The sequence below is a fragment of the Chryseobacterium sp. StRB126 genome, assembly GCF_000829375.1.
Classification (GTDB): domain Bacteria; phylum Bacteroidota; class Bacteroidia; order Flavobacteriales; family Weeksellaceae; genus Chryseobacterium.
The window spans coordinates 2,592,491-2,707,833 of sequence record NZ_AP014624.1 but is presented as its reverse complement, the minus strand read 5'-3'; the positions used below and the strand labels follow the sequence as shown (position 1 = coordinate 2,707,833).

Annotated in this window: 103 protein-coding genes and 1 pseudogene (2 of these 104 running past the window's edge); 41 read left to right on the top strand and 63 right to left on the bottom strand. The window is 35.8% G+C overall.

The features are described 5' to 3' along the window. Positions 1-129 carry the final stretch of an NAD(P)H-dependent oxidoreductase gene (locus tag CHSO_RS26420; protein WP_262483771.1) on the top strand. 144 nt of this gene lie to the left of the window's left edge, so only the last 129 of its 273 coding nucleotides appear in the window; the start codon falls outside the window, past its left edge; its stop codon occupies positions 127-129. After that, positions 126-437 (top strand): NAD(P)H-dependent oxidoreductase, encoded by a 312-nt coding sequence (locus CHSO_RS26415; protein WP_262483770.1) that lies wholly within the window; start codon positions 126-128, stop codon positions 435-437. The genes CHSO_RS26420 and CHSO_RS26415 overlap by 4 nt, the downstream gene beginning before the upstream one ends. A gap of 4 nt (positions 438-441) precedes the next feature. Here CHSO_RS26415 and CHSO_RS12230 read toward each other — a convergent pair whose 3' ends face one another. Then, the gene (locus tag CHSO_RS12230; protein WP_045496277.1) at positions 442-1,398 is read right to left on the bottom strand and encodes a hypothetical protein; all 957 of its coding nucleotides are present in this window, start codon (positions 1,396-1,398) and stop codon (positions 442-444) included. Between the two features lie 428 nt (positions 1,399-1,826). On the opposite strand from CHSO_RS12230, the gene CHSO_RS12225 reads away from it, so the two are divergent. Next, a complete protein-coding gene (locus tag CHSO_RS12225) occupies positions 1,827-3,386 on the top strand; it encodes a serine hydrolase domain-containing protein (RefSeq protein WP_045496275.1) in 1,560 nt (519 codons plus the stop codon). 20 nt (positions 3,387-3,406) lie between these two features. On the opposite strand, the gene CHSO_RS12220 is transcribed toward CHSO_RS12225, so the two are convergent. From CHSO_RS12220 to CHSO_RS12210, 3 genes are all read right to left on the bottom strand, one after another. Next, positions 3,407-4,171 carry a hypothetical protein gene (locus tag CHSO_RS12220; protein ID WP_045496274.1) on the bottom strand — a complete coding sequence of 255 codons (765 nt, stop codon included), beginning with the start codon at positions 4,169-4,171 and terminating at the stop codon, positions 3,407-3,409. Continuing rightward, positions 4,168-4,662: a MarR family winged helix-turn-helix transcriptional regulator gene (locus CHSO_RS12215; RefSeq protein ID WP_045496273.1), complete on the bottom strand. Its 495-nt coding sequence runs from the start codon at positions 4,660-4,662 to the stop codon at positions 4,168-4,170. Before CHSO_RS12215 ends, CHSO_RS12220 begins: the two co-directional genes overlap by 4 nt. A 136-nt stretch (positions 4,663-4,798) precedes the next feature. Next, positions 4,799-5,644 carry an AraC family transcriptional regulator gene (locus CHSO_RS12210; protein WP_045496271.1) on the bottom strand — a complete coding sequence of 282 codons (846 nt, stop codon included), beginning with the start codon at positions 5,642-5,644 and terminating at the stop codon, positions 4,799-4,801. Positions 5,645-5,718: 74 nt separating this feature from the next. On the opposite strand from CHSO_RS12210, the gene CHSO_RS12205 reads away from it, so the two are divergent. Both CHSO_RS12205 and CHSO_RS12200 read left to right on the top strand, forming a co-directional pair. After that, positions 5,719-7,098 (top strand): MFS transporter, encoded by a 1,380-nt coding sequence (locus CHSO_RS12205; RefSeq protein WP_045496268.1) that lies wholly within the window; start codon positions 5,719-5,721, stop codon positions 7,096-7,098. Between the two features lie 36 nt (positions 7,099-7,134). Beyond that, a complete protein-coding gene (locus CHSO_RS12200; protein WP_045496266.1) occupies positions 7,135-7,524 on the top strand; it encodes a hypothetical protein in 390 nt (129 codons plus the stop codon). A 52-nt stretch (positions 7,525-7,576) separates the two neighbouring features. On the opposite strand, the gene CHSO_RS12195 is transcribed toward CHSO_RS12200, so the two are convergent. Further along, complete coding sequence (locus CHSO_RS12195; protein ID WP_045496264.1) at positions 7,577-8,737, bottom strand: MFS transporter; 1,161 nt, start codon at positions 8,735-8,737, stop codon at positions 7,577-7,579. Between the two features lie 193 nt (positions 8,738-8,930). On the opposite strand from CHSO_RS12195, the gene CHSO_RS12190 reads away from it, so the two are divergent. The 3 genes from CHSO_RS12190 (at position 8,931) to CHSO_RS12180 (ending at position 11,231) form a co-directional block, all read left to right on the top strand. Then, positions 8,931-9,776: a helix-turn-helix domain-containing protein gene (locus CHSO_RS12190; RefSeq protein WP_232509194.1), complete on the top strand. Its 846-nt coding sequence runs from the start codon at positions 8,931-8,933 to the stop codon at positions 9,774-9,776. A gap of 118 nt (positions 9,777-9,894) precedes the next feature. Further along, entirely contained in the window at positions 9,895-10,524 is a 630-nt protein-coding gene (locus tag CHSO_RS12185; protein ID WP_045496262.1) for a DUF3828 domain-containing protein, read from the top strand. An 89-nt stretch (positions 10,525-10,613) separates the two neighbouring features. Continuing rightward, positions 10,614-11,231 (top strand): GNAT family N-acetyltransferase, encoded by a 618-nt coding sequence (locus tag CHSO_RS12180; RefSeq protein ID WP_045496260.1) that lies wholly within the window; start codon positions 10,614-10,616, stop codon positions 11,229-11,231. 93 nt (positions 11,232-11,324) lie between these two features. On the opposite strand, the gene CHSO_RS12175 is transcribed toward CHSO_RS12180, so the two are convergent. From CHSO_RS12175 to CHSO_RS12165, 3 genes are all read right to left on the bottom strand, one after another. Next, positions 11,325-12,332 carry a T9SS type A sorting domain-containing protein gene (locus CHSO_RS12175; protein WP_171817645.1) on the bottom strand — a complete coding sequence of 336 codons (1,008 nt, stop codon included), beginning with the start codon at positions 12,330-12,332 and terminating at the stop codon, positions 11,325-11,327. Positions 12,333-12,487: 155 nt separating this feature from the next. Next, entirely contained in the window at positions 12,488-13,402 is a 915-nt protein-coding gene (locus CHSO_RS12170; protein WP_045496256.1) for a helix-turn-helix domain-containing protein, read from the bottom strand. 77 nt (positions 13,403-13,479) lie between these two features. Continuing rightward, on the bottom strand, positions 13,480-14,277 hold the full coding sequence (locus tag CHSO_RS12165; protein WP_045496254.1) for an SDR family oxidoreductase: 798 nt from the start codon (positions 14,275-14,277) through the stop codon (positions 13,480-13,482). 233 nt (positions 14,278-14,510) lie between these two features. Between CHSO_RS12165 and CHSO_RS12160 the strand changes: the two genes are divergently transcribed. After that, positions 14,511-17,849, top strand: coding sequence for a DEAD/DEAH box helicase (locus CHSO_RS12160; protein ID WP_045496252.1), 3,339 nt, complete (start codon positions 14,511-14,513; stop codon positions 17,847-17,849). A 180-nt stretch (positions 17,850-18,029) separates the two neighbouring features. Here the strand turns inward: CHSO_RS12160 and CHSO_RS12155 are convergent, their stop codons facing one another. The 7 genes from CHSO_RS12155 to CHSO_RS12125 form a co-directional block, all read right to left on the bottom strand. Beyond that, positions 18,030-18,830: a GEVED domain-containing protein gene (locus tag CHSO_RS12155; protein WP_052480581.1), complete on the bottom strand. Its 801-nt coding sequence runs from the start codon at positions 18,828-18,830 to the stop codon at positions 18,030-18,032. Between the two features lie 160 nt (positions 18,831-18,990). After that, entirely contained in the window at positions 18,991-19,875 is an 885-nt protein-coding gene (locus tag CHSO_RS12150) for a leucine-rich repeat domain-containing protein (protein WP_052480580.1), read from the bottom strand. A gap of 75 nt (positions 19,876-19,950) precedes the next feature. Continuing rightward, complete coding sequence (locus CHSO_RS12145) at positions 19,951-21,126, bottom strand: acetyl-CoA C-acyltransferase (RefSeq protein ID WP_045496250.1); 1,176 nt, start codon at positions 21,124-21,126, stop codon at positions 19,951-19,953. Between the two features lie 262 nt (positions 21,127-21,388). Beyond that, positions 21,389-21,889 carry an endonuclease V gene (locus CHSO_RS12140; protein ID WP_045496248.1) on the bottom strand — a complete coding sequence of 167 codons (501 nt, stop codon included), beginning with the start codon at positions 21,887-21,889 and terminating at the stop codon, positions 21,389-21,391. An 84-nt stretch (positions 21,890-21,973) separates the two neighbouring features. After that, complete coding sequence (locus CHSO_RS12135; protein WP_045496242.1) at positions 21,974-22,336, bottom strand: glyoxalase; 363 nt, start codon at positions 22,334-22,336, stop codon at positions 21,974-21,976. After that, a complete protein-coding gene (locus tag CHSO_RS12130) occupies positions 22,333-22,782 on the bottom strand; it encodes a GNAT family N-acetyltransferase (protein WP_232509193.1) in 450 nt (149 codons plus the stop codon). Before CHSO_RS12130 ends, CHSO_RS12135 begins: the two co-directional genes overlap by 4 nt. A 152-nt stretch (positions 22,783-22,934) precedes the next feature. Continuing rightward, positions 22,935-23,975, bottom strand: coding sequence for a M28 family metallopeptidase (locus CHSO_RS12125; protein ID WP_045496240.1), 1,041 nt, complete (start codon positions 23,973-23,975; stop codon positions 22,935-22,937). Positions 23,976-24,205: 230 nt separating this feature from the next. Between CHSO_RS12125 and CHSO_RS12120 the strand changes: the two genes are divergently transcribed. Then, a complete protein-coding gene (locus CHSO_RS12120; RefSeq protein WP_045496238.1) occupies positions 24,206-25,345 on the top strand; it encodes an aminotransferase class I/II-fold pyridoxal phosphate-dependent enzyme in 1,140 nt (379 codons plus the stop codon). 322 nt (positions 25,346-25,667) lie between these two features. On the opposite strand, the gene CHSO_RS12115 is transcribed toward CHSO_RS12120, so the two are convergent. From CHSO_RS12115 to CHSO_RS26125, 12 genes and pseudogenes are all read right to left on the bottom strand, one after another. Beyond that, a complete protein-coding gene (locus CHSO_RS12115; protein ID WP_045496236.1) occupies positions 25,668-28,394 on the bottom strand; it encodes a sodium-translocating pyrophosphatase in 2,727 nt (908 codons plus the stop codon). 321 nt (positions 28,395-28,715) lie between these two features. After that, the gene (locus CHSO_RS12110) at positions 28,716-29,327 is read right to left on the bottom strand and encodes an inorganic pyrophosphatase (RefSeq protein ID WP_045496234.1); all 612 of its coding nucleotides are present in this window, start codon (positions 29,325-29,327) and stop codon (positions 28,716-28,718) included. Positions 29,328-29,344: 17 nt separating this feature from the next. Further along, complete coding sequence (locus CHSO_RS12105; RefSeq protein ID WP_045496233.1) at positions 29,345-29,857, bottom strand: hypothetical protein; 513 nt, start codon at positions 29,855-29,857, stop codon at positions 29,345-29,347. Between the two features lie 36 nt (positions 29,858-29,893). After that, the gene (locus tag CHSO_RS12100) at positions 29,894-30,826 is read right to left on the bottom strand and encodes a phytanoyl-CoA dioxygenase family protein (protein WP_045496228.1); all 933 of its coding nucleotides are present in this window, start codon (positions 30,824-30,826) and stop codon (positions 29,894-29,896) included. Between the two features lie 74 nt (positions 30,827-30,900). Then, complete coding sequence (locus CHSO_RS12095; protein ID WP_052480579.1) at positions 30,901-31,812, bottom strand: hypothetical protein; 912 nt, start codon at positions 31,810-31,812, stop codon at positions 30,901-30,903. Further along, positions 31,809-32,486, bottom strand: a complete 678-nt coding sequence (gene radC, locus CHSO_RS12090) for a RadC family protein (RefSeq protein ID WP_045496224.1) — start codon at positions 32,484-32,486, stop codon at positions 31,809-31,811. The genes CHSO_RS12095 and radC overlap by 4 nt, the downstream gene beginning before the upstream one ends. Before the next feature lie 18 nt (positions 32,487-32,504). Beyond that, positions 32,505-33,083, bottom strand: a complete 579-nt coding sequence (locus CHSO_RS12085) for a murein L,D-transpeptidase catalytic domain-containing protein (RefSeq protein WP_045496222.1) — start codon at positions 33,081-33,083, stop codon at positions 32,505-32,507. Between the two features lie 13 nt (positions 33,084-33,096). Next, positions 33,097-33,765, bottom strand: coding sequence for an ABC transporter ATP-binding protein (locus CHSO_RS12080; RefSeq protein WP_045496220.1), 669 nt, complete (start codon positions 33,763-33,765; stop codon positions 33,097-33,099). Positions 33,766-33,876: 111 nt separating this feature from the next. Next, positions 33,877-35,145, bottom strand: coding sequence for a dihydrolipoamide acetyltransferase family protein (locus CHSO_RS12075; RefSeq protein ID WP_410493402.1), 1,269 nt, complete (start codon positions 35,143-35,145; stop codon positions 33,877-33,879). Positions 35,146-35,301: 156 nt separating this feature from the next. Next, a pseudogene (locus tag CHSO_RS26625) lies at positions 35,302-35,355 on the bottom strand (hypothetical protein); the annotation flags it as partial. 199 nt (positions 35,356-35,554) lie between these two features. After that, positions 35,555-36,556 carry a pyruvate dehydrogenase (acetyl-transferring) E1 component subunit alpha gene (gene pdhA / locus CHSO_RS12070; protein WP_045496217.1) on the bottom strand — a complete coding sequence of 334 codons (1,002 nt, stop codon included), beginning with the start codon at positions 36,554-36,556 and terminating at the stop codon, positions 35,555-35,557. A 316-nt stretch (positions 36,557-36,872) separates the two neighbouring features. Next, positions 36,873-37,019 carry a hypothetical protein gene (locus CHSO_RS26125; protein WP_198408398.1) on the bottom strand — a complete coding sequence of 49 codons (147 nt, stop codon included), beginning with the start codon at positions 37,017-37,019 and terminating at the stop codon, positions 36,873-36,875. A gap of 568 nt (positions 37,020-37,587) precedes the next feature. Between CHSO_RS26125 and CHSO_RS12060 the strand changes: the two genes are divergently transcribed. After that, entirely contained in the window at positions 37,588-38,190 is a 603-nt protein-coding gene (locus CHSO_RS12060; RefSeq protein ID WP_045496215.1) for a phosphatase PAP2 family protein, read from the top strand. A gap of 8 nt (positions 38,191-38,198) precedes the next feature. Next, positions 38,199-38,690 (top strand): BlaI/MecI/CopY family transcriptional regulator, encoded by a 492-nt coding sequence (locus tag CHSO_RS12055; RefSeq protein WP_045502402.1) that lies wholly within the window; start codon positions 38,199-38,201, stop codon positions 38,688-38,690. A gap of 30 nt (positions 38,691-38,720) precedes the next feature. Here the strand turns inward: CHSO_RS12055 and CHSO_RS12050 are convergent, their stop codons facing one another. After that, the gene (locus CHSO_RS12050) at positions 38,721-39,086 is read right to left on the bottom strand and encodes an RNA recognition motif domain-containing protein (protein WP_045496213.1); all 366 of its coding nucleotides are present in this window, start codon (positions 39,084-39,086) and stop codon (positions 38,721-38,723) included. A gap of 412 nt (positions 39,087-39,498) precedes the next feature. On the opposite strand from CHSO_RS12050, the gene CHSO_RS12045 reads away from it, so the two are divergent. The 8 genes from CHSO_RS12045 (at position 39,499) to CHSO_RS12010 (ending at position 48,721) form a co-directional block, all read left to right on the top strand. Further along, positions 39,499-39,915 carry a DUF6157 family protein gene (locus tag CHSO_RS12045; RefSeq protein WP_232509192.1) on the top strand — a complete coding sequence of 139 codons (417 nt, stop codon included), beginning with the start codon at positions 39,499-39,501 and terminating at the stop codon, positions 39,913-39,915. Positions 39,916-40,011: 96 nt separating this feature from the next. Beyond that, positions 40,012-40,407, top strand: a complete 396-nt coding sequence (locus CHSO_RS12040; RefSeq protein ID WP_045496211.1) for an acyl-CoA thioesterase — start codon at positions 40,012-40,014, stop codon at positions 40,405-40,407. Next, positions 40,404-40,964: a helix-turn-helix domain-containing protein gene (locus CHSO_RS12035; RefSeq protein WP_045496208.1), complete on the top strand. Its 561-nt coding sequence runs from the start codon at positions 40,404-40,406 to the stop codon at positions 40,962-40,964. The genes CHSO_RS12040 and CHSO_RS12035 overlap by 4 nt, the downstream gene beginning before the upstream one ends. A 204-nt stretch (positions 40,965-41,168) precedes the next feature. Beyond that, entirely contained in the window at positions 41,169-44,024 is a 2,856-nt protein-coding gene (locus CHSO_RS12030; RefSeq protein WP_045496206.1) for a heavy metal translocating P-type ATPase, read from the top strand. 398 nt (positions 44,025-44,422) lie between these two features. Next, the gene (locus CHSO_RS25035) at positions 44,423-45,283 is read left to right on the top strand and encodes a polysaccharide deacetylase family protein (RefSeq protein ID WP_052480578.1); all 861 of its coding nucleotides are present in this window, start codon (positions 44,423-44,425) and stop codon (positions 45,281-45,283) included. Positions 45,284-45,360: 77 nt separating this feature from the next. Beyond that, positions 45,361-46,020, top strand: coding sequence for a YggS family pyridoxal phosphate-dependent enzyme (locus CHSO_RS12020; RefSeq protein WP_045496205.1), 660 nt, complete (start codon positions 45,361-45,363; stop codon positions 46,018-46,020). A gap of 55 nt (positions 46,021-46,075) precedes the next feature. Then, complete coding sequence (locus tag CHSO_RS12015; protein WP_045496204.1) at positions 46,076-47,260, top strand: sigma-54-dependent transcriptional regulator; 1,185 nt, start codon at positions 46,076-46,078, stop codon at positions 47,258-47,260. A 99-nt stretch (positions 47,261-47,359) separates the two neighbouring features. Beyond that, positions 47,360-48,721: an MATE family efflux transporter gene (locus tag CHSO_RS12010; protein WP_045496202.1), complete on the top strand. Its 1,362-nt coding sequence runs from the start codon at positions 47,360-47,362 to the stop codon at positions 48,719-48,721. A gap of 280 nt (positions 48,722-49,001) precedes the next feature. Here CHSO_RS12010 and CHSO_RS12005 read toward each other — a convergent pair whose 3' ends face one another. After that, positions 49,002-49,505 carry a GNAT family N-acetyltransferase gene (locus CHSO_RS12005; RefSeq protein ID WP_084220974.1) on the bottom strand — a complete coding sequence of 168 codons (504 nt, stop codon included), beginning with the start codon at positions 49,503-49,505 and terminating at the stop codon, positions 49,002-49,004. Positions 49,506-49,911: 406 nt separating this feature from the next. After that, a complete protein-coding gene (locus CHSO_RS12000) occupies positions 49,912-50,472 on the bottom strand; it encodes a Crp/Fnr family transcriptional regulator (RefSeq protein ID WP_045502389.1) in 561 nt (186 codons plus the stop codon). 75 nt (positions 50,473-50,547) lie between these two features. Here CHSO_RS12000 and CHSO_RS11995 point away from each other — a divergent pair, with 75 nt between their 5' ends. Continuing rightward, entirely contained in the window at positions 50,548-51,237 is a 690-nt protein-coding gene (locus CHSO_RS11995; RefSeq protein WP_045496200.1) for an HAD family hydrolase, read from the top strand. A 143-nt stretch (positions 51,238-51,380) separates the two neighbouring features. Here the strand turns inward: CHSO_RS11995 and CHSO_RS11990 are convergent, their stop codons facing one another. From CHSO_RS11990 to era, 3 genes are all read right to left on the bottom strand, one after another. Then, positions 51,381-53,783, bottom strand: a complete 2,403-nt coding sequence (locus CHSO_RS11990) for an alpha/beta hydrolase family protein (RefSeq protein ID WP_084220973.1) — start codon at positions 53,781-53,783, stop codon at positions 51,381-51,383. 151 nt (positions 53,784-53,934) lie between these two features. Continuing rightward, positions 53,935-54,363 carry a DoxX family protein gene (locus CHSO_RS11985; protein WP_045496199.1) on the bottom strand — a complete coding sequence of 143 codons (429 nt, stop codon included), beginning with the start codon at positions 54,361-54,363 and terminating at the stop codon, positions 53,935-53,937. A 67-nt stretch (positions 54,364-54,430) separates the two neighbouring features. Continuing rightward, positions 54,431-55,306 carry a GTPase Era gene (era, locus tag CHSO_RS11980; protein WP_045496198.1) on the bottom strand — a complete coding sequence of 292 codons (876 nt, stop codon included), beginning with the start codon at positions 55,304-55,306 and terminating at the stop codon, positions 54,431-54,433. Between the two features lie 422 nt (positions 55,307-55,728). Between era and CHSO_RS11975 the strand changes: the two genes are divergently transcribed. Next, entirely contained in the window at positions 55,729-56,292 is a 564-nt protein-coding gene (locus CHSO_RS11975) for a Crp/Fnr family transcriptional regulator (RefSeq protein ID WP_045496197.1), read from the top strand. Between the two features lie 357 nt (positions 56,293-56,649). Continuing rightward, positions 56,650-56,982 (top strand): DMT family transporter, encoded by a 333-nt coding sequence (locus CHSO_RS11970; protein WP_045496196.1) that lies wholly within the window; start codon positions 56,650-56,652, stop codon positions 56,980-56,982. A 66-nt stretch (positions 56,983-57,048) separates the two neighbouring features. Here CHSO_RS11970 and CHSO_RS11965 read toward each other — a convergent pair whose 3' ends face one another. The 6 genes from CHSO_RS11965 to CHSO_RS11940 all read right to left on the bottom strand — a co-directional run bounded on the left by CHSO_RS11965 (position 57,049) and on the right by CHSO_RS11940 (position 63,342). Beyond that, positions 57,049-57,816, bottom strand: a complete 768-nt coding sequence (locus CHSO_RS11965; protein ID WP_045496194.1) for a class I SAM-dependent methyltransferase — start codon at positions 57,814-57,816, stop codon at positions 57,049-57,051. Beyond that, the gene (gene map, locus CHSO_RS11960; RefSeq protein WP_045496192.1) at positions 57,816-58,625 is read right to left on the bottom strand and encodes a type I methionyl aminopeptidase; all 810 of its coding nucleotides are present in this window, start codon (positions 58,623-58,625) and stop codon (positions 57,816-57,818) included. Before map ends, CHSO_RS11965 begins: the two co-directional genes overlap by 1 nt. Before the next feature lie 86 nt (positions 58,626-58,711). Next, positions 58,712-59,143, bottom strand: coding sequence for a BT0820 family HAD-type phosphatase (locus CHSO_RS11955; protein ID WP_045496190.1), 432 nt, complete (start codon positions 59,141-59,143; stop codon positions 58,712-58,714). Positions 59,144-59,242: 99 nt separating this feature from the next. After that, positions 59,243-60,220, bottom strand: coding sequence for an acyl-ACP desaturase (locus CHSO_RS11950; RefSeq protein WP_045496188.1), 978 nt, complete (start codon positions 60,218-60,220; stop codon positions 59,243-59,245). 150 nt (positions 60,221-60,370) lie between these two features. Then, positions 60,371-61,912 carry a 2,3-bisphosphoglycerate-independent phosphoglycerate mutase gene (gene gpmI / locus CHSO_RS11945; protein WP_045496186.1) on the bottom strand — a complete coding sequence of 514 codons (1,542 nt, stop codon included), beginning with the start codon at positions 61,910-61,912 and terminating at the stop codon, positions 60,371-60,373. A 200-nt stretch (positions 61,913-62,112) separates the two neighbouring features. Then, the gene (locus CHSO_RS11940) at positions 62,113-63,342 is read right to left on the bottom strand and encodes a DUF2268 domain-containing putative Zn-dependent protease (RefSeq protein ID WP_084220972.1); all 1,230 of its coding nucleotides are present in this window, start codon (positions 63,340-63,342) and stop codon (positions 62,113-62,115) included. Positions 63,343-63,496: 154 nt separating this feature from the next. Here CHSO_RS11940 and CHSO_RS11935 point away from each other — a divergent pair, with 154 nt between their 5' ends. Then, on the top strand, positions 63,497-63,820 hold the full coding sequence (locus CHSO_RS11935; protein WP_045496184.1) for a translation initiation factor: 324 nt from the start codon (positions 63,497-63,499) through the stop codon (positions 63,818-63,820). Positions 63,821-63,822: 2 nt separating this feature from the next. Here CHSO_RS11935 and CHSO_RS11930 read toward each other — a convergent pair whose 3' ends face one another. The 6 genes from CHSO_RS11930 to CHSO_RS11905 form a co-directional block, all read right to left on the bottom strand. Next, positions 63,823-64,722, bottom strand: a complete 900-nt coding sequence (locus CHSO_RS11930) for a leucine-rich repeat domain-containing protein (RefSeq protein WP_045502381.1) — start codon at positions 64,720-64,722, stop codon at positions 63,823-63,825. A 142-nt stretch (positions 64,723-64,864) separates the two neighbouring features. Next, positions 64,865-67,021: an alkaline phosphatase PhoX gene (locus CHSO_RS11925; RefSeq protein ID WP_045496182.1), complete on the bottom strand. Its 2,157-nt coding sequence runs from the start codon at positions 67,019-67,021 to the stop codon at positions 64,865-64,867. A gap of 221 nt (positions 67,022-67,242) precedes the next feature. Next, positions 67,243-68,835 carry an MFS transporter gene (locus CHSO_RS11920; RefSeq protein WP_084220971.1) on the bottom strand — a complete coding sequence of 531 codons (1,593 nt, stop codon included), beginning with the start codon at positions 68,833-68,835 and terminating at the stop codon, positions 67,243-67,245. Further along, positions 68,835-69,881, bottom strand: coding sequence for an HlyD family secretion protein (locus tag CHSO_RS11915; RefSeq protein WP_045496178.1), 1,047 nt, complete (start codon positions 69,879-69,881; stop codon positions 68,835-68,837). The genes CHSO_RS11920 and CHSO_RS11915 overlap by 1 nt, the downstream gene beginning before the upstream one ends. Positions 69,882-69,892: 11 nt before the next feature. Next, entirely contained in the window at positions 69,893-71,221 is a 1,329-nt protein-coding gene (locus CHSO_RS11910; RefSeq protein ID WP_045496176.1) for a TolC family protein, read from the bottom strand. Positions 71,222-71,230: 9 nt separating this feature from the next. Then, entirely contained in the window at positions 71,231-71,467 is a 237-nt protein-coding gene (locus CHSO_RS11905) for a hypothetical protein (RefSeq protein WP_045496174.1), read from the bottom strand. A 91-nt stretch (positions 71,468-71,558) separates the two neighbouring features. Between CHSO_RS11905 and CHSO_RS11900 the strand changes: the two genes are divergently transcribed. Continuing rightward, positions 71,559-72,347 carry an AraC family transcriptional regulator gene (locus CHSO_RS11900; protein ID WP_045496172.1) on the top strand — a complete coding sequence of 263 codons (789 nt, stop codon included), beginning with the start codon at positions 71,559-71,561 and terminating at the stop codon, positions 72,345-72,347. A gap of 159 nt (positions 72,348-72,506) precedes the next feature. On the opposite strand, the gene CHSO_RS11895 is transcribed toward CHSO_RS11900, so the two are convergent. Continuing rightward, positions 72,507-74,336, bottom strand: coding sequence for a cytochrome-c peroxidase (locus tag CHSO_RS11895; RefSeq protein WP_045496169.1), 1,830 nt, complete (start codon positions 74,334-74,336; stop codon positions 72,507-72,509). 230 nt (positions 74,337-74,566) lie between these two features. Between CHSO_RS11895 and CHSO_RS11890 the strand changes: the two genes are divergently transcribed. Continuing rightward, complete coding sequence (locus CHSO_RS11890) at positions 74,567-74,761, top strand: hypothetical protein (protein WP_045496168.1); 195 nt, start codon at positions 74,567-74,569, stop codon at positions 74,759-74,761. 107 nt (positions 74,762-74,868) lie between these two features. Further along, positions 74,869-75,723: a nucleoside phosphorylase gene (locus CHSO_RS11885; protein WP_045496166.1), complete on the top strand. Its 855-nt coding sequence runs from the start codon at positions 74,869-74,871 to the stop codon at positions 75,721-75,723. Here the strand turns inward: CHSO_RS11885 and CHSO_RS11880 are convergent. Further along, positions 75,716-75,988: a hypothetical protein gene (locus CHSO_RS11880; RefSeq protein ID WP_045496164.1), complete on the bottom strand. Its 273-nt coding sequence runs from the start codon at positions 75,986-75,988 to the stop codon at positions 75,716-75,718. The two genes, CHSO_RS11885 and CHSO_RS11880, sit on opposite strands and share 8 nt — an antisense overlap. Positions 75,989-76,170: 182 nt before the next feature. Between CHSO_RS11880 and CHSO_RS25955 the strand changes: the two genes are divergently transcribed. Next, the gene (locus CHSO_RS25955; protein ID WP_171817644.1) at positions 76,171-76,320 is read left to right on the top strand and encodes a hypothetical protein; all 150 of its coding nucleotides are present in this window, start codon (positions 76,171-76,173) and stop codon (positions 76,318-76,320) included. A 110-nt stretch (positions 76,321-76,430) separates the two neighbouring features. Here the strand turns inward: CHSO_RS25955 and CHSO_RS11875 are convergent, their stop codons facing one another. Further along, a complete protein-coding gene (locus tag CHSO_RS11875; protein ID WP_045496162.1) occupies positions 76,431-77,198 on the bottom strand; it encodes a hypothetical protein in 768 nt (255 codons plus the stop codon). Further along, a complete protein-coding gene (locus CHSO_RS11870) occupies positions 77,195-77,623 on the bottom strand; it encodes a MarR family winged helix-turn-helix transcriptional regulator (RefSeq protein WP_045496160.1) in 429 nt (142 codons plus the stop codon). The genes CHSO_RS11875 and CHSO_RS11870 overlap by 4 nt, the downstream gene beginning before the upstream one ends. 336 nt (positions 77,624-77,959) lie before the next feature. On the opposite strand from CHSO_RS11870, the gene CHSO_RS11865 reads away from it, so the two are divergent. Next, positions 77,960-78,712 carry a DUF3667 domain-containing protein gene (locus CHSO_RS11865; protein WP_045496158.1) on the top strand — a complete coding sequence of 251 codons (753 nt, stop codon included), beginning with the start codon at positions 77,960-77,962 and terminating at the stop codon, positions 78,710-78,712. A gap of 135 nt (positions 78,713-78,847) precedes the next feature. On the opposite strand, the gene CHSO_RS11860 is transcribed toward CHSO_RS11865, so the two are convergent. Then, the gene (locus CHSO_RS11860; RefSeq protein WP_045496156.1) at positions 78,848-80,125 is read right to left on the bottom strand and encodes a hypothetical protein; all 1,278 of its coding nucleotides are present in this window, start codon (positions 80,123-80,125) and stop codon (positions 78,848-78,850) included. A gap of 257 nt (positions 80,126-80,382) precedes the next feature. Beyond that, entirely contained in the window at positions 80,383-80,940 is a 558-nt protein-coding gene (locus CHSO_RS11855; RefSeq protein ID WP_045496154.1) for a DNA-3-methyladenine glycosylase I, read from the bottom strand. Between the two features lie 138 nt (positions 80,941-81,078). On the opposite strand from CHSO_RS11855, the gene CHSO_RS11850 reads away from it, so the two are divergent. The 6 genes from CHSO_RS11850 (at position 81,079) to CHSO_RS11825 (ending at position 87,168) form a co-directional block, all read left to right on the top strand. Beyond that, the gene (locus CHSO_RS11850; protein ID WP_084220970.1) at positions 81,079-81,378 is read left to right on the top strand and encodes a hypothetical protein; all 300 of its coding nucleotides are present in this window, start codon (positions 81,079-81,081) and stop codon (positions 81,376-81,378) included. 120 nt (positions 81,379-81,498) lie between these two features. Next, complete coding sequence (locus CHSO_RS11845; RefSeq protein ID WP_045496151.1) at positions 81,499-82,308, top strand: enoyl-ACP reductase; 810 nt, start codon at positions 81,499-81,501, stop codon at positions 82,306-82,308. Between the two features lie 307 nt (positions 82,309-82,615). Then, positions 82,616-85,732, top strand: a complete 3,117-nt coding sequence (locus CHSO_RS26100; protein ID WP_185114278.1) for a type VI secretion system Vgr family protein — start codon at positions 82,616-82,618, stop codon at positions 85,730-85,732. After that, positions 85,732-86,103 carry a hypothetical protein gene (locus CHSO_RS11835; protein WP_045496149.1) on the top strand — a complete coding sequence of 124 codons (372 nt, stop codon included), beginning with the start codon at positions 85,732-85,734 and terminating at the stop codon, positions 86,101-86,103. Before CHSO_RS26100 ends, CHSO_RS11835 begins: the two co-directional genes overlap by 1 nt. Then, complete coding sequence (locus tag CHSO_RS25030; RefSeq protein ID WP_052480577.1) at positions 86,100-86,804, top strand: hypothetical protein; 705 nt, start codon at positions 86,100-86,102, stop codon at positions 86,802-86,804. The genes CHSO_RS11835 and CHSO_RS25030 overlap by 4 nt, the downstream gene beginning before the upstream one ends. Before the next feature lie 10 nt (positions 86,805-86,814). Further along, the gene (locus tag CHSO_RS11825; protein WP_045496147.1) at positions 86,815-87,168 is read left to right on the top strand and encodes a DUF4280 domain-containing protein; all 354 of its coding nucleotides are present in this window, start codon (positions 86,815-86,817) and stop codon (positions 87,166-87,168) included. 82 nt (positions 87,169-87,250) lie between these two features. On the opposite strand, the gene CHSO_RS11820 is transcribed toward CHSO_RS11825, so the two are convergent. Genes CHSO_RS11820 through CHSO_RS11795 form a run of 6 tightly spaced genes read right to left on the bottom strand, consistent with a single transcriptional unit; the run spans position 87,251 to position 97,764 of the window. Continuing rightward, on the bottom strand, positions 87,251-88,690 hold the full coding sequence (locus CHSO_RS11820; RefSeq protein ID WP_045496145.1) for a glycoside hydrolase family 30 protein: 1,440 nt from the start codon (positions 88,688-88,690) through the stop codon (positions 87,251-87,253). Between the two features lie 37 nt (positions 88,691-88,727). Beyond that, positions 88,728-89,636, bottom strand: coding sequence for a family 16 glycosylhydrolase (locus tag CHSO_RS11815; RefSeq protein WP_232509191.1), 909 nt, complete (start codon positions 89,634-89,636; stop codon positions 88,728-88,730). After that, a complete protein-coding gene (locus CHSO_RS11810) occupies positions 89,624-91,846 on the bottom strand; it encodes a glycoside hydrolase family 3 N-terminal domain-containing protein (RefSeq protein ID WP_045496143.1) in 2,223 nt (740 codons plus the stop codon). Before CHSO_RS11810 ends, CHSO_RS11815 begins: the two co-directional genes overlap by 13 nt. Before the next feature lie 10 nt (positions 91,847-91,856). Beyond that, on the bottom strand, positions 91,857-93,281 hold the full coding sequence (locus CHSO_RS11805) for a glycoside hydrolase family 30 protein (RefSeq protein ID WP_045496141.1): 1,425 nt from the start codon (positions 93,279-93,281) through the stop codon (positions 91,857-91,859). Positions 93,282-93,283: 2 nt separating this feature from the next. Continuing rightward, the gene (locus tag CHSO_RS11800) at positions 93,284-94,837 is read right to left on the bottom strand and encodes a RagB/SusD family nutrient uptake outer membrane protein (RefSeq protein ID WP_045496139.1); all 1,554 of its coding nucleotides are present in this window, start codon (positions 94,835-94,837) and stop codon (positions 93,284-93,286) included. An 11-nt stretch (positions 94,838-94,848) separates the two neighbouring features. Further along, positions 94,849-97,764: a SusC/RagA family TonB-linked outer membrane protein gene (locus CHSO_RS11795; RefSeq protein ID WP_045496137.1), complete on the bottom strand. Its 2,916-nt coding sequence runs from the start codon at positions 97,762-97,764 to the stop codon at positions 94,849-94,851. A 178-nt stretch (positions 97,765-97,942) separates the two neighbouring features. Between CHSO_RS11795 and CHSO_RS11790 the strand changes: the two genes are divergently transcribed. From CHSO_RS11790 to CHSO_RS11775, 4 genes are all read left to right on the top strand, one after another. Continuing rightward, complete coding sequence (locus tag CHSO_RS11790) at positions 97,943-99,136, top strand: MFS transporter (protein ID WP_084220969.1); 1,194 nt, start codon at positions 97,943-97,945, stop codon at positions 99,134-99,136. A gap of 16 nt (positions 99,137-99,152) precedes the next feature. After that, entirely contained in the window at positions 99,153-99,941 is a 789-nt protein-coding gene (locus CHSO_RS11785; RefSeq protein WP_045496135.1) for an NUDIX hydrolase, read from the top strand. A 128-nt stretch (positions 99,942-100,069) separates the two neighbouring features. Next, a complete protein-coding gene (locus CHSO_RS11780) occupies positions 100,070-101,248 on the top strand; it encodes an acyl-CoA dehydrogenase family protein (RefSeq protein WP_045496134.1) in 1,179 nt (392 codons plus the stop codon). A 159-nt stretch (positions 101,249-101,407) separates the two neighbouring features. Then, entirely contained in the window at positions 101,408-103,351 is a 1,944-nt protein-coding gene (locus tag CHSO_RS11775; RefSeq protein WP_045496132.1) for a T9SS type A sorting domain-containing protein, read from the top strand. A 262-nt stretch (positions 103,352-103,613) separates the two neighbouring features. Here the strand turns inward: CHSO_RS11775 and CHSO_RS11770 are convergent, their stop codons facing one another. The 6 genes from CHSO_RS11770 to CHSO_RS11745 form a co-directional block, all read right to left on the bottom strand. Then, the gene (locus tag CHSO_RS11770) at positions 103,614-105,980 is read right to left on the bottom strand and encodes a patatin-like phospholipase family protein (protein WP_045496129.1); all 2,367 of its coding nucleotides are present in this window, start codon (positions 105,978-105,980) and stop codon (positions 103,614-103,616) included. Positions 105,981-106,363: 383 nt separating this feature from the next. Continuing rightward, the gene (locus CHSO_RS11765; protein WP_045496126.1) at positions 106,364-109,051 is read right to left on the bottom strand and encodes a PD-(D/E)XK nuclease family protein; all 2,688 of its coding nucleotides are present in this window, start codon (positions 109,049-109,051) and stop codon (positions 106,364-106,366) included. After that, positions 109,048-109,584: a hypothetical protein gene (locus CHSO_RS11760; protein WP_045496124.1), complete on the bottom strand. Its 537-nt coding sequence runs from the start codon at positions 109,582-109,584 to the stop codon at positions 109,048-109,050. The genes CHSO_RS11765 and CHSO_RS11760 overlap by 4 nt, the downstream gene beginning before the upstream one ends. Then, complete coding sequence (locus tag CHSO_RS11755) at positions 109,584-109,988, bottom strand: hypothetical protein (protein WP_045496122.1); 405 nt, start codon at positions 109,986-109,988, stop codon at positions 109,584-109,586. Before CHSO_RS11755 ends, CHSO_RS11760 begins: the two co-directional genes overlap by 1 nt. Positions 109,989-110,050: 62 nt before the next feature. Then, the gene (gene rsmG, locus CHSO_RS11750) at positions 110,051-110,686 is read right to left on the bottom strand and encodes a 16S rRNA (guanine(527)-N(7))-methyltransferase RsmG (protein ID WP_045496120.1); all 636 of its coding nucleotides are present in this window, start codon (positions 110,684-110,686) and stop codon (positions 110,051-110,053) included. Positions 110,687-110,776: 90 nt separating this feature from the next. Beyond that, complete coding sequence (locus tag CHSO_RS11745) at positions 110,777-111,622, bottom strand: GLPGLI family protein (RefSeq protein WP_171817643.1); 846 nt, start codon at positions 111,620-111,622, stop codon at positions 110,777-110,779. Positions 111,623-111,795: 173 nt separating this feature from the next. Between CHSO_RS11745 and CHSO_RS11740 the strand changes: the two genes are divergently transcribed. Together CHSO_RS11740 and CHSO_RS11735 are read left to right on the top strand one after the other, a co-directional pair. Next, on the top strand, positions 111,796-112,989 hold the full coding sequence (locus CHSO_RS11740; RefSeq protein WP_045496115.1) for a pyridoxal phosphate-dependent aminotransferase: 1,194 nt from the start codon (positions 111,796-111,798) through the stop codon (positions 112,987-112,989). 35 nt (positions 112,990-113,024) lie between these two features. Further along, positions 113,025-115,343, top strand: the 5' portion of a protein-coding gene (locus CHSO_RS11735) for a M16 family metallopeptidase (RefSeq protein ID WP_045496113.1). Its footprint extends 621 nt past the window's final position; the window shows 2,319 of its 2,940 coding nt (coding positions 1-2,319); the start codon lies at positions 113,025-113,027; its stop codon lies off the right edge, out of view.

The following is a 115,343-nucleotide window of genomic DNA, read 5'->3' as shown; positions in this document are numbered from 1 at the left end:
CTGCAATTTGGCTACTGTCAGCGCATGGAACTGGAGCCTGATCTTGTAAAAGCCCTGGAAGATATTCAATGGAGTGAGCATCGGTGTGGATACATCCTGTTTGGTGGCTGGGTATGCCTGCTATCATGAAAGGGTTCTTTGATAGAACATTTCTCCCCGGAATTGCTTTTAAAAACGATAAGAAAGGAGACCGCAAAGGGCTCTTGAATGCAAAATCAGCAAGAATCATTACTACAGCAGGGGATCTATCCCTCAAGGTTTATGAGGATGAATATCAGTCAAGCGGACTTATTCAGCTCAAGAAAGGTATTTTAGAATATTGTGGCGTTTCACACATTGAGAACCATTTTATAGGTCCGTTGTATGAATTAACAGCAAAGGAGAGAAAAGAATGGCTAGACACCATCACAGGATTAGCCATCACTGATTCTTTATAAAATTTTAATATACTTCCAGATCCTTAGTTCCTTTGGGACGATAAAGGTAAAGGGTAATGTAAGTTGTCGTTATATTATCCTTTCCTTTTCTTTTAAAACCTCCCCAAAGAGCTGATTTTTCATTATTGATTTTCTGCAGGCATACGATTTTACCATCAGCATAAAAGGTCATTTTATAGTCTTCAATTGGTTTTAAATCAAAAAATGTAATATCAGTATTTGTTCGGAATACATATTCATTCCATCTATCCTTTATCTCATTTGGCAGTAAGTCCAGTTGTTTTGCTACTCTTTTTTCTCTGCTATAATAAATCGTTGCCAATGTGCTCCATGAGCCGGTCATGTAAATATCTCTTATTTTATTGTATTTAGCAGCTACTTCCTGCTCGAGAGCCTGCAGTTTATCTTTATCATCGGTTAGTAAAACCTCAGCATTTTCAAGAGTTTCTATATGATAAGGAATGTCTGCAAAAAAAGTGAATGCATCTTCAAAAGTATTGTTATTTACCCGTTTCTTTTTAGATGTTGAATATTTTCTCACTTCGTCTTCTTCAGAGTTTCCCGTCTTATTTTTCAGTGATTTTACAATCTTCACCTGTATTTCTGAATTGGGAGAAAGCTCCGTATTTAAAACATTCTTATCCTGATTAAATCCCGGAGTCATTTTAATGGTAATTTTCTGATTTCCTTTTTTAGTAATCCCTTCATTCAGCGGAAAATAAGAACCGGCCAAACCGCTACCGGAGGTATCAATATGTTTTATAACAGGAATATCATTAATTAAGACTTCAAAAGAACAGTTGCTGCTGGAAATATAAGCACCATAACGAGGTTCATCCTCAAAATATCGGATTTCCTGAACCGTTGTGGGGTTATTCTGATGGAATATAACCTGCTCCGTGTTCTTCTCTGCATGAGCTGGCAAGGATAATATCAAACCTAATAAAAAATATTTCTTCATAATTTCTTGATCTCATCCGTAATTTTTCAATGAGACATCCATGATAATTAGTTTACTGTTAGAGTCAGGAATAGTCATTTTCCTGATCTGATAAAAATAAGATATTTTTTCATACGGATATATCCTATTTCAAGAGGTAAATTCAATACTATACAAATGATCCCAGCAAGTCTGACCACAATCTAACCGGAGTACAATATTATGACGGGAAAGATATAAATATAAAAGTTATATTACCCATGTGGACAGTAATGGAAACAGCTCAACAAATGTTTATAACGCAACAGGAACAAAAAACAAATAGATATTTTCCGGATTTCTTTTTTCTCTACTGAAAAACAATTGATTACATTTGTATAATCAGAAAAATCTGTTTAGTTTTATTTGGAGAAAATGAAGTCTTAGTTCAATCTCTTCAGTTTCAATCTATGAAAAAACTGACTTTTTTATTTTTGATGATTACATCTAATTTTATTGAAGCCCAACAAACAAAGGTAGAGCAATTCAGTACTGCGCTGGATTCTATCCGTACCCAATTAAAAATACCCGGAATGGCCGTTGCTTTAAAGCAAGGAAATATTGTTTTGCTTCAAAAAGGTTATGGATTTGCAGATCTGGAAAAACATATTCCGGCTACAGCGCAAACAACTTTTCGGGTGGCATCCGTAACAAAAACTTTTACCTCTACCCTGGTAATGCAGTTTGTAGAACAAGGAAAACTGAAACTGGATGATCCTGTAGAGAAATACGGGATCAATCTGAATAATCCCGGAATCACAGTAAAACATCTGCTTACCCATACTTCTGAGGAAATTCCGGGATCTCATTTTCAGTATAATGGATATCGATATGGATTACTGGGGCCAATTCTGGAAAAAATATCCGGCCTTCCTTTTTACCGGTTATTGTCAGAAAATATACTGATACCTCTGAGAATGACATCCTCTGCGCCATCTATTACCCCTGAACAAGTGGACGAATTTAGTTCTGCAAACCCTTCCGTTCTTTCTTTTTTCCAGACAACCTTCAATAGACTTGCTAAACCTTATGAACTGACTTCTTCAGGTGATATTAAACGGATTGAGTATCTTAATGAATTTGGTGCATTTGGCGGACTGGCAACAAGTGTTGCTGATCTGTTGAAATATTCGGATGCTATTGATCGTTATCAGCTTGTTTCGAAAGCAGGACAAAAACTGGTTTTTACTCCTAACAGAACCGAGTCAGGTTTTATCACACCCTATGGATTGGGCTGGTTTGTGGAATCTTATAAAGGAAGAGATTATTATTGGCATTATGGACAAACCAATGGAGAGTCGGCTCTCTTTATAAAAGTACCATCACAAAAGCTTACTCTAGCTGTAATATGTAACACAGACAGGCTCAGCCAGCCATTTCCGCTTGGTGACGGAGATCTGATGATGTCACCTGTCGGAAGCCTTTTCTATCATTTTTTTATTGACGAAAACAGACATCCGGATCATCAGCTGGAAAATAAGGAATTAATAAGTAAAGCTTCCATGGCTATCTTAAATAATGATACCCTAAAAGCCCAAAAGTTATATGAGGAGTATAAGAAAAGAAATAAGTTTAATGCAAAGCCATACCACCCATCGGAAAAGGTTATTGCAGAAATCCAAAATGTCGGGATTGATAAAAATCTTACCCGTACTTTCAGTCTTTCCCATCCTACCTCCATAAACATATTGGGTGTAGGTGAAAACTGTTCAGGAAACGGCAGCTCATGGTGTGATTACGGTTGGATTGAAGATTTTTCGGGGAGAATGGTATGGCAAATGCAGAATCAGCCATCTTCTCATGCTGGCGGAGCTGTGAAAAATCAGAAAGTAAATCAGGAGATCATTCTTCCGCAGGGAAAATATACACTTCATTACAAATCGGATTCCGGACATGCCTATAACCATTGGGATTCTTTACCTCCTGATGATTTTTTCTGGGGAATCATCCTCTTGACAAACACTCAATAACTCTGATTTTAATTTTATCCTTATTCAAAAACCACATAGTTTACCTTATCTACTCCGGTATTACCAGTTTTCTCATGATAAGCATACAAGATAAGTTCATAATTTCCCGGAGTATTAATGAGATGGGTTCCTTCAAATAAGTTGGTGGACACCCACGACATATCAATATTTTTAACGAATTTCCCGTCTTTCTTCAGAATTCCTTTCACTTCAATCTCGTCAGAATTCCATACCCCACCTTTCTCAATCACACAGCCGCACATCATCACAATATTGGCCTGAAACAGGAATGGTTTATCCTTAATGGTATTCAATGCAATATACTGATGGGTTCTCGGTTTTAAAATATCAATAATATATCCTGGAATTTCGAGAATAATTCCTTCTCCTAAAATATTTTTCCCTGGAATCAGCCATAACTCGGTACTTACAACCGCCTGTGCCTGTCTGCTGTTCAATGGAGAAATCACTTCTATTGTAACCAATGTGGGTTCTTCAATATCAACTGTTGCTACAAATCCTCCTGTTTGATCATCTGTAATTGAATTCCCTCTTACTTTGGGAGTTTTCATAATCAGGTCAGTGTTCCCGGTATTTCCGGTGGTATTTCCCTCTGCTAAAATCTTTTGGTTCAGTTTATTTCTGACAATGATGTGAGCGCCGCCCAATGAGCTTCCGATAAATTTAGCATCCTTTGCTTTTGCTCTTACCATCACTTTGGTTTCAGTAGCAGAAATCATAAGATTAGAGAAAATTAGCGCGATAAAGAGAAGTAGTGTTTTCATGATTCTATTGATTTTAAATATTCTTTTTTGAAACGAAGATGGAAAGATTCGTTTTTCAGTTCCTGATCTATTGCATCCAGGTAAGAAAAAATAGATAAATCCTCTGACAGTAATTTTAAAATAGCTTTTTCGCAACTGTCCCAAACCTGTTCTAACTGGGGAAGCATTTCAATAGCTTTTGGAGATAGAGAAATCATCTGTTTACGCTTATCTTCATGATCTTTCTTAATCATCAGATATCCTTTTTCTGTCATTTTCTTTACAATAACCACTACAGACGGATGAGAATATCCCAAGGGTTCTGCAATATCCGTAATGGAGATCTCCCCTCTTTTTTGAAGCAGCATAAAAACCAGGTACCAGTTAGGTTCCACATCAATTCCGAACTCCTTGTAAAACTTTCTAACATCATGAGACATTCTATCACTTATTCTTTTCAATCTGCTATCCAATGCTTTATAACCTAATTCTTTAATAAAGTCAAAATCCATCTTAATTATCTTTGATGTAAATATATAAAAATACATAGTAGACTATATAGTTAACTATGTTAATTTTCAAAATAAATTTAAAATACAATAAATCAATAATTTACATCACCAAAGAAATAGATCTAAGCAGTACTTTTTACCTATTTTTCTTTCTGTATTCACCGGGAGTTATCCCTCTGTACTTTTTAAAGAGTTTAGAAAGATGACTCTCATCACTGAACTGTAATTCATAAGCAATCTCACTAAGCCTTGCACTGCTGTACTTCAGATAGGTTTCTACCAATTTAAGCCGGTAATCCAGTAAATAATCCTGATAAGAAACTCCGGTCTGCTGTTTAAAATATTCTCCGAAATAATTTCCGGAAATTCCAAAATGATCTGCAATAACCTGAATTCCGGTTTTTTCTCTATCTTTTATATGTTTTTGAATATAAGTGATGATCTTCATAATAGAAAAAGCTTTTTTATTTTCCTGAAGGTCTGAAGTCTCACTTTGGATGATATTTCTGGCAATAAGATTAAGCAGGATTGAAATACAGTTACGGATGATAAGATAATCTTCTACCCTATTCCTGAATTCATTGGCAATCTGAAGAATAAGGGCCTTTGCAAAATCTTCATCATTTTTATTCCTAAACACACATCCGGCGCGGGCATGATAGTTATTACTGATGTATTGCAGTTTGTAAAGGTTTTCGCAACTTTCAATGCGGTCTGCTTCCAGACGGATTTTATCAATAAACTCAATAGGACATTCTATGCTGATAAGATCTGCATTCTCACTTTCAAAACGATAAGATTCCTGTTGTGGAATAATAAATAGCTTACCCTCTGTAAAATCAATATAGCGTTCATCATACAGGAGTTTCCCTTTTCCCTTTATGATATAGATAAATGAAAGAAAAGTTGTTGTTTTAAAAACAGTTTCTCCTTTAAGCTTTATTTCTTTCACGTTAATTCCTTCAAGATGGAGTCCTTTCATGAGTGTACACTATATTTTCCTCCAAAAGTACAATTTTAACAGAACACAAGGAGGTTATTTTTGCATAAAAAAATATGAACACTTATCCAAAACGATGGCAGGCACTCAATTTCCTGATTGCCGGAGCCTTTCTTTCACCGCTGGATTATTTTATTGTGAATATGGCTTTACCTTCCATTAAAAATGCTTTCAAAGCGAGTGAACACCAACTACAGATGGTGATTGCCATTTATGGACTCACTTATGGAGCTCTGGTAGTTTGCGGTGGGCGGCTGGGAGATCTCTATGGACGTAAGAGAATTTTCACCCTGGGATTATATACTTTTTTATTGTCTTCTCTTGCCTGCGCCTTTTCCCCTACTGTAACATGGCTTATCATCGCAAGGTTATTTCAGGGAGTTGGTGCTTCCCTGTTGGCTCCCCAGGTTTTAGCCTCTATAAAAGTCCTGTTCAGCAGTCAGGAGCAACCCAAAGCAGTAAGTCTCTTTAGTTCGGTATTTGGCTTGGCATCTGTGATTGGGCAGTTGCTTGGAGGATTGCTTCTCAGTATACATTGGAATGGTGTCTCATGGGAAATGGTATTTCTTGTAAATGTTCCCATCACTATCATTTGTATTGCAGGGATTCATTTCACCATGGACAATAATCAGAAGGAATCCAATTCAGGGATTGACTTTAAAGGTTCATTATTACTGATTCTTGCGCTACTGATGTTGATATGTCCTCTTATTTTTGGACAGAAATACCAATGGGTATGGTGGATATTTGTCATTATGATATCAGGGATATCATTATTGGTTGTTTTTATCAGATACGAAATGTATCTTCTGAAAAATAATCGCCCGATCCTTATAGACCCTACATTACTTCAGCAAAAGCCTTTTGCATTGAGTCTTTTGATTCTCTTTTTTTACAATTTCACCTCAGGCTTGTTTATTTGTTATCCTTATTATCTGCAGGAATTTCTGCAACAGGATTCTATGCAGACAGGATTAGCCATTGTCCCTTACGGCATTGCCTTTTTCCTTGGCCCATTAATGGTATCCAAAATAAAACTTTCCACCTATACAATGATCTATATCGGTCTGGGACTATTAATGAGCGGTTTTATTTTCAGTGCATTGTGCTTTTATTTTCAACAAAAACCTTCTTTCATCACTCATATTACCCTATTTACAGCAGGGTTAGGCCATGGTACAATTATGCCGGTAATGATGCGTACTGCCATTACTTTTACGACCAAAGAAAAAGCAGGACAGGCTTCAGGTCTGGTAAGTATCGGAATGCAGGTAGGTGGCGTAATGGGAGGAGCAGTCATCGGAACTTTATTTTTCAATATGATTGATGTATTGGGATTTCCAAAGGCATTTGCATTATCTGTTTGTATGATCGGTGCTATTCAGATCATAGGCATATTCGTAAATGGCAGGCTGCACAAATATATTAATGCTTAATTTCTATTAACAAAAAATATTATAAATTTTAAATCTATGAATAACAAAGAAAAAATTAGTGCAGAATTAAAAGACTTCTGTGAAAATATTGAAAAATGGTTTCAGGGGAATGACCTGGACCAGGAGGCATTATTCAGAAAAATTCTTTCCGGATTTTCTCCTGATTTTAAAATGATTAATGGAGACGGAAATACTGCTACGTTACTTATGTTTTCAGAATGGCTTCCTACTGTTTTTGGAAAATTTCCGGAACGTAGCGTTCAGATTGAAAATGTAGAGATTCACTGCTCTGAGCATCATGGTATAGCCACTTATACTGAAATTCAGACTACGGAGGGAATAACTAACAGGAGAAAAGCATCAGCGGTTTTCCTTTTCAATGAAGATAAAGCCTTTTGGTTGCATCTTATAGAGAATTGGATATAAAAAATAAAACGGCTTGTTTGGGAAAACAAACCGTTTATTTTTTCGTAACAGATTAATTTTTATTTCTGAATATATCCATCTTTCCGGCCATAATGCTCAATAAGATCCCAAAGCAGGCAAAAAGCCCGAAAGAATACCTTAAGTCTAAACCTTCTGCAATATATCCAATCAAAGGTGGTCCTATCAGAAAGCCTAAAAATGAAATACTGGATACAAATGACAGTGCGATACTAGGTGCAACCGTATTTACTTTACCAATGGTGCTGTACACTGATGGTACACTTAAAGAAGCCCCAAGCCCGATAATCATAAAGGCAATGATACAAATCCATAACTCGGGTAAGAAAACACTCAGGAAAAGACCGATACTCATTAAGGCTCCACAGAATTGCAACACAGTTCTTTTTCCCAACTTTTCAATAATCCTGTTTCCAATAAACCTTCCTAAAGTCATCATTAAAATAAAACTCGTATACCCCAATATAACAAGTTTTTGCGGTGCTTTTACAATGGTTTGAAAATAAACACCACTCCAGTCAAACATGGCACCTTCAATGGCCATGCTTAAAAAACCAATGATGCCCAGTCCCACCAATGTAGGATTTACAGATTTAAAAATAGACTGAGTTTGTGGCTCAGCTTTATGGATAACATTGGTAAGATTGTTCTTACTGTACACCCAGATCAGAGTGACAAGGATAAACGTAAGAACAAAATGATGAAACGTTTCTATATGCAGATTAATAGCAAGCAGTCCCAATAATGCGCCTACCAATCCGGCAAAACACCATCCTCCGTGATAAGAAGATAACAACGTTCTTTTAGTGATAGATTCTATTTCAATGGCCTGTGTATTGATTGCTATATTACACAAGTTCCCCGTAACACCAAAGAAAAACAGAACAGCTGCCAACATCCAGTAAGAAGGAGAAAGCCCAATCAGCAAAAGAAAAACCGGATACAATAAAAAGCAGCTTTTAATCATCCTGCTGCTTCCATATCTGCTGATCAATTTCCCGGATAGCATCATCGTAGAAAGCTGACCTATAGGCATCAGAAGCAAAAGAGTCCCAAGCTGTGCCTCATTGATGGAAAGAGCATCTTTAATAATGGGAATCCGGCTGGCCCATGACGAGAAAACAAGCCCGTGGGCAAAGAAAAGTAAAAAACAGGCAGTAGGCATTCTAGAATTCAAGGATTCTTTCTCTTGCATCATAACAGGGTTTGATTAAAATTTCCGTTGGCGAAGTTATGAACACTCAGCCAATAAAATACATTCCATTTTTGATATTTTATATTCCATTTTAAACAACGCTTTCAAAAAGAAAAATTAACTGCTTACCTTTGATCGCAGGAAAACCAATGGCGAAATTATTAACCATTCTAAGAAGTCATCCCACTGTATAATGATAGAGATAAAGCCCAACTTTGAAGGATTATGTATTGAAAAATACAATATAAACAATGTCTTTGAGTTTCATGCAAAAGCAGGAAACCTGAATAAACTGTTGCTTTGTTTTGTTTCCAACGGAACGCTGGATCTTCAAATCAATACCCTTCCCTTTTATATACAGGCCCATTCCATCATCATGCTGTTACCGGATACGGACCTGGGCAATATTTCCTGTAGCAATGATCTTGAATTATCTGTATTTTACATTTCTCTGGACTTTATCAGCACCTATAGCTTTCTGACCGTTCTTCTTGCCAGTGATGAAATCAAATTCAATCCGGTTATGAAAGTTGAATCCACAGCTAAAAAGCTTACTTGGTCCACAGTAAAATTAATTCATGATTACCATTCCAAAACCAAAGAGGAAAGCACTGTAGAATCAGTACAATATCTACTCTACGCCCTTCTGGAATTGGTTTCAAAGCTCTATCTGCCAGTCATCAAGAACAACAGTCTTTTACAAACCAGAAGTCAGGATATCATCGATCAGTTTTTTGAATTACTAAATAAACATGGGCATTTAGAAAGAAGTGTATTATTTTATTCTGACCAATTGCTCCTTTCCCCACAGTACTTAAGCAGCTTGATAAAAAAAGAAACCGGAAAACCTATCAAACAATGGATAAGCTATAGGGTGATAAAACAGGCTGAAGAGCTCCTCAAGACAACTTCACTCTCCATTAAGGAAATCAGCAACCAACTGCAGTTTGTAGATTCTTCCCTATTTTGTCGATATTTCAGACGTTGTACAGGCATTACGGCTAATACCTACAGAGAAAATTATAGAATAAAAAAGTAAGGCTGCTTTAAGAAAATTTGTGCATTCGTGACAGTCTTTTTTAATCTCAATGCATCATATCATATGGGCGAATTAGTTCATTATTTTGTAATTTTGGTCCCTAAAAAGAAAGCTAACCATGCCAAGGAAAACAGTATTACTGTCTGCAACATGTTTGTTGTTTATACACTGCAAAAAAAAAGATACTATCAAAACACCCATTGTACCGGATACCATTAAACTCGAAAATGCAAAACCTGCTACATCTAAACTTCAGGATCATTCTCCGGCTGAAACAGTAGAATCATTCGTTAAATGGTATAGAGACAATGAAGATAACCTTTCTCGTTTCAACACCATAAAAGGCGGTCCTCAGGCTGAAAATGAAACTCCTGTTAATTATGCTATAGATTTTGATCAGGTTGATAAAGAAATATCCTTTCTGAAAAGCAGTAAATTATTATCTGAAAAGTTTCTGGCCACTTACAGACAAAATTATGTGGAGGGTGATGAATATTTCAAAAAGAACCCAGCTAATGACGGTCCTCCCCATGGATTTGATTATGATTATTTTTTCAAAACCCAAGACGATTATCAATCGGACCTAAACCATATTGAAGCAGTAAAATTTATTGTAAAACCGGTTAATTCTCAGCTATCTTATGTAGAGTTTCACCTGAAAAACTGTGAGATGACCTATAAGTACACCCTTGTCAAAAATAATAAAGATCAATGGCAAATTGATTCCATTGAAAATATCACCAGGTAGAAATTTTATTCATTTAAAATTAAAATCCAGTTTATTCAATACTATTATCCTCTGTTTTTCATTAAATTAGCTATTCAAAAAAATATTTTATGAAGGAGAAATGGATTTCACATCCCACCATTTTAGAAGGAACAAACGTTGAATTGATTCCTTTGGAAAAAGAACATTTCGAAGAATTGTATGCCGCTGCCGCAGATAAAGAGCTTTGGACATTAATTCCTACTGACGGTTCAAATAAAACTATATTTTATCAAAACTATGAGTTCGCCTTATCAGAAAGAGAAAACGGAAACCAATATCCTTTCGTTATCAGACACAAAGAAACCCAAAAACTGATAGGCTCCACAAGATTTTTTGAAATCTATCCTTCAGATAAAAAATTAGAAATCGGCTGGACTTGGATCACCAAAGAATTCTGGGGAACATCCATTAATTTGGAGTGCAAACTACTGTTACTTACCTACTGTTTCGAAGTATTAAAAACCAATCGTGTACAGCTGAAAACAAAAGACAATAACTTCAGATCCAGAAAAGCAATCGAAAAAATCGGCGGTGTATTTGAAGGAGTCTTACGTAAAGATAAAATTCAGAATGACGGAACCACAAGGAATGCAGCTTATTACAGCATTCTGGATGATGAATGGAATACAGCAAAACAGAAAATTGAAACCTTAATCAGAGAAAAGGAAGTTTCTTTGAAGGGCTGAAACCAATCTTTTGAGAAACAAAATCGTTTAACAATATAAAAATCAGACGTAAAAGCAAGTTCTTTTTACGTCTGATTCTATATCAACAACCGTTTACTTTTTGATTATTTTCTTTGAAACAACAGTTCCATTCTTCAATTCTCCCTGAAGAATGTAAACCCCTTTGGAAAGCTTTGAAATATCAATTTTTCCAGAATTTTCGGCTGTCAAAACAGTTGTACCTTCCAGAGAACTGATTATAACCTTTTTAATATCCTCTTTTGATGCTATCGTAATAAAATCAGTACTTGGGTTCGGATAAACGGAGATCTCCCCTTTTGTACGATCCAAATCAACTGTTGACAGTACTGCAGTATCAAGATAGGATACCGATTTTGATATATCGGTATTTCCATTGAACACCAATGTATTAATCGCAAAACTTAACACCATCCCATCAGTCTGGCTCACCCATTGATAAGATTCATTGGTAAAAGTAGCGATAATAGGTGAAGGTGAAGCAGAAATAGTTTGCGTTGCCGTTCTCATTCTTTTTATTCTCAACACATTGGGGTAAGTTCCTCTGGGAGTAATTACTGTGCCATAACCATCAACAATAACACTCACCTGCCCTGTTTCATTTGTATTCCCAATGGCTGCAGAAACACTGTTGAACTCATAAGTATCATCAAACTGCTGCTGATAAGTAATCGGAAACTTATACTCAATCAAAGGGTTGACATAAGTAACCGTAATATCTCCCAACGTAGGCCCTGAGTAAGATCCCAACATCGTAGCTTCAGTATCTGTCATTGCACTAAAATCATTGGAATCAACACTGGTGAGTGTTGTAATTCTGTTGGCTCCCGGAAACCTGAAACAGTTAGACTGTCCCGGACATACTCTGCTCACATAAGCAACGGGATTAGTTCCCGTATACGCTGAAAAATCCCAAGTAATATTAGCTCCGGAAGGTCCGGCTGTAATGGTAGTCCCGCTTACATCTTCGGATTTGAGACTAATTGTAGTGTTAACACGGTCAACACCAGTTCTTGTTATTGATGGCTGGGCATAGGATATTATTCCGGAAAAAAGGAATAAGATAAAGTTTAATTTTTTCATAATATTTGGATTTAAGGTTGATTGCTTAATGATTTTTATGATGAAAATAAGGAACATCATTCCCTGAAAAATACTTTTATCTATCCAAAACCTTATTCTTTCTACCAAATGCGTTAAAGAGAATGCCCAGCCGTACCGGCTGGGCATTATTATGCTCAATTAAATAGCTGTCTATAGCTTAAAGGGGTTTGATCTGTTTTCTTTTTAAATAATTTATTAAAAGACTGTGGATGTTCAAATCCTAATGCATAAGCTACCTCCGATACTGAAAAATTAGTTGCAGTGAGATACTCCTTTGCTTTCTCAATCAACTTCTCATGAATATGCTGCTGAGCATTCTGTCCTGTGAGATTCCTTAACATATCACTGAGATAATGCGGCGACAGATTGAGCTCCGAAGCCAGAAACTCCACAGTAGGAAGTCCGGTTGTCAACGTTTTCTGGTCATTAAAATAATCCGCCAGTACTCTTTCCATTTTAGTCAGCAGATCACTATTCACAGCTTTTCTGGTAATGAACTGTCTTTTATAAAAACGATTGCTGTAATTGAGGAGAACTTCAGTATAGGAAATAATCACATCCTGACTTACTTCATCAATGGCGGTATTCAATTCATTTTTAATACTGTCCAGAAGCCCTTTCATAATTGTCTTTTCCTGATCAGACAAATGAAGAGCTTCATTGGTATCATAAGAAAAGAACCCAAGGTTTTTTATATTTTTTGCCAGGGGATAGTTTCTTATAAAATCCGGATGGATCAAAAGGGTACAGCCACAGTATTCTGCATTTTCTTCAGGAGAAAGTATTTGTCCCGGAGCCGTAAACATCATTCCGCCTTCATTGAAATCATAATATCCTTGTCCATATCCCATTTTTCCGCTTGTAGAATATTTATAGGAAATTTTATAGAAATTAAACATAAAACTTCTTCCCGCCCAATCCTCTTTTATGCTCATCTTTTCATTATCTATAAGACTCACCAATGGATGAAGCGGCCCCGGAAGCTGCAGCAAATTGTGTAACTCCGATATTGAGGAAATTTTTATTATAGAATTTTCTTTCTTTTCCATATTATAAAGTTATTATTTTTTCATGAAATGCAATGCAAAAAATATTTCAATATACACTGTATAAAACTGACAGACAATTAAATAAACTGCTTACCTAATTGTTCTCTGAATAACTCATCACCCAATTCCAGCCGCTGCGCATATAAAGCATTGGCATCTTCACCGGCTACATATCTTAACTGCTTTTTGCCATCTGTAGCCGCCTCATAAACTACTGCTGCAATTTGTTCCGGTGTAGAAGCTCCCTCCATCATTCCTTCCATGCCAGAATACAGAGAATTAATCATTTCTTCATAGGCAGGACTTGTTGCAGAATCCAGAGAACGGCTTATAAAATCTGTCTTAATTCCTCCGGGAGAAACAGTTTTTATATCTACCCCGAATTGATTCAATTCAAAAGCCATACTTTCACTCCAGCCCTCTAAAGCCCATTTTGTAGCGTGATAAATTGAATTCAGAGGGAAAGCCATTAATCCGCCAATGGATGTTGTTGAAATGAACATCCCGTTCTTTTTTTCTCTGAAATAAGGAATGAACTCCTGAGTAACCCGAATTGTACCCAATAAATTTGTATTCAACTGTCTCACAATCTGCTCATCACTCAGCGCTTCCAAAGGCCCCAAAAGACCATACCCTGCGTTGTTAAAAACAACATCCACATCTCCGGACCCCAGTGATTGTTTAACGGCAGCCTGTATCTGTTCCGGTTGGGTAACATCCAATGGAAGCACCGTTACATTCTCCAGAGAAGCAAGATCTGATGCCGCTTCAGGATTTCGCATGGTAGCAATTACTTTCCATCCTTTTTGCTGAAATAATTGTGCAGTAGCTTTACCTAATCCTGTAGAAGCTCCTGTTATAAAAATTGTTTTCATTTTTTCTTGTTTAAAATTACAGGACAAAGGTCAGCATCAGAAAAAAGATAAGAGTTGCCAAAACGGACGAACCTGTAGCCAAAATGGACTTTAATAAATGGAATAATATATCATACTACAGTCTACCAATTATGGATAGATTACCTGTTAAAATAAAAATATTTATAAGGCTCAAGGTCTTAAACGCCCTTTCATTTTGTCGTTTTTTTGTAAGTTTGCTCTGATCAATTTTTATGGCAGAATACATTCTTGAAAACATTAATATCAGTACACTTTCCGTATATGATTTACTAAAGCATACCTCAGAAAGCTCATTTATTGGAATCACTGATTTTCATGAAGTTTATCCTGTTGCTATTGAAAATAATACGGGAATCTTTACAAAAAAATCTTCCCTGCAGGACTTTCCTGCTGTTTCCATAAGCCGGATAAACAATTCTTTACTTTGTAACTGCACTTGTGATCATTCTAAGGCTCAGCTGTGTGCTCATCAGGCAGAAATTATCCATTGTATTTTAGAAAAGAAGGATTATCGCATTTTCTTTGATGATATTCTACGTAAGAAAGCATTCCTATCCAAGGCCAAAGGATATGGTTTAGAAAACGAACCGGATCTAGACCAGTATTTTCAGCTGGAACTTACAGAAGGTAAGCTTGAAATTGTACCCAAAATAAAGGAAATGCTTCCTATGGATGAGCAGATGTTCCAAAGAGAGCTTCTGTCCCAGCTTCCTTCTAAACTGGATGAACTGGCAGCACTGGAAACAGGCAAAAAACAGATATTGGTTATCGGTAAACACCGTTACTACAATCATCTGGTATTTTCTCTCATGGAAACAGAAATCACACAAACCGGGAAAATTAAAAATCCGGTTACTTCCGTAGATGCTATGCAATTGATATGGAAAGCCGAGAAGCCTTTGGATATAAAATTCTACACGGCTATCTCTTCCTTTCAGAATAATTACAATGAAGATTATAATACTGCTGAAGTGGAAGCTTTAAAGCTTATTGTAAAAAATCCACTCGATCTGGAAGTGTATTATCATGACCGTGAAATCACAGAAACAATCTCTTCCAAGTCATTAATACCTGTTAAACTTAATACTTTAGATGCCGAAGTTCAACTCTCTGTATTTAAGAAAGATCCATTCTATGAAATAACCGGAGAATTACTGTTTAATGATTCTTCTGTTCCTTTTAAAAACATAGTGATAAGGAATGAGTATTTTGTATATAACAATCAAACATTCAGCTTAATAGACCACTCTGACATGCTCAGGGTTATCAGATTTTTCAAGGCTAACAATGAGATTTTACTGATTCATTCTTCAAAATTTGAGGATTTTATGAACCAAATCCTATCTAATCTTGAAGAACGTATACATATAAATTACAGCTATATACAAACAGCAACGAAAGCTCAACTTGAAGAAAATAAATTCCAGATAGAAAGAGTTATTTATCTTCGCCAGCAGGACAATTATATTGGAATTACCCCTGTCATGAAGTACGGACAGGTAGAAGTTCCGGTGTATTCCAGAAAGCAGGTTTTTGATACCGATCAGAATGGAAATCCTTTCAAAATAGAAAGAAATGATGCTGCAGAAGCCCGCTTTACTTCTTTGGTAATGCAACAGCATCCTGACTTTGAAGAACAAATGGATGGCTATCAGTACTTCTATCTACACAGGGATAAATTCCTTGATGACAACTGGTTTTTAAATGCCTTTGAACTATGGAGAAATGAAGGCATTATCATTCTAGGCTTTAATGAATTAAAAAATAACAACCTGAATCCTCACCGCGCCAAGATCAACATTCAGATCACCAGTGGACTGGATTGGTTTAATGCGAAGTTAAAAGTAGGTTTTGGCCAGAAAGAAGCTACTTTAAAACAGCTTCACAGAACCATTCGCAATAAAAGTAAATTTGTACAGTTGGATGATGGCAGCCTGGGGATTCTTCCAGAGGAATGGATGGGTAAGATTGCTGCCTATTTTCAAGCCGGAGAAATTGATGAAGAGCTATTGAAGATTCCGAAAATCAACTTTACAGAAATTTCTTCCCTTTTTGAAAAGGAAGTATTAAGTAGTGAAGTTCAGGATGAAATTACGACATATTCTACTCAGTTTCTGACAGGTCAAAATATTCCTCAGGTCAATATTCCCGCGGAATTAAATGCGGAATTAAGAGATTATCAGCATGATGGGCTAAATTGGCTTAATTTTCTGGATGGGTTCAACTTTGGTGGCTGCCTTGCTGATGATATGGGATTGGGAAAAACCCTTCAGATCATTGCATTTATCCTTTCTCAAAGGGAAAAACGGGGACACACGACCAACCTTATTGTGGTTCCTACTTCCCTGCTTTTCAACTGGCAGGAAGAAATCAGTAAGTTCGCTCCTTCCATAAAGGTTTTGGTACACTATGGTCCGGATCGGCCAAAAACCACTTCTCATCTGGCAGATTATGAAGTAGTTCTTACCAGCTACGGAATGTTGCTTTCTGATATCCGTTTTCTGAAGACTTTTAATTTCAATTATATTTTTCTTGATGAGTCTCAGACTATTAAGAACCCTAATTCCGAAAGGTATAAAGCAGCAAGACTTCTTCAGGCCAGAAACAGGATTGTTTTAACGGGTACTCCTATTGAAAACAGTACTTTTGATCTTTACAGCCAGCTTTCCTTTGCCTGCCCGGGATTATTGGGCAGTAAACAGTCTTTCAAAGATATTTATGCGATTCCCATTGATAAATTTGAGTACAGCAAACGGGCAATAGAGCTTCAACAGAAAATAAAGCCGTTTATTCTTCGCAGAACAAAGAAACAAGTGGCCAAAGAGCTTCCGGAGAAAACAGAAACCGTCATTTATTGTGAAATGAACACGGAACAACGCAAGATTTATGATGCTTATGAAAAAGAGCTTCGCGAGTTCATTGCAGCTAATGATGACGATGATCTTAATAAAAACAGCATGCATGTTCTTACAGGTCTTACAAGGCTCAGACAGATCTGTAACTCTCCTGTCCTAATTAAAGAAGGATATTCCGGTGAACATGCGGTTAAAATTGAGATTCTGATGGAGCAGATCCTTGGGAAATCAAAAGACCATAAAATCCTTGTATTCTCTCAATTTGTCGGGATGCTCGACTTATTGAAACCTGAACTGGAGCGTCACGAAATTCCTTTCGAATATCTTACCGGACAAACCAAAGACAGAGGACAAAAAGTAGCTAATTTTCAGGAAAATGAAAATATTCGGGTATTCTTAATAAGCTTAAAAGCCGGTGGTGTTGGTCTTAATCTTACCCAAGCCGATTATATTTACCTGATTGATCCATGGTGGAATCCTGCCACTGAAAACCAAGCTATTGACCGAAGCTATCGTATAGGGCAGACTAAAAACGTAATTGCTGTGCGTATGATCTGTTCCAATACAGTGGAAGAGAAAATTCTTACGCTTCAGAAAAAGAAGACCCTATTGGCTCAAAATCTTCTTAAAACAGATGGTACAAAGTTTAAGGGACTTTCAAAACAGGATCTTCTGGAAATTTTGGACCAGGAATAAAATATTGAAAATATTTGACCCGCTAAGATGTTTTTAAGGGGTTAAAATTAGACTCTATTTTTATTAAAAAAATCAAAAACATTAATTATCAATCATATACAACATGCACAAAACAAAACCGACAGATAGAATCTGCCGGTAAAAAACAAAAATTGATATGGATATGATTAGATATGTGTTTTATTTTTTAATAACCTTTTCTGTGATTATTCTTTTATCTTTTGTTTGTATTTTAATCAGATAAGTTCCTGGAATAAAGCTGTTCATATTTATAGTATCAGAATTTCCTTCCAAAAGTTTTCTTCCTGAAATATTATAAATTTCATACTTCTCCAACCCTTCTTTTATTCTGATTGTTATATTGCCAGAGGTTGGATTGGGATATATTTTCACTTCAATGGATTTATCCTTAGAAACTTCAGTAGCAGCAAGAATTTCCGGTTGTATATTGATTGTATAATCTTCTGCCTGGCCTGCTCTTAGTCCTGAATCACATGCTGAAGAAATGGAATTTTGTGCATTAGGATCCGAATAAGCAGCTACATTTGTATTCTTAAGAACTCTCATTCTCTTACTGCCACTGGAAACATTTGCAGGAATCATAATGCTGCTATCAATAGTAAGAGCATTGGCCGGGTTAGCTGCTTCCAGCCTTCCTATATAAAAACGTTCTCCTGCATCATCAAAGCTGCTATTTCCATTAAAATCAATATAAACCATTACATCACTGGGAAAAGTACTTGATGGCCCTTTAATTGCTATTGGATATGCATTTCCAGCAACCAGATCAGTGGATAATGAAGTAAAATCCTCATACTCCTGTGCGGTTGAAGAATTGGTTGACGATGAATTATTGATACTCCCAAAGGATACATTGCTTATCATATTACTCCCTGCACCATACTGAAAAGTCGGAGTGCAATATTGAGCCTGAATAAGCCCACATAATATGACGGCAGAAAGAGTAGTTATTTTTCCCATAGGTTCTTCATTTTTATTGATATAAATTTATATTTATTTAGAATTAATAAAAATAAAAACACAATGATATTTATCAGTTTAAAGACATTTACATTGATAATATTGAAAAATAAACAATAAAATAAAAGTTAATTATATAATTATCAATGTGTTTGAATTATTAGAACTGCTGAATGATTTTTCTGGATTCTTGCTTATATTCTTCATATTTTTTAGTGTAAGCCTCTAATTTCTTATTGGCATCAGGCTGATTAAGCTTTATTCTGCCATCTCCTTTTCCCAATAAACTTACATACCCTTGATCTGTATAATCTATATTGATATATAAAGGCCAAGAAGTTTCATTTTCAAATCCTTTTATCAACTCAGGCTTGGCAACTTCTAAAAAAGCATATTCTGACGTGTCTAATGTTCCTCTTGGTATTCTTATCTCTAAGAGCTTTTCCAGCCTTAAAACAGATTTAAAAGCTGGAAACGAAGCTTTAAGGGTAAAAAACATAAGGCTGAGAATCTCTAGCTCCGGAAGTTCCTTCAAAAATGCAAAGTCTTCAATAGGTTGTTTCCAGTCTAATGTTCCGCTCATGTGAAGATATTTCAGGTTCTTTATTCCTCTTAAGCCATCAAAGTGGGAAACCTTTCTGAGATTTTCAAGATGCAATGCTTTCAGCTTTGGAAGATTTCGTAAAGGAGACAGATCAGAAAAGCCGGAAACATATTCCAATGATAATTCTTCTAAAGCTGTCAGAGAAGCCATAAACTCAATATCCTTAGCCCGAAAAGATTTTATTCTTAATCTTTTAAGGCTTCTCATTTCACTTATTGCTTGAATTTGTTCAGGATTAGGTTGATCCAGATTGATTTCTTCAAGGTTGGGATACTCAAAGAGCCGTTCCCAGTTTTGATGGTGCTTACTTAATGTTAAAACTTTAACCGCTCTACCATCATGAATTTCCTTATCAACAGAATAAGACGGCGTATGATGAGTGGGAATCATTTTCCAATAATGATCTATTTTTCCTAATAATCCTTCGCTTTCCTGTTTCATACCTTATATTTCTTATGGATGTAAATAATGCCCAAGATCCTTTTAGCCGTCTTTTTGCCGTATAAAAATAGGTATTTAATTCAGATTTTCAATAAGAATGGCCGAAGCCCCACCACCACCATTACAAATCGCAGCAATACCATACTTCCCTCCTTCCTGACGCAATACATTCACTAATGTTGCCATAATCCTTGCTCCGGAAGCTCCAATCGGATGTCCCATAGCTACTGCGCCGCCATATACATTTACTTTGTCCAGATCATAGCCAAGGATCTGCTGATTGGACAGAATTACAGAAGAATAGGCTTCATTAATTTCAAAATAATCAATATCAGACAGACTAAGTCCCGTGCTTTTAAGAACTTTTTGAATGGCAACTGATGGAGAAGTTGTAAACCATTCCGGGGATTGAGCGGCATCAGCATACGCTATAACTCTGGCCAATGGCTTAAGATCATATTTCTGTACAGCTTCTGAAGAGCCCAATAATAGGGCTGCTGCCCCATCGTTCAGATTGCTCGAATTGGCTGCAGTGAGCATACCATCATTTTCAAAAGCAGGTTTAAGCAGGGAAATCTTTTCAGGAATAAGTTTATCAATATCTTCATCTCTTTCTATATCGACTGTTCCTTTCTTTCCTTCTATTGAAATACTGAACAGTTCAGCATTGAATTTGTTTCCGGCAGCTGCTTCCTGAGCTCTTTGATAGGACATTAAAGCATAATCATCCAGTTGCTGCCTTGTTAAGCCGTATTTTTTAACGCCTAACTCTGCAGCACTTCCCATGTGAAAATTGTGATACACATCCCAAAGGCCATCTTTAATCAAACCATCCGTAAATGCTGTATCTCCTAATTTCTGACCTTTTCGTAGATAATTATAGTGAGGTACATTGCTCATGCTTTCCATTCCGCCTGTCATGGCAAGGTTTTCCAATCCGAGTTGAATCTGCTGTGCTCCGATCATTGCGGCCTTCATTCCGGAAGCACATACTTTATTGACCGTTGTGGCATCTTTATCTACAGGAATTCTTGAAAAAATAGCAGCCTGCCTTGCCGGCGACTGTCCTACTCCTGCACTTAGTACATTTCCCATGTATACGCTGTCTATATTTTCCGGGGAAATTAATACACTTTCATAAGTCTTTTGTATAGCCAGAGCTCCCAGCTGAGGCGCTGTAAAACCTGATAGACTTCCCATAAAACCTCCAATAGGAGTTCTTTTTGCTGCAATAATGAATGCTTCTTTCATAGTTTTGTTTATTTTAAAAAATACCAATCGGTATATTAAAGAGTAAAAAATTTTGCTCTTTCTTAATATACAAATATAATAAAATATACTGATTGGTATATTTATTAACCAAAAAAAGATGAAACTAACTTAAATGCCTCATCCTTTGGAAACTTCTGTAAGCTTGGGTAATGAAATATAGTAAGGAATTTTAACTACAGAGATTCTCCGCTGCTCTCAGAATGACAAATGTCTATTTTTGAATTTAATATCATTCTAATTTTTATTCACGGCTTAACTGATCCAGCTTTTTCAGTAAAGTAGGTATTCTGTATGGACCATGCATACGCTCAACATCTGCCCTCACCAAATCTACATCTATTCCTTTTGCTGTTACAAAAAGAGGCGTTTTGCTGTCTCCACGCAATACATTTCTTCTTTGGGAATCTGGTGTTGTAAATTCATTTTTGGCAATTCCTATTACCGGATATTTTTCCTGTAATGCTTCATAAAGATGTCCTCCCAGTCCAATTTTCCCATCATTATCAAGGGTAACATATCCGTCAACAATGATAATATCATCTTCTTTTACTACTATTTTATTCAGTAAGCTCAGAATACATGGCAGTTCTCTTTTGTAGAAGGCACCACTTTCATATGCTGAACTGATTGGTGTCTGCTCAGTAAAAATTTCGACTTCCCGGTCGGATGTCCAGTCTTCAAAAGCAATACATACGGTATTGGCATAGTCTTCATAATAGTAAGTATCAAATGCGTAAATCATTTTGTTCTAATTATACAGCCAAGATAAACCATCTATCGATAGTAAGCAAAAAGTCTATAAAAACTAATTGATAAAATTTTCAGATCAAAAAAACTCGCCAAAATGCCATAAAATCCCTGATGAATCATGTACAAAGCACTCTTTTCCCCAATGCATGGTTCTTATAGGAGTAAGTCTCACACTTTCATATTTATCTGTAAGTTCTAAAGACAAAAGCTCTTCCCAGAATTCATCTGTATTGGCAACTTCCATGAAAATCATGGTATTGTCAACCCAATCTTTTGCATAATAGTCCTGAAGATAGAAGCCTATTTCTTCTCTTATAAACAGGGATAGTTTAGGTTCAAGGATCACTTCTTCAAATCCCAGATCTTTATAAAAGTTTCTGCTTATCTCAAAGTTCAGTGCTCCGATAAAAGGTCTTATGGATTTAAGTTGTGGTCTCATCCTATTTTATTTTTCCAGTTGTCGTAGGTCATTTCAAACTTGATCTCATTTTTTCCATGGACTCCAATTTCTTTCCAACCTGATTTTCTATAAAAAGTTTCAGCTCTTGTCTGCGGCGAAGTTCCAAGCCAAACGTTCTCTTTTGTCTGTTCAAAATACCAATTGAGCATGGTATTATGAAGTTCTCTTCCCACTTTTCTGTTCTCAAAATCAGGATGTACAAATAATGCCCAGATATTCTTTTCTTGCAGATCAACAATCGAAAAGCCTACAATCTGCCCTTCTGTTTCGCCTACCCAGCCTTTTCCTCTTTCAAACATAAACAGCTCACAATCTCTGTCTGTAACCAGTCCGGGATCTGATAAGGTATTTTCCTTCACTGCATTTCTTATGACCTGAATTTGAGGGATATCTTCTAATCTGGCTTCACGGATTATTATATTCATAGATAAAAATAAATTAAGTTTTGAATATGACAAAGGTGCAAAAAAACATGTTTATCAAATTAACGTAAAGAATAATATCTATCCCTAAAAATCTGAATACATGATTCCTGCACCTCATGATGAAAGTTATAGTCTCAGTAAACTCGTTATCCTTATTTTTTATCTACCACAATTCTGTCTGCTCTGTTCGCAATGTCCCATGCAGTAGTAAAAACAAGCTGAGTTCTTTTTTCTAGTAGCTTATAATCTATTTTATCTGGCTTATCCGTTGGTTTATGATAATCTTCATGAATTCCATCGAAGAAGAATGCTACCGGAACATTATTTTTAGCAAAATTATAATGATCTGAACGGTAATATAACTGTTGAGGATCATTAAGATCATCATATTTATAGTTCAGTTCAAGGTTGTTGGTCTTTTGGTTAGCTGCCTCATTAATAACTTTAAGTTCGGAGCTTAACATATCGGAACCTATCACATACACATATTGTTTTCCTCTGTTCTCCGGATCGTCACGCCCTATCATATCAATATTAAGGTCAACAACAGTATTAGCTAGTGGAAAAACAGGGTTATCCGTATAATATTCTGAACCAAACAGACCATGTTCTTCTCCTGTTACATGAAGAAACAAGATTGATCTTTTAGGTCCTTTTCCTGCTTTTTTCGCTTCCTGAAAAGCTTTAGCCATTTCCATCACAGCAACCGTTCCACTTCCATCATCATCAGCGCCGTTATACACTACCCCATTTTTTGTTCCCACATGGTCATAATGTGCAGAAACCACCACAATTTCTTCAGGTTTTTCGCTTCCTTCAATAAAAGCCAGAATATTTTCCGAGTCCGGAAGATTACCTCCGCCTCTTTTTTTCATAAAATCCGAAGGAACTTTCTGATAATAAGATCCTAATGCCTTTGGGTGGGAAACCCCAAGACTTTTATAATAGTTAACAATATACTCTCCCGTTTTTTTTTGCCCTTTGCTTCCTGTATCACGCCCTTCCATCTCATCTGAGGCAATAACATACAGGTTTTTCTTTAAGTCCTCTGCCTTAATCATCTTGTAAGCATCGGAAAACCCTTTATCATGTTTTACTGCTACAGGATTTGCGGATACACCATCAGCAACCTGTGCCGTTCCGCAACTCGTCATCAAAGCAAGAGCCAATAACGGAATAAGTAGTTTTTTCATACTGAATAATTTTCTTAAAAATAATAATTTTTATTGAATCTGGAATATACAGGAGAAGATCCTGCAAAGTAATTTCCAACAAGCGGACACAGTGAAATCCTACAATATATCATAAGACCTCACTTTATAATATAGAATATTCATAAAACAGAAATAATACTTATCATATTTGAAAAAATAATCTCAATACAATATCATTTTTTGTTATTTTTGACTGAAATACAAAATAGATGAAAGAAATTCAAGGATTTACTCATTATTCCTTTTTTACAGAAATGTCTGAACTAGCTACCAAGCACGGAAGCTTTGACCTTTCACTGGGCTTGCCGGATTTTGATATTGATGAACGCCTGAAATCCTTTTTAAAAGAGGCTGCAGATCTCGATACTCATCATTATGAACCGCTGGCCGGAAATCCTGTATTAATCGAAAATATTATTCATTTTAACCGTAAACGGCAAAACAGTATTTCTTTACAAGCAAGTGAAATCACTATTGTACCCTGTGCAACCTTTGCTTTATATACTGCGCTTAAATCTATTTTGAATCAAGGAGATGAAGTTATCATTATTCAGCCTTCTTATTATACTTATGCTCCTTCTGTAGTGATGAATGGAGGCATTCCTGTTTATTATGACCTTGAAGGTGACTTTACCATAAACTGGGTTCAATTTAAAACCTATATTTCTGAAAAAACCAGAGCAATTATTATCAATTCTCCGCAAAACCCAACCGGAAAAGTATGGAAACAGAATGATTGGAGACAATTACATGAACTGATAAGCAACCGGGAAATCTATTTAATTTCAGAAGAGATCTACGATACTTATTGTTTTGATGAGGCCGAACATTACAGTTCATTTATTCATCCCGAGCTTAGAAACAGAACATTCTGTATCTTTTCATTTGGGAAGATGTTTTATACTTCAGGATGGAAAGTAAGTTATATGCTCGCTTCAGAAGAGTTAACAACCTTATTCAGAAATCATCAGCAATATATCTCTTATAGCGCCAATGCCCCAGCTCAATATGCCCTGGCAAAATATCTGGAAGTATTTGATACTTCGGAAAACAAAAAAATAATGCAGCGAAAACGGGATATTTTTAATCAATTACTTAAAGAAACTCCTCTTTACATTGAGCAAGAGGCTGAGGGAAGTGTTTTTCAAATTGTTAACTTCAGAAACGTTTCCAAGACCATGACGGATGTAGAGTTTTCAAAATGGCTGACCATTGATAAAAAGGTAGCCTGTCTTCCACTTTCGGCTTTTTATAATTCCAGGCAGAATTCAGATTATATCCGGTTCAGCTTTGCTAAAAAAGATGAAGTGATTATTCAGGCATTGGAGCATCTGAGAAAGAATCTATAATGGCACTAAGCTTTTACTTGCTGGTTGGACGTTGCAAAGGTGCAAAGGATTTTAAATAGGACTGCTTTTAAGGCACAGAAAATCAAAGATTTTCAGCTAAGATGACATTACGATTTGCAACGAATACACTAGTAAAATACTAATATTTAATTTTAACGATATAATTATAAAGGAAATAATTATCTATTCGTGCATTAGCAGCAATAAATAAGCACATCCAATTTTATCATGGATAAAATCTTTGCGCCTTTGCGTTACTCCAACAAAACATACCTAAAAAGCACCGCCAATGCGATGCTTTAGTATTATTTATTACTATTGATTAAAGAGCCAGAACTCTCACATCAATTCTTCTGTTTTTGGCTTTACATTCATCCGTATCATTGGCTTCACAAATTGGATGCTGCGAACCATAGCCTTCTGCTTCTATCCTATCAGCTGATATCCCCAACTCCAACAATTTCAGTTTTGCAGTCTGGGCTCTCAGGTTGGATAACTTCTGATTACTTTCTTCATTACCACTATTATCTGTATACCCTCCTAATTTTACTTTCAAATCAGGATAGGCATTTAAAATTTCTGCGATATTATTCAACTGTAGCTCATAGCCTGTTTTAAAATCACTTGATCCTGTTTCAAAATAAAGATTTTCGATGGTATACCATTTGTTAGGATCCAAAACAGCCTTATCTTTTTGATTAACGGCATTATAAAGTTGATATAATTGGCTGGTTTCCCCTAATTCTATTGTTTTTCCTCCTTTCAGTTTTACTTTTAGCAGGTTTCCAGTTTCATAAACAAAGTCTCCGCTTTCATTAAGATGACCTTTCACTTCACCAGGAACAATTGGAGTCTTAAGATCCGATGATGTTGAGACGGCGCTTGAAACGCCTGTCAAGCTTTCTATTTTTGCTTTTCTGTTGGCTTCAATTTTATCCTTATGTATCACAGCTAAAGTAGGTGCGATCACCAATGAAACAATGGACATCAGCTTAATCAGAATATTCATCGATGGTCCGGAAGTATCTTTAAACGGATCTCCCACTGTGTCTCCTGTTACAGAAGCTTTATGAGGTTCTGAACCTTTATAATAAGTCTGGCCATTGATCTCAACTCCTTTCTCAAATGATTTTTTTGCATTATCCCAAGCTCCACCTGCATTGTTCTGGAACATTCCCATCAGTACACCACATACGGTAGCTCCGGCAAGAAAGCCTCCTAATACTTCAGGGCCAAAAATAAACCCGATCAGTAATGGTGAAATAATGGCAATAGCTCCCGGTAACATCATTTTTCGGATGGATGCATCAGTAGAAATCGCAACGCATTTTTCATATTCAGGCTGTGCTTTTCCTTCTAAGATCCCAGGAATTTCACGGAACTGTCTTCTTACTTCTTCTACCATCGCCATGGCTGCCTGTCCGACAGCTGTAATAGCTAATGAAGAGAATATAAACGGAATCATTCCGCCAACAAACAGACCTGCCAGAACATCAGCTCTGTAAATATCAATACCATCAATGCCCGCAATACCAACAAAGGCTGCAAACAATGCCAGTGCAGTTAATGCTGCCGAAGCAATCGCAAATCCTTTTCCTGTAGCTGCCGTTGTGTTTCCTACAGCATCCAGAATATCTGTTCTTTCACGAACTTCTTTAGGGAGCTCACTCATTTCAGCAATACCTCCAGCATTATCTGCAATGGGGCCAAAAGCATCAATAGCTAACTGCATTGCTGTTGTGGCCATCATTCCAGCAGCGGCAATCGCAACTCCGTACAATCCGGCACATAAATAAGATCCGTAAATACCTCCTGCGAGTACAAGAATCGGAAGTAATGTTGATTCCATTCCAACAGAAAGTCCGCCGATAATATTAGTAGCATGTCCGGTTGAAGACTGTCTCACAATACTGGAAACCGGTCTTTTCCCCATCGCTGTATAATATTCGGTGATAATACTCATCAGCGTTCCTACAACCAATCCAACCATTATAGCCCCAAATACTCCCATTTTTGTAAACTCATGGCCTCTTAAGACCATTTTTTCAGGAAGAAGATAGGTTACCAGAAAATAAGAAGCAATGGCTGTTATCACAATACTGCCCCAGTTTCCTAAATTCAGTGCATTTTGTACGCTGGAAGTGGATGCCCCCTCATTATCATTGATCTTCACAAATAAAGTTCCTATCATAGAGAAGATAATTCCTGTTCCTGCAATCAGCATAGGTAAAAGAATCGGTGCAAAACCACCGAATGCATCATCAGACATTGTTTCTCGTCCCAATACCATTGTTGCCAATACAGTAGCTACATAAGACCCGAAAAGGTCGGCACCCATCCCTGCAACATCTCCCACATTATCTCCCACATTATCTGCAATAGTTGCTGGATTTCGTGGATCATCTTCCGGAATTCCAGCTTCTACTTTCCCTACCAGATCAGCTCCAACGTCTGCTGCTTTTGTATAAATTCCACCACCCACTCTTGCGAAAAGAGCGATAGATTCAGCACCAAGGGAAAATCCGGTAAGAATTTCTATGGTTGTTTCCATTTCGTGGGAATCTACTGTGGCTTCCGGTGCAAAAATCTGTTTAATAATTAAAAACAAGGCTCCTAACCCTAACACCGCAAGTCCTGCTACTCCCATTCCCATCACAGAACCTCCTGTAAAAGATACTTTAAGGGCTTTGGATAAGGACGTTCTTGCTGCTTCTGCCGTTCTTACATTGGCTTTGGTTGCGATTTTCATCCCTATAAAACCGGCTGTAGCAGAAAAAACGGCTCCTACCGCAAAGGCAAGTCCTATACTCCAGTGTGAGTTGGCATTGCTTGATCCCATTACTGCCAAAAGAATCGCTACAACGACGACAAAATAGGCTAAGATTTTATATTCGGCCTTTAAGAAGGCCATGGCACCATCAGCAATATGTCCGCTGATTATTTTCATTTTTTCATTTCCGGCATTCTGTTTACTTACCCAGTTGCTCTGAAGAAATGTATAAAGTAGAGCTACGACACCAAAAATTGGCACTAACACAAATAGATCCATAGTTTAATATTTTTTTGGTAATAGAAAATTAAATATAATAAATAATTATCATCAAAGCATTAAAAAAATCATGGACTTATCATTATTAATTAAAGAGATCCTCAAGATGAATGATTTTTTTTCTGAAAATATTGAGGATGGAATATCAAGGAGGGAGGTGGTGGAACGAAGGTTGAAAGTTGTTTTTAATTTTTAAACCATTAAGGTTTTAAGAGTATTAAGAAGAGCTTCGCTTTAAAGAGAAAACTTTATTTTCATTGCAATAAAAAAGGATAAACAGTTTCCCGTTTATCCTTTTTATATTATTTACATCAGAGAATCTTAACCTCCGAATTTATCTGCATAGTCTGTTTGAGAAGCTTTAATCACTTTTCTTGCATGTTCAGCACCATAAACCTCCTGAATTCTGCACTTTGCAGGCTCATCCGGTAGGTTTTTGTATGTTAAGAAGTAGTGCATCAATCTTTTAACTTCTGCTTCCGGTAATTCAGTAATATCTCTGAAGTGTCCGAATGCATGGTCGTTAATCATTACCGCTACAATCTTATCATCAGCTTCTCCACCGTCGATCATTTTGAAACCTCCGATTGGAATAGCTTCCATCAATAAACCTCCGGCGTGGATATTGTGAGAACTTAAAACACAAATATCAAGTGGATCATGATCTCCCATTGTAACATCCGTTGCTCCAGCTTCTACAGCAAGTCTCATCACTTCTTTATCACAATATGTTCTTGGAACAAAACCATATAAAGCAGGGATAATGTTAGAGAATTTCTGAGGCCTGTCTACTTTTAAATATCCTGTTTCTTTATCTACTTCATATTTAATAGTATCTGAAGGAACAATTTCCACAAATACGTTTACAACATTTGGCGCATCTTCTCCTGCAGAAATTCCGTGCCATGGATGTGCTTTAAAATTTGGAATCATTATTTATCTGTTATTTTTTAAGTTATTATTAAAATTTCTTTTCTTAAATCTTCTATTGTTTCAGCAATATAATCATTGCTTTCCATATAGTTCATGATGAAGATGGTTTTAAATTCATCAAGTTTCACTTCACCTTTCAACCCATCGTAAGTCTTATGAAGAAGGTCTATAATGGCATTTTTAGAGTCCACAATATTTTTCCAGGAGTTTTTCGTTACATACAACTGCTGAGAGGAATTGTATTCAAACTCTTCGTTGATCGCTTTTTCTGTAAGGAAAATAAACTCATGAACAGCCAATCCTTTATCAAACCGTTGAATCAGGTTCGAAGGCTTTATTCTGTCAAGGAACAAAGTCATTCTTTCATAAGAATGTGCTTTATTCTCTGAATTTGACTTTACGGTAAGTAATTTGAGTTCCTGGTTTTTTAGGGTTATATACGAGTGTACAAATTGTCTCAGCAAAACCAGAAAAGGAATTGCAATAATTAATGCAAATGCATAGGGTAGATATCCTGAAAGACTCGTCATAATTTTAGGATGCAAAATTACTAATATTTTCTGATATTACAGTTCAAATAATGCAGGTCTTTGTGTAACTTCATGATAACATACACTGTTTTCATCAAAAAAATGATAGACCAGGCTTTTTCTGGTTCTGTTTTTATCAGTATGACGCTCTCCACCATGAAGAATATTGGCATGCCAGATTAGCATATCTCCTTTTTTTGCTCTGAAAACTTCTTTTTTCAACCCTAATTCTCTGACTTTGTTTTCCAGAAATTCTTCATAAGCCTTATAGCTTTTCTTCCCTATTTTTAAAGTTGTTCCTTCATTATCGTAATCTGAATTCAGGAAATAAGGTAATTTATGGCTTCCCGGTATATAATGTAGAGCGCCATTATTTTCATCAACATCTTCTAAGGCAATCCACACCCCTAGAAGCCCGCCCAACGGGAATGTTGTCATATGAATACTATCGGAATGGGTTTTCTGCTGGCTTCCGTTAATAAAGTTGATACTTTGAAACAATTTGGCTTTACCATCAAGCAAAACAGACAGAAACTCCAGCAAATTTTTATCGATTCCGATATTTCTAATAATTTCAGAATAATGAATGGCAAACATGAGCTTTCCGCCATAACGGAATTTTAATGTTCCGTCTTTCATCAGTTTTTCAATCTCAATATTGATATTTTCTGCGGTTTCCGGGCTAATAAAATTTCTTAGAATCATGTATCCGTTATCATCATAGCGAAGAGCACTTTCCTTATTTTCTGCTGATAAATCTTTAAAAAAAGCAGTGGATGAGAGTTTTTCTTCAGTAATACTTCTTTCTGTCTGAGGAAGATGAGCAAAATCCTTGCTTGAAATGCTCGAATAGTACCTCTTTTTGATCCCGTATTTTTTATATAGTGGAATATTATGCTTTAACTTACTTTTTTTAAAGAAATTATAAAGCATATAGGATAATTTATAATTACGAACTTGCTGTAACATAACGGTTATTATAAGTTTTATAAAGGTACGGAATAATACTAAATTAGAACCAATCTAAACAATGCTTTTTATCATTAAAAAAGTCTTCCTTTTGCCACTAAAGACCATAATTTTTTGAAAAGATCTTTTTTTGAACGCTCTATAGTCCTATAAGGTTTCAACTCCGGTCGGAACCCTCTGAAAAATTCTTCGATATTCGGAATATCTCCTCCTTCAAAGTCAAAGATATTGGTTTCAATGGTTTCTTTAATCACCCGGTCAATCAGTACAGAAGCTCCAGATAATTTCACATATTCTTTATCACTGAAATTTCCCAAAAGAGCCACCATACCACAGTCTGAATAAGTAGCAATAACGTTGATTATTTTTCCCTGATAATAAAAAGCAAGAAAATTCAAATATTTCAGATGATAGAAGGTTTCATAAATCTCCATAAAACCGGACAGATCACTTTCTTTACTCAATCCTATAATATTGGATTCTATAAAAGACTTCACTTCATCATAAGAAACAGTTTTCAGTTCCGACACATCCCAAACCTCCTGATCCAGCCTAAGCTTTCTCTTCCTTTTAGGTGAATATCCAGCATATACCTTTTCATAGGCACCAGGATAAATTAAAAAATTTTTCTTTATTCTGAGCTCTGCACGAAGTTCATTACTGTCATTAAAAGGGTAAGCTCTTATCAGATAGTGACTTTCCAGATAGTCCAGAAATTTTTCATTAAGATTCACATCATCTTTACGGGAAAAAACTCCCAGCTGCTGACAAAGTTTAGGATTATGAACGATTTTTACTCCATATTTTTTCACGAAAGGCACAGGCATTACTGCTTCATAATCATTGTATACAAGGATCTCCCATTGATTAGGTGTAGTGGTATCTAAAAAATCCTTGGTTGCAGAGTATTTTCTTTGCTCAGAATTTTCTAAACATTGAGAATATTTTACAAAATCAATTTCATGGTATTTCAATCTTCTAATCATAATAGTCCTGCATCCGAAAAGCTAAAATATGAATCTTGTGTAATGATAATATGATCCAAAAGCTGGATGCTTAATACTTTTCCCGCTTCTTTTATTTTTTGGGTGATGTTAATATCTTCTTTACTTGGCTTGAGACTTCCTGAAGGATGATTGTGGGCAATAATAACTCCTGTTGAAAAATGTTCAAGTGCTGTTTTAAACAATATTCTTACATCCACAATAGATTGGCTTATTCCGCCTTGTGTTAGTTGCGAAGTGTGGATTACTTTATTGCTGTTATTCAGAAAGATAGCCCAAAACTCCTCCGTCCTTAAGTCGGATAATTGATTTTTCAGGATTGAATAAGCGTCATGGCTGTTTCCAATAACCGATTTTTCTGGGATTTGCTGCCCAACTCTCCTTCTTCCGATTTCCAAAGCTGTAATAATGGAAATGGCTTTCGCCTCTCCAATCCCGTTAAATTTCATCAGCTCTTTAACGGAAAGCAAACTTAGCTGATTCCAATTATTATTGACGGATGCCAAAATTTTTCTGGCCAGTTCCAATACACTTTCTTCTCTGTTTCCACTTCCCATAATAATGGCTAAAAGTTCAGAATCTGAAAGTGCATTCTTACCTTTTTGTAAGAACTTTTCCCGAGGTCTGTCGTCTTCTGCCAAAAATTTTAAGGACATGGAATTAAATATAAAAGATTAATAGAAAGTGTATAAGATAATCGATTTCTCTGAGTTATCAATATATTTTGCCGTTTCTTTAAAAGCATTGATGGAAAGCATCGGGCAGCCTAAACTCAAAGATGCTGGCTTCTCGGATTCTGCATCAGGAACACTGCTAAAGGAATGAAGAACAATAGCCCTCTGCATAGCATTATCATTGGTAGGATCCAGTCCTTTTAAACGGTAAGCTTTCCCAAATTGCCCCACATAACTTCCGCCAACTGCATATTTCCCGAGAGAAGACTGATAAGAGCCTTCAATATTACTGAACTTCAAAGCATCTGACCCTGAAATTACAGATCCTGAACCATGAGCTACAATAGCTTTTTGTACGATTTTATTATTCTTCAGGTTGTAAACGAAGTAACGGTATTTTCCTGATGGAATTTTAAAGTTAATAAAGATGGCCAGATCCTGATTATAGTCTTTATTTTTAATAAATTTTTTAATTTCTGAAATCCTAGATTCAGGTATCCCTATTCCTTCTGCCTGCTGAGATTCAGCTTTTGAGCAGGAAACTAAAAGTATAAAAAGAAAAATAAAGTGTTTCATCATCTGTGTAAGAAAGCTATTCTATAATCATTCCATCCTTCATGACAAGCTTACGGTCCGTAATTTCTGCCAGATTCGGGTTATGGGTAACAATCACAAAGGTTTGATTATACTTGTCTCTAAGGTCAAAAAACAGCCTGTGAAGGTCATCCGCATTTTTTGAATCCAGGTTTCCCGTAGGTTCATCAGCAAAGATAATTTTCGGTGAATTGATTAAAGCTCTTGCAACAGCTACCCTTTGCGCTTCTCCACCGGAAAGCTGGTTGGGTTTATGATTTAGTCGTTGTTCAATTTTAAGATCCTCAAATAAAGCATGTGCCTTTTCCATAGCCTCTCTTTCATTAGCGCCTGCAATTCTGGTAGGAAGTAAAACATTTTCCAAAGCAGTAAACTCAGGAAGCAACTGATGAAACTGAAATACAAAACCGATATTCTGATTTCTGAATTTTGATAACTGCTTATCATTCATATTAATAAATGATTCTCCTGCAATTTCGATTTCAGTATCATATTTCCCGGATTGAGAAGGAAGATCCAAAGTTCCTAAAATCTGCAGCAATGTTGATTTACCTGCTCCGGATTCTCCTACAATAGAAACCACTTCCCCTACTTTGATGTGAATATCAACTCCTTTCAATACTTCTAAATTCCCATAAGATTTATGGATATTTCTTGCTTTAATCATGATTCAAAAATAGTAACATATTGTCGATTTTACAACAGATAATACCAACAATATTGATATTAAAACAAAAAACCTCCCGATTGGGAGGTTTTAGTATAAATCTTTTAGAAATTACAGTAACAAAGTTAATGGATTTTCTAAATATGTTCTTAAAGTTTGTAAGAATTGAGCACCAGTAGCACCATCTACAACTCTGTGGTCACATGCTAATGAAAGCTTCATTGTATTACCCACTACGATCTGACCATTCTTAACGATTGGTTTCTCGATGATTGCTCCTACTGAAAGGATGGCAGAGTTTGGCTGGTTGATGATACTTGTAAATGTTTCAATACCAAACATTCCAAGGTTAGAAATAGAGAATGTAGATCCCTCCATTTCGTTAGCCTTAAGACCTTTACTCTTAGCTCTTGAAGCCATATCTTTTACAGCTGCAGAGATTTGAGTGTAAGACATTTGATCTGTATTTTTCAATACAGGAACTACCAATCCGTCAGGAATAGCAACTGCCACTCCAACGTTGATATTTCCTCTGTGGATGATCTTATCACCTGCCCAGCTTGAATTTACTTGTGGGTGTTTTCTTAAAGCAATTGCTGTTGCCTTAATAATCATATCATTGAATGAAATCTTCGTATCCGGAATAGAGTTGATCTCTTTTCTAGCTTCGATAGCTTTATCCATGTTGATTTCAACCATTAAATAATAGTGCGGAGCAGAGAACTTACTTTCAGAAAGACGTTTTGCAATAATATTTCTTACCTGAGAGTTTGGAGTCTCAGTATCTTCTCCCTGAACAAAGTTTACAGCAACCTGAGCAGCAGCACTTGCAGCCGGAGCTGAAGCAGCTGGTTTTGCAGCTGGCTGATAGTTTTCAATATCTTTTTTAACGATTCTTCCGTTTTCACCTGAACCTTGAACACTGTTAATGTCAACTCCTTTATCCTGAGCCATTTTTTTAGCTAATGGAGAAATTGCCACTCTGTCTGAAGATGAATTGTTAGCAACCGGAGCTGCTTTTTCTTCAGTTTTAACTTCTGCTTTTTGTTCCGCTGGTTTCTCTGATGCCGGAGCAGCAACTTTAGATGCTCCTACTGCTGAAACATCAGTTCCTGCAGGGCCAATAATAGCCAACACAGTATCAACCGGAGCAGCACCACCTTCTTCTACACCTTGCTTCAATAGTACTCCATTGAATTCAGATTCGAAATCCTGTACCGCTTTATCTGTTTCAATTTCAGCAAGAAGATCACCTTCTTTTACTGTATCACCTACATTTTTGTGCCATTTAGCAACTTTTCCTTCCGTCATTGTATCAGAAAGTCTTGGCATTGTAATCACTTCTACTCCTGCCGGAACTTCTGCTGAAGCAGTTTCCACAGTTTCTGCCTTAGGCTGTTCTTCTGATTTTTTTTCTTCAGCAGCTGGAGCAGCAGCCCCACCAGTTAATCCTGAAATATCTTCTCCTTCATTACCTATAATTGCTAAAACAGAGTCTACAGCAGCTGCAGCACCTTCTTCTACACCAACGTATAAAAGGGTACCTTCTACTTCAGATTCGAAATCCTGAACTGCTTTGTCAGTTTCAATTTCAGCTAAAATATCTCCTTCCTTTACTTTATCTCCTACTTTTTTTATGCCATTTCGCCACCTTACCTTCCGTCATAGTGTCGGAAAGGCGGGGCATCGTAATTACTTCTGCCATAATCTATATTGATTTGAGATCTGAGATTTGAGATTTGAGATTTCAGAAATTTCAAACTTCAAATTTCAAATTAATTTTTATTTTTTAGTTTTCTAATTTGTCTAAGAATGGATAATCTTCCTGAGCGTATACATACTCATAGATTTTCTCAGCATCCGGATATGGAGAGTTCTCCATAAATTCGATACACTCTTCAACAAAGTCTCTTGACTTGTTATCCATAACTTCTAATTCAGCTTCTGTAGCCCATCCGTTTTCAAGAATTCTGTGTTTCACCAATTCAATCGGGTCATCATTCTTGTGAACAGCTACTTCTTCTTTAGATCTGTAAGGCTCAGCATCAGACATAGAGTGTCCTCTGTAACGGTAAGTTCTTGCTTCAATGAATGTTGGTCCGTCTCCTCTTCTTGCTCTTTCAATAGCTTCATAAGCCGCTTCTGCTACTTTCACAGGGTCCATTGCATCTACAGCAAGACAAGGCATTTCGTACCCTAATCCTAATTTATAGATATCTTCGTGGTTTGCTGTTCTTTTTACAGAAGTTCCCATAGCGTACTGGTTGTTTTCTACTACAAATACTACAGGAAGTTTCCAGTTCATCGCCATGTTGAATGTTTCATGTAATGAACCTTGTCTTGCAGCCCCATCTCCGAAGAAACAAATGTTTACAGCTTTTCTGTCGAAATATTTATCTGCAAAAGCAATACCTGCTCCCAAAGGAATTTGTCCTCCAACAATACCATGACCTCCGTAGAAACGGTGCTCTTTACTGAAAATGTGCATAGATCCACCCATACCTCCGGATGTACCGGTAGCTTTACCACAAAGTTCAGCCATGATTCTCTTAGGATCTACTCCCATCGCCATTGGATGGATGTGGCATCTGTAAGCAGTAATCATACTGTCTTTAGTAAGATCCATTGCATGTGTAAATCCGGCAGGGATTGCTTCCTGGCCATTATACAAATGTAAAAATCCTCTGATCTTTTGTTTTAGGTAAAGAGAACGGCATTTGTCTTCAAACCTTCTCCACATTGTCATATCTTCATACCACTTCAGGTATACCTCTTTAGAAAATTCTTTCATGTGTTAGCTCTTGCTTTTTTATGATGAAATAGTTGAGCAAAATTATGAAAAAAACTTTGTTTTTATTGTATGCATAAGTAACTTTTCGTTTTTTCTCTAAAATCTACTTGCAGGCGGAGTGGATTATTCTTAATTTTCGACCCAAAGAAACGCTTATTAAATGGCATACCAACTGTTATTTTCTTATGACAACATCTAAGAAATCAGCTCGTGAGTATAGTATTTTGGCATAATTAATAAAACTGGTTATCATCAAAACATTGCATTTTCTTCCCCTACTTCTTTCAACTTTAATTATTGTTAACATCTTTTTTGGTTATTTCAATAGCTTCTTTTCCGGTGAAAATTCTGAAAGTTTCAGCGTCCCATCTTCAATAGTATTAACAAAATCACCATGTAATTTTGCTGTTCGTATCTTAATATCTTTCCATTCCTGATCTGCCATAAAACCCTGCCATGCCATTTTCATCGTATTTTCATCTTTCCATTCAAGCAGATAGACAAACTCTGTCTTTCCTTCAAATTCAGACTCTCAGATAGACACGATATTGAATCCATACTTTTTCATGATTCTTAGGGCATGATCCTTAAACCGGTCTAAAAACACCTGTCTGTTGTCTTTTGGTATTTCATAAATTCTCAACTGATGAACAGGAACTAGCGAAGGCGAAGAATCTTTTTGAAGAATTGATTTGCCCAAAAACAAAACCACCCAGAACAAAAAGAAACCCTATAAATAGCTGTTTCATTATATTATGTATTGATGTAGTTTATTAGTCCTTATATATCATGTATTTTATCTGATATTTCAAAAATAGCTAACAAAAAACTCATTTCTCTTTAAAAATAGAAGGAATTAAAAATTTTCGGAAATAATACATATAATTTTCAATAAAAACAGAAGAAACATTTTATATAGTAAAGATCATCAGCGCTTGCCTGCATTATCAGTATCTCAAAAAAGACATCATCATTCGATCTTCATTTGTTTTTTGGCCTTATAATCTTATATTTGATTTTTAAACTTAAATATGGAAGAAAAAAAGTCTTCGCTTCTCCACAAAATATCAAAGATTATCTCAGATTTCTTCAATCCGCTGGTTTCTCTGGTTATTTTTTTTGTGTATATGAGTCTCAGGGAATATACTTTTAAGGAAACCCTTCTTTATTTTCTACCTGTATTATTAATGATTATTACACCGGTTGTCATCTGGCTGGTATGGAATGTAAAAACAGGAAGATACACCAATATGGATGTCTCCAACCGGGTTCAGAGAAAAACACTTTATGTATTTATTGCAGCCTGTGTTGTTATTTATCTTATTTTCAATTATGTAAAAAACGGATATATTGATCTGGTTATGCTTTTTATTTTAATTCTGCTTTTTGCTCTTCAAATCAGCAATTTTTTCATTAAAAGTTCAATGCATACTGCATTTAATATATTTGTAGCTGCATTATTTTTCACCTTAGACTGGAAAATGGGTCTTTTATGGCTTGGGATCGCCAGTTTGGTAGGTCTCACCAGAATTATTTTAAAAAGGCATACGGTAAAAGAAGTATTTATAGGAGCTGGAATAGCTTTTATGGTATCTTTTATTTATCTTTATTGCAATATACAATTTCAACATTAGAAGAATATATGAAAATCAATCATCTTACCGCCGCAGAAGAAAACTTTATGAAGCTGTTTTGGAAAATGGAATCTTTCTATCTGAAGGACGTTATGGAGCAGCATCCGGAACCTAAGCCACACCAAAATACGGTTTCCACATATTTGAAAATATTAGTTGAAAAAGGCTATTTATCTACCATAAAAGAAGGGAGAATCTTTAAATATACGGTACTTGTTCCGTTTGAAGAATACAGAAAGTTTCTGTTAAAAGAACTTACGCACAATTTCTTTAATGATTCAGGAAAGGAAATTCTTGAGTTTTTATTCAGTGAAAAACTGCTTACTCAAGATGATCTTAAAGGTTATTTTGATCTTAAAATTGAAATCAAACCAGCGAAAGTTGAAGAGCCTAAGTTTGAGGTTGCTGAAGAGATATTAAATCCGAAGAAAGAGAAAAAGGTAAAGATCAGCAAGGAAAAAGAAAAAGACAAAGAGAAAAAGAAGAAGAAAAAGAAATAAAAAAAGCGGCTTAAAAGCCGCTTTATATTTTTACCAACGATTTCCGCCGCCGTTACCACCACGATTTCCACCGCCGTAGCCACCGCCACCATTTCCACGATTGTTACCACCGTAACCTCCGCCTCTGTTGTTATCGAAGCTTCTTCTTGGCTTCTCTTCTCTTGGCTTAGCTTCAGATACGTTTAATGTTTTTCCGTTGAATTCTTTTTGATTAAGAGCTTCAATAGCCTGCTGTCCTTCTTCATCACCCATTTCGATGAAACCAAAACCTCTAGAACGGCCAGTTTCTCTGTCTGTTACGATTTTAGCTGATGATACATCACCAAATTCTGCAAATAGATCGTGCAACTCATACTCTTTAGTTGCGTAATTGATGTTTGAAACAAAAATGTTCATTTTGAATAAATTAAAAAATTAATAAAAATTTGGTATATAAAAGAAAAACAACATAAATTAATGAACAAATATTGATTCCAAATATAAACGTATGCAAGATACAATTAAAAATGTCAAATCAAAGCTTTTTTTTATCTCTTTCTCACATTAGTTTGAATTTAAATTCCATATCCTGCCAAAACGCAACATTAATTTATTGACAATCAATAAATTAATGTTAAAAGTTATCAAAAAGTTAAAGTTAGTTAACATAATAAATTATGCCTCAAAATAATTGTAAAAAAATAAACAATTGTTTGTCAAAACTTACAACCATCAATAACCAACCACATGTTACTAGTAAAATATAGAGAATATTATAGTATATTTATAACTCCTTTTAAAATCATATATATAGCCTTTAATCGGATTTATGATGAAACAGCACACCACCAATTGCATCAATACTTTTATAGAAGTCGCAGAAGATTGTCCCGTTTCCCAGGCACAGATTCCCCCTGAAAAGAAAGAAAAGACATTAGCCAATCTTCAATATGAAAAGATCAGTAAAAATCCTTACCAATATACTTCTGATGATATTATATTTGAATGTTATGCCTTTAAGAAGGATATTTCTGAAAATGAAAAACAGGAGGAAAGAGATCAATTCTTTTCCAAGGGCCAAGCCTGCCTCCGGTCTTCTCCTTTAGCCAAAAGGTACGGATTCGGATTTCATCATAATAAGGAAGGAAAAGTAGCCCTATACCCAAGAGAAAGCGAAGAGTATCAAAAGTTGTTAAACGATCCTAATATTACAAAGACAAAAGCAATGCGTTCCAAAAGAAAATGATTGAGAAAATGAATAATCTTCTTAAGATCAATAAATACTATTCTTTGGAAAAAGCCAGCTTTTAACGCTAAATTTGTACTGTAAATTATTAAGAACATGAATTACCATACAAGAAAATGGGTAAAACCCGAAGATTTAAATCCTAATCACTCTCTATTCGGAGGAAGACTTTTACAATGGATAGATGAAGAAGCAGCATTATATGCCATCATTCAGCTTGAAAACACTAAAGTAGTTACTAAATTTATTTCAGAGATCAATTTTGTAAGCTCCGCAAAACAGGGGGACATTATTGAAATTGGTATTGAAGCCACTCACTTTGGTTCATCTTCTATTACTTTAAAATGTGATGTCCGTAATAAAATGACTCATCAGACGATTATCACTGTAGATAAAATTGTTATGGTTAATCTGGATAACGAAGGAAATCCTGCTCCACATGGTAAAACCCAGATTGAATTTGTAAAAGACAGATTAAACAGCGGAGCATGAGGATCTTCATCAAAAATATGGTCTGCAACAGATGCATTGCCGCAGTAGAAACCATCTTTAATAATGCAGATATAAAAACCAGCTCCATTATTCTGGGAGAAGTAGAAACAGAATCGGAAGTTTCCGCAGCCACCATGCAATCTATTGAAGAAACCCTGCTTGCAACCGGTTTTGAAAGAATCATGGACTCTTCACATCAGCTTATTGAGAAAATTAAAAATCTCGTTATTGTAAAAATCAGCGAACTTGACATTGATGAAGATTTTCTTCTTTCTGAATTCTTAAGTTCAAGACTTCACAAAGATTACAGTTCTCTTTCCAAAACATTTTCACAGAATGAGAATATTACACTGGAACAGTTTTTCATCCTTCAAAAGATTGAAAAAGTAAAGGAACTCCTTTTATATAATGAATTCAATCTTACGGAAATTGCAGGAAAACTGGGCTACAAAAGTGTTCAGCATCTTTCCACCCAATTCCGCAATGTTACCGGATTTACGCCTACTGAGTTTAAAAAATTAAAAGACCATCACAGGAAGCCCCTTGATAATATTTAATTGGGGTCAGAGAGTATTAGGGTTTGAGAGTCGGAGCGTTCGAGTGCTACAGTTTAATATTACAGTAAATAATCAATCACTCCCCCTAACTGTAATACTCTCCCACTCTCAAACTCCTCAATCTAAATTCTATAACTATTATCCTTAAATTTATAACACCCTTAAATTTTCATTTTGGAAATTTGTACTATAAATTTAAGACTCATGGAACAACAGTATAACATACTCGGAATGACCTGTTCAGGTTGCCAGAAAAAAATATCCAATCAACTGAACAGCATAGAAGGAGTTACAGCCGATGTAAATCTGGAAAACAATACCGCCACCATCACTTCTGACCACGCGGTTGCTCTTTCGGTTTTAAATGATTCTCTGGCAGAAATAGGAAAATACAGACTGGAAGATCCCAACAACCCTGCAAAAGCTTTTGTAAAACCTCTGGACCGCGTATCACCATCGTCAGTATATTATTGTCCAATGGAATGCGAGGGAGATAAAGTATATTTCAAACAGGGCGAAAGATGCCCGGATTGTAATATGTATTTAGTTCCGATTGAGGAAAAACTGGCAAAAGATCCTAATCATAAACCTACTTATTCAGCCACAAATCTTCCTGAAAATTTTAAAAACAGTGTTGGGAAATATTATTGTCCAATGTTCTGTGAAGGAGATAAAGTGTATGATGAAAAAGGAGACTGTCCTGTATGCCACATGCATTTGGAAGAAATCTCTGAAGACATGGCTCAGAAAGTGGTTTCACACCATAGCCATTCACATTCACACGCTCATAATCACAGCCATCATCATGAAGCACCTAAAGTTACTGATGAAATGGCAGGAAAATACTACTGCCCAATGTATTGTGAGGGAGACAAAACTTATGACTCCAATGTGGGATGTCCGGTTTGTGGAATGGATCTGGTAAAATATCCGGAAAAGAAAACAGCAAAGTACACTTGTCCGATGCACCCTGAAATCATCAGTGATGAGCCGGGAAGCTGCCCCATCTGCGGAATGGATCTGGTAAGAATGCCCGACAGTGGAGATGATGATGAAGATGAAACCTACAACATCCTGAAAAGAAAATTCCTGATTTCACTGGCATTTACTGTTCCGGTTTTTATACTCTCCATGGGTGGAATGTTTATCAATTTTCCGTTCTCACACCAGATTCAAGGGTTTATTGAACTTGCATTAACACTTCCGGTTATGTTTTATTCCGGATGGTTTCTGTTAAAAAGAGGCTGGGTTTCATTTAAAACATGGAACCTTAATATGTTCAGTTTAATTGCTCTTGGGGTAGCCGCTGCCTTTATTTTCAGTATTACAGCCATAGCTTTCCCAGATATCATTCCTCATGAAATCCGTGGGCATAATCATGAAATCCCATTATACTTTGAGGCAGTCTGTGTTATTCTGACCCTTGTTATTCTGGGACAATTAATGGAAGCTGCTGCGCATAAAAAAACAGGAAATGCCATCAAAGAACTGATGAATCTTTCTCCGGATGAAGCCAATCTTATGGTGAATGGTGAAGAAAAAAAAGTATTGCTTTCTCAGGTGAAAATCGGGGATTTATTAAAAGTAAAACCGGGTGAAAAAATTCCGGTTGACGGGAAAATTATAGAAGGAAGCTCCATTGTAGATGAAAGTATGATTACCGGAGAACCTATTCCTGTTGAAAAAACGGTTGATGATAAAGTCTCTTCAGGAACGATTAACGGAAATCAGGTCTTCATCATGAAAGCTGAAAAAGTAGGTGATGAAACCTTGCTTTCACAGATCATTAAAATGGTAAATGAAGCCAGCCGAAGCAGAGCTCCTATTCAAAAACTGACAGATAAGGTATCAAAAGTATTTGTTCCTGTTGTCATCCTTATTGCGGCTCTTACTTTTGTCTCGTGGCAGTTCTTTGGCCCGGAAGGAAAAAGAAGTTTATTTGCTTTCGTGAATGCTGTAGCCGTTTTAATTGTAGCCTGCCCTTGTGCTTTAGGTCTGGCAACTCCAATGTCCTTAATGGTAGGGATTGGAAAAGGAGCTAAAAACGGGATTCTGATTAAAAATGCAGAAGCCTTGGAACAAATGAATAAGGTAAACGTTTTGATTACCGATAAAACAGGAACTTTAACGGAAGGAAAGCCTTCTGTAGAATATATTGAAACAGTAAACAATGAAGATAGAAACCAGATTTTGAAACTTGCCTTTTCACTGAATCAAAACTCTGAGCATCCGCTTTCCAATGCTGTTATTAAAAGAGCAAAGAATGAAAATATATCCGCTGAAAAGGTGGATCAGTTTGAAAACGTTTCAGGAAAAGGAGTAAAAGGAAACATCAATGGGAAAATAGCTTATCTTGGAAATGAGAGCTTATTAACTTCTCATCAGATCCAGATTCCCAACGCATTAAAACAGAAAGCAATAGAAGTACAATCAAAGGCTCACACGATCTCTTATGTGGCACAGGATCAGAACGTGTTAGGATTTATCAGCTTTACGGATAAAATTAAAGCAAGTTCCCAAAAAGCCGTAGAGCGATTAATGAGTGAAGGTGTTGACGTCATTATGATGACCGGAGACAACGAACACACTGCAAAAGCTGTTGCTGAAGAACTAGGAATTAAACATTTTAAAGCCAACTGTCTTCCTGAAGACAAACTGAACGAAGTAAAAAAATTACAGCAGCAAGGCAAAATTGTAGCCATGACCGGAGACGGAATTAATGACTCTCCTGCCCTTGCCCAATCCGATATAGGAATCGCAATGGGAACCGGTACCGATGTTGCCATTGAAAGCGCTGAAATCACCTTATTAAAAGGAGATATTTTGGGAGTAGCCAAAGCAAAATTATTAAGCGAGAAGCTTCTTAAAAACATCAAAGAAAACTTATTCTTTGCTTTTATATACAATGTTTTAGGGATTCCGGTTGCTGCAGGATTATTGTATCCATTCTTTGGAATTCTGCTATCACCAATGATTGCAGCGGCAGCAATGAGTGTAAGTTCATTATCCGTAATTCTGAATTCATTGAGATTAAACTCAGTGGATCTGGAGATCAAGTAATATTTTAAGACATTCATAAAAGCCTTTTCATTTCAGGATATGAAAAGGCTTTTTATTTTTAGATATCAAAACTTTTCGGAAAAGCTGTTTTCAGACTAAAGTAATAATCAGTATATATTAAAATTTTATTAATTAAAAATTAATTCCCCACCAATTGAAGAATATCGTTACTTCAATAAAAATAGAGAAAGACTATCGTTTTACCATTTATAAATGTTAAGGTTTACAGAAAACAAAACCATAACTTAACAATCAGTACTTTAATAAAAAAAGGCTTTAAAATAAAGTTCTTAAAATAAACTTAAAAACAGAAAACACAGAGAAGCATGGCATATAATTTGTTAACATTCAATAGTTATTTTTAACGATTTTTAACAATTTAAAATCCAATTATCTTTATGAGAAAAATTTTTGCGGGAAAGTCAACAAATAAGGCTTTTCTCGGGATGTTTGCATTGATGAGTGCAACTTCAGTAGTATTACACAGCTGTAATTTTAAAAATGATGTGAACGAAATCACCAGTTCACAGGAACATCCTGCCGCAGAAACTGCCCCTAAAATGGACGATGAGAGTGTAGATCCGGATAAAAGAGTGATCTACCTTACCTTTGATGATGGCCCTAATCAGGGAACAGAAAATCTTCTCAAGATTCTTGACAAAAGAAATGTATGTGCCACCGCTTTTTTAGTAGGAAGACATGCCTATGGAAGTACAAAACAAAAAAATGATTTTAAGCTTTTAAAGGAAAGTCCTCTTATTGAATTGGCTAACCATAGCTTCACCCACGCTCATAACAAGTACTCTGCCTTTTATAAAAGTGCTGATGCAGTGGTACGTGATTTTGATATTGCCAAAGACAGCCTGAAGCTTCACGACAAAATAGCAAGAACTCCCGGAAGAAATATCTGGAGACTTAACAATATTAATGTAACTGATATCAAAAGTTCTACTGCCGCAGCAGATGGTCTTAAAAGAGCAGGTTATAAAGTGATCGGTTGGGATCTTGAATGGAGACCCACCCATAAGATGACCTTAAAAGGAAGTCATGAAGCCATGCTTAAAAAAGTAGACAGTATCTTCCTTAACGACCTTGAAAAAACTTCAAGACACCTGGTTTTCCTTACTCACGACCAATATCTTAGAGATACTGATTCCATCAACGAATTGGATCTGTTTATTGAAAAACTGCAAAAAAGCAACAAGTTTGTTTTCAGAAAAATCTCTCAGTATCCCAAAATTAATGAGGTGCTGAACTAGTTTAAGGATTGAAAAAATCTGTTTTTTCTATAAGTTTAAACTTTGAACCTTAGCCTAAATTTCAGAAATTTGCATTTATGAGTATTAAAGAAAATTATAAAGCGATACAGGATCAGCTCACTTCCGGTACACAACTGGTTGCCGTTTCAAAAACGCATCCGGTTTCTGCTATTCAGGAGGTTTATGATCTTGGACAAAGAGTCTTTGGAGAAAATAAGGTTCAGGAACTGATGGAAAAGGCTCCTCTCCTGCCTCAGGATATTCAATGGCATCTGATTGGACACCTGCAGACAAACAAAGTAAAGTATATTGCTCCATTCATAGATACCATCCAAAGTGTAGATTCAGAAAAACTATTGACTGAAATCAATAAAGAAGCAGGTAAAAACAACAGATCCATTAAAGTGTTGCTTCAGGTAAAAATTGCCGCAGAAGAAAGTAAATTCGGACTTGAAATTTCAGAAGCGAAAGCTATTTTCCAACAATATATTGATGGGAATTTCCCTCATATTGAAATTACCGGTTTAATGGGAATGGCTACTTTTACAGATAATGAGCCCCAGATCAGAAAAGAATTTTTAACTTTAAAGGCCATTTTTGATGAATTAAATCAACTAAAACCTTTAAAAACCTTATCGATGGGAATGAGTGACGATTTCCCTGTTGCGATTGAATGTGGTGCTAACTCTGTGAGGGTTGGATCTGCAATTTTCGGAAGAAGAGACTATTCCCAATAGAATTTTAGGTATAGTTTTTGCTAATAATTGAAACAAAAAATCTAAATTTGCGACTATGCAAAAAATCCTTATAGTAGAAGACGAAAAAGCAATCTCAGGAGTACTTCACAGTATTCTTTCTGACGAACTCACAGATTATGAATTTGTTATCGCCGAAGACGGCCTTGAAGGTTACAAACAGGTAGAAAAAGAAGATTTCGCATTGGTGATTTCTGATATCAAAATGCCTAAACTTTCAGGAACCGAGCTTTTAAAGCAGAGTCTCGTATTAAAACCTGAAACTACCTTTATCATGATTTCAGGTCACGCAGACATTGATTCTGCTGTTTCCTGTCTAAAAGAGGGTGCATACGACTTTATTTCCAAGCCGATTGACATCAACAGGCTTATTACCAGCGTAAAAAATGCTTTGATTAAAGAAACTCTGAAGAAAGAAAACAAAAATCTTCAGACTGAAAATAAAACGTTAAAGAGAAAAGTAAATAAAAAATACCAGATGATCGGAACTTCTCCTGCCCTGCAGAAGATTCAGGATATGATCGAAAAGGTAGCTGTTTCTGACGCAAGAGTTCTAATCACAGGACCAAACGGTGCCGGAAAAGAATTGGTAGCTCATGCTATTCACAACCAAAGTGAGCGCGCAAGAGGGCCTATGATAGAAGTAAACTGTGCCGCAATTCCTTCTGAGCTTATTGAATCTGAGCTTTTCGGACACGTAAAGGGTTCTTTCACAGGTGCTATTAAAGATAAGCAGGGAAAATTTGAGCAAGCTAACGGAGGAACAATCTTCCTTGACGAGATTGGAGATATGAGCCTTATCGCTCAGGCCAAAGTATTGAGAGCTCTTCAGGAAAGCAAAGTATCTCCTGTAGGAAGTGATAAAGAAATAAAAGTTGATGTAAGAGTAATTGCAGCAACCAACAAAAATATGCAGAAAGAGATTGAGGAAGGTAAATTCAGAGAAGACCTTTACCACAGACTTTCTGTAATTGAAATCTACGTTCCGCCATTGGATGACAGAAAAGATGATATCAAATTATTGGTTGAACATTTCTCAGGTATGATTGCTGATGAGCATGGTACTGCTATGAAAAAGTTTGATGATAAAGCTATTGATGCTTTAAAAGCACTTTCATGGACTGGAAATATCAGGGAGTTAAGAAATGTTGTGGAAAGATTGATTATTCTTGGTGGAAATACTGTTTCTGAAAGTGACGTTGCAAGTTTTGTAAGGAAATAATACAACTATTATTACAATATTATAAAAATTTGCAGTACAACTACTGCAAATTTTTTTTTGGACTATATGAATAATAAACTATATGAATCTTAAAATATTATGAATTTTTTAAACAAAAACTACACAAAAGAATGCCTGACTTTGGCTCTGCCTGTGATGCTCACCCAGGTAGGGCAAGTTTCAGTGAATTTATTTGACAATATCATTGTCGGGAAACTCTTAGGGGCGGATGCATTAGCCTCTGTTTCTTTAGGGAATGCGGTGTTCTTCTCCATATTTGTATTGGCTCTTGGATTTTCATTTGCCATACCGCCATTGGTTTCAGAAGCACACTCAAAGGAGGATCATGCTACTATTAATTCTGTGTTCAGTCATGGTTTTATCATCAATATGGCTGTGGGAATGATCCTGATGCTGGTATTATTTGCAGTAATGCCTCTACTCTATCATTCCGGGCAGCCAGAGAAAATCATTCCTGATACAATAGGCTTTTTAAGTATTATGGTGGTCAGTATGATTCCCATTATGGCCTTCCAGACGCTTCGTGAAGTTTCAGAAGGCTTATCCTACACCATTGGAGTTACCAAGGCTACCATTATTGCTAACATCATCAATATTGCCCTAAACTACGTATTCATCAAAGGGCTTTGGGGAATTCCTCCAATGGGAGTACAAGGTTCTGCTTTAGCCACCTTAATTTCCAGAATTTTTATGGTGGTTTTCCTTTATTTTGTTTTGTTGAAGGAAAAAAGAACGAGACGTTATATCAAAGATTTTTCTTTGAAAGTACAAGACTTTTCTAAGGCTATGTTTGATAAAATGGTAAGATTAGGATTACCTACAGCTTTACAAATGTTCTTTGAAGTAACTGCTTTTGCCGGTGCAGCATTCATCTGCGGATTAATTTCTGCTCATGATATTGCTTCTCACCAGATCGCTTTGAGTATGGCTTCATTTACGTTCAACCTTTGCGTTGGATTCAGTGTGGCTTCTACGGTGATGATTGGAAGAAAACTGGGTGAACAGAACTTCGTTGAATTGAGAAAAGTAGGAATCAATAACTTAAAGATTGCTTTTATCTTTATGTGTATCTGTGGATTGTTTTTTATTTTAGGTAGAAATATATTGCCTACTTTCTTCACTAAAAAAGAAGAAGTTGAAGTAATCACCCTAGCATCAAAACTGATGATTATCGCCGCTTTATTCCAGCTTTCTGATGGAATTCAGGTAACAGCCTTAGGTATGTTGAGAGGTTTACAGGATGTAAAAATCCCGTCTATTTATACTTTCATTGCCTATTGGGTGATTACCATTCCTTTAGGATATTTCTTCTGTGTAACATTGGAAATGGGAGCTTTCGGAATGTGGATCGCTCTTGGACTAGGATTAACGGTTTCAGCCGTATTCCTTGTTAAACGATTCCTGAATATGTCCGCTAAGCGAATTAAGCAGAATGCATAATATACTAAAGGCTGCTTCAATTGAAGCAGCCTTTTATTTTTCCCACGGATTATTAATGCAAAAAATATAGAAATGGTTTCATTGTCTTCTAAATAAGTTTTGGCTAAAGCCAATGGCAGGAAAACCTTTTATGATGAATGGGCTAAAGCCCACCCCTATTGAATTTTATACAAATCTAATATCCGCAATAAATATCTGCGTAATCCACTAAATCTGCGAGAAACTTTTATGCAACACCAAAGAAAAAGGTTACCCTAAAATAAGATAACCTTTTATATTTTTATTGAATTCTTCTCCCTAAAATCTTCAGGCTTCTCTCAATACCATCCAAAACAGCTACATCTGGAAGTGTTCCCCAATCTTCAAATCCAAAGTGCCTGAACAGCTTTAAACTTGGTTCATTGTGAAGGAAAATAAGGGCAACCAGGTTATTTATTCCAAATTTCCCGGCATTGTCAATACAATACTGAAGAATGGTTTTGCCATACCCTTTTCCTCTGCAGCTTTCATCCAGATAAATACTCACTTCCACGGTTCCACTGTAAGCAGATCTTTCATGGAATGAACTGAAGCTTACCCATCCTACAATCTGTCCATCAAGATCTTCTACTATCCAAAGGGGTCTGGTCTCAGAATTATGCTCGTTAAACCATTGTATCTTGCTTTCTACGGAAACTTCTTCTACATCTGCCGTTACCATTCTTGAAGCAATGGTTGAGTTGTAAATGGCTACAATTTTATTTAAATCGGCTAATTCGGCATTTCTGAATTGTATATTTCCCATGGGTTATTATATTCAATATTTACGGTACAAAAATAATAAATTTCAAAAATACCCCTATCAATTTTGATCGAAAATTCAATTCTAAAACAAAAAAAACCATAATCACCCATCAAAAAAACACACATCTTACAGAATAAAACAAAATATTTTTTTTTGAAATACGCAAAGGCCCAAAAAAATTTGATATTGGAAATTTTTTAAGGTGCAAAGATTTTATCCTCGATAAAATTGAATACTGCATATATTATGGCCACAAATGCACGAATAATATAAACATCCATCTTTTTTAAAGAAATACCGCTTGAAAACGTATTTTCCTTACTGAGAATCTTCGATTCTAATACGCCTTAAAAACATACATAAAACTGGTTTAAAACCTTTGCGCCCTTGCATTTTCCAACAACTTTTATTTTAGATCCTTCAGGATTCTATTTAAGCTTCTTACTGTAATTCCGAGGTATGCAGCCATATCTTCTTTGGAAATCTGAATATTCTGTTTCGACTGCATTTTAAGCAACTGTGTAAGCGTATGTTCTACCGTATAAAGCTGCTGATAGGAGGCTCTGCTTGAGGTATTGATAATGCGCTCTGCAAAGGAGTTTAACAATAAATTATTCAGGATAAGATCTTTTTGAATCAATTCATTAAAATAGGGTAGACTTATGGTATAAGTCACAACATCCGTTAATGCTTCAATACCACACAGACAAGGGATGCTCTTAATCAGTTCCACTTCACCGAGGATTTCACCGCTCCCTAGAAATTCAATGATATATTCTTTCCCATTTTCTTCCTCAAAGTAGCATTTTGTAATCCCATCTTTAATCAGCATAACCTTAGATACAGAGTGATCCTGAATCAATAATTTCTGCTCTTTACAAAATGATTCCAGAATAATATTTTCTCCGGCTTGTTCACGATAAAGCCTTTCAATATGGCTTAAAAATGACTGATTTGTTCTTAACATAGGTCTCCGGGACAATTGTCCTTTGCTGATTTGTTTTTTATATAGAAATTTGAAGCAGAAATTTACAAAACTAAAATGAATAATCACATCACAACCATAGCTTTTGACGCAGATGATACCCTTTGGATTAACGAACCTTATTTTCAGGAAGCAGAAAAGGAATTCTGCGCATTGCTTGAAGACTATCTTCCCCATCATTCCGTATCTCAGGAGCTTTTTAAAACAGAAATGAAGAATCTTCATTTATACGGATATGGAGTAAAAGGATTTATGCTTTGTATGATTGAGACTATTGGAAGAGTTTCAAATAATACAGCCTCTTTACAATTGGTTAATAAAGCTATTGAACTGGGGCAGGAACTCCTTCAAAAACCGATTGAGCTTTTAGATGGAGTTACAGAAACACTTGAAAGTTTAAAAGGAAAATACAGGCTTGTAGTAGCTACAAAAGGAGATTTGCTGGATCAGGAACGTAAACTAAAAAATTCTGGATTACAGGACTATTTCCATCATATCGAAATTATGAGTGATAAAAAGGAAAATGATTATAAAAAACTGCTAAAACATCTTGACTGCCAACCGGAAAACTTTCTGATGCTTGGAAACTCCATTAAATCGGATGTTTTACCTGTTTTGGAAATTGGCGGATCAGCCGCTCATATTCCTTATCATATTACATGGAGCCATGAACAGCATGATATTAACCTGGAACATGAACATTTTATGGAATTAAAAGCTATTAATGAGATCTTACAATTTCTTTAGCCATTAAGATTATTAAGCTCTTTAAAATAGTAAGTGAAACTTCGCCTAAAGTTAGATTTTCTTATTCTTGTACAATAACTTAGCTTTGCTTATCATTCCATAAAAATAAAAAGGCTGTCCCATTTCTGAGACAGCCTTTTCTATTATTTTTTCAGACATTTTTCAAGGAACTGATCCTGTTCCCATAAAACGTGGAATATATTCTCTTTCGCCTGGTATCCGTGGGATTCTTTTGGAAGAAGAACCATTCTTACCGGTGCCCCAAGGTTTTTCAATGCCTGGAAATATCTTTCTGTCTGCAAAGTGAAAGTTCCCGGGTTATTATCTGCATCACCGTGGATCAGAAGCAATGGTGTTTTCATTTTGTCTGCATTCATAAACGGAGACATGGTGTTATAGATCTCCGGAACATCCCAATAGTTTCTTTGCTCACTCTGGAATCCAAATGGTGTCAACGTTCTGTTATAAGCACCACTTCTTGCAATACCACAAGCAAAAAGCTTGGAATGTGTCAATAAATTAGCCGTCATAAATGCTCCATAGGAGTGACCACCTACAGCTACTTTCTTTTTATCGATATATCCTAATTGGTCTACCGCATTGATAGCTGCATCCGCATCAGCTACCAATTGAGTAATAAAAGTATCATTTGGCTCTGTTTTTCCTTCTCCGATAATTGGGAATGCTGCATTATCTAAAACAGCGTATCCTTTAGTTACCCAGTATACGAAAGATCCGTAATAAGGAAAAGTAAAGTCATTATCGTTTTGCGTACTCTGCCCTGCTGTATTCTTATCTTTATATTCTCTTGGATAAGCCCAAATCAATAAAGGTAATTTTTCTTTCTTAGCCTTTCTATCGTAATTTGCTGGTAAGTAAAGAGTTCCCGTCAATGTAACGCCATCATTTCTTTTGTAGGTAATGACTTCTTTATAAACATCTTTGATGCTTTCAAATGGATTTGCAAAATGAGTTACTGCTTCGGCCTTATTGGATTTAATATTCTTTTTGTAGAAGTTGGGATATTGGCTTGAAGATTCCTGCGTTGTTAAAATCTCTCCTTTTGAAGGATTTATAATATCTACAATGCTTTCTTTCGCTCCTTTAAGATTAGATGTATATATTCTTTTCTTCTTTAAAGACTGAACATCCATCTCATCAATAAACGGATGCTGTCCATCTTTTGTAAACCCATCTCCTATCAGATAAGCTTTACCCCCTTTTAAATCAACAACAGATCTGCCATATTGGTTTTTTACTGTATTAAATTCCCCCGGATCACTGTAAACATCCTGAGAGTTTCTATCATCAATAACTTTTGAGTTACCATTGTTAAGATCAACCAGGAATGTTTTGGTATTTCTTGTATCATACCATTCTTCAGAAACTAATGCATAATGATCATTCGTCCAGTCTACATCCTCGAATCTCTGTTTGATTTTAAAAAATGATTTAGGAGCTGCAGTAAACGGAGCTTCCCATGTGAAGATTTCATCTCTGTATTCTGCCGTTTTGTATTGGTCTCCTCCGTCAAGAGCTTCTGTAAAGACTAATGTTGCGGGAACATCGCTTCTCCATGACATCTCTCTCTTTCCTGTTCTTACCGATGAAAAACCTTTAGGCATAATTTCATTAAGAGGAATTTCATTCACCACTTTTACCGTATTTCCTTTCATATCATATACGGTTGTAGCCATAGGGAATCTACTCAAAGGAACAATATAAGAGAATGGTTTTTTAATGACTGAAGATAACAGGTAATTTCCATCAGGAGAAAAACTTAATCCTGTATACATATCCTGGTTCATTACCTTTTTAAGATTTCCGTTCAGATCTACATTAAATACCTCTGAAGTTACCAATGTTTCAAAGTTCTTCTCATCCTGTGGGTTCTTCAAAAGATCCTGATAGGTTCTGTTCTGGGAAACTTTTCCATCTGCTGTGGAAACAATTGGCCCTGTAGGAAGATCCTTTCCTGAATCAATTAAAGCAGGTCTGTTTTGAGGCAGCGTTCGGATTAATAAGCTTTGGGAATCATTATACCAAAGATATGGCGTTCCTAAATTGGCATTCAGGATGTCTTGTGTAATTTTTTTAGCTGTAGCCGTTTCCATATCTACAATCCACAACTCTACTCCTTTATTGGTTGTATTGGTAAAAGTTAGTTTCTTTTCGTCCGGTGAAAACTGAACGTAAGCAATTTTAGCACCCACAGGCAGATTTTTCACCTGAACCTCGTTTTTATCGCTGAACTTTCTTATTTTAAGGTTGTTGAAATACGTGGTAGTACTTGCAATATTCGTAACCGGATTGATTCTTAAACCACCCAGTTTCATTTCCTGCTGGTTAAGATCATCCAGTGTTTTATAGGTTGAACGGTAAGTAAAAACCACCCAATCTTTTTTGTTGTTCATTAAAACAGCCGGTGGTCTTTCATAATCTGCCAGTTTCAGGATTTCGGCAGAAGGTTTTTGATAAGTAATATTCTCCTGTGCATCATAAAAATTGAGAAACGCCAGAAGGCAGATTGTCAGTTTTATCTTCATATAGATTCATTTTCTACGAATGTAGTGATTTTTGAGAGAAATAAGTGCAAAATTTCATCTAAAATCCCCAATAACAAAGACATTATTAAAAATAACTCCAACAAAAAAGAGCATCAATTGATGCTCTTTTTATTATATGTTGTATACGTTTTTACCAGTCTGATGTTCGTTTTCTCCTTTCAATCAAATGATCTACGGAAACCTTTCCGGCCCCGATAATCATCAGAAGAAGATATACGGAAAGATAAATAAGGCTCATTTCTCTTTTTTCAAAAGGATCAGACCCATGAACTACAAATCCTGCAATAACCATTGTAAAGATCAGAAAGCCTAAGGAAACCCTTGTAAAAAGTCCTAATATGAGTAGAATTGAACAAACAAATTCAGCAAGTACCGTAAGAACTAGGGTAATTTGTGGCCCCATTCCCAAAAAATCAAAAAATTCAATTTTACCGCCTGCCAATAACATTTGGAGTTTTGGGTATCCATGAGAAAGCATTGCAAAGCCAACAAATACTCTCACTGCTAATAAAATAATATCTTTTGGTATAGAGCTCGAATTTGAATTATTATAGTTCATTTACTAAAAAATTTAGACTAAGGTAATAAAAATCTTTTAATACAACGGACTTTACAGCATTTTTAGTCTATCTGTAACCGAAATTTTTAAGGTCTCTGTCATTCTTTCTCCAGTCTTTTTTCACTTTCACAAATAAATTTAAGTGAATTTTCTTGGAAAAGAACTTCTCAAGGTCTAATCTTGCTTCTGTACCTACCTTTTTGATTGCTTCTCCTTTGTGTCCGATAATAATTCCTTTTTGGGTATCTCTTTCTACATAAATAATAGAATCAATGAAAATAATTCCTTCTTTTTCTTTGAACTGCTCAGTCACAACCTCTACAGAATATGGAATTTCTTTATCATAGTTCAAAAGGATTTTTTCACGAATAGCCTCATTCACGAAAAATCTTTCAGGTTTATCTGTATACTGATCCTTATCGTAATAAGGTGGGCTTTCAGGCAATAAAGATTTTAATTTAGGTAAAATAACTTCCGTATTGAAGGCGTTCAAGGCAGAAATTGGAAGGATTTCCGCTTTTGGAATCCTATTATGCCAAGTTTCTACCAATGTTTCAAGACCTGCCTGATCAGTCTGATCTACTTTGTTTAATAATAAAAGTACAGGAACAGGGATTTTATTTAATTTATCAATTAAGAACTCTGAAGGCTCAGCTTTGTCCGTTACATCAACAATAAACAGAAATACATCGGCATCCTGAAGAGAATCCTTTACAAAATCCATCATCTTTTCCTGCAATCCGTACTTAGGATCCAATACTCCCGGAGTATCAGAAAATACGATCTGAAGGTCTTCTTCATTATAAATACCAAAAATTCTGTGACGGGTTGTCTGGGCTTTCTGCGTTACAATCGCCAGCTTCTCACCCATTAATTGGTTAAGAAGTGTTGATTTTCCGGCATTGGGCTTTCCAACTATGTTTACAAATCCAGCTTTGTGCATAAAAATAATATTACGAACTGCAAAGTTAGTAAAACAAAATTGGTCTTTACGGTTAATCTCAATATTTAAAAGAAAAAAAGCGAGTTATTTGTCTTTGGAGTACATTTCAAAAGATTTTTGAAGAGATTCTAGCACTCGTCTTTTAAACTTATCTATTTTAACCACAAAGTCACAAAAGCTTTTACCCCCTAAGTTCACTTTTAAAAATTTAAAATGACACTGCAAGAAAAAACACTTAAGTTTTGAAAATCATAGATTTTCATGGGTTTGCAAGAAAATATCAAAATTTAATATGATCCTCCTTTAATGGAGTTACACATGGATAAGCAGCTCTTTATATTCCTTTATCACAAAAAACCATAAAATAATTTTGTATTGCATTGCCTAAAACTGATATTTTTGAATATTAGAATTCATCTTTTATGAATATAGACCAGATTCTTGACCAAATTTATATCCTTCCGGAAGCATCCAAAAATAGCTTAAAAACATATATCACAGAAGTTTCACATCCAAAGGGATATTGTCTGATGGAAGCAGACAAGGTTATTCCTTTTGTTTATTTTATCCGTAAAGGAATTGCCCGTGCCTATTCGTCTACTTCGGATAATGATATTACATTTTGGTTCGGAAGTGAAGGGCAGTGTGTACTTTCTATGAAAAGTTACGTGGAAAACAAACCCGGCTATGAAAGTATAGAGCTGCTTGAAGACTGTGATCTGTACATCCTGGAAACTGAGAATTTAAGAAGACTCTTTAATGAGGATATTCATATTGCCAATTGGGGAAGAAAGCTTGCGGAAGCAGAGATGATAAAATCTGAAGAACTGATTATTTCAAGACAATTCAAAACTTCTCTGGAGCGCTACAAGGATATTATTCAATATCAACCTGATTTGCTTAAAAGAGTTCAGCTTGGTCATATTGCCTCCTACCTTGGCATTACCCAGGTGAGTTTGAGCAGGATACGGGCGGAGATTAAATGATAGTGTGTTTTATGGATGGGAGCTGGAAGATGGAAGTACTATTCTACTTAACGACTAAACTCCAGCATCTATAAAATATTTTTAAGTTTTGGCTAAAGCCAATGGAATAAACATTTATTTTGAAAGCGGACTAAAGTCCGCTCCTATTGATACTACAGGGTATATCATATTAGTATTGATGATTATTTATTGAAAGAAAAGTAAATAGATGACAGCTTTATATTCATTGATAAAAATAACAGAAAATCCGGTTCGGACTGCCACAACTTCCCTCTTCCTTACTAAAACTCATTTTTTAACAATTGTAAAATTTTTTCTCCTTTCAAATGCTGAAATTTGCAGTAGAAAAATTTAACAATGAATTGGATCATATTAGTTATCGCTGGATTATTTGAGGTTGCCTTCGCATCATGTTTAGGAAAGGCAAAAGAAACATCAGGAACTGAGATGTATTTGTGGTATACAGGTTTCCTGATAACCATGACGATCAGTATGCTTCTTCTGATCAAAGCTACTCAGACGTTGCCTATTGGAACGGCATATGCGGTATGGACAGGAATTGGAGCTGTAGGAACAGCTTTAATGGGAATTATCTTCTTTAAAGATCCTGTAAGCTTTTGGAGAGTTTTCTTTATTGTAACTCTTATTGGTTCTGTTGTAGGATTAAAAGCAGTGTCTTCATCACACTAACCATTGCATAAACATCTATCAATACTTTAAAATGAAAACCGTCTTCAAATTTTGAAGACGGTTTTTCTATTTTTTATAGACTACAGGTAAGATTTCATTGCTTCTTAGCCCATATTTCTTGATTTCTTCTTCGGAAAATTTCTGCGAATAAAAATTAGGCTCTACTTCAAAACCTTCTTTTCTTAAACGGTCAAAATAATCCATTCCGTACCAGCGAACATGATCGTACTGGCCAAAATGTTTCTGGCGCTCTTTCGGATCTTTGATGGTAAAATCTTCATAGGTTTTTTCCAGTGAATTTTTCATCGGAACCTGAAGAATTCCCCATCCGCCAGGCTTCATCACCCTGTACAGTTCACTCATTGCTTTTGCATCGTCTTCAATATGTTCCAGCACGTGGTTACAGAAAACGATATCAAAGCTGTCATTCTCGAAAGGTAAATCAAGAATATCAGCCTTCACATCCACAATGGGAGAATAGAGATCTGCAGAAATATAATTCAGATTGCTCATTCTTTTGAATTTTCTTAAAAATTCCTGTTCAGGAGCAATATGCAGTACTTTATAATTTTTAATGAAAAAATCGGTTTCGTTCTGAAGATACAGCCACATCTGACGGTGTCTTTCCAGACTTAAAGTCCCTGGGGAAAGGGCATTTTCTCTTTGTTTTCCATAGCCGTAAGGCAGGAACTTCCGGTAGGATCTTCCATCAATAGGATCATAAAACTGATCTCCTTTGAAAAACTGATAAATAAGCGGTCTGGCCCAGATGCTCATCTTAATAAGCATTGGACGTGGAATTTTATTCAGTAAAAGCTTAGTTATCTTCTTCATTAAAAATCCAGTTGGAAAGGCTTTTCTTCGTCACTTACAATCCCTAAAGCTTCATACACATAATCGAATGTAGAAAGCAATACCGGCTTACCATTGATTACTGCTACATCATGCTCAAAGTGAGCAGATGGCAGGTTATCTAAAGTAGTTACCGTCCAACCATCATTATGGAATTTTACTTTTTCAGTTCCAAGGTTAATCATTGGCTCAATAGCAATTGCTAAACCGTCTTTGATTACTTTACCACTTCCCTGTTTTCCATAGTTAGGAACTTGTGGATCTTCGTGCATTTGTCTTCCCAAACCGTGTCCTACAAGCTCTCTTACCACTCCATATCCTTCTTTTTCACAATGTGCCTGGATAGCATGAGAGATATCTCCAATTCTTTTTCCTCTGATACATTGCTCAATTCCTTTATAAAGGGATTCTTTAGCAACTTTCAATAGCTTTTTAACTTCCGGTTTTACTTCACCAATTTCAAAGGTATAAGCGTGATCTCCTACAAATCCGTTCAAAATAACTCCACAGTCTACAGAAAGAACGTCTCCTTCTTTTACGACTTCATTATTCGGGAAACCATGAACTACCTGCTCATTTGGAGAAATACACAGAGAGTTAGGGAAACCTCCATATCCTAAAAAAGCAGGTTCAGCACCGTGATCTTTAATAAAATCATGTGCTAATTTATCTAAATATAAAGTCGTAATTCCCGGCTTAATTTCTTTTGCCAACATTCCCAATGTTTTAGAAACTAATCGGGCGCTCTCCTTCATCAGACGCAGTTCGTCTATTGTTTTTAATTGAATCATTGTATTAATTTACCAATGTATTAATATATCAGTGTAATACCATCAATTGAGAGATGAGTACACTGTTAAATTGTTATATTTTTATTTTACCAGAAAAGTCCTTTTTTCTTTTCTTTTTTAAGCTTTGAATAGGCCAAAACTTCTCCTCCTTCTACACGGAATTCTATTCTTTCCTGAATAATATTGTAGATTTCACCCCATCCAGGGAATCCACCGATATTTCTGTCATCAATGAACCAGTCTGCATCTAATTTTCTGGATTGATTTTCTGAATCAAAAACTTCGCCTTCGAAACTTGAGTTCACTGCATAAAATTCAATTCCATTTTTTTTACAGAATTCTACTGCTTCCTCTAACGTTTTTCCGTGTCTATATGTCCAAAGAATAAGCCTGTATCCTTCTGCCTGAAGTCTTTTCAGGGTCTCGAAAGCAAAGATCTTTGCCTTCCCGATTCCCGGATAAGCATCATCAACAATAGTCCCGTCAAAGTCAACAGCAATCTTTTTATTATTTAACATTTTGTTCTTTTTTTAGCTTTGCAAAGATAAGAAATAAAAAAGAGTGCCAAAAAGAAAGGCACTCAATACTTTTATAATTTAAAATAATAATATAGGCTATTAGCTCTTAACCCAGCTAAACTGGAACTGAAGATCCGGAGTAGAAACTCTGTCTGTGATCTTCTGTAGTCTTGCAGGAAGCTTCATCAGATATTCCTGAGCTTTTTCTGCTTTTTCTGTAAGGCCTTTTACGTGTTCAATCTTCCATTCATCCAACAGGTCTTTCATAATATTGATATAATCCTGACCTGTATACACCATACATCTTTGTGCAGCATCTGAGAAATGCCCCCAAAGTTCACCTGCCTTCTGTCCTGACTGTCTCATTAAGTGAGCAGGCATTACGATTTTCTTACGCATCATATCTTCGAATGCAAGAATCATTTCTGATGGATCTATTTCAAGAATTTTAGCTACGAAATGTTTATATGCTTTTGCGTGTCTTGCTTCATCAGCTGCAATTACACCACACATTTTAGCTAATTTTCCGTTTCCGGATTGTTTGGCCAATGTTCCTACTCTTCTGTGGGAAATATTGGTTGCCGTTTCCTGGAAACTTGTGTAAATAAAGTTTCTGTATGGATCCATACTTGTTCCCAAGTCAAATCCATCACTAATAAGATATTGAGTAGTGATTTCCACTTCTCTCATATTTACTCTACCACACAGATAAAGGTATTTGTTTAATAAATCTCCGTGTCTGTTTTCTTCTGCTGTCCAGGATCTCACCCAGTTAGCCCAGCCTACTTTTTCTTCCTGATTAATTCCATCAACTCCCATTAACCAAGACTCATAGGAAGGAAGAGCTTCTTCTGTGATACAGTCTCCGATCAGAGTTACGAAAAGATCATAAGGCATTTCACGGGCAAAAGTCTGAATTTCTTCAAGATCATGTTTAAATTCTTCGCTTGAAGGATCTGGTAGGTAATCTGAGGGCTGCCAAATTTTTTCAATTGGCGTTAAAAATTTATCAAGAAAAGAACCTACTTCCTTTTCCAATATTCCCATTACTTCTTTCCTAACAAGCTTTTGATACATTTTACTATTCAGTTTTTAATTAGCAAAGATAAGACTTATTTATTATTTAACGCATAATAAAGTATGCAACTCATACCTTATCTGACATAAATCATAAAAGAATGTTGATATATAGTTATAACGACATTCTTTTAACAATATTATTGAATTTTAGTTAACTAAAATATCTCCTGTCATTGCATTTGGTATTTCAACGCCCATTACTTTCAGGATTGTAGGGGCTACATCGCCCAGTTTTCCTGGTTTTAAGTTCCATGTATGGTCTTTATCCATCACAATAAAAGGAACTAAATTGGTTGAGTGCTGAGTATTAGGTGTTCCATCAGGATTCAGCATTACATCTGAGTTTCCGTGATCTGCAAGAATGAACACTGTATATCCGTTTTCGTAAGCAGCAGTGGCTACTTTTTCAATACATGCATCTACTGTTTCAGCAGCTTTTACAGCAGCTTCAAAAACACCTGTGTGCCCTACCATATCCGTATTGGCGAAGTTCAGACATACAAAATCAGCAGTTCCTTGCTCTAGCTCCGGTACAATAGCATTGGTGATATCATAAGCTGACATTTCAGGCTTTAAATCGTAAGTAGGAACGTCTTTTGGACTTGGACATAAAAGTCTTTTTTCTCCATTAAACTCTTCCTCCCTTCCTCCTGAGAAGAAAAAGGTAACGTGTGGATATTTTTCAGTTTCAGCAATTCTGATCTGAGTTTTTCCATTCTTCTCCAACACTTCTCCCATGGTTTCTGTTAAAACATTTTCATCAAAAACAACTTGAACATTCTGGAATGTTTTGTCATAATTGGTTAATGTAATATAGTTAAGGTTAAGTTTCTTCATAGAATATTCAGGAAAATCTTTCTGGGAAAGAACTTCTGTAATTTCTCTACCTCTGTCTGTACGGAAGTTGAAACAGATCACCACATCATTCTCAATAATTTTTGCCACCGGCAGCACGTTTCCTGTAGCCGTTGTATTCACTAAAATGATTGGCTTAAGGAATTCATCAGTTATATTATTATCATATGAATCTTTAATGGCATCCAAGGCATTTGTAGTTTCGAATCCAACTCCTTCTACAAGAGCATCGTAAGCTAATTTTACACGCTCCCATCTTTTATCTCTGTCCATGGCGTAGTATCTTCCTACCACAGTAGCCAGTTTTCCGGTGGTTGCTTCCATATGATTCTGAAGCTCTTCAATAAACCCTAATCCGGAATGCGGATCGCAGTCTCTTCCGTCTGTGAATGCATGTACAAAGACATTTTCATTCAAACCGAATTCTTTAGCAGCCGTTAATAATCCTTTCAGGTGATTGATATGTGAGTGTACTCCTCCATTGGACACCAATCCGATGAAATGTATTTTTTTATTTTCTTTTTTAGCATAATCAAAAGCATCCTGGATTACTTTTTCCTGCCCAAGAGTACCGTTTTCAACAGCCATATTCAATTTTACCAGGTTCTGGTAAACCACTCTTCCGGCTCCAAGGTTCATGTGACCTACTTCAGAGTTTCCCATCTGTCCGGCAGGAAGACCTACCGCTAAACCGCTTGCTTCAAGGGTTGTGTGTGGAAATTTTTGGTAACAGCTATCTATAAATGGTGTATTTGCTTTGTCTATGGCAGAAACGTCCGGGTTTGTTCCCAATCCCCATCCGTCAAGAATTGCTAATATTGCTTTTTTTGACATTTTGTAAAACTTTAGTTATACAAATTTATCGAATTTCCTATGAATAGAAGAATTTGGAGTTCTGAATTTTATGTATTCAGGGTAAAAAGAAAAAATCTGTGTCCTCTTCAAAATCTTTGAGCTCTATTATTCTTGCAGATCTTGTTGATTTCGCAGATTTTAAAATGGATGATTATAGATTTCAACTCCTGGCTTCAACTCTAATTTTTAAACCAGCTATTAATCTTATAAGTAAACTTTTTTGATTTTACATTTTCTATTTTAATGTTCTGCCCTTTTTCCACTCCTTTTACATCGGCTTCCTGATCCCAGTTTCCTTTGGTAAACTTCAATTGTGCCGGCACATAAATTTTTAAAGTAAGGGTTCTTTCAAAATCACTTTTCTTTTCCATTTTAACTGAAGATGCACTCCAGCTTCCCAGTTCCTTCTGATTTCCCGCGATATAAACCTCATCATTTTTATCGGGAACATTTACTACCAATGTTACTGTTGAAGGTTCACCTGAGAATTCCTGGAAAAAATCATCATATTTTAAATTCTTTTCTTTTGCATATGCCTGGATATAAGAATCCAGAAAGCCACTGTCTTTTAAAAATAAAAATGGGTCTTCAATATTTAAAATATCATGTACGGCTTTATGTTTATCGGTCTGTTTATTGAAATAGGCTTCACATATTTTGTATCCGATCCAATATCCTAAATCATTGGGCCTGTCGTCTTTTTTGGAGGTCCAGTAAAACCAATCTCTTAAATCGTCACTTTTATATCTTGTTACAAATTCTTTGTATAATTTGTCTGAATTTGCTTCACCATACTGAAACGCTTTTACATTCATGGGCTCTCCGGAAACAAATTCTCCGATAAAATCAGCTCCGCCTTCTGTTAAAGCTTGTTTTAATAAAGTTTCTCCGCCTTTATTATTTTGCTGAAAATGGATCATTTCATGGACAATTAGAGGTACTACTCCATCCAGATTTTTAAACAGTTCTGTTCCGATTGAAATTCCCTCATTGGAAGAATTCCCGCCTGTATTCATTCTGCCGTACACGAAATAGACGGTTGAGAATTTAGCTTTTGGATACCAATATTTTAATGCGCTGTAACTTGCTTTTAGCTTTTTATCTTTTGCCCCAATATCATCTAATACATGTCTGGTTTTAAGATATTCCTCTTTATTCTTTTTCACTGTTGCATACAGAGAATCTGCATTAATGATTCGATTCCTGATAAAACTTTTCACTCCCGGCGAACCATTTTCTATGTATTCTACAAAAGGATTGGCAGTGGAGGTTTCCATTTTATCAAAGGCTTTCCAGAAGTTTTGAGCATCTTTTGTTTCTAAAACCGCGTTTAGAGGATCTTCTGTAAATTGAGCCTCTATCGTTCCGAAAGCCAACAAAGAAAGCATTATAAGATAATTGGTTTTCATTTTAGTTTTTAAGGTTAACGGTCAAAAACATAAAATATTACATTGAGTTTAGATCTCTCTTTCCTTTCTAAACTAAAAATATTTCTCTAATATGGTTTTATAATTTCAGGCTTATTTCCTCTATAAATCCATAAATCTTTTTTAATTTTGCTGCATGGACTTACGTGATCAATTGAAGAATCTTTTTCCTGAACATGAAGAGCAGGATTTTGAGATGCCTGAAGAAGAATTCAAGCAGAAAGAGCCATTGGTATGCAAATTTGAGAAGAAAGGAAGAAACGGTAAACCTGTAACCATTGTTGAAGGTTGGGAAGGCAATGAAGAGGATCTGAAAAAAATCTCAAAGAAAATAAAAACCACCTTAGGAATAGGCGGTTCTGAAAAGGACGGAACGATTATCATTCAGGGAGACAACCGTGATAAAATAATGGCTATCCTTAAAGATATGGGTTATAAAACTAAACGAGTTGGCGGATAGGTCTAGAAATAGACCTGGGTCTCCGGCAGTAAGGTTTTTAATTTTTCAATTTTAGATTTTTCTATAGGATTTCCTACAAGAATGAGGGTTTTCAGATTTTTCAGCTGACTGATTTCTACAGGAATATCCTTCAGATTATTATTGGCAAGGTTCATACTGACAATGCTCTTTAATCCTTTTATTCCGGGTGAAATCTCTGTGATATTATTGTCACTTATATTCAGAAATTCAAGTTCCTGAGCTTTAAAAAGATTTTCCGGAAGCCTGATAATTGCATTCTGCTGTAATTCAAGATATTTTATTTTTTTGGGAAATGACAGATTCCCCATGTCATTGATCTGATTATTGGCCAGATTTAAAAATTTCAGATTCTTGATCTGATACAGTCGGTCAGTAATAAAACTGATTTGGTTTCCCTGTAAATTTATTTCTTCTAAAGCTGGAATTTCCATTAGAGCTTCGGGAAAGGCATTAAGATTATTGGCATCAAAATGAACTGCTTTAAGATTTTGGAGCTGTGCAACATTCGGATTGATGCTTGTCAGGCTGTTCAGGTTCATGGAAAGCGTAGTCAGTTTTTTTAATTGACTGATTTCATCGGGAATGTATTTGATACTATTTTCGTTCACATTCAAAAATTCAAGTTCTTTTAGCTTAAATAGCTCCTGATCCATTTTCTCGAACTTATTCGCCATTATATTTAAAAAGAACAGGGAATCCAGTTTTACAATCTGAGGAGGAAGGTTGAACAATCCTTTTTCTCTGAAGCTCATACTGTAAACAGCCTTTTTACTGTTCAAAGCGTCTTCAATATTGGTAAAAGTGGGATATTTAACAGGATCAATCTGAGCGTTAACCTGTGAAAGTGATAAAATGCTAATAAGTAAGAAAAACTTTTTCATATAAAGATGTTTATCGTTTTTAAAGGTCATATGCAATTGCATGCTCTTAATCTATGCTTGTGTTTACCAATCATAGCGATTTTATAAACAGAAAATGTCTGCCGACAACAAAGGTTATCGACAGACAGGAATTATAAATAATTTATTTCTTTAAAAGTTTTACAGTTTTCTGGAATCCTCCTTCTGCTTCAATATTCAGAATTAAAACACGAGATCCTTCCAATTGCTGTGTAAAGTCAAGGTCTAAAGCCTTATTAGTTCCATTGAATTTCTTGATATAAACAATCTTTCCGTCTACACTGTAAGCAGTTACCGAAATATCCTTCAATCCTTTTGGTGAATTGATCTTCACAATTCCTGAAGTAGGATTTGGTGCTACCGTTACGGTATTTTCAGCAGCTACATTTTCAATAGTACCCAAAGATCCTTGTGTTCCCAGGTTTCCTTTTAGTGCGATTACAACAGTAGCCGATTTCCCTCTATAGTCAATAGTATTTCCTGTAGCGTCAACATCAGTAGAGATGGTAGCATCCGGATGCTGAATAGAGAAGAAACCAAATTTATGATCAGGTGTGAAAGTTAACCCTGTAGGTTCAGATCCTGCCGGCATAGAAGCAAACAGTCTTACTTTCGGATTAGCCTGTGTATGATCCGGAGCAATTACCCAGATATAGTTTTTACCACCATCCTGAAGAACCCACAGATTTCCAAGTTCGTCAAAGGTAAGGTTATCATTTCCATCGCCCCAAGCTTCAGATTTTGTTCCCTGTGTTGTTTCGAAAGAATATATAGAATTAGCACCTCCAACGAATGTTTCTACCTGAGAAGCGGTTGTTCCATTATCCTGTAAACGGTAAACTTTATCCAATCCTTTTGCCGTAAAATAAATCTTCCCATCCAAAGGACTGATATCTACGTCTTCTACTCCATTAAATCTGGTTCCTAAAGCCTGAGCAAGTGATGCTGTACTGTTCTGATCGGCCTTAGTTTTATTAGGTACCTGAACCCATGTTGCTGTAGTTCCTGCCGGATCTCCTGCTGCTGTTAATCCCTGATCTAATTTTAATACATAAAGGTTTCCAGAAGAAAGGTCATTGGGCGTATCCATCACATATTTATATACCATATGAGTTCCTCCATCTTCTCCATAATAGGCAACCGTTCCCGCATTATTGATAACCACATTTTCATGGTTCATGATTCCCATCTGCCAAAGTTTCCCTTTAGAACCGTCAGCATTCTTAGAAATAACCTGAGCTGTTGCAGGATCAATTTCTACAAGCCATCCGTAATCTTTGTATCCATCTCCGTTTACATCATTAGCAGTTACAGATTCTTCTGCTGTTACTACAGTTCCCCAAGGGGTAATTCCTCCTGAACAGTTTCTGATAGTCTGCACCAAACTTGGGTCTGAAAAATTTACGGCTCTTGATCTTGTTAACTGCCAAAGTTTTGTAGAAGAATTATAATTAACCTCAGCCATAGTAACCCCTCCCGGATTGGTTTCGTGGTTTACTGAAAGGTAGCCATTTGTACTGCTTCCTGATTTGCCCACATAAGCTGTAAAATCGTTCTGGCCACCTACCATACCTCCGCCTTCGGTATAGTTATCCCCTTCTTTTAAAACAAGCTGATACTTGTGCTCTCCGGGAATAATAAGTTTATTGGTTTGTGCTGTAGGAACAATAGACGTAAAACAGCTGATATGTGTTCCGTTACAGGTAATAGGTGTAGTGTTAACTTTTGTCTTAAGATAGGCATCAATTCTAAGATCTGAACTGCCAACACTTCTATTATGTAATTCAACAGAAATTCTGTTAACTCCATTGATGAATTTTGATTTTGGAATAGAGAAAATATTATATACATTCTCTGCAGCACCATCAACCGTTGTACTTGATAAAGTATTGAATGCAATAGCACCTGCAGGCATATTATCTCTTACTACTTCCTCACCGTTAAGATAAACTACAATACCATCATCTCTCATTACACCAAGCTCCATATTATCGGAAAGTGTTGAAAGGTTTACGGTAAAATCTTTAGCAAAATATGCTGTAATCAGTCCTGTTGCCCCAGAATGAATGGTAGTGGTTACAGGATCACCATATCCTAATGGTCCATTACCCACAGGCCAGGAAGAAATGTCATAGTTTTGTGTTTTCCAAACATCAGGTTGTGCCTGATCAAGGTCCTTGTAACTCCAGGATGTTCCTTTGTCAAAAATAGTGGTTTGTGCCTGAATGGTAGACCCGGCAAGCAGGGCTAACGCTCCAATTGTTAGTAGTTTTTTCTTCATTTTTAAGTTTGATTTATTAGACCTTGCAAAACTATTTTTTAAAGACCATCATTCTGTTAATAGGATTTTAAATATAGATGGAAGAATATTAATTAATTTAGAACCTAATGTTAAGAGGATTAAGTTTTTGTTAATAGTTGAACATGAGGACGCAGGATATGGTCTTAGGAATCCGAATTAAATGATTCCCATGACTCATTAATGATAGGTCATAATAATTCTTAGTACGGAATGCTACTTTTTCTTAATTTTAAAATGACATTTTGAATCTGAGGGGTAAGGAGTAAAATAACAATTACGAAAATTACACCTATCAACATCAAATCATAATAATCCCGGGTACCACGAGCCAATATTTGGTGGCTTATCATCTGATTAAAATATCCCGCTGATCCTGTTTTTGATGTATACATATCACTGCCTGCATTCATATATTGATTTTGAATATCCAATAAAGTAACCGGCAATTGCTGGTTAGTCTCCGTTATTGTTTCCCGAAACTTTTCCCTTACAGCTGATTTTGTAAACAATTGAAGTTCATTACTAAATGCCAAACTGGTTACAAATCCGGTAAACCTAGCAAATATTCCAACAAGAGAGGCATGTACAGCAATTTTAGGAGGTGCTGATGATGCGGTAAATGAAACAATTGGAACAAATAAAACACCTGTTGCCACTCCATAAATAAACATAGGTAGGATGAAATCTATTGTTTCGCCCTGTACAGAGACCAATAATATCATATAGGCATAGTATGTCGCCATAATCCCAAAACCAACAATAATGAGCCTTATCAGGTTAAAACCAATCAGTACAAATCGAGAAGTAACAAACATACTTAGAATGGTTCCAAAGATCACAGCAGTCCATATTGGAATAGTACTGAGTGGATGATTACTTAAAATCACTTCAAGATAGCCGTAAGCCAGTCCGGTACTTCCTTTGAAAAGGTAGAATGTGAAAAGGAGTAAAAGACCCACCACAAAATTCTTTGTTTTAAAAATCTGCAGGTTGATTAATGGCCGCTTAACTTTTAGCTCTCTGACTATAAAAAGCAGGAGAATTGCAAGATTACTTAAACCAAGAGTAAGTATTAACCGGCTATCAAACCACCCTAGCTGCCTTCCATATACAAAGACATATCCTAATATTAAAATAAAAGATACATACAAGAGATAGCCTATCCAATCCACCTGATACAATGGTAACTTTTTGGTAAATCTTGCTTTGCCATTCATTGTAAGCAATACAACACCTGTCAGGATGACAAGTATGATATTGAATCCGTAAAATAGCCAGTTAAAATCGAAAAAATGGATGACTATACTGGTATAGATGGAATAAAACGGTACTGCGATTTGTATGCTTCCGTAAAGAAGACTGTAAGCAATCACCCGAGCACGTACAGACTGTAATCTTGGAAAAATAAGCTGCAACACGATACCGGACATCAGTGCGCAGGTAATACCCTGCAAAAACTGACAAATAGTAAACAGGGGCCAATCTTTGAATTGAAAACAGATAACGGAGCATATTGCATTAATGGCCAGTGCTATCAGCAAATATTTTCTGACTGCAAAATACTTTACAATACGGAAGTCCAGTGCCAGGAAAGCTACGGTTGAGCCATACATAACGACCATGCCATATTGTACATCGGTAGATGGTATACCGTAAAATCCCATGGCTGCAGCCGGGCTGCTGTAAAAAGCGAAACTAAACAGGCAGGTCATCAGAATGGCAAATATTACGGATCTTGCCATCCATTCGGAGACCCATGATTTGAAAACCGGTATTTTATGTGTCTGCATCATCAGTCTTTTAAAACATAAACATTTGCATTCATTCCGGCAGAAAGTTTTCCTAATCTATCAGGTGTATCTGTGAGTTTAATTCTAACAGGAATACGTTGAATGATTTTAACAAAATTACCGGTAGCATTATCGGGAGGAAGTAATGAGTAGCGGGAACCTGTGGTTGGCGAAAGCGATTCAATAATACCATTAAATTTTTTATCCGGAAAAGCATCAACTTCTATGGATACTGATTGCCCGATTCTGAAGTTTTCAATTTGTGTTTCTTTAAAATTGGCCATCACCCATTTTTCTTCGGCTATATTGACCAAAAATGCTAATGTTTGACCCGGTTGTATCAATTGACCTTCTTGAATGCTTTTTTTACCAATTTGTCCGTCAAAAGGGGCTGTAATGACAGTATATCTGATATCCAGTTCCTGTCTCTGAAGAAGAGCTTCTTTTATTTTTATTTCTGCCGCTATTGCGTTACGCTGTGCTCTGAAATCATTTAATTTGGATTTAGCCACCTGCAAAGAAGTTTTCGCTTGGTCATAGTCAGCCTGCGTGATAAACAATGATGTACTGACATTATCAAATTTTTGTTGTGTAACAGATTCATCTGCCAGCAGATTTTTATAACGGTCAAATTCTCTTTGCTGCAGGTTCAATCTTGCTTTTGCCCCTGCTAATTGTGCCTTTATAACTTCAATACTTTTAATCTGAGTTTCTTCGTTCGAAGCCAGAACAGGAATTTTAGCATGTGAACTCATCAGTTCAGCTGATGCGGCATTTCTTTTTAAGCCATACTCGTCAAGTTCAATAACCACAAGGGTATCTCCTTTTTTAACCTGCTGATTATCTTTGTAATAAATTTTATGGATATACCCGCCAACTTTTGCATTTATTGGTGACAAATATGCATCAACCTGAGCGTCATTGGTCTGCTCATAGCGATATCCTTTCAGGAAAAATGCAGCTCCCCAAATAATTATCCCGACAAATAATGCGATTCCCAACCATTGGGTTAGCTTTACTATAATTTTATCTGTTTTATTTTTATTCATAATTTTTTACATTAAAGAATTCCTACGATTGTCAATAATCTGATATGGGTGAGCTTTACGTTCGCCTGCGCTGTTGTTACATTAAACTTTGCTTCCAATAAAGCATTTTCAGCTTCCAAAAGGTCAGTCAGAAGAGATTCCTGATTGAGATAACTGCTTCTGATAACCCGAACCGTTTCTGTTGTTTTTGTAATATTTTTCATAGCTGTTTCTACGTTTTCCAAAGCCTGTTGTTCCTGTAAATAAGCTTCTTTTACCTGAAGCAAAATTTCATTCTTTTTAATGTCAGCTTTTTCTTTTGCCTTGCTATTGGTAATTTGGGCGTGAGCTACTGAATGCTTGCTTTTATATAAGTTATCAAGAGAAAACTGTACTTTAACTCCTGTTTGTCCAAATCCCCATAAATCATTCGAGTATGGATAAAAGGAAATCTGCGGATAGGTATAGTTGTAATTTGAAAACAGTGAAACCTTAGGCAATAATGCAGCCTTAATCTGTTTGATATTAAGTTCACTCCATTTAATGTCGCTATCAGCCATCTTATAATCAGGTGATGTATTAAGAGCCACATCTATATAATCATTGTAACCGATATTTGTGAAGGTATCTGATTCAACAGACTCTTTATAATCAATAGCCACCTCAGCATCATTTTCATATCCCATCAGAATACTGATACGTTGTTTAGCAATTTCAATCTTCTTTTTAATATCAGAAAAATTCAGTTCTAATTGTGACAATTTTACTGAAGTCCTCAGCACATCACTTTTTAGTACAATACCGTTTCTGTGCAGACTTTCTATGAGTGTTAACTGTTTTTTTTCCGTTTCAATTTCTGCATCCAGAAGATCATAAAAATGCAGGAACTTATATAAATCGAAATAAGCAGCCGCAACATTATATTTCACATTGTACTTTTGCAGATCAAATTCATATTTTTTCCGCATCTCTTCTTCCTTTTTCATTAGAATATTTCTCCGGTCTTTACCTCCATTAAAAAGGTTAAAATTTAAGTTGTATCCTACTCCGTAACCATAGTCTTTTACAGGCACATCCTGTGGGGAGGAGAAAAGGCCATTGTCATAAATAAGAAATTTAGAATTGAGCTTTATCTCTCCGCCTACCGAAAGCTCAGGAAGCAAACGATCCTTTGCTTCAAGTACTTCCAGCTTGCTTTGCTGAAGATTTAAATCTGACAGTTTTAACTGACGATTGTTCGCTTCTGTAATTTTCCATATTTCTTCCAGACTTAATGCCTGGACATTTCCTGTGTTCTGGGCATTAAGAGATTGCGCCAGCAGCAGTATGCTCAGAATTGAGATGGTTCTAAATTGTTTCATCGGCTTTCCTTATAATAATTGCTTTGCACCTTTCTTTTTAGCAGCTAACCAATTCTTAAAAATCTTCATCAATTCTTCCAGGGCAAAGGTTATATCTATCATTGGCATAAAAGGACTTGAATAAGTACAAGCTAGTCTGTAGATATTCACCGCATCAGTTTCTGCTGCTGAATGCTGTAATTGATTATCACAATGTTCATCTTTTATTTCAGTCTCTTTACGAGATCTTACTATGTATTGTTTCATAATGCTATGTTGTTATTTACACAGCAAAATTATCCAACATGTAAAATCATCTTTTTATATAATTAGCCTAATATTTGTTATATTTGGCCAAATGGAAATTCTTAATCAATTAATCAATATTATTGATCAAAATCCTGATTCAATTTTGGTAATGCGGCAGCAGATTGAGCAGCGTTTACCTTCACATCAGCATGATAAAGCTCAGCTGCTGTTGGTTTATGGCGGAATTGCTTACCTGCAAACAGGTGAAAAGGACTTTTATATTCCGTCTAATCATTATATATGGATTCCCAAAAATTACTCTCACAATCTGATGTTTAATACACAGGATCTGTATATGATTAATATCTATTTCCCGGGAGAAGAAACAGATGGCTTTTATGATGAATTAGGAATTTATCCGGTGAGTAAACTTTTATCAGAAATGCTTTCTTTCAGCGAAAAATGGCAGGGAGATTATGAAAAAGATACATGGGAGTTTGAGTTTTTATCAACGCTTAAGAAGATGCTGTCAAAAGAAAATCTTAAAAAATTTTCAATTCAACTTCCTACAACAGAAGATCAGAGGCTTAATGCCATTACCGATCATCTTAGAAGTAGGTTAAATGAAAGTCTTACATTGGAAGACATTGCAAAATTATCGGGAATGAGTGTGAGAAGTTTAACAAGATTGTTTCAAACAAAGCTGCATATCACTTTTATTCAATATTTAAAAATGCTGAGAATTATTCGGGCTATGGAATTAATAAAAGATACTGATTTGAGTATGACGGAAATAGCATACGAAATTGGTTATTCAAACCTATCCGCATTCAGCAATAATTTTCAGCAACTCACCCATATGAGGCCTACAGATTTTAAGACAATATCAAAAGCCTAGAAACTACCATTCTTATGGTAACGAAATTGTGCCGGAAACAGATTTACCTCTATGGTTAATACAACACTTTGGTACATACCTTGAGTACGAAAAGCGGGCATCTGTACTCCGTTATCCCGAATAACAAATCCCCGCCAATTAATCTTGTATTCTTAACCTCTACTTCGCTTTACTCACATCAGTAAGGGCATTCAGAAAGGCAATAATCTGATTTATCTCGGTTTGGGTAAGGTTTAATTTATCAGGAGCAAGTGTCTGGTTTTTCATCTTTACTCCTAATCCTTCTCCTCCACCTTCATTATAGAAATCAAGGACTTCTTCTAAGGTATTGAAAGCCCCGTTATGGAAGTAAGGTTTTGTAAGGGCAATATTTCTTACGGTAACGGTTTTGAATGAATAATCATATATCCATGATTTTTCTTTTTTAACCGGGCTGTTCCCTCTTCCGGGATCCTGATCCAGTTCTATAGGAAGCTGTTTTATTGGTTTTGTGGTTACGCCAAGAACTTCGGACTCATTTTCATTAAAGAACGGTGGCACTAATCCTGAAAAATGAGGAGCAAAATGACAGGTTGCACAATTGGCTTTTCCCATGAACAGGTTGAACCCTTTTTTCACATCTTCAGAAACATTTTTTTCATTTCTCATGAAACGATCGAAGTCACTATCAAAAGAATATAAAGAGGCAACGTAAGAGCTTAAGGCCTTTGAAAAATTTTCCTTATTGATTTTTCCGTCTTTAAAAGCAGCACGAAATGCTTTTTTATATTCAGGTTTTGTTTTTAACTTCTGAATGATGCTTTCGTAGCTTGTATTAAATTCATCTTCATTATAAATTACGTGTTCAGCCTGTTGTTCAAGATAAAAAGCACGCAGATCATAGAAAAATCTTTTTGCAAAAACAGCATTGTATAAAGATGGTGAATTCCTCAGCACGGTTTTTCCTTCTACATTGCTGGGAGACTTGGCTTTAAGATCTGTAAAGGCATTCTCCTGAAGGTGGCAGGTTGCACAGCTCATTTTTCCGTTACCACTTACATTCTGGTCATAGAAAATTGATTTGCCAAGATTTCGAAGATCCGGATTGTCTTCTGAAGACTTCAGCAGTGTATAAAAATAAGGATCTAAAAAATCACTGCTGAAAAGGTTTTTATTTCTAACATTCCAGCCTGAGAATTCCTTCAGATCATCAGGTCTGCCATCCCATCTGCCCAATTCTTCATACAGAGGCTGAATATATTTCTTATAAAACTCAATTCTGTCAAAGGTTTCAAAACCCTTATTCTTTGAAAGATAGCTCATAGCTTCCGTTAAGGTCTGATCTGCTTTTTGGGTATTATAGTTTTTAAAGTAAGGATCATCATTGATATATTTTTGCATTCCTGAAAGAGCATGACCGGCTTCTTCGGAAATATTCAGGGATCCCGGAGTATCGAAACCGGTTACACCCAATGAATATATCCTGATTAATTCTATACGCAAAGGCAGTGTTTTATTATTTCCTTTACTCATTCCATTTTTCATAGCACTCAGATAAAAACCGGAATAGCTATTGTATAAAAAATCGGTAATTGTTTTGATCTTTTCTTTTTCATCTTCTGCTTCTTCAGAAAATATCAGTTCATCCAATACCTGCAATCCTTCAGGAGGAAGCGTATATGATGATGTTCCTGCAGCCTCAATATGAAACAGAGGAGCCGCATTCAGATGAGTTTTAGTGAATTCAGGATAATGATACGCAATATAGAACTCAATTTCTTTAAATGAATTTCTTGTGTTCTTTAATGATAGCTGTAATTCTACAAGAGAAATACGGTCTTCAGAAAACTTACGGACATCTGATTTCAATTGCTCTAGTTTTCCTTTAAAATCAGACAACCCTTTATTAACAAATGTATTCTCGCTTTCTTTTCCTTTGTAAACAGGATTAAAGGACATTACTGCAAATCCTATCAAAAGGACGATAACAAGCAGTGGATAGGATCTCATGAATTTTTAATGACAAAGCTATCAATCTGATGTTATCTCAATTTTAATAACAGATTAAATAATGTTTATATTTTTGATACAATATTTTTCACTAATTTTAGACCCCGAAATCAGATTCATTATTCTTTAAGGAACGGGTTATTCTAACATACCGGTAAAATAATGGCGAGAGGTTATTGGGAGAGGATTTTTTTTAATTAAATTCAACACATCAAAACTAAAATAGGAGTATGAAAACAAAATTATTGTTTGCTGTTACAGCAAGTTTCCTTTCTCTTACAGCATTTTCACAAAAGAAAAAGCAGATGGATAAGCCTGCCAAACAACAGGAAATGGCTATATACTCCGAAAAAAAAGGGACTACCTCACAGGGAAAAGATTCCAAAAATTTTGAAAAAACGGCTGTTACTGTATATGAACTGTGATGGGAGGACAAAAAAGGATGATTGAAGAATATGATTTTATTTATCAACTTATGGCTTCACCTATAAAGAAGCAATTTTCATAGATTAAAAACAAAAAAATATAAATTATGCTAAACAAACTTGCTGCTTCAGAGCTTATTCTGAATGAAGACGGAAGTGTATACCACTTGAATCTTTTACCCGAAGATATTGCTGATAAAATCATCCTGGTGGGTGATCCGGACAGAGTAGCAAAGGTTTCAAAGTATTTTGATACCGTAGAAATTAAAAAAAATAAAAGAGAATTTTACACCCATACAGGAACACTTCGTGGTGAAAGAATTACTGTAATGTCTACCGGTATCGGAACTGAGAATATTGATATTGTAATGAATGAGCTTGATGCTCTTGTAAACATTGATCTTAAAAACAAGGAATTCAAAACTGAGCACAAAGCCCTTGAATTATTCCGTATGGGAACTTGTGGAAGTGTGAATCCTGATGTAGAGGTAGATAATATGCTGGTTACTCAAAACGTAGTAGGGCTAGATGGTTTAATGCACTTCTATCAGGACTACAGTTTCGAAAATGACTTCTCTAAAAGCTTCATGGAAAGATTCCCTTACGAAAAGATCAAGCCCATGCTTTATTTCTCAGACTGGGCAGAAGAAATGGGGGAATATTACAAGGATGCCAAATACCACGGAAATACAGCTACTTTTCCAGGTTTCTACGCTCCACAGGGAAGACAGCTTCGTCTAAAAGCTGTAGATGATCAATTCCTTGAAACATTGAATGACCTTGGTGTTACCAACTTTGAAATGGAAACATCTGCGATCTATGCGTTCTCAAAATTATTAGGCCACAAAGCTATTACTGTTAATAATGTAGTAGCCAACAGAAGACGTGGAGAGTTCTCTAAAGACCACCACAATTCTGAAAAAAATCTGATTACTTGGGTTCTTGACAGAATCATTAAATAAAACAAATGGTACAATCCATTTCTATATGAATAAGAGCCTTTGGAAAAACTCCAGAGGCTTTTTTATAGGTTTTGGCTAAAGCCAGATTGAGTTTTTGTTTATTATTGAATGGGCTAAAGCCCATTTCTATTGAATTTTGGTCTCGCAGATTTTGTTGATCGTACATCCACTCTTTGTCATTGACTACGTCGAAATAACATTCATCGACTGAAAGGAGATAATCTTTGATTCTCTTAGGAATCTCAATATTACCACTATCAAGCATTTAACAATATTCATGAACTATTAACCTGTAAAGTCATTAAAGAAAAAGCCGAAATTTTTTCTATTGTTTTTCATCATAAGCTATTCTTTATTAAATTAATTTATTAATATACAATAAGGTTTCCCATAATCTAACTGTAAACTTTACCGATAAATTCACAATTGAATTTTAAACTTTAGATTATGGCAAAAACATCGCCGTGGCATAGCACACAAAGCTATGTACATCACAACAACAATAGTTGTACTGAAGGAAATAACATTGAAGCAAGAAACAGAAAATCTGGAACAGGAGGAAAACCATTATGTTCACACTGTTCAAAACTCAGTTAAATAATTTGTTATTCCTTTAAAGGTTTACTTCTAGGAGTAAACCTTAATTTTTTAAATACTATTAATAACAAAAGTTTCTAAACTCTTATCGGATTACAATTTAAAAGCAATTATAAATGAAAAAACCTTGGATCCGGATATTCAAACACATACCCTAGTTCTGAAATCAGTTTTGAAGAAAGGATAATCTTTCCTTTTATTTCCGTCTCCTCTTCTCTATTTTCTGCTATATTTTTCTGAGCATTAAGTACCTGAAATTTTGCCGGATGAATCGGAGCGGTTACATTATATAAACCTGTTTTTGTTCCGTTTTCGATCATTTTTAAAAGAATGCCAGCAATATCTTTATAATGTATGTGATTCACTGCAAAATCCAGATTAGCTATGTTGTAATTTTTCAATAATCTGTTGCCTCCCATCAAGCCTCCTAACCTTAAGATATTTACCTGCGGATATTTGTTTCTTACCATTCGTTCCCCCGAAACTTTTTCAACGGGAATATCTTCTTCACTAAGCTCTTTCGAAATATCCGGATAAACTCCTGTAGAGCTCATCAAAAAGAGCTGCCCTTTAAAATCACCAATAAAAGAGGATAAATTCTGGATTCTATTGTATAAAGAACTTACACAGCAGCTTTTCTCTGAGATCGGAATGGTAACAATTAACACATCAAGATTTTCCATAGCTTGCCATTTGGGATATGGCTCGGTAAGCTGATAATCCGGAAAATTAGCAACTACAGCATATATACCTTTAGTATTGAGCTCATCTGCTTTTTCAACGGTTGTAGTGGTTGTATATATTTCATATTGATCTGATATGGATTCCGTAATCCTGGCGCCCAGCCAGCCGTATCCGATGATTCCTACTTTTTTCATATTTTTGATGTGGATTGTGTTGATAATATTTCATCCAGACCAGACATTAGCTGTTGCTTTTTATTCTCATCAAGGTGAAAACACCCCTGAACCGATTCCGGGATATGCTTAGCTTTCTCTTGTAATGCTTTTCCTTCTTTTGTAAGACTAATAAGCACTACCCTTTCATCTGATACACTTCGGGTTCTGTTCACCAATCTATTTTTTTCCATACGTTTCAGCAAAGGAGTTAAGGTTCCGTTATCCAAATGAAGATGTTCACCGATCTTTCCGATGTTCATGTCCCCATTCTCCCACAGTACGAGCATGACCAGATATTGGGGATATGTTAATGAAATTTCATCCAAATAAGGTTTATATAGACTTGTAATATATCTTGAAACCGCATAAGTCTTAAAGCATAAATGTTCTGACAGAGCAATCATAATTCATATTTTAAAAAACAAAAATACTCAATTTACTTTGTGCACAATACTTTTGTCTACAAATTATTTTCAATTAAAATCATAAATCAAAAGCATCGTCTATAAAAGGCTCGACAGCACCCAGAGCATATTCATAAATATTAAATAAAATCCTTGTAACAATCATAAATATTATTTATTTTTAATATTAATTTAATAAAAATACCTATAGGAGTTGGTTCTTTACCCTTTATACTTATAGCTTTTCATCTTATTTTTTTGATTATCTGGAAAAGTCAGAAAGAAATATGTAACGAAATTAGGTCTTGTTAGTCTAACTCAAAAAAGTTTTACAAAATGCATAATACCTGTTTAAACTGCAGCGAGCCTGTCACTACAAAATACTGCGGAAATTGCGGTCAAAAAACCAGCACCCACAGATATTCTTTAAAACACTTTATAGAACATGATTTCATCCATGGAGTATGGCATGTGGATAAAGGAATTCTGTTTACATTAAAAGAATTATTTACCAGACCCGGAAACAGTGTCCGTGAATATATTTTGGGGAAAAGAGTTAATTATTTTAATGTTATAACCCTATTGTTATTAACGGCTACGATTTCATCATTGTTCTCCCACTATTCAGGTATGGATTATAGTGTTTTAGTCTCTGATAATGTTAAGGAAACAATGAATTCCTTCCAAGAGCTAACCACATCTTATTTTAAAATTTTCCTGCTTCTTACTATTCCTTTCAACTCTTTTTTCAGTTATCTATGGTTTAGAAAAGCAGGATTTAATTATTCTGAACACATTGTTCTTAATGCATATAAAACAGGAGGAGATATGATTGCCTTATTAATACTTACTCTTATCACATTTTTATTTAATAACTCAGCTACTCTTATCACGGCTTATTTTTTTGCATTTACTATATTTAGTCTCGTTTATGGATTGTGGTTTTATTCCCAATTCTTCTCCCAATCCGGATATTCTAGAGTCTCTTTATTTTTAAGAAGTCTTATGATTCCTGTTTCATTTATTATCTTCCAGTCTGGTGCTGGATTTATTGGAGGTATTATGGTATCCTTTTTAAAAACATTATAAAAAGGATTTCTGTAATTCATATATTCTGAAAACAGTATTGATAGAAATAGAATCTGTGAGACATCCAATAAAAAAAGACCTCCAAAAACGGAGGTCCTAACACCATATCAACTATAATAAAACTTATTATCAAATTTAAAACTCATTAATCATCACATAAAAATGACCAGAGTTCAGACTATTAGCATTTCCTGAAATATTGGTAAGATTAATCACAATACTGGAAGTAGAAGTCATTCTTGGATTAGAGATAGAGAATATTGAATTTCCTGCAAAATCCCCGGCTGGCGAAACTACAACTACAGCTCTTGTAGAGCCCGGTTGAAATCCTGATGGAATTGCAATTTCCAAGGTAGCTGATTTTCCCGGGGGCATATTATTGACGGAAACTCCCGGCCAAACTTCAAAACTGATCTGATTCTTCTGTATACTTCCTTTTTCACCAAATTTATACTGTCCGTTTACATCTAATTTTGCAGATGTATTTGGAGCCCCCGTGCCAATGCCTACATTCGCATTATTATTTCCCAACACAATAGCATTGGCCTGTGAGGTAGTTGCTCCATATCCTATTGCAGTAGAAAATTGTCCCAAAGCATTTGCTCCTGAGCCTACTGCGGTAGAGTTTTCTTTATTAGTAACAGTATTATATCCTAAAGCGGTTTCACTGTTTGTATTGGTTTTCGCATTATATCCCACTGCAATAGATTGAAACCCTCCTGCTGAAGCATTGTTGCCAATTGCTGTGGATTCGTTTTTACTGGTTTGAGCATTGTAGCCAATTGCTGTTGATTTAAAAGCTCCTGCTGTTGATTTATTTCCTATTGCCAGTCCATCATTTGCAGAAACTGCAGCCGCACTCCCTATGGAAATCCCCTGAAATGCAGAACTTGAACTTCCGATGGCAATGCCGTTCTGGCCGGCATTAGCGCCCAATCCAAAACTTACAGAATTATCTACCCCTAATCTTCCCGCTGTAGCAGCATTTACTTTGAAGATCAGGTCATCCATTGTTTTTGTTCCTAATGATAATGCTGTATTAGCTCCACTATATGTACCAGCATTATCTCCTGTTGTATTCCAGCCTGTTGCGTAATCGCTTTTATTCGTAATATTGGAAGAAGTGATGAGTTTGTTCCATTTGGATGCAAACCAATAATAAAATCCAGCCTCTGTTAATCCAGCTTTTCCATTATTCCAGACAATAAGACCATCAGCGGGAAAAGGTACTGTAACAACATCTGTATCTGAATTCAGGGCAATACTTGGAAGAAGGACTCCTTTATCTTTAGCACTCACATGAAGCATAGCAGAAGCATCCGGACTTGGCAACCCAATCCCAACCTGAGCAAATGTAAAAAAAGTAAAGAGTAAAAAGAGAAGACTAAATCTTGATTTATAATTTCCTTGCATCACCTATGTTTTTGGAGGTGCAAATATACAAAATTTTTAATAAATCAATAACTTTATTGATAATTTAATAATTTAAAACACCCTCATGTGATTAAAACAAAAACTACTCACCTAAAATTGAAAAATCAACTAATAAACAATAAGTTAAACACCCTTTATCTATTATCATTTGGTGATTTAAAACACTATATCCTTCAAAAAAAACAGGCACACTATTATCAAAAAATATCACAAAATTTTGAATAAAATACAATTTATTACTTCCTAATAAAACAAGTTTCAATATGATCATTTATCATCCCTGTGGCTTGCATATGTGCATAAATAACTGTTGAACCAACGAATTTAAATCCTCTTTTCTTCAGATCTTTGGAAATCTTATCAGAAATTTCTGTAGTAGCCGGTACTTCTGATAAAGCTTTGGGCATATTATCAATTGGAGTTCCATTTATAAAGCCCCAGATATATTTTGAAAAACTTCCGAATTCTTTCTGAACCTCCATAAATTTCTGAGCATTGGTTACGGCAGCCAATATTTTAAGCTTATTCCTTATAATTCCGGAGTTATTCATCAACTCTTTTATTTTTTGATCTGAATAAACCGCGACCTTTTTATAATCAAAATCATCAAAAGCTTTTCTGAAGTTTTCTCTTTTAGAAAGAATCGTATACCAGCTCAACCCTGCCTGAAAACTTTCAAGAATAAGGAACTCAAAGATTGTTTCATCATCATAAACAGGTCTCCCCCATTCTTCATCATGGTATTTTCTGTAGAGATCATCTTTCTCACACCACCCACAGCGTATATTTTCCATAATTATCAATTTTTATAACATAAAGATAAGATTGATTTAGAAAAACATAACAAAAGATTATGAAAATTTTAACAAAGAAGCCTGATTTTAGGAATGGTTATTGTTTATTCAAGACTACCAAACCAAATTTATAGTATTATGAACAATTCAGATTACAACAAAGCGGAAAATGCAGTAAACAATGTAGAAAATACTTTACAAAATGCTACGGACAAAGCCAAATGGAAAATCAATGAATTGGCAGACAAGGCCAAAGATTATATCAATGAAAAACGAAATAATGACGAAGAGGCCAACCAGCAAGACTGGCTAGACAGGGTAAAAGCTAATGTATCCGATGCATGGGAAGACATTAAAGATAAAGCAGATGAGGCTTGGGAAAAAACTAAAGATGCTGCAGAGGATGTGAAGGCAGAATGGAACAAGAAAACCAATTAAAATTTCAGTCATATAAATATTTTCAAGAAAATGGAGTCTTATAATTGATAAGGCTCCATTTTTATTATGTCATAACCACAATTATTGCTACATTTGTATTTCAATAAACATTAAAAAATTATGTCATACGGTTTACTTAAAGGCAAAAAGGGAATTATATTTGGAGCCCTTAATGAACAATCTATCGCATGGAAAGTTGCTGAGAGATGTCATGAGGAAGGTGCAGAATTCATCTTATCTAACGCTCCTATCGCTTTGAGAATGGGAGAACTTAATGGTTTAGCCGAAAAAACAGGTTCTGAAGTAATTGCTGCAGATGCTACTTCTATCGAAGATCTTGAAAAACTTTTTGATGCTGCTGTTGCAAAATTTGGAAAAATCGACTTTATCCTTCATTCCATTGGAATGTCTATCAATGTAAGAAAAGGAAAACATTATACGGAAATGAACTACGATTGGTTGGAAAAAGGCTGGGATATTTCAGCAGTTTCTTTCCATAAAGTAATGCGTGTGGCTTGGGAGAAAGACTGTATGAATGAGTGGGGAAGCATCCTGGCACTTACTTATATTGCTGCTCAGAGAACATTCCCGGATTACAATGATATGTCTGACAACAAGGCTTATCTTGAAAGCATCGCAAGAACTTTCGGAAACTATTGGGGGGAAAGAAAAGTACGTGTAAATACAGTTTCTCAGTCACCTACCATGACTACTGCAGGTAGTGGTGTGAAAGGTTTCGGAGGATTCCTTGGGTATGCAGAAGATATGTCTCCACTAGGAAATGCTACGGCTCTTGAATGTGCTGACTATTGTGTTACTCTTTTCTCTGATCTTACTAAAAAAGTAACGATGCAAAATCTTTTCCATGATGGAGGTTTCAGCAGTTCAGGTGTTACTCAGAAAGTGATTGGTAAATATGATGCTGAATAACAGTATTTAAATATAATAAAACAAATCGGCGGCCTCTTCGAGGCCGCCGATTTTGCATTTTAGAAGCTCTTCATATTCAAAAAGAAATTTATAATCTTAAGAAGAAACGCAGTCATTAGATCTTTGATTTATTATTCAGATACAAAATAGTAATATAAACAAGGGAAATAGCAAAAAGCCACATAACTATATGATTATCAACAAATCGTAGTTTTACTACAATTTTTCAAATTTTATTAAATATTATATTTATGATATGATTTTTTATCTAACTTTAGTGACTTAACTTCAGGAAAACACACAAATCATGAAAAAAAACACATCAAATTCAGATAAAATATCAGAGAATCATATTTCGGGTATTAACCGTGTGGTAAAGCTTGATATTGTGATTGATGGAAAACCTATCAGTCACTTTAAGCACTTCTGCCTGCAACAAAGCGCCAAAACCCATCATCAATTTGAACTTACTCTAGCGCATGATTCTTTAGGGGAAACACAAAATCATAACTTAGAACAAGCAAAACAGTTTTTGGGGAAAAGATTGACCGTTACTTTCAAGTATAAAGATCCTGAAAACGAAAGCCCAGAACGGACATTTGTAGGAGTTATTATGAAGGTAGCATTTAGTCAGGAAAAAATGAGTCTGGGAAATATTGTACTAAAAGGAAATAGCCCAACCATTCTAATGGATTCTGCTCCGCATACTCAAAGTTTTGGAGGCAATCAGCCAGTCAACACTTCTATTATTGCTGATAGGGTAATTAAAGAATCTTTGGGAACTAATGAGTTTGATTTTATAATAGATACACAAAATAAGGGGTATATTAATTATAGTTCACAATATTGCGAAACTCATTATAATTATTTAGTAAGAATTGCAGAGGCTTATGGGGAACAATTCTATTATGACGGAGAAACATTACACTTCGGAAAATTACCACCTCATGAAAAGTCCATAAAGCTTATTGATGGCAGTAATGTAAGTGATGTACATATAGAATTAAATGCGATACATATCAAACCTGAATATTTTGGATACAATAGTAGTAATCACGCAAAGATGATTGGGGTTGATCATCATATCAAACATCTTGGTGAACTATCATCAGAAACATACGAGATTAACAACAATATATTTAAAACCCGCTCATTGACTCCTGCTCCCGTTAACCCTAATATGTTTCTTGATATAGACGATTCTCAGAAGAGTGCAAGAGGAAGTAAAGCTGTAGATGTTTTTACAGTTTCAGGAAAGACAACTGTACCATTCCTTTATACAGGCTGTGTTGCGGATTTAGCTATGAGAAAACCTGATAGCAATCAAACTTCACACTTTACCACTTTGATGATGACTGAAGTAAATCATGAAGTTGATGCAAGAGGATATTATACAGGAAGTTTTCAAGCAATAGCTGAAGGAACTGGCTTTATGCCTAAACCTGATTTTATAATGCCAAAAGCTGAGTCACAAGTAGCAACTGTTATCTCTAATATAGATCCTTTAAATCAAGGAAGAATACAGGTAAGGTTTGACTGGCAACTGAATGATACAACCCATTTTATCCGAATGATGAGTCCTGACGCAGGCGGAACAGATGCAATAAGCCAAAACAGAGGATTTGTTGCAGTCCCTGAAATTGGAGATCAGGTAATGGTAGGTTTTGAATATCATAATCCTGATTTTCCTTTTGCAATGGGAGGAATGTTTCATGGTAATGTTGCCTTGGGAGGTGGGGTAAACAATCACTTGAAATCCATTCAAACCAGAAGCGGAATTAAAGTTTTAATGAATGATGCCAATGGTAGTGTGACCATTAAAGATCCAAGTGGAAATATCTATTTTATGGATGGCGGAGGAAACATAAACGTTACAGCTCCTAATAAAATCACAATGAATGCAACTGATGTTGAAATTAATGCCAATAATAATTTCGACATTAACGTTACTAATAATATGACATCAACAGTAGGAAATACAGCAATGATGAACTATCTTCAGAAGACGTTGATGAATACTCCTATTATGTTGCAGACTGTATCCGAACTATTCCACGCTCAGGCAACAAAAACAATTATCAATACAGAAAATGAATTATTCATTCAGGCAAAAGAAGCGAATGTTGCAGGTACTCAAAAACTATTCATGCATTCTGATCAGAATACTATTGTGAATAGCAAAGGTGTTGTGGATATGCATGGTAAAAAAGGGAACAATCAAACCAATAAAGCACAACCATATAAAAAGATTCCCATATATATGGATGGCAGATGCTATGTCAAATTTAGACCTCAAACTAATTGGAGTGGAGAATATGGCTTTGACTGGATGAGAATGGGAGATACTTCTTTACCAGGAGATACTAAACCTAATGCATATAAATTTATTTCATCGAACTATAATAATCTAAAAACAGCTTACCAACAAAGAACTTTTACAAGAAAAGATAGTAGAGGAAGAAGAACAACATTTACCTACTTTGTCCCTTGGCTGACATTATACCCTAAAAATGAAGTTCCAAAAGGATTTACCCATACTTCAGCAAAATTAGATGTGACTATTGATGTAGAGGTGGAACCAATAAGACTGGAAATTGAATGTGATGATTCATCATTATTTAGTTTTGATAAACAAAGTTTTTCTCAAAAAACAAAAGGAATTCACAAAACTACAATTACTATAACATGTTTAAAATCTTTTGATAAATACCAAAGTATTAAAGTTATATCTGTTTTTAAGAATGCAAAAGGTGAGGAAGAAAAAGCATTGGCAGGAAAATTATTAGTTACCCCTAATAAACAACGTTATAAAGTAGATTGTGTAATTGTAAAGGTACATACAAATATTAATGGTACTCCCTCAGAGAGTAAACCAAGTCTGAACAAACAATCTACACTAAATCTATACTTAAGACAGGCTTTGGTAAACCCTAGTTTTCAAAATGCAATCGATTTAGATTTAAGATCGGACACCGATTCATTAGGAAAGAGAACTGGTTTAAGGACACTATTCAATAAAGAAGCAAATGTAACTGGTGGAGTGATTCCTGATGGGGCAACAGATAAAATTCAAATATTTCTAAATAATCAGGTTAAGGCTAAATATGGAAATAAATATGATAATGTTTATAAATTCTATTTTATAGCCCAAACTGCTGGTGGGCTATTTGGTCGTGCATTTGGAATTCCTTCATCTGCAAGATCAGTTGTGGTGTATAATCCTGGTTTTACAGATAGTACTATCGCTCATGAAGGCCTTCATGCAATGGGATTAGAGCATCCTTTCCATGGTGGTGAGCATATGTTTAAGCGTTCAATGACTGATAACATTATGGATTATTCAGATATCGAAAGCGGAATACCTGTTATTCAAGTATGGCATTGGCAATATCCTTTTATTTATAAAAATGTTAAAAAAATATAATGATGAAAAAAATAGTCTTTTCATTTGTTATTTTTTGTGTAGTCTCTTGTAAAAAGAATTTGGATAAAACATTATATGAAGCCAGAGTAGGTTCATCTTGTGCAAAAACATCTTCTGGTGGATACATGATATATGATTCCTGCCGTTTAATCTTTAATCCAAATAAAGTTAAGATTCAGTACTATCAAACGGATACTGATAATCCTCAAATAATGAGAGAAAATAAGATTGAATATCATAAATATACATTTGACGGAAATATAATTGATATTGATAATTTTCAATATGGCAAATTATTTTATAAAAAAGATTTACTTTTTACATTATACAGAATTGAAAGTACTGACACTTTAAAATTTATTAAAAAATGAGAAAAATAATTTTAATACAGTTATTGTTAATAATAATTTCTTGCCATTCACAAGAAAAAGAAAAAGCGGGCAAGATAATTAAAGACAGGTCACAGCCTACCCAAATAGAAACCTCAATAAACCCTAAAACAATGCAAACTTATACAACCGAAAAATTTGATATTGAAAACTATTTTAAACATAAAAATAAGGAGTCTGGAAGTTATGAATATATTGATAAAAATGGTTACAAAGTATACGAAAGTGATATTGATGGATACACCTTTTTAAAAGATATCACACCATTAAATTCTTTATTTATAACACATAAGAAATATTTTAAAAACGGCTCTCTAAACACAATGTGGGAAACGTATGGACAATATGGCTTTATAAAAGGCAATAAATATGAATATGATGAACAAGGTAAACTTACGAAAGTTGAAGATTGGGATAAACCCTTTAAATTCCACTGGGAACAAGTCAAAAAATATATTGAAAATGATTTAAAATTAGATTTACTAAAAGATCAAGTTGTAGTAACAAATAATTCTGTATTGCAAAATAATACTTCTACTTGGGAAATTAATTTTAAAGGAAAATATAAAGATGTATTTGGGGTGTATTACCTGACGTTAGACGGAGCAAATGGAGAATTATTAAAAGTAATTAAAATTTTGGGTCGTGATGGTGAGAAGCAAATAGTTTACGAAAAAAAATAAACTTCATAGAATGCCACAAAAAATCACTGATACCGCCCAATTATCCTGTAACCAAGGAACAACACCAAGTACCCTTAGTGTTACCAGCCAGAATTTCTCTACGGCTGAAGAAAAACATATTGCTACGGAGCAGGATAAACAGGCAAATGTAAATATTAAACCTTTTGGGCAATGTAAATTAAAACCTACTTCAGGGGGATATTTACCATGTACTCCTGCTCCAACGGCTTGGCAAAAGACCACAGAAAAAGACACTATCAATAATTACAAAATTCTTACAGAGGATTCATTTTGTATGTGTGGTACAGGTGGAAAAATTGAAGTAGTGAACAAAGGACATGGAGAAAAACATGAGATAAAATAATCATTACATATAATTCCTGATATAAGAATCGGCGGCCTCTTCGAGGCCGCCGATTCTCTTTTAAAATAATAGTAATATGATGTTATAAAATTACGGTCTGTATAGAATGGGCGGGTGCATTCAGCTTTGCAGCCATCCCTTCAATCCAAAGATTGGTTTCAATATCGTTATCTGAATCGTTCATGATTACCGTTACCAGCTGGCCGTTTTCATTCATAAACGCTGAAGAAGTTAGTGCTGCTCTGTTGGAAGAAGAACCTATCCTTTGTGCATTAGGTTTAATATACTTTGAAACATGTCCGATGTAATAATATTCATAGGTATAAAACACCTCTCCTGTCTTTGTGTCTGCAATGATTGGAGCGAAACAGAAATTTCCTTTATGGTTGGGGCCTCCCGTTTCATCCAGTAAAATATTCCAATCTGTCCATAAAGCATTTCCTTTATTAAAATCGTTCAGCATATTCTTGCTGTACAGTTCTCCAAGGCTTACGTCATAAATTCTATCCATGGCAAACTGCTCTTTACAACCTTCTGTAAAGGCAAGAAATTTATCCGGAAAAGCTCTGTGTGTTTCTGCCAGATTATCAAAAAGCTGAGTCTTATTATTCCATGTTTCGTACCAATGATATCCAATTCCATGGGCATATTTTGAAGTTTCAGGATCGCTGAGCGTGGTAGTTGCTCTTTGATAAATCAAATCTCTGTTGTGATCCCAGATCATTACTTTTTTATCTTTATATCCGTTTTTCCATAAAGTTGGACCTAGATTATTCTTTAAGAAATCTCCTTCTTCTTCCGCTGTATAGATGCATGATTCCCAAGACTGTGTGGCCATAGGCTCATTCTGAACAGTTAACCCCCAGACATTAATTCCTCTTTTTTCGTATTCTTTGATGAACTTAATATAGTAGTCGGCCCAGGTCTGATAATATTGGTTTTCTAGTCTTCCGCCTTTGTATAAACTTTTATTGGATTTCATCCAGGCGGGCGGGCTCCATGGAGAAAAATAGAAGGTAAAATTATTTCCTATTGCTTTTTGGGCTTCCTTAATCATCGGAATCTTATACTTCTCGTCGTGAGCAACATTGAATGTTTTTAACGAAGTATCATTATCCTCCACATAGGTATAAGAATCACTGGAGAAGTCACAGGAATTCATATTAGTACGTACCACAGTATATCCCAATCCGTTCTTACCAAAATAAGCATCCAGAATTTCCTTTTGCTTATTCTTTGGCATTTTATAGAAGGTCTCTGCGGATGCATCTGTAATAGCCCCCCCTATTCCGATCAGTTTTTGATATTTAAAATCAGGAGCTACAAAAATACAGGCTTCCGTTTCTTTTGGCTGTCCAAACTGTTCAAATTTGACGGCTCCTTTGTCTGTCATTCTTTCATTCAATTTAGAATTGGTCAGAATTACCTTAGCTGTTTTTCCTTCATGTTTTTTCCAATAATTCTGGGCATTGACATTGATAACAATACCTACTACAAAACAACTTACAATTAGTTTTCTCATGATTTTTTATTTTTGGACTACGATGTCCCCTTTTTCATTATTTATTTTGATAGACTCGTACATAGTCTATATAATACTTCTGTGGGAAAATATAATCATCAACACCTTCTTTTCCACCCCAAAAACCACCTATCGCCAGATTTAAAATGAGAAAATAAGGCTGATCAAATGGCCAAGCATCCTTGGTCTTTTCTAAGTTTTCATAAGTGAAAAATTTCTTATCATCTATATAAACATCAATTTTTTCCGGGGTCCAATCTGCTTTATACACATGAAACTTTTCACTTACATCTTTTACAACCATAGTATCCGTTTTCTGTGTTCCCTGGATATGATTGTATTTTTTGGTATGTACTGAAGCATGAATATATCCCTGATTATATCCTACATGTTCCATAATATCAAGTTCACCATCATCCGGCCATTTCTTCATGTCCTCACTCATCATCCAGATAGCCGGCCAGGTTCCTCTGCCTTTTGGAAGTTTTGCACGTACTTCTACCGTTCCGTATTGAAAAGAAAATTTTCCTTTGGTTAAAAGTCTGGCCGAAGTATATTTATTTCCCTCCCAATTTTCTTTTCTGGCTTCGATAACGAGATTTCCGTTTTCCATACGGGCATTTTCCAGCCTGTTTTTTGTATAAAACTGAGCTTCTTCATTTCCAAATCCGTTCCCTCCAATATCATAATTCCATTTTGAAGAGTCAGGAAGTCCTCTTCCATTAAATTCATCGCTCCAGATTAATTTTCTGCCGGAATCAACTTTGGTTGAAGTACAATTTGTTACCGATAAAGCCACTATTGTACCTACACAAAGCTGGATAATATTTTTGGATTTTAAATTCATACAATGTTTATGGTCATTATGTTGAGTTAAAGTCTTTTTAAGATCTTTCTTTATATTGAGAAAATTAAATCCTGTTTCTACTGAGTTTATTTCTGCCAATTAATTCTTTTGGTTTGTACATTCTGAGAATTGGTTCCCACCATAATATCAAACTCACCCATTTCCCAGTCAAAATTCAATTCGTCATCAAAAAACTTCAGATCATCCGGCGTCAGGGTAAATTCTACTTTTTGGAATTCTCCTTTTTTGATGAATATTTTTTTAAAACCTTTCAATTCTTTTACAGGCCTTACTACTTTCCCAAAAAGATCTCTTATATAAAGCTGCACCACTTCTTCTCCGTCATATTTACCAGTATTGGAAACAGTAACGCTTATATTTAATTTCTGACTTCCTTTCAGGTTTTCGGAACTTAGAATCATATCGGAATAAGTAAAGTCTGTATAGCTCAATCCAAATCCAAACGGGAATTTCGGATCGTTGTCAAGATCAATATATGCTGAAACATAATTTCTGTCTGTATTATTTTTTGCTGGTCTGCCCGTATTGTAATGATTATAATAAACCGGAATCTGTCCTTCAGTTCTTGGAAAAGTCATCGGAAGTTTTCCACTTGGGTTTACTGTTCCAAACAGAACATCAGCAATAGAATTTCCGGCTTCCGTTCCCAGCCACCAGGTATAAACAATAGCAGGAATATGGTCTGCTGCCCAGTTGAAAATCAAAGGTCTTCCTGCATTAATCATAAGAATAATCGGTTTTCCTGTTTTGGCAACTTCTTTCAACAGATCTTCCTGCACCCCAGAAAAGCCAATATTGCTACGGCTTTTTGCTTCACCACTCATCGCATGTCCCTCTCCTAAAGTCATAATTACCACATCTGATTTTCTAGCTGCCTCTATTGCTTCTGCAAACATTGTTTTATCCTGATCATCTACATTACATCCTTTTGCATACAATAAGGTAGAGTTTTTATCAAGTTGATTTTTAATCCCGTCAAACTGTGAAACAATTCTCTGGGTATCATCTTTAAAAGCAATAGACCAAAACCCATGATTAGCTACGGTTTCCTTTCCGAACGGACCAATCAAAGCCACTGTCTTTACTGACTTTGAAAGCGGAAGGATATTTTCTTTATTTTTAAGGAGCACCATGCTTTTAGATCCAAATTCTCTTCCGAATTTTCTATTTTCCTGGTTATCAACCTGTTCTTTCTGTCTTTTTTCATTACTGAACCGGTAAGGATCGTCGAAAAGCCCCATCTCGAATTTTTTGGTTAAAATTCTTCCAGTAGCATCATCCACCAGTTTAGCATCTACTTTTCCTTCTTTAACAAGCTTCGGAAGTTCTGCCATATATACTCTACTTTCCATATCCATATCGCTGCCTCCCTGTATTGCTTTTTCAGCAGCCTCAGCACCATTTTTGGCAAATCCATGAGGAATCATTTCTCCAATACTCCCCCAGTCCGAAACCACAAAACCTTTATAATTCCATTTTCCTTTTAGTAAATTTCTTTGGATATATTGATTGGCTGTTGCTGGAATTCCGTTGATATCATTGAAAGAATTCATGAACGTAGCAACTCCCGCTTCGGCTGCAGCTTTAAAAGGTGGAAGGTAGGTTTCATTCAGTTGCCTAAGGCTCATGTCAACAGAATTATAGTCTCTTCCCCCTACCGCAGCACCATATGCTGCAAAATGTTTTGCACAGGCCATAATGGCATCGAGGCTTCCTAATCCTTTTCCCTGAAATCCTTTAATTCTTGCCAATCCGATTTGAGTTCCGAGGTAAGTATCCTCCCCCGAACCCTCCATCACTCTTCCCCACCTTGGGTCTCTGGCAATGTCTACCATCGGCGCAAAAGTCCAGTGGATGCCATAAGCTGAAGCTTCTGTAGCTGCAATTCTTTCTGATTTCTCTATCATTCCCAGGTCCCAACTCGCCGCCTGTCCAATATTGACAGGAAAAGTAGTTCTGTATCCATGAATAACATCCTGTCCGAACAATAAAGGAATCTTCAACCGGGATTGCATAGCCAGTTTCTGAAATGCCCTGGTTTCTTCTGCTCCTGCAACATTAAGCATAGAGCCAACTTTTCCCTTTTTGATTTCTTCCAGCACTGCAGCTGAATTAGAATGCTGAGGTCCTGTGGCGTATTCAAACCCGCTATATTGAACCATCTGCCCTATTTTTTCTTCCAGTGTCATTTTAGATAAAAGCTCTGCTACTCTCTGATCTGTTGTTTTCTGTGCGTAGATGCTCATTCCAAATGCTGAGAATGCCAGTAACAAATAAACTCTCTTCATACTTATTCGATTAAAAAATATAAGTTGCGGCAGATTGCCCAGGAATGTTTACTGTAGCGATCTTTCCGGCAAATTTAATATTAAAATTTTCAACGGCCTTATTATCATTCTGAACAATCAGCACTGTTTTTCCAGCTGGGGTTTTAAATGCTGCTGTGGATAAATATTTTGTTTGTGTTGAAGCAATACCTTGTGAACCTGCAGGTATAAACTTAGACGCATGAGCCACAATATAATAAGCTACATTTCTGGTAAAATTCTCACTGTCTGAAACAGTAATAGCTCCTTTACATTCGGTACATCCGCCCACTGTATGGGGCCCATATTTCGGATCATTGGCAAGATTCCATTCCAAAGCTGTTTTGCTCCAGTTTCTCATGGATCCGATAATTACATTTTTCATATGCCAGTTCAGATCTTCATTGAATGTTCCTTTTGAACCTGTCCATTGCTCGGTAAAGTATAGATTTTTATCAGGAAAAGCATCGTGAACAGTACTTAATGCTGAAATATCACCTTCATACAAATGAAAAGCTGATCCATCAATATATTGGTAAGCTTCAGGATCTTTTAGAATATCAAGAGCATATTCCGGTTTATTGCAATTATGATCGTATACAACAATTTTGGTTTTAATATTGTTGGTTTTAAAAGAAGGTCCTAAATATCCTTTAATAAAATCTCTCTGTTTTTCAGAAGGCATGTACATACTTGGGTTATTACCCGGATGTAAAGGTTCATTTTGAGGTGTGATGGCGTCAATAATGATTCCTTCTTTTTTCATTCCCTGGATATATTTTACAAAATATTGTGCATACGTTTCATAAAATTCAGGTTTTAAACTTCCTCCTTTTGATTTTCCATTATCCTTCATCCAAACTGGTGCTGACCACGGCGTTGCAATGATTTTAATTTTAGGATTAATGGTCAAAATCTCCTTCAGCATAGCAATCAAGTCTTTGTCTTTTATCAGGCTAAATTTAGAAAGTTCAACATCCGTTTGCCCTTCCGGAAGATCATCATAGGAAAATACTTCACTATCAAGATCTGAAGCACCTATGCTTAATCTCAAATAGCTAATGGAAATAGAGTTTTTATCACTCCCGAAAAGTTCGTTCAGTAAAGCTTTTCTTTTGGCTGGTGACAAACGATTGATCACCTCAACACTTCCTCCCGTTAATGTATATCCAAACCCATCAACATATTGAAACTTTTGGGTATCATCAATTTCAATATTCTGAAAGTTATTTGACATATTTACAAATCTGATTGGAGTTTGAGACTGTAATTGGATACTTTCATCTCCTTTGGTTAGCCAATATTGAACTTCGTCACCTTTATTCTGAGCAACTGAGGTACATGATAAAGGAAAAAGTACCACACCGCAAAGCAGTGCAGTACCTTTAAAGAAACTATATAAGTTGTGAAACTTCATATTTAATATCCCGGATTTTGGTGCAGCGATGTATTCGGCAATTCATTATACGGAATGGGTAAGATTTCGTTTTTATTGGCTTTAAATCCTTTAAATGCTAGCTTTGAAGGAGCATCGCCCCATCTTACAAGGTCAAACCATCTATGGCCTTCACCGGCAAGTTCTCGTCTTCTTTCATCTTTAATAGCCTGTATTGAAACAGGAACCGATGCTAAACCAACTCTTGCTCTTACCGCATCCAACAGTGCTTGAGCCCTGGCACCAGCTCCACCTAAAGCTTCTGCTTCCATAAGATAGGTATCAGCTAATCGTATGGCAATATAATTCTGTCTGAAATTGAGCTCAGGAGCTCCAGGAAGTGAACTTACCAAATCTCTGGTAGGCATATATTTATTTAAAAAATACCCAGTATCCGCAAACGCAGGACTATAAGTTACTTTACCCTGGTCTACCCATGGTTTTATATTAAAAATAGTCACATCTAATCTAGGATCTCCCTGCATAAAGTCATATAAATCTTGTGTTACTGTATTGAATGACCAACCCGGAAACAGATCTGGTGCTTTATTATCCACAATCTTTTTATTGACAGAATAAGAACGTGGACCTAGCATTGCATTGATGGAATTACCTTCATCTTTTCCCTGTCCCCAGAAACTCCAGTCAGAGTTTGCTTTGTTGGTATGCATCACTTCAAGAATAGACTCTGTTGAAAATTTATATTCATCTGATTTTTCTGATCCTACCTTAAACAGGTCTGCATATTTTTCCACTAATTTATATCCGTACTGGCTAACGCCACCAGGAGTCCCGTTCACTGCTGCGAATTGGGTTGCTGCTTCAGGCATTTTTTTATCATACAAATAAATTTTTCCTAATATTGCTCTGGCTGTTCCCTGTGTAATCCTCCCTTTGTCATTACCATTGGCTGTCATCATTAAATCCGGAATGGAAGCAAGAATATCATTTTCTATCTGAACGTATACTTCACTCGGTTTTGCCTGTGGAATATGCCAGTAATCATCATCAAATTTCACACTCTTAAGGACTAAGGGAATATTTCCAAACATTCTTAAAAGTTCAAAATAGTACAGAGATCTCAGTACTTTTGCTTCAGCACTGAATCTTTTTTTAAGTTCATCACTCATGTCTGCTTTTGGAACATTCTCTATCAAAAGATTAGCCCTTGCTATTCCCTGATAGTAATCTCTCCAATAACTTGCAGGCATCGTATTAGGATTTATGGCATAGTTATTCATTCCCTGTATACCAGCTCCGTCATTAGAACTTCCTCCTCCTGAGTAAAAATCATCAGATCCCGCATTAAAAAAAGTGACTGTATTTTCGAAGCCGCTGGAATATTTTCTTAAAACATCATATACAGATACCAATGCACTAAAAGATTGAGTCTCATTCTTAAAATACATATCCGTTTTAAAAGATCCTGAGTTTTCCACTTCATCCAGATAAGAGCCTCCGCAGGCAATGGTACTGAAACTTAAACCTGCCAACATCGTAACAGCAAGTCCTTTATATATAAAATTCTTATTTTTCATGTTATTACATATTAAAATTGAATATTTGCTCCCAGCAAGAATGTTCTGGCCTGTGGATAATAAGCTCTGTCCACCCCTATAATATCCTGTTCAGAATTATTTCTTCCTGCAATTTCCGGATCATATCCGGTGTATTTAGTGAAAGTGAAAAGGTTTTCTCCTGTGATGTAGAGTCTCACTTTACTCATTCCGAAACGGCTGGTAATATCCTGAGGAAGTGTATATCCTAACTGAACAATTTTCACTCTCACATAATCTCCTTTCTGAAGATAATAATTTGACATCCATGTATAATTATGGTTAGGATCATTTCGGGTAACCCTTGGATTTTCATTAGTAGAACCCTCTCCTGTCCAGCGGTTTAAAATCTTTGTCTGATAATTGGCATCCACAACATCCAACCTTCTTAGTCCCTGGAAAATTTTATTACCTGCCTGTCCTTGGGCAAATACCATAAAATCAAAGTTTTTGTAATTCAAATTAACCGTAAGTCCGAAAGTATATTTTGGAATAGAACTTCCTAAATTCACTTTATCATCCTCGTCAATTTTACCATCTCCGTTATTATCCTGCCAGATAAAATCCCCAGGTTTTGCATCCGGTAAAAGTTTGCCTCCATTGGCATTTACATAAGCATCAATTTGTGCCTGATTCTGGAAAACACCGCTATACGTCTGCCCATAGAACGATCCATAGGGCTGCCCCACAGCTACTCTTGATACCGCTCCCATAGTCTGGAAAGAAGCGAGATTGAAGTAATTGATATCATCCTCTAATCGCAACACTTTATTTTTTATGGTAGCAAAGTTTCCGTTAACCGATATACTGAAATCCTGCCAATTTTTTTTGTACCCCAACTCAAGCTCAAGTCCTGAGTTTTCCATATCTCCTACATTTGACCAAGGTAAATTAGGAACTCCTACATAACCTGGAATATTAATTTGTCTTAAAATATCAGTAGTTTTCTTCTTATACCAATCTGCTGTAAAAGTAAAATTATTGAATAGTTTAAAATCTGCTGCAATATTCAACTGGCTTGTTTGTTCCCATTTAAGATTAGGGTTTTCTAATGTACTTGGAGCATATCCTATAATAATATTGTTTCCTGGAGTGGTATAATTACTTCCTGAAACCATAAAACTTGCAAATCTGAAGTTTTCCATCTCATCATTTCCTAAAACCCCATAACCCCCTCTCAGTTTCATGTTATTAATCACCTTATTTTCCGGCCAGAAATCTTCTTTATGAACATTCCATCCTACAGACATTGACGGAAAAGTTCCCCAATGATGGTTGGTCGCAAATTTTGAAGATCCATCTCTACGAATAGTCCCTGTAAATAAATATTTATCAGCATAGTCATAAATGATCCTACCAAAATAAGATGCCTTACGGGTTTGAATTCCGTCCCATCCTTTTGCTGTAATATCATCCTGAGGAACATCAAAGTTAAAAGAAGCATCCTGCCAGCTATCAATTGGCAGATTACTGTAGGTTAAGCTGGCCCCACCTGATACATTATATCGATATACTCCCTGCCCAATTAAAATACTTAGACTGTGATCTCCAAATTTATTTTGATAAGTCAGGGTATTTTCCATACTCCATTCAAATTTATTCTCATCCACCTTATTCAGGCTGTTAAAACTTGTACTTCTGTAGCTTGGACTTAAATAATACTTGGGTGTAAAGGTTCGACTGCCCCAATATGATTTCTTTCCATTTAAGCTCGACTTGAATGTGAAGTGGTTAAGAAATTTAAGTTCAGCAAAAATATTCCCTACAAAATCATCAGACCAATTGTAATTTCCCTGCTGAATAGCACGAAAAGCTCTTGGATTGGTCATTTCATTATTTACATAACGCGAAATTCCATAAGGATTGCCATTGGGATCACGGATAATATAAGGATCTGTATAACCACCCGGATCTACCTGAGACCAATCTGTAACCACTTCTGGTGTAATTGGATCTAAGTTAACTGCTGAAGCTAACGGCCCACCGTATTCTTCGTTAGCGCTTACGCCCTGAGATTTTGTATGGGTATAGGCAAAAGTCTGCCCTAATGTTAAATAATCTGTAACCTTATGGGTTGAATTGAATCTTGCATTGATTCTTTTATAATAAGAGATATCCGTCATTACAATACCTGTCTGATCGAAATACCCGAACGATGTATAGTAACTGGATTTATCATTACCCCCCGTAATACTTACTTCATGGGAAGATTTTTCTCCTGTTCCAAAAATGGTATCCTGCCAGTTTGTTCCTTTTCCAAAGGATTCAGGATTTGCAAAACGAGGAGCCTGTCCGTCATTTACAAAACCTTCATTAATAATTTTGGCATATTGAGTGGCATCCAAAAGGTCCAGCTTTTTAGCGGTATTCGAAAATCCGTAAAATCCATTATAGGAAAGAACCAGTTTTCCTTTCTTCCCTTTTTTTGTGGTAACCAGGATTACTCCTTTTGCCGCAGAAACTCCATAAATTGCAGATGATGCTCCATCTTTCAGCACTTCAATACTTTCTATATCAGACTGATTAAGCCAGCCGATATTATCCACCACAATACCATCTACCACCCATAACGGACTATTACTTCCGGCTCCAAAACTGGTGATTCCACGAACTCGAACTGTTGCAGCAGCACCCGGTTGTCCGGAATTAGTTACTACAGAAACCCCTGCAGCCCTTCCCTGCAACACCTGTTCCGGCTTACCGGTAGGGATGTTTTCTATATCACTGGCTTTAATACTTGCGATTGCCCCGGTTACATTAGACTTCTTCTGGGTCCCATAACCAATCACTACAATCTCATCTATTTTGTTTTCCTTAGAAAGCGTGTCCTTTTTAGTCTGGCCACTGAAGTTAGCCGTAAAATAGAGGACGGCAATCACTCCTAAATTTCTCGATATTCTTACATTCATATACAGCTATTTGTTTTAATTCTCAAATTGAGACAATAAAAATATATTTTTTTTCAATTAATTAACATTATATTAATAAATATTTTGAAATTTCGTTTATTATTGAGGGTTAAAAGCCATATCTTCGTATCAATTATTCACCAAAAGTTATAAAAATTCAATAAAGTTAACTCCCGAAATGACCGCTAAGCTTTCCAAAATTTCTCTTCCTCTTAAATTAACCTTTCTGATTTTTTCAATGGTGCTCAACTGTATGGGGCTTATTATCCTTCAGCTTGCAGACAATAATATCACCTATGGAGAACTTGGACTTCTGGAATCTTTCAAAGATCTCCCCATTGCTTTTATCTCATTATTTGCAGTAAGCTTTATTAATAAAACAGGATCAAAAAAAGCACTGATTGCAGCTTTAGCTATTGTAGGATTCTGCTCCTGCCTTCTTCCGTTTATTGAAGAATTCTGGTTTTATAAAGTATGGTTTGCCATTATTGGAGCCTGCTTTGCCATTGGGAAAATATGTGTGTTTGGGATCATCAGGAATAACATTTCGGATGAGAAGTCTTTGGCTAAAACAATGAACAGCGTGGAAGCTTCTTTTATGATCGGAATTTTTGTGGTGAATACAGGTTTTGGATGGATCATCTCAAGCCAGTATTCCGAATTCTGGAGATTTGGGTTTTTACTAATTGCTGTATTATCTGCCATTACCATATTCCTTCTTTCAAAAATAGAAATAACAGAGTCTAAACCATCGGAAAACAAAAGTATACTCACAGAATTATCAGTATTTACAACCCCTGTGGTTGCTTTGTTTCTTGCGGTAATCTTCTTTATTGTTTTTGTAGAACAGGGGTTCAATTCATGGTTGCCGTCTTTTTATAAGAATCATTTGAAAGTCAATTCATTTTTTGCTCTTCAGGCCACTTCGTTTCTTTCACTTTTTTCGTATGCAGGAAGAACCGTTACAGCCAATATTATCCGTAGGTTTTCATTATCAACATATTATATTACATGCATCACTCTTATCATCGCTTTATTACTTACGATTTTAGGGCTTCAGTATTTTGATTCTGAAGATTCGAGGCTTATTCTCTTTTTGTTTCCGGTTATAGGTTTATTTCTCTCACCGCTATACCCTGTTGTCAATTCAAAAATGATTGCTTTGGTTGATAAAGAAAAGATAAATCTGTTTACCTCTCTTATTGTTATTTTTTCTTCCCTGGGAAGCTCTGTGAGTTCTATTATCATGGCTATACTCTTTGGGAAGCAGCTTTTAAACTTTTATCCATTATATATTTTATGCTCTGTAATTCTTCTTTTTGTGATTAGTTTATTATATTTTACCGTCTCAAAAAGAAAATATAGAAAATAGTTTTATTTTTACAACCATGAAAATCAAAGACACAAAAAGCAAAGAAACACTTCAGGAACTGATCGACACAAAGGATTTCGTTGCTCATATTTCTGTAGACTGTACGATATTCGGCTTTCACAATAATATTCTGAAAGTCCTATTGTTAAAATATCATGATCTGGATCTATGGTCACTTCCTGGTGGTTTTGTTTTCAATGATGAAGACCTGAGGGAAGCCGCAGAGCGTGTTTTGTATGAAAGAACACACCTTAAAGGTTTATTTTTAAAGCAATTTCATACGTTTGGAAGAATAGACCGTACAGAAAACAATGTTCATCAGATCCTTCTTAGAAATAAAGGGATTGAAGTACCGGAAGATCACTGGATCTTTCAAAGGTTTATTACGGTAGGATACTGCAGTCTTATCGATTTTTCACTGACCAATACTTTTCCGGATGCTTTTAATGAAAGCTGTGAATGGTTTGAGGTGAACAATCTTCCCAAGATGGCATTTGATCACGACAGAATTATAGAAACCGGACTGGAATACCTGAGAATGAATATCAACACTGAAGTGGCAGCCAGTAATCTTCTTCCTGAAAAATTTACGATGAAGGACCTTCAGGCTCTTTATGAAACTATTTTAGGACAGAAATTCAGAAGAAATAATTTCCAACGAAAAATATTAAGCCTAAATATCCTTGATAGATTGGAAAAGCTATACGACGGTTCTGCTAACAAGGCTCCATATCTGTATAAATTCAAGACTGAGGTTCATAATGCCACTAATCAGTATCCTATCTCCAATGATGAGGAGGTTTAAAATGTGAATTTTATTCCTTACACAGGAAAAAACCATATTATCTGTTTGAAAACCAGCATTTAGATAAGTTTTCAAAAAAATTTCTTAAACACCACGAAAAATGTTATTTTTAACAAAATCAAAAAATCATGTCATATTATCCTCTTACAAGCATCCCTGATTATTATGGAATTGATGCTTTACTTACTGAAGAACACAAACTGATCCGCCAATCTGTAAGGGATTGGGTTGAAAGTTATGTAATGCCGCAGATTGACCAGGCAGCACAAAATCATACTGATCTTCCTGGCCTTATGAGAGAATTAGGAAAAATCGGGGCATTAGGACCCTATATTCCGGTTGAATATGGAGGTTCCGGATTAGATCAGATTTCTTATGGTCTTATCATGCAGGAATTAGAAAGAGGAGATTCTGCAGTACGTTCTGCTGCTTCAGTACAAAGCTCTTTGGTAATGTTTCCTATTAATGAGTTCGGTTCTGAGGAACAGAAAAAGAAATATCTTCCAAAATTAGCTGCTGGAGAAATGATTGGTTCTTTTGGATTAACCGAGCCTAATCACGGTTCTGATCCAAGTTCTATGGAAACTTACTTCAAGGATATGGGAGACCACTATCTTTTGAATGGTGCAAAAATGTGGATCACCAACTCCCCTCTTTGCGACATTGCTGTAGTATGGGCAAAGAATGAAGAAGGAAAAATACAGGGATTAATTGTTGAAAGAGGAATGGAAGGATTCACTACTCCGGAAACACACAATAAATGGAGCTTGAGAGCTTCCAAAACAGGAGAATTGGTATTTAACGATGTAAAAGTTCCGAAAGAAAACCTACTTCCTGGCGTTACAGGACTGAAAGGACCTTTATCTTGTCTGAACTCTGCCAGATATGGAATTTCCTGGGGAGTAATCGGAGCGGCTATTGACTGTCATTGTACAGCAGTTCAGTATTCCAAAGAAAGAAAGCAGTTTGGTAAACCAATCGGATCTTATCAGCTTCAACAGAAAAAATTAGCTGAATTCTTAACAGAGATTACAAAAGCTCAGTTATTATGTCTTCAGTTAGGAAATCTTAAAAATGCTCATAAAGCAACACCTGCACAGATCTCAATGGCTAAGCGCAACAACGTAAAAATGGCTATTGACATTGCAAGAGAATCAAGACAGATTCTTGGAGGCATGGGTATCATGGGTGAATTCCCAATGATGAGACACGCTGCCAATCTGGAGTCTGTTATTACTTATGAAGGAACTCACGACGTTCATTTGTTAATCACCGGTTTAGATATTACAGGTATCAACGCTTTCTAAGGAAAAAAAATATAGAACTAAGAGTCTGGTCTTTGGATCAGACTCTTTTATTTTACTCACCTTTCAGAGAATTTAATATTCGATGAATAGTTATTAATGTCTGAATATTTTTGAGGAATTATTAAAAATACTACATTAACAGTAGTAAAAATCCACGATATGAAGAAAATAACAACTTTTTTGTTAGGACTCACTGCACCTTTTTATCTGGCCCAACAGGCAGGAGATCTTATAAGTGCCGAACAAAAACTAGACTTAACTCCACAGGGAGTCGCTAATTTCATCGCCAGCAATCTTGGTGAGCAGAACGCTCCTGATTTTGTAAGTTATCTGAATGGTTTCAATGTAGGTTTAAAAGGATATAAAATAACCTATTACACCAAAAATGAAAAAAATGTTCTTGTAAAAGCAACAGGACTTCTGATGTATCCTAATGTTAATATGAAGCTTTCCACAGTCGTCTCAGACCATGGAACTACCGATAGCAGGGATAACGTTCCTTCTAATTTTAAAGGAACTCTAACCGCAGGATTCGTGGTGGAACTTTCTTATGTACTCAACGGTTATATTTTAATGGCTCCTGACTATGTAGGGATGGGAGACGGAGATGGTGTGCATCCATATGTAGACTATGCAACTGAATCTGGTGCCACTATTGATTTTGTTACAGCCGCCAATAAGGTATTGGCACAACAGGGAATAAAACGCTACGATGAATACTTTCTGGCAGGCTATTCCCAAGGAGCACATGCAGCCATGTCTACTTTAAAAAGATTAAATGTATCAAACCCTGGGAATCTGAAGTTTACATATGCTTATATGGGTGATGGTCCTTATGATATGTCGGAAACCACTTTAAAGAAAGGTGTTTTAGAAAAGGATATTTACCCATTCAGTTCATTTCTTGCCAATGTGCTTCACAGCTGCAATAATACAGGATATAAAACCTATACTAATGATATTTCAGAAGTTATTTCAGCAGAATATCTTGACAAATATAACTATCACGTTGTTCAGGATAATGGCGGTTTACTCTGGGGACCATTCATATGGAGAAAACTATTCACAACCAATTTCATCAATGAAGTAACCAATAACCCCAACCATCAATTCAGACAGTGTCTAAAGCCGAAAGATGTTTATGATTGGTATAATAAAACCCCTATGACATTAGGCCATTCTTCCGTAGACTTAGCTATTCCACCTGAAAATACCTCCAAAACTATTGATGTACAGCGTGGTTATTATGCATGGTGGGATCTGAATAAATACAAACTGGATTCCTTCTACTGGGGACCTATCGGACACGTGGGTGGTATAGTTCCTTTCGTTCTGGCTTCTAATGCCAAATTCAATACCTTAAGAAGTGGTGGTTTTTTTAACCAATGGGCTGCAGTAGGATCTATTTTTGGAAAACAAGCAGCAGAAGCTCCTATCCTATTTTCATCTCAGATAAAACCCGAACTTGGAAATCTGCAGTTGGTTGAAGTTACTGATTTTAATAAAGAGAAAATAAGCAGCAGAACTGCAAATGAACGTAATCTATCTTCTTTAAATGATGGTGTATATCTATTGAAAGTGTTGGAAAACAATCAGGAAAAGATGCTTCCCTACATCAAGAATACTCCTAGAGAGGTGGTGGAAAATGAAATTGTACAATCCGAAAACAATTCAGTTTTAAAATTAAAAATCGATGAGAATGAACTTTCTGCAGTTCATATTTTTGATGAAAATAAAAATCTGGTTACAACCATTTCCCAAGGCCAATATCAGGAAAACGATGGTATCAATCTAAAAAACCTGAATCCTCAGAAATATACGTTCGAAGTCGTTACGCCATATTATAACCTGCAGTTTAATAAGAATCTTGGAAACAGCAGATTGGAAAACAGTACAGATATTTTTGCACAGAACAAACAGATCAAAGCCAGAGCTAATAATAATATTAAAACTATCAGTATATACAGTATTTCCGGAGCTTTGCTTCATCAGCAGGAAGTGAATTCTCAACAATTTGAATCGAGAAGTATGGAACCAGGAGTATATGTAGTACAAATGACTCTTGCTAACGGAAAAACCATCAATAAGAAAGTTAAGCTATAGCATCTAATCCTTTTTATATATCATTTTCAAGTTAATTTTGGCACTCCAGCAATGGGGTGCTTTTCTGTTTTTTTAAATAAATACCACGTCCTGAAATTCCAAGACAATAGTTATTGGACTGGAAGCTGGAAGAGGGAGGCTGGAAGTTACTATTGTTCCGATAACCTCTGGAAGTCATTTTAATCTATTAATAAAAATTGAGATAAAAATGCAGCCTTAGTCTCGAGTACTTCCCACTTCCAGCCTCCAGCTTCCCTACTCATTAAAACTTAAATCCGATACTGAAATATATCCTTGAAAAATCAAGTTGGTTATTTCTGGAAATATTAAGATTGATTGGGCCTATAAGAGATTCATATCCAAGATTTACTCCATAGCCGAACATTTCAAAGCTGTCATTGAAAGGAGAAAACTCCTCACTTACTTTTCCATAGCTGAAGGAAGGCGTTAAGTATAATCTTTTCATGATTCTGTACTGAAGCGATATACCTAGTTTAGCCACAGAATTCATAGGCAATTCTTTCTGACGAAGGCCATTAAATTCAGGATTTAACAAATCGTAATTGTATTCACTCCCCCCAATATTATACTTCTGATTGAGGAAAAAGTAAGGTACTGTATCTTCTCTGTATGAACCAAAACTTGTTCCCAGAAAAAGATTAACCTTCGCTGCCAGCCTTCTTGTAATAGGATGAGCAAAGTTTTCATTCAGAGTGAATGATACGAGGTTCTTTGCTAAAAAATAATCCGGGTTTTTAGGATTTAAAATAGGATATAACTGAGGCTGCACAACTTGAAGATCATACAGCTCATATTGATCTCCGAAATAAAGCCTTGTACTTACCTGAAGATGATTTCCTTTGGTAGAAAAGTATCTTTTATTCAGATTATTCTGTTCAAATTTCAAAAAAGCATTAAAATTACTGTGATTATAGAGCTTTTTACTAAAATTATCTACTTTTGCCTGGTCTATTTTATCCAGCAAGGTATACATCCTTTCTGTACTGAATTCCGTTCCCAAAGAAATAAAAGCATTAGGAGTAATATTATAATTCAAAGCCACTTTTCCGGTAATATTCCGATACATGTGGTTAGGAAACTTTGTCGTGGAGTCTTCATCATCATACCCAAATGTCCTAAAAATCAAATCATTACTTTTAAGATGAACCATTTTAGCTTCAAGATCTATCCACCAATGGTCGCCGCTCCCCAGAAAACGCTGGTAAGCCAATCTTGCTTTAAAACGTTCTGAAATATCGATGGTAGCCAGAAATCTGGATCTATTAGCCAGAATATTTCTGTAAGTATAGTTCACAATAATTCCCACAGATTGCTCTGTATCATAGTGAAGAGCCAGCTTAAAAGCTCCTTTCTTAACTTTTTTAACGAAAATATTCATCACAAGACCATCACCTTCATTGGTATAGGTATAATATACTTTTTCGTACTGGCGTACTCCAAATACTCTGTCTATCGCCTCATTAACGGTTTTCACATCATAATATTTCCCTTCTGTCAGGCCGAGCTCCTTTTTAATAACTGCAATTTCGACTTCATCGGCAAGCGGAGTGCCATTTTCTTCATTGAAGGTAAATTTAGTTGTAGGAAGCCTTACCTCCTCAATCATTTCATGTTCGTACTTAATACCCAGCTTTTTCTGAGCTTCTGCCAATGCAACAAATTCAGGAAGATGCTTTTTGGCTTCTATTTCACCTATTTTAATGATCTTTCTGAACCTTGCAAAATCTTTTGTGGTAATATCTCCCAAAGGATCTACAAAGTCTACCAAAATGTTGGATAAAGCCTTCTGGTGCTTAAAATCTTCAACGGAACGGATGGCATGAGTCTGGTAGATCATTTTCATTGGGTTTTCAATCTCTTTTTTGGTAAAAAGCCTGAATCCTGTATAACCACCAATCACAAAGTCGGCACCCATCTGCCGAACTTCATTGGCCGGATAATTCCTATCCAATCCACCATCTACCAATAGTTTTCCATCAATATAAACAGGAGCAAAAGCTGCAGGAATAGCCAGTGTAGACCGAATTGCAAGCGGCAGAGATCCTTTTTTCTGCATAATCAAACCTCCGTTTTCAATATCTGAGGAAGTAAGTTCTACAGGAATTCTTAATTTGCTGAAATCATTGATATGCTTCGCGTTAAAGGTGAGTGTATTCAAAACCTCGCCCATATACTGACCTTCAATATAGGAACTGGGAAGCGTTGGAACCCCTTTCACAACCGGAAACTCCAGAATATATTTATCATACTCATCCTTTTCACTGATATTGACCTTGTTGTATGGAATTTTATTGCTCAGAATCCTGTTCCAATCAACTTTATAAATGGTTTTCTTTAACTGGTCTGCATTATATCCCATTGCATATAAACCGCCCAAGATACCGCCCATACTGGTTCCGGTGATATAATCTACCTTAATTCCAAGGGAGTCTATCATTTTCAGAATTCCGATGTGGGCAAATCCTTTTGCACCACCTCCACTCAGCGCCAAACCAAACTTTGTATCTTTGGTTACATTTTGTAATCTGGCATTCAGAGAATCGTTAATCTGTTGGGATTTAAGAAAAAGAGAAAAAATGACAGTTCCCAAAATCAGGAGTTTTTTCATGAGAAAGCCTGTTTTTATGTGTATAAAAATTTTACCGTAAATATACAATTATACCACAAAAGCTGACAAAAAACCTCATCTATTTACCTATTGAAGAAGAACTTTAAAAAGTATTTATTATTAACGAAACGTTTAATGACCATCAAAGTTTATTGAAAAAAAAAATTATTGCTGTTTAAATTTTACGCAAAGATTTTATAATGCAATTACAATATTTCAAGGAAGCAAAGATGGAATCAACTTCATTGATTCTTTCTAAGCGTACGCATAACCGTGTCGCTTCATCGGCGATAAAGTCACTATTCTTTGCATCCTAAAATAAAACTTTGCGTTAAATTAGCTTTGGTATTTTAAAGAGAAATGATCAAAGAGATAGGATAATTTTAGTAGGACTTTACAGTTTCTACGAAGTTGATATCCGGATTCAGGATTTCAAGAATAAGGCTTTTAACAGACCTCATGGCATCATCAATATCTCCCTTGTCGAAAACAAGAGAAACCATTCCTTTTTTAGCCTCTGCAAAGCTCCAGATACCTGTTTCAATTGGATAGCCCCAGAACTCAGGAAGGTGTTGTATCACATAATGATAAATGCAGAGCTGCAACGCTTGCTTTCTGTCGCTGTTATGAAAATACTGCTCTACGTTATCTTCATCAATTTTTACATGGAGGTTTTTAATTTTAGCCGTTTTATAATCAATGATCCTTAAAGTTCCGTTCAGTTTATCAATTCTGTCAATAAATCCCATGAAAGAAATTTTATCCCTGCCGTCAAGATAAAATTCCACATTTTCGAACCTTCTTTCGATGTCAATAATCTCTAATGTATTTCCTTGTCTGATAAGTTCAAGATCATGATTCAGAACATTTTCAATCACCTTTTTCGCAATGGCTTTGTGGATGTAGTTCATTCCTTTTTCATAGAATTCCGGCTGATGCTTTAACTTCTCAATTGCAATATTTATATATTTATCTATCGCTTTAATTGACTTCTCTAAATCACTTTCTTTTAAAACCTTACCTTTTAATATTTCATAAACTTCTTGAAGTGAATAATGAACTAAGTTTCCATAATTTTTCACGGATAATTCTTCTTCAATTTCATCCGATTCCGAAGTGTTCAGGATCTTCGATAAGTAAAAATCAATAGGATTATATAGATAGCTTGTAAGGTGAGAAGCTGATACTCTTTCCTTCCATTTCTGAAGCCGCTCCCTCACTATTTCCGTCTTGGAAATTTCTATAGGTTTTGTAATAATGGGCTCTGAAGAATTCTCAATAATCAGGTGTTCAATCTCATGAGAACTTTCCATTTCAATCTGAGTAATGAAGCGACTTTTTTCACCTGTATTCACTCCCGAACTTAAAGCATTGTACAACAAATGAACATTCTTCGCATCCTGAATCAGCCTGTAAAAGTGATAAGCATAAATACTGTCATTTTCCAAAAATGTATGAAGATCAAAGAATCTTCTGATATCAAAAGGAATATAAGTATTCTGGGAATTTCCCAATGGAAGCTTCCCTTCGTTAACCGAAAGCAGGATCACATTTTCAAAATTCAGAAGACGTGTTTCCAGCAATCCCATAATTTGTAATCCTCTTAAAGGCTCACCCTGGAAATCGATACTCTCGGAATTGATATGCTGGTTGATGAGAATCTCCAACGTTTCCATTTTAATCTCAATATTGTAGGGAGTCAGCTGATTCTTAATAATTCTAAAGGCATTCTCGAAGTGAGATACGTTTTCATACTGTATATCATCTATTTCCAGCCATTTCACTTGGTGACAGAATGAAATAAGAATATCCAGATAAGCCGTTGTGCTTGCAGCCTTTTGAAGAAGTCCGAAATAAGACAGCTCTCCCAAAAGTTCACTCAAAAGCTTATTAGAAATATATACAATATTCCTTTCTTCTATTTTTGTTTTAAAATCATTGATGATCAGTTCATCTTTAGCTGATTTCGGAAGCTCTTCAAGAATAGGAAATACATCTCTGTAGTAATACGAAGTTTTATTTTTTTCTAACTGTTTCTGTAGATAGAAAAGACGTTTTACTGCATTAGAGAAAGACAGATTCTTCAATGGAAACCCCATCGTGATATTCAGGTTATCTACTCCATGCATCACATCCAGACTTGCAGGAAGAAGGTTTTCATCCAACAGAACTACCGCTGTATTGGAATACGTTTTATTGTTGATTTCCTTAAAGATCTCCGGCAGCACCTTGGTTTGGGTTACGTTTCCGGAAACTTCATATACTTTGATCTTTTTAGGTTGATTAAAATCGTCCTCTATCCATTGGAAAGCTCTGTTATCATCAAACTCCTTCCATGTTTTATGGTTTCTGAGGAATTTCCCGGCCTCTTGTCTTTCGTCGTTAAAGTAATAACGGTCTGCCTGAAAAAAACACTGAGCCTTATTCCATCGCAGAAGGCTTCTTACCAATTTTTCTTCAACCGGCGTAAAGGCATTAAATCCACAGAATACAAACTGCTCCGAGGTATCCTTTGCAAAATCAGAGATACTCGCTTTAGCAGCCTCGTGAATCATTCCTGAGGTTGCCCAGTTCTTGCCCTGCAGCCTGCTTTTTAATTCAGGAAGGAAAACATTCATATTCTGCCAGAAATTAAGAAACTTCTTTCTGGGTACATCATCATCTTCACCAAGATCCTGTGCCCATTCTTTAATCCTCTCTTCATCAAACATGTATTGCAGAACTGCCTGATCGCTGTCTGAAAACTTCAAAATATCATCCCAATCCTTCTGAAGGGTTGGAAACCACTTCAAAAAGTCAGAAAAGTTATCCCTTGGAATAAGGTTCAGGCTTCGGTATACATCAAATGAAAAAAGCCATAGTGGAATTCCCTGGATCACCTGTTTGTCGGCAATCCTATTAATCAACTCCTCAATGGTAAAAAAGTTGGGAAGAAATCCAGAATAGTTGTTTTCCTCAAGAATCTGCCGAATAAATACAATCGGACGTTTTCCGGGCAGAATGATGTTAAACGCAGATAGATCCGGGTTTTGTGCCAACAGTTCGTGGATGATCTTATTGAGGAATTTCAAGGGGCTTGATAGCTTTTAAGGTTTTCTAATTCTTGAGAGATAGCAGCATTATAATCTGCCTGTTTTACTTCATCCATTCCATGACGGGTATCTTTGTCATAGGCTATCTGAAAGTTTTTATATTCGATGGATATTGTATTATAAATCGATTTAAATAACCTATTGTAATCACCGGAATTTCTGACCTTTTCAGCAACAGTTTTCCTGAATTTTCTTACAAAAAGTTCTGCAATATCAAAATGTTTCTGTTCATGCAGCAAAATATAATCATTGATTTTTTTGGCGTCTTTCCAGGATTTATCTTCGTTAAATATCGTTTTTATTTCAATCTTCACCGGAGACTTCGGGTTGCTGGATTTTACCACAGAATATTCCCAACCGCAATTGGTATACGCTGCGACATCCGGATTATTCCTTCTGTTGACAGGGCTTTTAAAATTGTCCCATACCAGCTTTTGTTCTTCCTGCCAGAAAATTTTCTGTCCAAACATAACATCAGCCGCCAACAAACAGAATACAAAAGTCAATTTCATTATTTCACCACAATCGTTTTTGTAATCCAGTTATTTCCTCCGTTCCAGAAAGTAAAAGTGTACTTCCCTATTCTCTGTGGATTAAAATTAATCTGGTTAACTGCTGAATAGCTTTTTTGAGTACAAGGACCATTGGAAATGTACTTATAGGCGGTCACAGTTCTTTTAAAATCACCATCATAAATATAATCATAGGCATAAAACCCCTGGCACTGAGATGAATAGGTGGAATACGTTTTAATATGCTGTATTGCAAAGATATCCATAGTATCATTGGCAATCTTAACACTGTCAATCTTGACCTTATCAATGGATTCGATCGTCTGATAATCATCGTCATTACACGAAACCAATACAAAGCCAAACAATAATGCTGAAAATCCAATATTTAGAAGCTTTTTCATAATCTTTTAATTTTCTGATTATCAATACATATTTAGCAAAAATATTCCTTATTCAAATAAAATCAGGAATTAAAATTTCCTTTTGATACGTAAACTACTTTTTTAGTATCAAAGAATTCTCCATCAAAATAGTGTTTCAGATTGAAAATTTCACATTTAAGTCCGGCAAGTTCTTCAGCAAGATCTCCACCTTTTAAATATAAAATCCCGTTATGTTTAGGGTTAAACTGTTCTTTTTCAAATTTTCCTTTCAGCCATCTTAAGAATTCAGGCATCTGGGTTACCGCTCTGCTGACAACAAAGTGGAATTTTTCTTTTAGTTTTTCCGCTCTTCCGTGGATGGCAGTTACATTTTTCAGTCCCACTCCTTCTGCTACAGCATTTACCACGCTAATTTTCTTCCCTATGGAGTCAATCAGGGTAAATTCTGTATCAGGAAAAAGGATCGCCAATGGAATTCCTGGAAAACCTCCTCCGGTTCCAATATCCAATACTTTCGTTCCTGGAGCAAATTCCATCACTTTAGCAATTCCTAACGAGTGAAGAACATGCTTTTCATACAACGATTCCATATCTTTTCTAGAAATTACGTTGATCTTTTCATTCCATTCATTGTACAGGGCTTCCAGCTTTGCAAACTGTTCTAGCTGTGTTTCGGTAAGATCCGGAAAATATTTTAATAGTAACGATGTAGACATGTGAATTATTATAATCTGCAAAAATAAGTTTTTATTGGCTTTATTCAAATTTTCAGAAAGAGTATCTCAAAAAATAATACAAGTTTCTTTTTAATTTGCCATTTCTTTTTCAATAGGATTATTACTTTTTTTAAGCAGCCTTCCCAATTCCGCATCTTCATTTCCCTTACCTGCTTTTTTAATTTGGCTCAGTTCCAATTGAGTAACATATCCATCTTTCAACTGTATTCCCATTTTCCCTGCTTGCCCGTCTATATTGATACTTTCAATATCTTCAGGACTAAATGTGTCATCTTTCAAAAGTTTCCGGTATTCCTGGTCAGTCATTTTTTTATTGTTTTTAGGAACAAAACCAAATATCGAATTTACTTTTTTCACCTGAATCATATTAAAAACATGATCGTTATCTGTATCTTTAATTCTAACTACAAGTCCCGGAAGGCCATTAAATTTATAAGGTCCATCGCTGATAGGGTAATCCTTGGAAAACCATGCTTCCCATTCCCTTCCTTTGTACCGGGTAACGGCTTTCTGGCAGTTCATCCCATTGATATTTAAAAATTCTTTCTGTACAGACCATTTTGGAACTTCAGAATCCGCTATAACAAGATTTGCCGTTTTATATTTATCATATAAATTGGCTTCTCTTTTTGAATAGTCCTTTTCAATGATATAACCTAAGTTTCTGTCATAATTTTTACTCTTAAACAGTGCCTTAAGGTCTTTATCTGCCTGATAAATAGAATCTCTTTTATATTTAACAGCATTATAAAAATAAGATTTCTTCCCGTCGGAATCCAGATTCATATAATCTGTAACCTGGGAATCTTTATGATCAATATCAGATCTCATTTTGTATTCATACACAAAGCGGTAATTCTGGGCAGATACAGTACAGGCTAATGCTAAAAATAAAAGTTTATATATCTTTTTCATGGAGTTAAGTTTTTTAAAAATCTTGTTTCCAACACAAATTGTATCAAAAAACAACATTAACTCCAAATATAGTGAATCCTTTTAAACCTGATAAAAATCTTTAAACCTGCCCCTTTTTTATTTCTCCTGCAAGGCCTTTTTATTATATATTTGTTAAAATTCAAAAAAATACAATGGACAAACTTTCAGATAGAGTAAAAAGACTAGGATACTCACAGACTTTTGTAATGTCTAACAAGGCAAGGGAAATGAAGGCGAACGGAATTGATGTAATCAGTTTAACCCTTGGTGAACCGGATTTTGATGTTCCGGATAATATCAAACAGGCGGCATTCGATGCCATCAACCAGAACTACAGCCACTACTCTCCTGTTCCTGGATTTCTGGAATTGCGTGAGGCCATTGCTCATAAATTAAAAAGAGATAACAATCTTGAATACAAACCTACACAGATTTGTGTTTCAAATGGTGCAAAACAGGCTATTTTAAACGTTTTAGCAGCGATTATCAATGATGGTGATGAAGTTCTGCTCCCTGCGCCTTATTGGGTAAGCTATGATGAAATGGTGAAAATGATGGGTGGAAACTCTGTGATGCTTCCCACTTCTTACGTTACGGATTTCAAAGTAACTGCTGAACAGCTTGAAGAAGCCATTACGGATAAAACAAAAGCAATCCTTTTCAGTTCACCATGTAACCCATCAGGAGGATATTATACCTATGATGAATTGAAATCTATTGCTAAAGTAGTTGCTAAATACCCTAATATAACGATCATTTCAGATGAAATCTATGAATTCATCAATTATGAAACTAAAACTACCTCCATTGCTCAGTTCCCTGAAGTTTACGAACAGACTGCGGTAATCAACGGAATGTCAAAAGCTTTCGCCATGACCGGATGGAGAATCGGATATTCTGCATGCCCGGAATGGTTGGCTAAAGCTTGTGAAAAAGTACAGGGACAAATGACAAGTGGTGCTAACACTGTGGCTCAAAGGGCTTCTATTGTTGCTTTAAAAACAGATCCAGCAGAATACAGATACATGATTGATGCTTTCAAAAAGAGAAGAGATCTTGTATATGAACTTATTCAGGAAATTCCAGGATTTAAAGTATTGCTTCCAAAGGCTGCCTTCTACTTCTTCCCGGATATTTCGCATTATATCGGAAAAACTTTGAATGGAACTGAAATTAAAAATTCTGATGATTTCGCCATGTTCTTATTGGAAAATGCTCATGTAGGATGTGTGGGGGGATTCTCTTTCGGAAGTCCGGAGTGTATCAGATTCTCTTATGCAGCTTCTGAAGAGGAATTAAGAGAAGCTATGAAGCGAATCAAAGATTTGTTAGCGCAATTCAACTAAGAATTTAAAAACTAAAATAAAACACAACCGCAATAATGAATCTGTTTAAAAAATTAACCATCGTCACCAGTATTGCAGCGGCAAGTTTTGCAGGCCACGCTTTCGGACAGGATTACCAGTGGAAAGAAGCTACTTCTAATGGGTACAAATATAAGTTTGTTACCAACGATCCTACTGCCGCAAGATATTACACTTTAAAAAACGGATTAACGGTTATTCTAAGTCCAACCAACAAGGAACCGAGAATCCAGACGTATATTGCCACCAAAGCAGGAAGCAAAACCGATCCTGCAGATCACACAGGCCTTGCCCATTATCTGGAGCACATGCTTTTTAAAGGAACCAATCAGTTCGGATCTAAAGATTGGGCCAAAGAAAAACCTCTTTTAGATCAGATTGATGCTCTTTATGAGAAGTACAATCAGACCAAGGATGAAACTAAGAGAAAAGAGATCTACAAAGAAATTGACAGGGTTTCCAGAGAAGCTGCAAAATACGCAATTGCCAACGAGTATGACAAAATGATGGCTGGTATGGGAGGTGACGGCACTAACGCTTTCACTTCTTTTGAACAAACAGTATACACTGAAGACATCCCTTCTAATGTTGTTGATAAATTTCTGGCGCTACAATCAGAAAGATTCAGAGAACCTATTCTTAGATTGTTCCATACAGAGCTTGAGGCAGTATATGAAGAAAAAAACAGATCGCTTGACGATGATGGAGACAAGGTTTACGATATGATGTTTGCCAATCTTTTCCCTAATAACAATTATGGAAAGCAGACTACCATCGGAACCATTGAGCATCTGAAAAACCCTTCTCTACATGCCATCAGAGAATACTACAACAATTATTATGTTCCCAACAATATGGGAATCATTATGTCTGGAGACTTCAATCCGGATGAAGTGATCGCCAAGATTGACAAAGCTTTCTCTTACATGAAATCTAAACAGGTTCCTGAATACATTGTAGGACAGGAAAAAGCCATTACTTCTCCGGTAATCAAAGAAGTGGTAGGTCCCGACTCTGAAAGCGTAATGCTTGGATTCAGATTTCCCGGTGCTTCAACAAAAGATGCCAGGCTGTTAAATTTCGTAGGAAGCATGCTTACCAACGGACAAGCGGGGTTAATTGACCTTGATCTTGTAAAAAAACAAAAGTTATTGGCGGCTTATGCTTTCCCATATACTTTAAAAGACTATTCGGTATTACTTCTTCAAGGAAAGCCTACTGAAGGGCAGTCTTTGGATGAAGTAAAAAATCTTCTTCTTCAGGAAATCGATAAATTAAGAAAAGGTGAGTTCTCTGATGATCTTATTCAGTCGATCGTCAACAACGAAAAGAAAAACACCATTCAAAAAGATGAAAAGTACGCTTCAAGAGCAAGCCTCTTAATGGATGAATTTACTTCTGAAGTAGATCATAAAGCAAACCTGGAGTATATTGAAGAAATCTCTAAGCTTACTAAGAAAGATATCATGGATTTCGTTTCCAAATATCTTCAGAACAATAATTATGTAGCGGTTTACAAGAAGAAGGGTGAAGACAAGAGCATTGTAAAGGTTGATAAACCAACCATCACTCCTGTTTCTGTAAACAGAGAAGACCAATCCTCTTTCCTGAAAAAGATTGACGAGATGCCTGAAAAAGCAATTGCTCCGGTATGGCTAAACTATGACAAAGACATTGCTAAAAATAAACTGGGCGATGTAGAGGTACTTTCTGTGAAAAATACAGACAATGCTCTGTTCAGAATGTATTATCACTTTGATTCCGGAAAATGGAACAACAAAATGCTTCCGTTAGCTGCTGAATATCTTCAATACTTAGGAACCAATGATAAATCTTCGGAAACTATCAGCAGAGAGTTTTACAAATTAGCATCAAGCTTTAAAGTTAGTGCAGGCAATGAAGAAACTTATGTTTCATTAGAAGGTTTAAACGAAAACTTTGATAAAACCATTGCTTTATTTGAAGATCTGATTAAAAACTGTAAACCAGACCAAGCCGCCTTAGACGCTTATAAAGCAAGACTTAAAAAAGCCAGAGCAAACGCTAAGCAAAATAAAGCAACCATCATGGCTGGATTGAGAAGCTATGCGCAATACGGAGCACAGAATCCGTTCAATAATGTTTTGAGCGATGCTGAATTAGACGCTTTAAAAGCTGATGATCTTGTGAGTATCCTTCATGATTTATTCAACTTCAAGCACAAAGTCTTATATTATGGGCCAAAAACCGGAGCTGAAACTGTTGCTTCTTTAAAACCTATCCACAAACTTCCTGCAGCGCTTAAGGAACTTCCAAAGGCTAAAACTTTTACACAGATCCCGACAGATAAGAACAAG

Coding starts and splice junctions, on each gene's coding strand:
- CHSO_RS26415 (WP_262483770.1), top strand. CDS start 126: ATGAAAGGGTTCTTTGATAGAACATTTCTCCCCGGAATTGCTTTTAAA.
- CHSO_RS12230 (WP_045496277.1), bottom strand. CDS start 1,398: ATGAAGAAATATTTTTTATTAGGTTTGATATTATCCTTGCCAGCTCAT.
- CHSO_RS12225 (WP_045496275.1), top strand. CDS start 1,827: ATGAAAAAACTGACTTTTTTATTTTTGATGATTACATCTAATTTTATT.
- CHSO_RS12220 (WP_045496274.1), bottom strand. CDS start 4,171: ATGAAAACACTACTTCTCTTTATCGCGCTAATTTTCTCTAATCTTATG.
- CHSO_RS12215 (WP_045496273.1), bottom strand. CDS start 4,662: ATGGATTTTGACTTTATTAAAGAATTAGGTTATAAAGCATTGGATAGC.
- CHSO_RS12210 (WP_045496271.1), bottom strand. CDS start 5,644: ATGAAAGGACTCCATCTTGAAGGAATTAACGTGAAAGAAATAAAGCTT.
- CHSO_RS12205 (WP_045496268.1), top strand. CDS start 5,719: ATGAACACTTATCCAAAACGATGGCAGGCACTCAATTTCCTGATTGCC.
- CHSO_RS12200 (WP_045496266.1), top strand. CDS start 7,135: ATGAATAACAAAGAAAAAATTAGTGCAGAATTAAAAGACTTCTGTGAA.
- CHSO_RS12195 (WP_045496264.1), bottom strand. CDS start 8,737: ATGCAAGAGAAAGAATCCTTGAATTCTAGAATGCCTACTGCCTGTTTT.
- CHSO_RS12190 (WP_232509194.1), top strand. CDS start 8,931: ATGATAGAGATAAAGCCCAACTTTGAAGGATTATGTATTGAAAAATAC.
- CHSO_RS12185 (WP_045496262.1), top strand. CDS start 9,895: ATGCCAAGGAAAACAGTATTACTGTCTGCAACATGTTTGTTGTTTATA.
- CHSO_RS12180 (WP_045496260.1), top strand. CDS start 10,614: ATGAAGGAGAAATGGATTTCACATCCCACCATTTTAGAAGGAACAAAC.
- CHSO_RS12175 (WP_171817645.1), bottom strand. CDS start 12,332: ATGAAAAAATTAAACTTTATCTTATTCCTTTTTTCCGGAATAATATCC.
- CHSO_RS12170 (WP_045496256.1), bottom strand. CDS start 13,402: ATGGAAAAGAAAGAAAATTCTATAATAAAAATTTCCTCAATATCGGAG.
- CHSO_RS12165 (WP_045496254.1), bottom strand. CDS start 14,277: ATGAAAACAATTTTTATAACAGGAGCTTCTACAGGATTAGGTAAAGCT.
- CHSO_RS12160 (WP_045496252.1), top strand. CDS start 14,511: ATGGCAGAATACATTCTTGAAAACATTAATATCAGTACACTTTCCGTA.
- CHSO_RS12155 (WP_052480581.1), bottom strand. CDS start 18,830: ATGGGAAAAATAACTACTCTTTCTGCCGTCATATTATGTGGGCTTATT.
- CHSO_RS12150 (WP_052480580.1), bottom strand. CDS start 19,875: ATGAAACAGGAAAGCGAAGGATTATTAGGAAAAATAGATCATTATTGG.
- CHSO_RS12145 (WP_045496250.1), bottom strand. CDS start 21,126: ATGAAAGAAGCATTCATTATTGCAGCAAAAAGAACTCCTATTGGAGGT.
- CHSO_RS12140 (WP_045496248.1), bottom strand. CDS start 21,889: ATGATTTACGCATTTGATACTTACTATTATGAAGACTATGCCAATACC.
- CHSO_RS12135 (WP_045496242.1), bottom strand. CDS start 22,336: ATGAGACCACAACTTAAATCCATAAGACCTTTTATCGGAGCACTGAAC.
- CHSO_RS12130 (WP_232509193.1), bottom strand. CDS start 22,782: ATGAATATAATAATCCGTGAAGCCAGATTAGAAGATATCCCTCAAATT.
- CHSO_RS12125 (WP_045496240.1), bottom strand. CDS start 23,975: ATGAAAAAACTACTTATTCCGTTATTGGCTCTTGCTTTGATGACGAGT.
- CHSO_RS12120 (WP_045496238.1), top strand. CDS start 24,206: ATGAAAGAAATTCAAGGATTTACTCATTATTCCTTTTTTACAGAAATG.
- CHSO_RS12115 (WP_045496236.1), bottom strand. CDS start 28,394: ATGGATCTATTTGTGTTAGTGCCAATTTTTGGTGTCGTAGCTCTACTT.
- CHSO_RS12110 (WP_045496234.1), bottom strand. CDS start 29,327: ATGATTCCAAATTTTAAAGCACATCCATGGCACGGAATTTCTGCAGGA.
- CHSO_RS12105 (WP_045496233.1), bottom strand. CDS start 29,857: ATGACGAGTCTTTCAGGATATCTACCCTATGCATTTGCATTAATTATT.
- CHSO_RS12100 (WP_045496228.1), bottom strand. CDS start 30,826: ATGTTACAGCAAGTTCGTAATTATAAATTATCCTATATGCTTTATAAT.
- CHSO_RS12095 (WP_052480579.1), bottom strand. CDS start 31,812: ATGATTAGAAGATTGAAATACCATGAAATTGATTTTGTAAAATATTCT.
- radC (WP_045496224.1), bottom strand. CDS start 32,486: ATGTCCTTAAAATTTTTGGCAGAAGACGACAGACCTCGGGAAAAGTTC.
- CHSO_RS12085 (WP_045496222.1), bottom strand. CDS start 33,083: ATGATGAAACACTTTATTTTTCTTTTTATACTTTTAGTTTCCTGCTCA.
- CHSO_RS12080 (WP_045496220.1), bottom strand. CDS start 33,765: ATGATTAAAGCAAGAAATATCCATAAATCTTATGGGAATTTAGAAGTA.
- pdhA (WP_045496217.1), bottom strand. CDS start 36,556: ATGAAAGAATTTTCTAAAGAGGTATACCTGAAGTGGTATGAAGATATG.
- CHSO_RS26125 (WP_198408398.1), bottom strand. CDS start 37,019: ATGGCATGGCAGGGTTTTATGGCAGATCAGGAATGGAAAGATATTAAG.
- CHSO_RS12060 (WP_045496215.1), top strand. CDS start 37,588: ATGGAAGAAAAAAAGTCTTCGCTTCTCCACAAAATATCAAAGATTATC.
- CHSO_RS12055 (WP_045502402.1), top strand. CDS start 38,199: ATGAAAATCAATCATCTTACCGCCGCAGAAGAAAACTTTATGAAGCTG.
- CHSO_RS12050 (WP_045496213.1), bottom strand. CDS start 39,086: ATGAACATTTTTGTTTCAAACATCAATTACGCAACTAAAGAGTATGAG.
- CHSO_RS12045 (WP_232509192.1), top strand. CDS start 39,499: ATGATGAAACAGCACACCACCAATTGCATCAATACTTTTATAGAAGTC.
- CHSO_RS12040 (WP_045496211.1), top strand. CDS start 40,012: ATGAATTACCATACAAGAAAATGGGTAAAACCCGAAGATTTAAATCCT.
- CHSO_RS12035 (WP_045496208.1), top strand. CDS start 40,404: ATGAGGATCTTCATCAAAAATATGGTCTGCAACAGATGCATTGCCGCA.
- CHSO_RS12030 (WP_045496206.1), top strand. CDS start 41,169: ATGGAACAACAGTATAACATACTCGGAATGACCTGTTCAGGTTGCCAG.
- CHSO_RS25035 (WP_052480578.1), top strand. CDS start 44,423: ATGAGAAAAATTTTTGCGGGAAAGTCAACAAATAAGGCTTTTCTCGGG.
- CHSO_RS12020 (WP_045496205.1), top strand. CDS start 45,361: ATGAGTATTAAAGAAAATTATAAAGCGATACAGGATCAGCTCACTTCC.
- CHSO_RS12015 (WP_045496204.1), top strand. CDS start 46,076: ATGCAAAAAATCCTTATAGTAGAAGACGAAAAAGCAATCTCAGGAGTA.
- CHSO_RS12010 (WP_045496202.1), top strand. CDS start 47,360: ATGAATTTTTTAAACAAAAACTACACAAAAGAATGCCTGACTTTGGCT.
- CHSO_RS12005 (WP_084220974.1), bottom strand. CDS start 49,505: ATGGGAAATATACAATTCAGAAATGCCGAATTAGCCGATTTAAATAAA.
- CHSO_RS12000 (WP_045502389.1), bottom strand. CDS start 50,472: ATGTTAAGAACAAATCAGTCATTTTTAAGCCATATTGAAAGGCTTTAT.
- CHSO_RS11995 (WP_045496200.1), top strand. CDS start 50,548: ATGAATAATCACATCACAACCATAGCTTTTGACGCAGATGATACCCTT.
- CHSO_RS11990 (WP_084220973.1), bottom strand. CDS start 53,783: ATGAAGATAAAACTGACAATCTGCCTTCTGGCGTTTCTCAATTTTTAT.
- CHSO_RS11985 (WP_045496199.1), bottom strand. CDS start 54,363: ATGAACTATAATAATTCAAATTCGAGCTCTATACCAAAAGATATTATT.
- era (WP_045496198.1), bottom strand. CDS start 55,306: ATGCACAAAGCTGGATTTGTAAACATAGTTGGAAAGCCCAATGCCGGA.
- CHSO_RS11975 (WP_045496197.1), top strand. CDS start 55,729: ATGAATATAGACCAGATTCTTGACCAAATTTATATCCTTCCGGAAGCA.
- CHSO_RS11970 (WP_045496196.1), top strand. CDS start 56,650: ATGAATTGGATCATATTAGTTATCGCTGGATTATTTGAGGTTGCCTTC.
- CHSO_RS11965 (WP_045496194.1), bottom strand. CDS start 57,816: ATGAAGAAGATAACTAAGCTTTTACTGAATAAAATTCCACGTCCAATG.
- map (WP_045496192.1), bottom strand. CDS start 58,625: ATGATTCAATTAAAAACAATAGACGAACTGCGTCTGATGAAGGAGAGC.
- CHSO_RS11955 (WP_045496190.1), bottom strand. CDS start 59,143: ATGTTAAATAATAAAAAGATTGCTGTTGACTTTGACGGGACTATTGTT.
- CHSO_RS11950 (WP_045496188.1), bottom strand. CDS start 60,220: ATGTATCAAAAGCTTGTTAGGAAAGAAGTAATGGGAATATTGGAAAAG.
- gpmI (WP_045496186.1), bottom strand. CDS start 61,912: ATGTCAAAAAAAGCAATATTAGCAATTCTTGACGGATGGGGATTGGGA.
- CHSO_RS11940 (WP_084220972.1), bottom strand. CDS start 63,342: ATGAAAACCAATTATCTTATAATGCTTTCTTTGTTGGCTTTCGGAACG.
- CHSO_RS11935 (WP_045496184.1), top strand. CDS start 63,497: ATGGACTTACGTGATCAATTGAAGAATCTTTTTCCTGAACATGAAGAG.
- CHSO_RS11930 (WP_045502381.1), bottom strand. CDS start 64,722: ATGAAAAAGTTTTTCTTACTTATTAGCATTTTATCACTTTCACAGGTT.
- CHSO_RS11925 (WP_045496182.1), bottom strand. CDS start 67,021: ATGAAGAAAAAACTACTAACAATTGGAGCGTTAGCCCTGCTTGCCGGG.
- CHSO_RS11920 (WP_084220971.1), bottom strand. CDS start 68,835: ATGATGCAGACACATAAAATACCGGTTTTCAAATCATGGGTCTCCGAA.
- CHSO_RS11915 (WP_045496178.1), bottom strand. CDS start 69,881: ATGAATAAAAATAAAACAGATAAAATTATAGTAAAGCTAACCCAATGG.
- CHSO_RS11910 (WP_045496176.1), bottom strand. CDS start 71,221: ATGAAACAATTTAGAACCATCTCAATTCTGAGCATACTGCTGCTGGCG.
- CHSO_RS11905 (WP_045496174.1), bottom strand. CDS start 71,467: ATGAAACAATACATAGTAAGATCTCGTAAAGAGACTGAAATAAAAGAT.
- CHSO_RS11900 (WP_045496172.1), top strand. CDS start 71,559: ATGGAAATTCTTAATCAATTAATCAATATTATTGATCAAAATCCTGAT.
- CHSO_RS11895 (WP_045496169.1), bottom strand. CDS start 74,336: ATGAGATCCTATCCACTGCTTGTTATCGTCCTTTTGATAGGATTTGCA.
- CHSO_RS11890 (WP_045496168.1), top strand. CDS start 74,567: ATGAAAACAAAATTATTGTTTGCTGTTACAGCAAGTTTCCTTTCTCTT.
- CHSO_RS11885 (WP_045496166.1), top strand. CDS start 74,869: ATGCTAAACAAACTTGCTGCTTCAGAGCTTATTCTGAATGAAGACGGA.
- CHSO_RS11880 (WP_045496164.1), bottom strand. CDS start 75,988: ATGCTTGATAGTGGTAATATTGAGATTCCTAAGAGAATCAAAGATTAT.
- CHSO_RS25955 (WP_171817644.1), top strand. CDS start 76,171: ATGGCAAAAACATCGCCGTGGCATAGCACACAAAGCTATGTACATCAC.
- CHSO_RS11875 (WP_045496162.1), bottom strand. CDS start 77,198: ATGAAAAAAGTAGGAATCATCGGATACGGCTGGCTGGGCGCCAGGATT.
- CHSO_RS11870 (WP_045496160.1), bottom strand. CDS start 77,623: ATGATTGCTCTGTCAGAACATTTATGCTTTAAGACTTATGCGGTTTCA.
- CHSO_RS11865 (WP_045496158.1), top strand. CDS start 77,960: ATGCATAATACCTGTTTAAACTGCAGCGAGCCTGTCACTACAAAATAC.
- CHSO_RS11860 (WP_045496156.1), bottom strand. CDS start 80,125: ATGCAAGGAAATTATAAATCAAGATTTAGTCTTCTCTTTTTACTCTTT.
- CHSO_RS11855 (WP_045496154.1), bottom strand. CDS start 80,940: ATGGAAAATATACGCTGTGGGTGGTGTGAGAAAGATGATCTCTACAGA.
- CHSO_RS11850 (WP_084220970.1), top strand. CDS start 81,079: ATGAACAATTCAGATTACAACAAAGCGGAAAATGCAGTAAACAATGTA.
- CHSO_RS11845 (WP_045496151.1), top strand. CDS start 81,499: ATGTCATACGGTTTACTTAAAGGCAAAAAGGGAATTATATTTGGAGCC.
- CHSO_RS26100 (WP_185114278.1), top strand. CDS start 82,616: ATGAAAAAAAACACATCAAATTCAGATAAAATATCAGAGAATCATATT.
- CHSO_RS11835 (WP_045496149.1), top strand. CDS start 85,732: ATGATGAAAAAAATAGTCTTTTCATTTGTTATTTTTTGTGTAGTCTCT.
- CHSO_RS25030 (WP_052480577.1), top strand. CDS start 86,100: ATGAGAAAAATAATTTTAATACAGTTATTGTTAATAATAATTTCTTGC.
- CHSO_RS11825 (WP_045496147.1), top strand. CDS start 86,815: ATGCCACAAAAAATCACTGATACCGCCCAATTATCCTGTAACCAAGGA.
- CHSO_RS11820 (WP_045496145.1), bottom strand. CDS start 88,690: ATGAGAAAACTAATTGTAAGTTGTTTTGTAGTAGGTATTGTTATCAAT.
- CHSO_RS11810 (WP_045496143.1), bottom strand. CDS start 91,846: ATGAAGAGAGTTTATTTGTTACTGGCATTCTCAGCATTTGGAATGAGC.
- CHSO_RS11805 (WP_045496141.1), bottom strand. CDS start 93,281: ATGAAGTTTCACAACTTATATAGTTTCTTTAAAGGTACTGCACTGCTT.
- CHSO_RS11800 (WP_045496139.1), bottom strand. CDS start 94,837: ATGAAAAATAAGAATTTTATATATAAAGGACTTGCTGTTACGATGTTG.
- CHSO_RS11795 (WP_045496137.1), bottom strand. CDS start 97,764: ATGAATGTAAGAATATCGAGAAATTTAGGAGTGATTGCCGTCCTCTAT.
- CHSO_RS11790 (WP_084220969.1), top strand. CDS start 97,943: ATGACCGCTAAGCTTTCCAAAATTTCTCTTCCTCTTAAATTAACCTTT.
- CHSO_RS11785 (WP_045496135.1), top strand. CDS start 99,153: ATGAAAATCAAAGACACAAAAAGCAAAGAAACACTTCAGGAACTGATC.
- CHSO_RS11780 (WP_045496134.1), top strand. CDS start 100,070: ATGTCATATTATCCTCTTACAAGCATCCCTGATTATTATGGAATTGAT.
- CHSO_RS11775 (WP_045496132.1), top strand. CDS start 101,408: ATGAAGAAAATAACAACTTTTTTGTTAGGACTCACTGCACCTTTTTAT.
- CHSO_RS11770 (WP_045496129.1), bottom strand. CDS start 105,980: ATGAAAAAACTCCTGATTTTGGGAACTGTCATTTTTTCTCTTTTTCTT.
- CHSO_RS11760 (WP_045496124.1), bottom strand. CDS start 109,584: ATGAAATTGACTTTTGTATTCTGTTTGTTGGCGGCTGATGTTATGTTT.
- CHSO_RS11755 (WP_045496122.1), bottom strand. CDS start 109,988: ATGAAAAAGCTTCTAAATATTGGATTTTCAGCATTATTGTTTGGCTTT.
- rsmG (WP_045496120.1), bottom strand. CDS start 110,686: ATGTCTACATCGTTACTATTAAAATATTTTCCGGATCTTACCGAAACA.
- CHSO_RS11745 (WP_171817643.1), bottom strand. CDS start 111,622: ATGAAAAAGATATATAAACTTTTATTTTTAGCATTAGCCTGTACTGTA.
- CHSO_RS11740 (WP_045496115.1), top strand. CDS start 111,796: ATGGACAAACTTTCAGATAGAGTAAAAAGACTAGGATACTCACAGACT.